This is a genomic window from Pseudomonas sp. S30 (assembly GCF_016518545.1).
Lineage (GTDB): Bacteria > Pseudomonadota > Gammaproteobacteria > Pseudomonadales > Pseudomonadaceae > Aquipseudomonas.
On record NZ_JACVTO010000006.1, the window covers coordinates 166536 to 256367 of the forward strand.

Here is an 89832-nt window from a genome sequence, read left to right on the forward strand (position 1 = left end):
CTGGAGTCGATCGGCGATGCCGTGATCACCACCGATGTGGAGGGCTGCATTCAGTACATGAACCCCGCCGCCGAACAGCTGACCCACTGGCAGGCCAGTCAAGCCCAGGGGTTGCCGTTGGCGTCGCTGTTCAGCCTGCTCGACGAGCGTTCCGAGCAGGACAGCATGACCCTGGTCGAGCAAGTGCTCAGCGGCAGCCTCAAAGGCGGTGCCGAGCACGCCCGGCTGATCCAGCGCCTGGACGGCAGTACGGTCTCGGTGAACTTGGTGGGTTCGCCGATTCACACCGATGGCCAGGTCAGCGGCATCGTGCTCGCCTTGCACGACATGACCCAGGAGCGTCAGTACATCGCCAACCTGTCCTGGCAGGCGACCCATGACGCGCTGACCGGGCTGGCCAACCGTCGCGAGTTCGAGTATCGCCTGGAGCAGGCCTTGAATGCCCTGGCCCGGCAGCCGGGACGGCACTCGCTGATGTTCCTCGACCTGGATCAGTTCAAGCTGGTCAACGATACCTGCGGACACGCGGCCGGCGACGAGTTGCTGCGGCACATCTGCGCAGTGCTCCAGGGTGGGTTGCGCGAAGGCGACACCCTCGCGCGGCTGGGAGGGGACGAATTCGGTGTGTTGCTGCAAAACTGCCGCCCCGAGCAAGCCGAGCGCATTGCCGAGCAGCTGCGCCAGACCGTCCAGAGCCTGCACTTCGTGTGGAAGGAGCGGCCATTCGTCACCACCGTCAGCATCGGCCTGGTGCACTTGGGGCAGTTACCCGGCACGCTCGAGGCGTCGTTGCGGGCTGCTGACATGGCCTGCTACATGGCCAAGGAAAAGGGCCGCAACCGCGTGCAGGTCTATCATGCCGACGACAGCGAGCTGTCCTTGCGCTTCGGCGAGATGGCCTGGATTCAGCGTCTGCACGTGGCATTGGAGGAAAATCGCTTCTGCCTGTACGCGCAGCAGATCGTTCCACTCAAGAGCGAGGGCGGCGAGGGCCACCTGGAGATCCTGTTGCGCCTGCACGACGAGAGCGGTCGCACCATCCTCCCGGACAGCTTCATCCCGGCGGCCGAGCGGTATGGGCTGATGCCTGCGCTTGATCGCTGGGTGGTGCGCAATGTCTTCCAGGTGATTCGCCAGGCACTGGACGCCAATGGCGAGCGGCCTGTGGCAATGTGCGCCATCAACCTGTCGGGCATCAGCCTGGGCGACGACAAGTTTCTAGAGTGCCTGCAACGGCTGTTCGACGAGTTTCGCATCCCGCCGCGGATGATTTGTTTCGAAATAACGGAGACTAGCGCTATAGCCAATCTGGGGAGCGCTATTCGCTTCATCAATGAATTGAAAGGCTTGGGTTGCAAGTTCTCCCTGGACGATTTCTGCGCCGGGATGTCGTCATTCGCCTATTTGAAACATTTGCCGGTAGACTTCCTCAAGATCGACGGAAGTTTCGTCAAAGACATGCTGGACGACCCGATAAACCGGGCGATGGTCGAGGTCATCAATCACATCGGCCACGTGATGGGCAAACGGACCATCGCCGAATTCGTCGAGACGCCCCAGATCGAACAGGCGCTGCAGGAGATCGGTGTGGACTATGCACAGGGCTACCTGATCGAGCGGCCCCAGGTGTTCACCGGCAGTTGCCTGCAGCGGCAAAGGATTGCAGCCAGGCCAACCTTGCAGCGCGCGCCAGGCGCTTTGCGTTGAGCGGGCGGCCAGCCGCATCATCACCAGCAAACAAGGAGTTGAGCGTGATAGACGCATTCGTACGGATCGGTCCGCTGATGGATCCCAGGAGTTATCCGACCTGGGCGCAACGGATGATCGAGGACTGTTCCCAGAGCAAGCGCCGGGTGGTGGAGCACGAGATCTACCAGCGCCTGAGTGACGGCACGCTGAGCCATCAAACGGTTCGGCAGTACCTGATCGGCGGTTGGCCGGTGGTCGAGCAGTTCTCGTTGTACATGGCCCACAATCTCACCAAGACCCGCTATGGTCGCCACCCTGGCGAGGACATGGCGCGTCGCTGGCTGATGCGCAACATCCGCGTCGAGCTCAATCATGCCGATCACTGGGTCAAGTGGTGCAGGGCTCATGACGTCAGCCTGCTTGACCTGCAGGCGCAGGACGTGCCCCCGGAGCTCGAGGGCCTGAACGACTGGTGCTGGCGAGTGTGCGCCACCGAGTCGCTGGCGATCGCCATGGCTGCTACCAACTACGCCATCGAAGGTGCCACGGGCGAATGGTCGGCCAGGGTCTACCCCGATACGCCCTACGCCCAGGGTTTTCTCGAACGCGGCGACAAAGCGGCGATGAGATGGCTGAAGCTGCACGCCCAGTACGATGACGAGCACCCTTGGGAGGCGCTGGAAATCATCTGCACCCTGGTGGGCGAGCGTCCCAGCGAAGCCTTGCAGCACGAGCTGCGCAAGGCGATCTGCAAGAGCTACGACTGCATGTACCAGTTCCTGGAGCGTTGCCTGGCCATGGAGCCCTCCCGGCAACGTACGGCCGCCAGGCCGGCGCTGGCCGCGGGCGGCTAGGCGGGGTGCCGCCGCCAGCGCTGGCTGGCGGCCTGCATCACTGCGCGTTGAACGCCTGGCCGTTGACGCCCTGGCTGTCCGGGCCCATGAGGTACAGGTACACCGGCATGATGGCCTCGGGCAGCGGGTTGTCCTGGGGGTTCTCGCTGGGATAGGCCATCGCCCGCATCGCCGTGCGGGTGGCGCCGGGATTGATGCTGTTGGCGCGCACCGGCGCCACACCTTCCAGTTCGTCGGCCAGGGTCTGCATCAGGCCCTCGGTGGCGAACTTCGAGACGCCATAGGCGCCCCAGTAGGCTCTGCCCTTGCGTCCGACGCTCGATGAGGTGAACACCACCGAGGCGTCCTCGGACAGCTTGAGCAGTGGCAGCAAGGTGCTGGTGAGCATGAACGTGGCATTGACGTTGATGTGCATCACGCGCATGAAGTTGTCGCCGCTCAATTGCTCCAGCGGCGTGCGCGGACCGATGATCGAGGCGTTGTTCAACAATCCGTCGAGGCGGCCGAACTGCTCCTCGATCATCGCCGCTAGCTCGTCGTACTGGTGGGGCAGGGCGGTTTCCAGGTTGAACGGGATGACCGCTGGTCTGGCCAGGCCCGCCGCTTCGATCTGGTCGTAGACTTCGTTGAGGTTGGCTTCGGTCTTGCCCAGCAGCAGCACGGTGGCACCCACGGCAGCGTACGCCTTGGCGGCAGCCGCACCGATTCCACGGCCGGCGCCGGTGACGAGGATGATGCGACCCTTGAGCAGGTCGGCGCGTGGGGTGTAGTCGAACATCGTAGGATCCTTGTCTCTGCCCGCCGCAGGCGGGCATTGTCCGTTAGGTCAGCAGCCGCACAGGGCGTTGTCGATCACTTTGCGCAGGTCCAGCGGGTGATCGACCACCACGTCCGCGCCCCAGTGGTTGGGGTTGTCGTCTGGGTGGATATAGCCGTAGCGCACGGCCGCGGTCCGGGTGCCAGCGTCGCGGCCGGACTCGATGTCGCGCAGGTCGTCGCCGACGAACAGTACGCTGGCCGGGTCCAGGCCGAGTGTCTTGCAAGCCAGGATCAGCGGTTCGGGGTCTGGCTTGCTGCGAGTCACGTGATCCGGGCAGATCAACAGTGACGAGCGCTCGGCAAGGCCCAGTTGCTGCATGATCGGCTCGGCGAAGCGCACCGGCTTGTTGGTCACCACGCCCCACAGCAAGCGGCCTTTCTCGATATCGGCCAATAGCTGCTCCATGCCGTCGAACAGGCGACTGTGGACCGCGCAATCGCGCTGGTAGCGCTCGAGAAACTCCAGGCGCAGGGCCTCGAAGCCATCGGCATCGGGGTCCATGGCGAAGGTGGTGGCGACCATCGCCCGCGCCCCGCCTGAGATCACCCCACGGATCAGCGCGTCATCCACCGCCGGCAGGCCGCGCTCGGCGAGCATCGCCTGGCAGATGGCGATGAAGTCCGGCGCGGTGTCCAGCAAGGTGCCATCCATGTCGAACAGTACGGCTCGCAGGCGCATGCTCATTCCTCGCGCAGGGTCTGGATCATGTAGTTGACGTCGACGTCGCTGGCCAGCTTGTAGTGCTTGGTCAGCGGGTTGTAGGTCAGGCCGATGATGTCCTTGACCTCCAGTCCGGTGGTCCGGCACCAGGCGCCCAGTTCGGAGGGACGAATGAATTTCTTGAAGTCGTGGGTGCCTCGCGGCAGCATCTTGAGAATGTACTCGGCGCCGACGATGGCCAGCAGATAGGCCTTCGGATTGCGGTTGATGGTCGAGAAGAACACCTGGCCGCCGGGCTTGACCAAGCGCTGGCAGGCGCGGATCACCGAAGAAGGGTCCGGAACGTGCTCGAGCATCTCCAGGCAGGTGACCACATCGAACTGGCCCGGCATCTCCTCGGCCAGCGCCTCGGCAGTGATCTGCCGGTAATCTACCTCCACGCCCGATTCCAACTGGTGCAGACGCGCCACCGATAGCGGCGCCTCGCCCATGTCGATGCCGGTCACCGTGGCGCCGCGCTGGGCCATGGCCTCGCTGAGGATGCCGCCGCCGCAGCCGACGTCCAGCACCTTCTTGCCTGCCAGGCTGGCGCGCTCGTCGATCCAGTTGACGCGCAGCGGGTTGATTTCGTGCAGCGGCTTGAACTCGCTCTCGCGGTCCCACCAGCGGTGGGCCAGGGCTTCGAACTTGGCGATTTCGGCGCGATCGACGTTGCTCATTCAACAGTTCCTCGGAAAACTTCGAAAAATAGGGTCACGGGTACCAGCCTTGGCGGCACGCCGATCATGGATTGCCTGCGCGGATTCGCTCGCCCCACTGGCGGGCGCTGTCGATCAGCGCGGCCTCGTTCATTTGCGTCAGCCGACCTTCTTCGACCAGGCGCTTTCCAGCGACCCAGACGTCGCGCACACGGTCGCGACCGGTGGCGTAGATCAGCTGCGAAACCGGGTCGTAGATCGGCTGCTGGGCCAGGCCGGAAAGGTCGAACACGGTGAGGTCGGCGGCCTTGCCCAGCTCCAGCGAGCCGATGCACCCCTCCAGCCCCAGTGCCCTGGCGCCGTTGAGGGTGGCCATGCGCAGAGCGCGGTGGGCATCCAGGGCCGTGGCCGAGCCGGCGACGGCCTTGGCCAGCAGCGCCGCGGTGCGCGCCTCGCCGAGCAGGTCCAGGTCATTGTTGCTGGCTGCGCCATCGGTGCCCAGCGCGACGTTGACCCCTGCCTGCCACAGGCGCTCCACCGGGCAAAAGCCGCTGGCCAGCTTGAGATTGGATTCCGGGCAGTGCACCACGCTGGTGTTGCTTTCTACCAGCAACGCCAGGTCGTCCTCGCTGACCTGGGTCATGTGCACCGCCTGCAGCCGCGGGCCCAGCAGGCCCAGGCGGGCCAGGCGCGCCAACGGCCGCTCACCGTGCTCGGCCTCGGCGCGCTGTACTTCCTCGGCAGTCTCGTGGATGTGCATGTGCAGCGGCGCATCGAGCTGGTCGGCGATCACCCGGATCTTCTCCAGGTTTTCGTCGCTGACCGTATAGGGCGCGTGCGGGCCGAGTGCGATGCTCAATCGAGGGTGATGGCGCAGGTCGCCGAACAGTTCGATGGCCAGGTGCAGCGCCTCGTCGAGGCTGCGCGCGCCGGGCATGGCGAAGTCCATCAGGGCCACGGCCACCTGGGCGCGGATGCCACTGCGGTGCACGCGCTCGCAGGTCTCGCGTGCGAAGAAGTACATGTCGGAAAAGCAGGTGATGCCGCCCTTGAGCTGTTCGGCGATGGCCAGGTCGGTGCCGTCGCGCACGAAGGCCTCGTCCACCCAACGCGTCTCGGCGGGCCAGATGTGCTCGTGCAGCCAGGTCATCAACGGCAGGTCGTCCGCCAGGCCGCGGAACAGGCTCATGGCGGCGTGGCCATGGGCGTTGACCAGCCCCGGGGTGAGCAGGCAGTCGGGCAGTTCCAGCACTTCGTGCGCCTGTGGCGCCCGCTCCCTGGGGCCGAGCCAGGCGATCAGCCCATCACGAATACCCAGGGCGTGACCTTCGAGCACCACGCCGGCCGGTTCGACCGGCACCAGCCAGGCCGGCACGAGCAGCAGGTCGAGGGGCGAGGAGGCTGGGGGCATGCTCAGGGTCCCGGATTCTGACGAGTGAGTGTGCAGTATACCCGAGCGCCTGGAGCCTGGGTTCGCTATAATCGCCGGCTTTTGATCAGTAAATGGCAGGGAGAGGCGATGCGCGAGCGACTTTTGGCGGCGGAGAAGGTGACCGGCATCCAGTGGCGTGATGGCACCCTGCATCTGCTCGACCAGCGTCTGCTGCCTGCCACTGAACAATGGCTGGTCTGCGACGATGTCGCCGCCGTGGTCCGGGCGATCCGCAGCATGGCCGTGCGTGGTGCGGCCGCCATCGGCATCAGTGCCGCCTATGGTCTGGTCCTGGCATTGCGCCAGCGCCTGGCCGAGGGCGACTGGGAGCAGAGCCTGGAAGAAGACTTTCTCGATCTCGCCGAGGCGCGTCCGACCGCCGCCAACCTGTTCTGGGCGCTCAACCGCATGCGTGAGCGCCTGCAGCGCCTGCGCCCGGACGAAAACGTGCTGGCGGTGATGGAGGCCGAGGCCGTGGCCATTCACCAGAGCGACCGCGAGGCCAACCTGACCATGGCCCAGTACGGTATCGAGCAGATCCGCCGTCACCAGGGCAGCGAGCAGACCCTGCTCACCTGCGGCAATGCCGGCGCGCTGGCCAGCGGCGGTTTCGGTACCGCGCTGGGGGTCATCCATGCGGCCTACCTGGAGGGCATGGTCGAGCGCGTGTATGCCGGCGAGACGCGCCCCTGGTTGCAGGGCTCGCGCCTGACCGCCTGGGAGCTGGCCCGTGAAGGCGTACCGGTCACTCTGTGCGCCGACTCGGCGCTGGCCCACCTGATGAAGACCAAGGGCATCACCTGGGTGATCGTCGGCGCCGACTGCATCGCGGCCAACGGCGACGTCGCCAGCAAGATCGGCACCTACCAGACGGCGGTGTCGGCCATGCACCATGGCGTGCGCTTCATGGTGGTGGCTTCCAGTACCAGCATCGACCTCAACCTGGCCAGTGGCGACGACATTCACCTGGAGGAGCATGAGGCCGATGAACTGCTGGAGGTTGCCGGCAAGCGGGTCGCGGCGGACGTGGAAGTCATCAACACCGTATTCGATGTGACGCCGGCGGACCTCATCGACGTGATCGTGACCGAAAAGGGCATCGTCGAGCGACCTGACACCGCCAAGATCGCCCAGCTCATGTGCCGCAAGCGCCTGCACTGACCGAGCCGCGCCGCCCTCCGAGTGGTGCGAAGTTCAGCGCCAGCGGCGCCCCGCGCCATCTCCCACCGTGCATCCCTTTGTGATACCATTCGACAGTTTCCAAGGTCGCTCTTTTCGGCGCCCTTCATTGCGCAGATCCTGGGCTCAACTCATTGATTTGTCGTGTGCCGCCCCACCGTCCAACGTTGTGGCGGCGAGCTTCGTCGGTCCCCCTATGGACATCGCGAAGTTTCACCAGAAAAAGGAATCAGGCTTCTCATGGGCGAACTGGCCAAAGAAATCCTACCGGTCAATATCGAAGACGAACTGAGACAGTCCTACCTCGACTACGCGATGAGCGTGATCGTCGGGCGGGCGCTGCCCGATGCGCGTGACGGCTTGAAGCCCGTGCATCGCCGCGTGCTGTTCGCGATGAGCGAGCTGGGCAACGACTGGAACAAGCCGTACAAGAAGTCCGCCCGTGTGGTCGGTGACGTGATCGGTAAGTACCACCCCCACGGCGACACCGCCGTATACGACACCATCGTGCGCATGGCGCAGCCGTTCTCGCTGCGCTACCTGCTGGTCGACGGTCAGGGCAACTTCGGCTCGGTGGATGGCGACAACGCCGCGGCCATGCGTTACACCGAAGTGCGCATGACCAAGCTGGCCCACGAGCTGCTGGCCGATCTGCACAAGGAAACCGTGGACTGGGTGCCGAACTACGACGGCACCGAGCAGATCCCGGCGGTCATGCCCACCAAGATCCCCAACCTGCTGGTCAACGGTTCCAGCGGCATCGCCGTGGGCATGGCCACCAACATCCCGCCGCACAATCTGGGCGAGGTGATCGACGGCTGCCTGGCGCTGATCGACAACCCGGAGGTCACGGTCGACGAACTGATGCAGTTCATCCCGGGCCCGGACTTCCCCACCGCAGGTCTCATCAACGGCCGGCAGGGCATCATCGAGGCCTATCGCACCGGCCGTGGCCGCATCTACATGCGTGCCCGCTCGCAGATCGAAGACATCGACAAGGTCGGTGGCCGCCAGCAGATCGTCATCACCGAGCTGCCCTACCAGCTGAACAAGGCACGCCTGATCGAGAAGATCGCCGAGTTGGTCAAGGAGAAGAAGCTCGAGGGTATCACCGAGCTGCGCGACGAGTCCGACAAGGACGGCATGCGCATCGTCATCGAGCTGCGCCGCGGCGAGGTGCCCGAGGTGGTGCTCAACAACCTCTACCAGCAGACCCAGCTGCAGAGCGTGTTCGGCATCAACATCGTGGCCCTGATCGACGGGCGTCCGCGTCTGCTCAACCTCAAGGACCTGCTCGAAGCCTTCGTCCGCCACCGCCGTGAGGTGGTGACCCGCCGGACCGTCTTCGAGCTGCGCAAGGCGCGCGAGCGCGGGCACATCCTTGAAGGCCAGGCGGTGGCGCTGTCCAACATCGATCCGGTCATCGCCCTGATCAAGGCCTCGCCGACGCCTTCCGAGGCCAAGGAGGCGCTGATCACCACGCCGTGGGAATCCAGCGCCGTGCAGGTCATGGTCGAGCGGGCCGGTGCAGAGTCCTGCCGTCCCGAGGACCTGCCGGAGCAGTACGGCCTGCGCGATGGCAAGTACTGGCTGTCGCCCGAACAGGCCCAGGCCATTCTCGAACTGCGCCTGCATCGCCTGACCGGCCTGGAGCACGAGAAGCTGCTGGCCGAGTACCAGGAAATCCTCGAGCAGATCGGCGAACTGATCCGCATCCTCAACAGCGCCCAGCGCCTGATGGAGGTGATTCGCGAGGAGCTCGAAGCGATCCGCGCCGAATACGGCGACGTGCGCCGCACCGAAATTCTCGATGCCCGCCACGACCTCAACTACGGCGACATGATCCCGGAAGAAGAGCGCGTGGTGACCATCTCCCACGGTGGCTACGCCAAGACCCAGCCCTTGTCCGCCTACCAGGCCCAGCGCCGTGGCGGCAAGGGCAAGTCGGCCACTGGCGTCAAGGACGAGGACTACATCGAGCACCTGCTGGTCGCCAACAGCCACGCCACCCTGCTGCTGTTCTCCAGCAAGGGCAAGGTGTACTGGCTCAAGACCTACGACATTCCCGAGGCGTCCCGCGCGGCCCGTGGCCGTCCGATGGTCAACCTGCTGCCGCTCGAAGACGGCGAGCGCATCACCGCCATGCTGCAGATCGACCTCGAGGCCTTGCAGCAGAGCGATGAGCTCGACGAAGAGCTGGACGAGGCCGAGGACGCGGTGCTCGAAGGTGAAGTGATCGAGCCGGACGACATCGACGAGGAAGAGGGCGATACGCCCGAGCTGGTCGCCGAGCCCACTGGCGCCTATATCTTCATGGCGACCGCCTTGGGCACCGTGAAGAAGACCCCGCTGGTGCAGTTCGCCCGTCCACGTTCCAATGGCCTGATCGCCGTCAAGCTCAAGGAAGGCGACACCCTGATCGCCGCGGCGATCACCGACGGTGCCAAGGAAGTGATGATGTTCTCCAGCGCCGGCAAGGTGATCCGCTTCGCCGAGAGCGTGGTTCGCCAGATGGGCCGTACCGCCCGCGGCGTGCGTGGCATGCGCCTGGGCAAGGGGCAGGAAGTGATTTCCATGCTGATCCCCGAATCCGGCGCGCAGATCCTCACCGCGTCCGAGCGCGGCTACGGCAAGCGCACGCCGCTGTGCAAGTTCCCCCGTCGCGGTCGCGGCGGGCAGGGCGTCATCGCCATGGGTACCAAGGGGCGTAACGGCCTGTTGATCGGCGCCATCCAGGTCCACGAAGGCGAAGAGATCATGCTCATTTCCGACCAAGGCACCTTGGTGCGCACCCGGGTCGGCGAGGTCTCGAGCCTGAGCCGAAACACCCAGGGCGTCACGCTGATCAAGCTGGCCAGCGACGAGACGCTGGTCGGCCTGGAGCGTATCCAGGAGCCTTCCGAAGAAGAGCTCGACGAACTGGTCGAGCTGGAGGAGGGCGCCGAGGTCGATGCCCAGGCGCCGGACGATGACGTCGCGGACGCCGACGAGGTGCCGCAGGAGTAAATGAGCGCAAGACCCGAACGGGGCGACCAAGGTCGCCCCGTTCGACTGATTGCAGCAGACGATTCCGGCCGCGCACAGGCCGGGGTGCCTGCATGAAACGACTGTGTTCTATTTGTCAGAGCGAGAGTGGATGTGAGCAAACGAGCCTTCAACTTCTGCGCAGGCCCTGCCGCGCTTCCCGATGCCGTGCTGCAGCGTGCCCAGGCCGAGATGCTGGACTGGCATGGCAAGGGCTTGTCGGTGATGGAGATGAGTCACCGCAGCGACGACTACGTCGCGATCGCCGAGAAGGCCGAGCAGGACCTGCGCGACCTGCTGTCCATCCCCTCCAACTACAAGGTGCTGTTCCTGCAGGGTGGCGCGAGTCAGCAGTTCGCTGAAATCCCGCTGAACCTGCTGCCCGAGAGCGGCACTGCCGACTACATCGAGACCGGCATCTGGTCGAAGAAAGCCATCGACGAGGCGCGCCGCTTCGGTCACGTCAACGTGGCCGCCAGCGCCAAGGCCTATGACTACATGGCCATTCCTGGGCAGAACGAGTGGCAACTGACCGCCAATGCCGCCTATGTCCACTACGCGTCCAACGAAACCATCGGTGGCCTGCAGTTCGACTGGGTGCCCGAGACTGGCGACGTGCCATTGGTCGTCGACATGTCTTCCGATATCCTCTCGCGTCCCATCGACGTTTCGCAGTACGGCCTGATCTACGCTGGCGCGCAGAAGAACATCGGCCCGAGCGGCCTGGTGGTGGTGATCGTGCGTGAGGACCTGCTGGGTCATGCCCGCAGCAGTTGCCCGACGATGCTCGACTACAAGGTTTCGGCCGACAACGGTTCGATGTACAACACCCCGGCCACCTATTCCTGGTACCTCTCGGGGCTGGTCTTCGAGTGGCTCAAGGAGCAGGGTGGCGTGGCTGCCATGGAACAGCGCAACCGCGCCAAGAAAGACCGTCTGTACGGGTTCATCGACGCCAGCGCGTTCTACACCAATCCGATCAGCGTCAATGCCCGCTCCTGGATGAACGTGCCTTTCCGCCTGGCCGACGAGCGGCTGGACAAGGCTTTCCTGGCCGGCGCCGACGCCCGTGGCCTGCTCAACCTCAAGGGGCATCGTTCGGTGGGTGGCATGCGCGCTTCCATCTACAACGCCCTGGGGCTGGAGGCCGTCGAGGCGCTGGTGCAGTACATGGCCGAATTCGAGAAGGAGCACGCCTGATGGCCGAGCAGGAACTCAAGGCGTTGCGCGTGCGCATCGACAGCCTCGACGAGAAGATCCTCGAACTGATCAGCGAACGCGCCCGCTGCGCCCAGGAAGTGGCGAAGGTCAAGACGGCATCGCTCGCCCAGGGCGAGTCGCCGGTCTTCTATCGCCCGGAGCGCGAGGCGGCCGTGCTCAAGCGTGTCATGGAGCGCAACCAGGGGCCGTTGAGCAACGAGGAAATGGCCCGCTTGTTCCGCGAGATCATGTCCTCCTGCCTGGCCCTCGAGGAACCGCTGAAAGTGGCCTACCTGGGTCCTGAAGGTACGTTCACCCAGGCGGCGGCGATGAAGCACTTCGGTCATGCGGTGGTCAGTCGGCCCATGGCCGCCATCGACGAGGTGTTCCGCGAGGTGGCGGCCGGTGCGGTCAACTTCGGCGTGGTTCCGGTCGAGAACTCCACCGAGGGTGCCGTCAGCCACACGCTGGACAGCTTCCTAGAGCACGACATGGTGATCTGCGGCGAAGTCGAGCTGCGCATCCATCACCACCTGCTGGTGGGTGAGAACACCAAGACCGGCAGCATCACGCGCATCTATTCCCACGCCCAGTCACTGGCCCAGTGCCGCAAATGGCTGGACGCGCACTATCCCAACGTCGAGCGCGTCGCCGTGTCCAGCAACGCCGAGGCGGCCAAGCGGGTCAAGGGCGAGTGGAACTCGGCCGCCATCGCCGGTGACATGGCGGCCAACCTCTACGGCCTGACCCGCCTGGCGGAAAAGATCGAGGATCGCCCGGACAATTCCACGCGTTTTCTGATGATCGGAAGCCAGGAAGTGCCACCCACTGGCGACGACAAGACCTCGATCATCGTGTCGATGAGCAACAAGCCCGGTGCGTTGCACGAACTGCTGGTGCCGTTCCACGACAACGGCATCGACCTGACCCGCATCGAGACAAGGCCTTCGCGCAGTGGCAAGTGGACGTACGTATTCTTCATCGACTTCGTCGGTCATCACCGTGACCCTCTGATCAAGGCGGTGCTCGAGCAGATCAGCCAGGAGGCCGTGGCGCTGAAGGTGCTGGGCTCCTATCCGAAGGCGGTGCTTTGAGCGTCGACCTTCGACAATGCCGGGTGGTGCGTGGCGATACGGCGCTCCGGGCGCAGACAATGTGCAGGCCCTGCAAGCGCATCGGCCTGCGTAGCAACGGCCAGGTGCCGCGCAGTGCTGCCGAGCAGCCCTGTGGCGCGCCGGCCGTCTGGATTTCTGAACAGGGCTCGTAGCAGTGGTCAATGCAGCAACAAACCAACCCTCGCCTGTCATCGACCGTCTGGTCGTCGTGGGCCTGGGCCTGATCGGCGGCTCGTTCGCCAAGGGCCTGCGTGAAAGCGGCCTGTGTCGCGAAGTGGTCGGTGTCGATCTGGATCCTGCCTCGCGCAAGCAGGCCGTGGCCCTGGGCGTAGTCGATCGCTGCGAGCAAGACCTCGCCCGCGCGTGCATCGGGGCCGACGTCATCCAGTTGGCCGTGCCCATCCTGGCCATGGAGAAACTGCTGGCCTACCTGGCCGAGCTGGATCTCGAGGGTGCAGTCATCACCGATGTCGGCAGTGCCAAAGGCAACGTGGTGCGCGCGGCGCGTGCGGTGCTGGGCACCCAGCTGTCGCGCTTCGTTCCCGGCCACCCGATCGCCGGCTCCGAGCAGAGCGGCGTCGAGGCCTCCAACGCCACGCTGTTCCGTCGGCACAAAGTCATTCTCACGCCGCTGGCAGAGACCGAGGCGAGCGCGCTGGCGCTGGTCGATCGCCTGTGGCGCGCGCTGGACGCCGACGTCGAGCACATGCCGGTCGAGCGTCACGATGAAGTCCTGGCCGCCACCAGCCACCTGCCTCACCTGCTGGCATTCGGTTTGGTCGATTCGCTGGCCAAACGCAATGAAAACCTCGATATCTTCCGGTACGCTGCCGGGGGCTTTCGCGACTTCACCCGTATCGCCGGCAGCGATCCGATCATGTGGCACGATATCTTCCTCGCCAATCGCGACGCTGTGCTGCGCACGCTGGATACATTTCGCAGCGACCTCGACGCCTTGCGCGATGCGGTCGATGCTGGGGACGGGCACCAGCTGCTGGGTGTGTTCACCCGCGCTCGGGTTGCCCGCGAGCATTTCAGTAAAATCCTGGCCCGCCGGGCCTATGTGGACGCTATGAACGCCAACGACCTGATTTTCCTGGCCCAACCTGGTGGCCGCCTGTCCGGACGGATTCGCGTACCGGGCGACAAATCCATCTCCCATCGCTCGATCATGCTGGGCTCCCTGGCCGAGGGCACCACTGAAGTGGAAGGCTTCCTCGAAGGCGAGGATGCCCTGGCGACCTTGCAGGCCTTCCGTGACATGGGCGTCGTGATCGAAGGCCCGCACCACGGCAGGGTCACCATCCATGGCGTCGGCCTGCATGGCCTCAAACCGCCGCCCGGCCCCATCTACCTGGGTAACTCGGGTACGTCCATGCGCCTGCTGTCCGGGTTGCTGGCCGGGCAGCCATTCGATGTGACCATGACTGGCGATGCGTCCTTGTCCAAGCGCCCGATGAACCGCGTCGCCAACCCGCTGCGCGAAATGGGTGCAGTGGTCGAGACCGGCCCTGAAGGGCGTCCGCCGCTGACCATCCGCGGCGGCCAGTCGCTCAAGGCGCTGGACTACACGCTGCCGATGGCCAGTGCCCAGGTCAAATCCTGCCTGCTGCTGGCCGGCTTGTACGCCGAGGGCACCACCACGGTGACCGAGCCGGCACCGACCCGCGATCATACCGAGCGCATGCTGCGCGGCTTCGGCTATGCCGTGCGCAGCGAGGGGCCCAAGGCGTCGCTGCAGGCCGGTGGCACGCTCACCGCCACGCATATCGAGGTGCCGGGCGACATCTCGTCGTCGGCGTTCTTCCTGGTCGCCGCCTCCATTGCCGAAGGCTCGGAGCTGGTGCTCGAACATGTCGGCATCAACCCGACCCGCACGGGTGTCATCGATATCCTGCGCCTGATGGGCGGTGACATCACCCTGGAAAACCAGCGCGAGGTCGGCGGCGAGCCGGTGGCCGACCTGCGCGTGCGCGGGGCGAAGCTCAAGGGCATCGAGATTCCCGAAGCGTTGGTGCCGCTGGCCATCGACGAGTTTCCGGTGCTGTTCGTCGCGGCCGCCTGTGCAGAGGGTCGGACCGTGCTGCGAGGCGCCGAAGAGTTGCGCGTCAAGGAATCCGACCGGATTCAGGTCATGGCCGATGGCCTGCTCAGCCTGGGTGTGCGCTGCGAGCCGACGGCCGATGGCATCATCATCGACGGCGGTCCGATCGGCGGCGGTGAGGTCCATGGCCACGGCGACCACCGCATAGCCATGGCCTTCAGCGTCGCGTCGCTGCGTGCCAGTGCGCCGATCCGCATCCACGATTGCGCCAACGTCGCCACCTCCTTCCCGAACTTCCTCGCCTTGTGTGCCGAAGTGGGGATTCGTGTGGCGCAAGAGGACAAGTCGTGAATTCGCTGGCGCCGGTCATCACCATCGACGGGCCTAGCGGTTCGGGCAAAGGCACGGTGGCGGGGCTCATGGCCCGCGAGCTGGGCTGGCGCCTGCTGGACTCCGGCGCGCTTTATCGTCTGCTGGCGTTCAATGCCACCAACCACGGTGTCGACCTGACCAACGAGGAGTTGCTCAAGGCCCTGGCGGCTCACCTGGATGTGCAGTTCATCGCTGCCGAGCCTGGCAAGCTTCAGCAGATCATTCTCGAGGGCGAGGACGTCAGTCATGTCATTCGCACTGAAACCGTGGGGGCGGGTGCGTCGATGGTCGCGTCCTTGCCGGCCGTGCGCGAGGCACTGCTGCAGCGCCAGCGGGCATTTCGCGAAGCGCCGGGGCTGATCGCCGACGGGCGCGACATGGGCACCGTGGTGTTTCCGGACGCGCCATTGAAGGTTTTCCTGACTGCCAGCGCCGAAGAGCGTGCTCGACGCCGTTACCTGCAGTTGAAGGGCAAGGGTGAAGATGTTAGTCTGTCAAGTCTGCTAGATGAGATTCGTGCGCGCGATGAGCGCGACACCCAGCGCGCAGTGGCCCCGCTCAAGCCGGCGGCCGATGCGATCCAGCTGGATTCCACCGAATTGTCCATCGAGCAGGTGCTGCAACGGATCAGAAGCGAGCTCGCCCTGCGCGATCTGCTCTGATCGTCAGGAAAGCGGGCAGGGGCACCAGTCATCGTCCTGCCTGCTTTCCTTTACTTAAACGAAACCCACATTGTCTGGAGTGTGGCGATGGGCGTCTGTTTCGCCCGAATCTACAGGAATTAAAATGAGCGAAAGCTTTGCAGAACTCTTTGAAGAAAGCCTGAAAACCCTCAATCTTCAGCCGGGTGCCATCATCACCGGTATCGTCGTCGACATCGACGGCGACTGGGTTACCGTACACGCCGGTCTGAAATCCGAGGGCGTCATCCCGCTCGAGCAGTTCTACAACGAAGCTGGCGAGCTGACCATCAAGGTCGGTGACGAAGTGCACGTTGCGCTGGACGCGGTCGAAGACGGCTTTGGCGAAACCAAGCTGTCCCGTGAAAAAGCCAAGCGCGCCGAGTGCTGGATTGTTCTGGAAGCCGCTTTCGCTGCCGAAGAAGTGGTCAAGGGCGTTATCAACGGTAAGGTTAAGGGCGGCTTCACGGTCGACGTTAACGGCATCCGTGCGTTCCTGCCGGGCTCCCTGGTCGATGTCCGCCCTGTGCGCGACACCACCCACCTGGAAGGCAAAGAGCTGGAATTCAAGGTCATCAAGCTGGACCAGAAGCGCAACAACGTTGTCGTTTCCCGTCGCAGCGTGCTGGAAGCCGAGAACAGCGCCGAGCGCGAAGCCCTGCTGGAAACCCTGCAGGAAGGTCAGCAGGTCAAGGGTATCGTCAAGAACCTCACCGACTACGGCGCCTTCGTGGACCTGGGCGGTATCGACGGCCTGCTGCACATCACCGACATGGCCTGGAAGCGCATCAAGCATCCGTCGGAAATCGTCAACGTGGGTGACGAAGTCGACGTCCGCGTTCTGAAGTTCGACCGTGAGCGCAACCGCGTTTCGCTGGGTCTGAAGCAGATGGGCGAAGATCCGTGGGTTGCCATCACCTCGCGCTACCCTGAGGGCACTCGTGTCACCGCTCGCGTCACCAACCTGACCGACTACGGCTGCTTCGCCGAGCTGGAAGAGGGTGTCGAAGGCCTGGTACACGTTTCCGAAATGGACTGGACCAACAAGAACATCCACCCGTCGAAAGTCGTTCAGGTTGGCGACGAAGTGGAAGTCATGGTTCTGGACATCGACGAAGAGCGTCGTCGTATTTCCCTGGGTATCAAGCAGTGCAAGTCCAACCCATGGGAAGACTTCTCCGGCCAGTTCAACAAGGGTGACAAGATCACCGGTACCATCAAGTCGATCACCGACTTCGGTATCTTCATCGGTCTGGACGGCGGCATCGACGGTCTGGTTCACTTGTCCGACATCTCCTGGAACGAAACCGGCGAAGAAGCCGTACGTCGTTTCAAGAAGGGCGACGAGCTGGAAACCGTCATCCTGTCGGTCGATCCAGAGCGCGAGCGCATCTCGCTGGGCATCAAGCAGCTGGAAGACGATCCGTTCTCCAACTTCGTTGCTGTCAACGACAAAGGTGCAATCGTCAAGGGTACCGTGAAGGAAGTTGACGCCAAGGGCGCTATCATCACCCTGGCCGATGACATCGAAGCGACTCTGAAAGCTTCCGAAATCAGCCGTGACCGCGTTGAAGACGCGCGCAACGTCCTGAAGGAAGGCGAAGAGATCGAAGCGAAGATCATCAGCGTCGACCGCAAGTCCCGCGTCATCAGCCTGTCCATCAAGTCGAAGGACGATGCTGACGAGCGCGAAGCGATCCAGAGCCTGAAAAACACCGCTCCGGAAGCTGCTGCCGACACCACCATGGCTGCGCTGCTGCGCGAAGCGATGGCCAAGCAGAACTGAGTTCTGTTTGAGTGGCAAGAAAAAGGGCGACCCTCGGGTCGCCCTTTTTTTGTTCGTCTCACTTGGCGCTTAAGGCTACTATCCGTGAATCGGTAGAGTTCTAGCTTACCCCGACTATTTTTCCCTACTGCCTGCAGAGCCAATATTACCCCTTATCCTGGGGTCTTCGGGTTCGGAGTCGGAGTCGGGGTGAAGATGACTGCATATCGGCTCAAATCTTTTTCATTGCGTTGGAAATGTACAGTTATCTTTTTTCCTTCCCACGAACTGGCTCTGATTTCATAAGAAGCGCCAGACGTCAATTGGATCCTTCGGCTCACGCTTGAATTCGGTTGGCCTAAGGTGTCGGTGAGGAAATCGTCAACTAACTCGAGGCTGCTGGCATTGCCGGTAAGCATCATCTGAGTGATCGCATCGCCCTGGGTAGTGGCGAACAGTTGGTATCCGGAACTAATGGGAATATAGGGAAGGCCTCGGATTTCATACTTGGTGGGGTCGGAAGTTGCGGAACGGCAAATTGTGGTAGGCCGCTCGGGTTTCTCCGGGCATTCGGGGACATTTTTCAGGAAATTTCCATGAAAAGGTACGCCTAGGAAAGCCGTGGGCTCGTTTTCCCATGAGTGGGATTCATTGGCCGGGTCGGCGACTGCTAGGGGGGCGGCCAGTCCGACCGCGAGCATGATCGAAACAGACAGTTTTTGCATAAACGATCCTTGTGGTCACTACAAAAGAGCAAGGGGTCAGGCATCAAGCGGTTGTTGGTGTTCTGGTGTCAGAGTCATCTGAGGTGCGATTATGACAAATCCTACAAGTCTTTGGTGCAAATCTGTGGCTAGATTAGGGTGTCATAGGGATAGGTTGGTGGTGTGGGGCCATGTGTGTGGGTGGCGCCAGAGGCGGATCCACCAGGATCCTTTGTCGAGAATTCGCTGATCACTCGCGCAGGCTCTGTTCAAATGGCCTCGACCATGTTAAAACCTGATCAAGCATTGATCTAGCTGCTTGATAACGAAGGGAAAATCATGACGAAGTCGGAGCTGATCGAACGGATTGTCACACACCAGGGGCTGCTTTCTTCGAAGGATGTGGAGCTGGCCATCAAGACCATGCTTGAACAGATGTCCCAGTGCCTGGCAACCGGCGACCGGATCGAGATCCGTGGCTTCGGAAGCTTTTCTCTTCATTATCGCGCCCCTCGGGTAGGTCGTAACCCGAAAACCGGCCAGTCTGTGGAGCTTGAGGGCAAATTCGTGCCACATTTCAAGCCTGGAAAGGAGCTAAGGGATCGAGTTAACGAGGACGAGCATTCTGATCTTTGATGCGAGGAATGGCTAATGCGAGCTTTCCAGAAAATTGTCACTATCATGATGGTGCTTCTCATAATGCTTGTGGCTCTCCTCTTTGTGCTGGAGAATCAGCAGTCCGTGGTTGTTGGGCTTGTGGGTTGGTCCTTACCCCCAATGCCGATAGCGGTGATAGTGCTAGGAGCATTGATTGCAGGCCTCCTGCTTGGGACTTTTTTTCACTTGGTCCGCGCGTTTGGGGCTGGGCGCAATTCTCGAGCTTCAGGAAGGTGAGCTACCTGTGACGGCTAGGCCTGAGTTGTATAGTTTTTTTGCGCGTGATCGCGACTGTCATTTTGTTTCTCCGGTCTCGGATGGGTGCTTGTCGGCTTCGGAGCCAGCCAAAGCGCCTGTAGGGCTCCGTCGCAAGGTTCCAGTGCTTTACTGGTCGATGGTTGCATGAGGACTGATGATTTACGTGCCTATCGAGGTAATCGAGGGATCTGGTGAGGAACTTATGGGGTGTGACTGGATCTACTCCCGATTAATGCGGTGCGGGGCTGTCTGCTAACTGTGGTTGGTGCTGATGGGGCTGATGCCCCGCTTCTATGTCTGGCGTGTCTCTGTTGTGAGTCAGTCAGGCGCCTCTAAGGAAAAAATGCTAAATGCGCAATGAACGCGAGCACCTGAACGGTGGTGGTGAAATCGATTTGATAGAGCTTCTTCAAGGCATCTGGCAGCAGAAGCTTTGGGTTGTCCTGGTAGCAGTACCGATCATCGGTGTTGCCATGCTTTACGTTCTGCTGGCGACTCCTGTCTACCAGTCTAAGGTATACATCCGGCCGCCTACTCAAGATGAAATTTCACAGCTCAATTTCGGTCGGGGCGAAGGTACGGGTCTGGCACCGCTTACCGCGAATGACGTCTATGGCATCTATGTCAAGGCTTTGCAGTCTGAGTCGGTCCGCGATAAATTTTTTCGCACTACTTTTTTGCCGTGGTTGAAAGAAGATGAGCGAAAAGATTCGCGCGATGTTCTCTACGCCAAATTCAACGGTATGTTGTCTGTTGAGCAAGTTGTTAAGGATGGTGCCGACCGTTATCTGATCACTTCGAACGTCGAAGATCCAAGGGTTGCGGCACTTTGGGTGTCGAGTTACGCAGAAATGGCCGCGAAGCAAGCGAAAGGCGAGCTTCTGGGTGGTACACGCAGCGATATTTCCATCATGGCGGATAATTTGGAGCAACAGATTAGAGCGTCGCGTGCTACTGCAGATACTCAGCGCACTGACCAGATTGCTCAACTTGAAGAGGCGCTGGTGATCGCCAAGTCAATCGGTTTGGAAAAGCCACCTATCATATCCAATACACTGTCAGGTGAAGTTTCTGCGGGTATGGGTGGGGCGCTTACGTACATGCGTGGTAGTAAAGCGCTCGAAGCGGAAATTTCCAATTTGAATTCTCGATCTTCCAACGACCCCTATATCGCTGGTCTGCGCGAGCGTCAAGAGCGGCTGACTTTTCTTCGTAATTTGAAGATTGATCCTTCATTGGTGGCTATGTATCAGCAAGATGGTGCTGTTTTCCAGCCCGACAAGCCGGTAAAGCCACGGAAAGCTCTAATCGTGGGTATTGCGGTGTTTGGCGGGCTTGCATTGGGATTGGTGGTGGCATTTGTGCGACAGTTCTGGGTGGGTGCGCGGCGCACTCGCAAAGTTAGTTGAATTCCTGCCCACTTTCTATAGGTCTTGGAAGGTTGGGTTCCCAGCCCAGCTTCTGAGGCCTTCTTCCGTCTTCGGGCCTCATCCCTCAAGTGCTCGGGATTTAGATCAGGGAAATTGCGAGTATTATCCGGCCGGGTGGAGGATTGCTTCGTGGTAAGTGATTATTGTTAGGTGCTTCCGAACGCTGCGTTGCACTATATGAATTCTGATCAGCGCTTGGCGCGGTTTCTTTCCTGATCAAGCTTCCCTATGCCCCCTTACTAGACTCGTAATGATACATTGGGCATGTTTTGTTGGCGAAGGCAGATGTCCTGCGCTACTGCCCTATGCCTGGACGCGTCTGAGGTTTTGACTGGGATCTGTCTGAAAACCCTTGATACTTGGTGATGCTGCGTTGAAACCAGCCTGGAGCTCCAGCCCGGTCGGAATGCTCATTTACAACCCGTAAACTCCGCTTCCTCGGCTGTTTTCGCCTTGCCTGACCTTCGTCTCAAGACTTTTCAGACAACGCCTGGATTGAGCGGGGTCAAGCGCTTTATGCGGTTCATGGCGTTGCGCTGTCAAAAGAAATAGATGTCCACTTTCGTCAAGATTTGGGGTTGCGGCTGAAAAAGGGTGCCGACAAGCCATACAGGGACGACCACCATCTTTTGTTGTGTTTACGAATGCGTTTCAGTGTCTCTCGGGTGGGCCTATCGTCGTAGCTTATGTCGATTTTTTTGAGCAGACATCGCCTGGTGCGCAGCTTACAGGGTCCAGTGCTCCGGACAGGAGGGCGCGATCGCTGAGATCGTTCGAGCCCGTGGACCCGACGCATCACTGCGCCCAGGTAGAAGGCATGTGTGCTGCTCGTATGATGGCGGGGCAGTGGCAAATTGGTATTCAAAACCTCTATGGTGCGAGACGGCTAAAGAGATTATGATTGGAGCCTTTGTGTCGCGTCTAACTAGATGCCTGTGCGAGACAGTCTAAGCCGTGTCGAGCGCCGGAAATTCAGCAGCTGAATGTGCTGAGATGATTCCACGTGTTTTCTCAAGCCTAACGGCGGCAGTGCTTATGGCGCCTCGATCAAGATTCGGTTGTGACGCTATTTATTTGGGAAGTCAATTCGGAATTCGTCAAGCGCACCCGGTGCGGTGATGGTGGAAGGATTGAATTATCTGAAATGATTTGAAGTAGGTCTTGACGGATTTGCTAGGGTGTGATCTGCAGGATCGATCTCGGCAAAAAAATTCACTAAAATTAATGGTAGTTGCATGACGCTCAGAGTTTTAAGCGTGTTTGGCACTCGACCAGAAGCGATCAAGATGGCATCCCTCGCGTTGGCCTTGCGTGCGGACGAGCGCTTTGACGCCCGGATCTGCGTGACTGGCCAGCACCGCCAGATGCTGGATCAGGTTCTGGACCTCTTCGAACTCACACCTGACTATGATCTGCAGATCATGAAGCCCGGGCAGGACCTGACCGACGTGACCGTCGCCATTCTGCAGAAGCTCAAGGAAGTGCTGGGTGAGTTCAAGCCGGACATCGTCCTGGTTCACGGCGATACCGCGACTACGTTCGCGGCCTCTCTTGCCGCGTACTATCAACAGATTCCTGTGGGGCATGTGGAGGCTGGGCTACGCACCGGCAATCTGTATTCGCCCTGGCCGGAAGAGGCCAATCGCAAACTGACCGGCGCCCTGGCTCGCTTGCACTTTGCTCCCACTGCCCAATCCGAGAAGAACCTTCTGGCCGAGGGCGTGCCTCCCACGCATGTGCATGTCACTGGAAACACCGTCATCGACGCGCTGCTCGAGGTCGTGCGTAAATTGCAGCGTCCTGAGTTTGCGGCGTCGCTGGACGAACAGTTTGCCTTCCTCGACGCGTCACGTCGTCTGCTACTGGTCACGGGCCATCGTCGCGAAAGCTTCGGCGACGGGTTCGAGCGAATTTGCCAAGCGCTGGTCAAGTTGGCTCAGGATCATCCGGATATCGAGATCGTCTACCCGGTGCACTTGAACCCCAACGTCAGAGAGCCGGTCAACCGTCTGCTCAAGGATGTGGACAATATCCACCTGATCGAGCCTTTGGATTACCTGCCGTTCGTCTATTTGATGAATCGATCCCATTTGATCCTGACCGATTCGGGGGGTGTGCAGGAGGAGGCGCCGTCCCTAGGCAAGCCCGTGCTGGTCATGCGCGAGACCACCGAGCGACCGGAAGCCGTTCAGGCTGGTACGGTTCGGCTGGTGGGTACTGACCTGCAGGCCATCATCGACAACGTTGAGCAACTGCTCGAGGATGACGAGGCCTATCGCACCATGAGTGTAGCCCACAATCCTTACGGGGATGGGCTGGCTTGCGCCCGCATCATTGATGTTCTTGCCAATTTCAAAACAAGGTAGTGCTATGAGTATTTCCAAGGTTTCCGTCATTGGCCTGGGTTACATCGGTCTCCCGACTGCGGCCGTGTTCGCTTCGCGTAAAATTCAGGTGATTGGCGTCGATGTCAACCAGCACTGCGTCGACACGATCAATCGTGGGCAGATTCACATCGTCGAGCCAGACCTGGATATGGTGGTTCACGCTGCGGTTACCGAAGGCTATCTGCATGCCAGTACCACGGCGCAGCCAGCTGACGCCTTCCTCATCGCAGTGCCCACGCCTTTCAAGGAAGGATTCAAGCCCGACCTGAGCTACATCGAGTCGGCGAGCAAGGCCATCGCCCCGGTTCTGAAGAAAGGGGATCTGGTCATCCTCGAGTCCACGTCCCCGGTAGGTGCGACCGAGCAGATGGCCGCGTGGCTCGCTGAGGCACGGCCTGATCTGAGCTTTCCTCAGCACCAGGGCGAGGCTTCCGACATTCGTGTAGCGCATTGTCCTGAACGCGTCCTGCCTGGCCATGTACTGCGCGAGCTGGTACAGAACGATCGCGTGATCGGCGGCATGACCGAGAAGTGTTCGCTGGCAGCCCGTGCGCTGTACAAGACTTTCGTGGAGGGCGAGTGCGTGCTGACCAATGCACGTACCGCCGAAATGTGCAAGTTGACGGAAAACAGCTTCCGCGACGTGAACATCGCCTTTGCCAACGAGTTGTCGATCATCTGCGAGGAGCTCAAGGTCGATGTCTGGGAGCTCATCAGGCTGGCCAATCGACACCCGCGGGTCAATATCCTTCAGCCTGGTCCAGGCGTGGGCGGCCACTGCATTGCAGTCGACCCATGGTTCATCGTCGACTCCGCGCCAGAGCAGGCCAAGCTGATCCGCACCGCCCGCCAGGTCAACGACGCCAAACCTGCATGGGTGATCGAAAAGCTGCATGCAGCCATTGGTGAACACCTCAGCAGCCACCCTGGCAAGACTGCCCAGGAGGTGGTGGTGGCGTGCTTCGGCCTGGCGTTCAAGCCCGATATCGACGATCTTCGGGAGAGTCCGGCTCTGGAGATCACCAAGGAAGTCAGCAAGCGTCATGCGGGCAAGATCGTCGTGGTCGAGCCGAACATCCACATGTTGCCCGCCTCCTTGGATACAGCCGTGCTGTCCACCGTGGAGGAAGCGATCGAGCAAGCTGACGTTCTGCTGCTGCTGGTCGACCACAAGCCATTCAAGGCCATTGCGCCGCAGTCGCTCGAAGGTCTGCAGATCGTCGACACGCGTGGGATCTGGCCGGTATGAAGGTCCTTCCGGTTATCATGTCCGGTGGGTCGGGTACCCGCCTATGGCCGTTGAGCAGAACGCTATATCCGAAGCAGTTTCTAGCATTGTATGGCCGTGAAACGCTGTTCCAGCAGGCCATCGAGCGTCTCATGAAAATTGCGCCGAAGGATTGCGAACTGCTGCCTCCCTGCATCGTGGCCAATGACGAGCATCGGTTCCTGTGTCTGGACCAACTGCGCGAGATCAAGGTCGAGCAGGGAACTTTGATTCTCGAGCCGGTAGGGCGCAATACTGCCCCAGCCTTGACGCTGGCGGCGCTTCAGGCTCGCGACGGCTTCGCAGCCGATGCCGATCCGGTGCTGGTGGTCATTCCAGCAGACCAGACCATCCATGACGTCGCAGTCTTCACACGTGTCGTGGAAAAGGCCGTGGAAGTCGCTGCACTAGGCGCGATTGTCACCCTCGGTATCCAGCCTGACCGTCCCGAGACTGGGTATGGCTATATCCACTCGGCCGATGTCGCTGAGGTCAAGCATGTCGACTCCTTCGTCGAGAAGCCCGATCTGGAAACAGCTCAGCGCTATCTCGAGTCTGGTAGCTACTACTGGAACAGTGGCATCTTCATCTTGCGCGCTTCGGTGTGGCTGCGTGCCTTGAAACACTACCGAGCCGATATCCTGGAGGCGACTGAAAGAGCCTGGGCCGCCCGTAGTGCGGACAACGGCTTCGTCAGGCCTGACGTCGGCTGTTTCCAAGCCATTGCGGCGGAGTCCATCGACTACGCCGTGATCGAGCACTGCACGCGGTCGCCAGTTCCAGGACTGGAGCTCAAGATGCTGGCCATGGACGCCGGCTGGTCCGACCTTGGCGCCTGGGATGCCGTATGGCGCTCCGGCGAAAAGGATGCTCAACACAACAGCGTCCACGGCGATGTGATCCTTGATTCAAGCACCGATACCTTGGTGTACGCCTCCCACCGCCTGGTGACTGCTGTCGGTCTTGACAACATGGTCATCGTCGAAACGCCAGACGCCGTTCTGGTCGCTGATAAAAGCCGTTGTCAGGGCGTGAAGGCCATCGTCGAGGCACTGGGCCGGGACACGCGTAGTGAATCCAAGCTGCACCGCCGTGTCCATCGCCCTTGGGGCTGGTACGACAGCATCGACAGCGGTTCCCGTTTCCAGGTCAAGCGCATATTGGTCAATCCCAAGGCGACGTTGAGCCTTCAGAAGCATTATCACCGCGCCGAGCATTGGATCGTCGTCTCCGGTACCGCCGAAGTTACCTGCGAGCAGCAGGTGTTCCAGCTCAACGAGAACCAAAGTACCTATATCCCTGTCGGTCATGTCCATCGGCTTTCCAACCCCGGTACCATTCCGTTGGAAATCATCGAGGTGCAATCGGGAAGCTACCTTGGCGAAGACGATATCGTCCGATTCGATGACACCTATGGCCGTATTTAAGGTTTGAATTTTAGTGGAGTGGCAAATGCAAAAGAGTGCGCTGATTACGGGCATCACCGGGCAGGACGGGGCTTACCTTGTCGAGTTGCTGCTGGGTAAGGGTTACAAGGTCTATGGCACCTACCGTCGGACCAGTTCGGTGAATTTCTGGCGGTTGCAGGAACTCGGTTTGCTGGGCCATGAGAACCTGCAACTGGTCGAGTTCGACCTGACCGATCTGGCAGGTACTGTGCGCCTGCTGCAGAAAACTCAGCCCGACGAGGTCTACAACCTCGCTGCGCAGAGTTTCGTCGGTGTTTCCTTCGATCAGCCCATCGCTACAGCCCAGATCACTGGCGTTGGCGCGCTGAATCTGCTGGAGGCTATCCGCATCGTCAATCCGGGCATCCGCTTCTACCAGGCTTCGACTTCGGAAATGTTCGGGTTGGTGCAGGCCGTGCCGCAATCGGAGTCGACTCCGTTCTACCCGCGCAGTCCTTACGGCGTCGCCAAGCTGTTCGCGCACTGGACCACGATCAACTACCGCGAGTCGTACAATATATTCGCTACCAGCGGTATCCTGTTCAACCACGAGTCCCCGCTGCGCGGCAAGGAGTTCGTGACACGCAAGATCACCGACGCCGTCGCTAACATCGAAGTGGGCACTCAGCAGGTGCTGGAGCTGGGCAACATGGACGCCAAGCGCGACTGGGGCTTTGCTCGCGAATACGTCGATGGCATGCATCGCATGCTGCAGGTCGACCAGCCCGATACCTTCGTCCTAGCCACCAATCGAACCGAAACGGTACGTGACTTCGTCAGCATGAGTTTCAAGGCAGTAGGGGTGGATATCGAGTGGCGCGAGAGCGGCGAAAAGGAGTTCGGCGTAGACCGCCGTACCGGGATTACTCGCGTCAAGGTCAATCCGCAGTTCTACCGTCCAGCCGAAGTCGAGCTGCTGATCGGTGACGCCTCCCTGGCCAGGGAACGCCTTGGCTGGCAGCCCACCACCAGCCTCGAGCAGCTTTGCCAACTGATGGTCGAAGCAGACCTGAAGAGGGCCAAGCATGGCACTTCGTTCTGACAAGACCGTCCTCATCACCGGCCTGTCTGGCTTCACCGGTGCGCATCTTGCGCACCGCCTGAGCGAAGAAGGTTGGCGTATCGTAGGGCTGGGTGGACGTCGCCTGGCGTGTGAGGCCGAGCATCTGGAGGCGGATCTGAATGATACCGCGCGCCTGACCGAGTGGATCGGTCAGGTCAAGCCTACGCATGTCGTTCACCTTGCCGCTCTGGCGCACGTCACCGGTAGTGATGCACTGTCTTACTACCGAGTCAACGTGCTGGGTACCGAAAGCTTGCTCACGGCTCTCCAGGACAGTGGCGTGGCCTTGGAAAAGGTCATCATTGCCAGCAGTGCCAACATCTATGGCAATGCGTTGAAATCGCCGATCGCCGAAGACAGCGAGCCGCGGCCGATGAATCACTACGCGTTGAGCAAGTTGACCATGGAGGCACTGGTTGGCAAGTGGTTCAGTCGTTTTCCGATACTGGTCACCCGGCCGTTCAACTATACCGGCCCAGGGCAGTCCGAAGCTTTTGTTTTCGCCAAGATCGTCGCCGCCTTCGCGCGTCGTCAAACCGAACTCCGTCTAGGCAATCTCGATGTGTCCCGTGATCTGTCGGACGTTTGCTACATCGCTGAGGCCTACGCGCGACTGCTGAAGTGCCAGGCCCAAGGGCATTTCGTGAATCTCTGCTCCGGACGCAGCGTCTCTCTGATGCAAGTCATCGACACGATGGCGGAAATTGCAGGTTATCGTCCACAGGTGCAGGTAGACCCTGCCTTCGTCCGAGCAGATGAAGTCAAGGAGTTGTACGGCACTCCACAACGGCTCTACGACCTGGTTGGTACCATCGAAGTATCTCAGCTGTCCGACACCCTGCGATCGATGTACGAATGCAATCTTCAGGCCCCAGCCAAGTGAATCACAACGGATTGGTATAACTGTGCGTATCTGTTTCTTTGCCAATATGTCTGCTCACGCCAACTGGCGTGAAATGTTCGACAAAGTCGAGTTCTACCGCGTCGACATCAGAATTCTGCAGGAGCTGGGGCATGAGGTCGTGCTGGCCGGTTCGCCCGCGAGTCTCGACTGGAAAGCCGATCTTTATTACTGCTGGTGGTGGGGCCACTCGCCGTTTCCACTGTTGGCCGGAAAGCTGCGCAGAAAGCCCGTCGTGGTGACAGGAGCATTCGATTACTCGACCTGCCGCAAGGAAATCCCTGGCCTCTGCTACCTGGACCGTCCGCTTTGGCAAAAACTGGTGTTGAAAACCTCGTTGCGCCTGGCTGATCGCAACCTGTTCATCTCCATGTCCGAATACGACGAAGTGACCAGCAACCTCGCCGTTCGTAATCCTGTCTATGCCACGCTGGCGGTGGATACGGCGTATTACTCGCCAGCGGCGCAGGTCAGCGAACCGTCCGACTACTTCTTCACGGTGACCTGGACCAGCCGTACCAATGCTATCCGCAAAGGCTTGGTGCCCAGTATCGAGGCGTTCGCTCGAATCGCCAAGGATCACCCGCAGATCCGCTTCGTCATCGCTGGCAAGCATGGTGACTATCTCCCTCAATTGCAGGCGTTGGCACAGCGTCTGGGTGTGGCCGAGCAGGTCCAGTTCATCGGCATGATCTCGGATGAGGAAAAACGGGACCATTACCGTCGTTGCCTGGCTTATGTGCAGCCCACCCTCTACGAGGGTTTTGGCCATGCCATCGGTGAGGCGCTGGCATGTGGTGCTCGAGTCATCACTTCACCGCGTGGGGCTGTACCAGAAGTGGCAGGCGAGTTCGCGCACTGGGTGCAGCCGGATAGCCCGCAGGAAATCGCTGCTGCGATGGAGCAGGTATTGGCCACGCCGGTTGGCGAGCCAGAGGCTCTGGCTCGCCATCGCTGGATCTCCGAGAAATACTCGATCGACGCACGCCGCCAAGCACTCAAGGCTATTCTCGAGACATTAGTTTGACGTGCTGAAAACTTGGCATTCAAATGAATAATAAAGGTGTACATGTGTGCTAGCTCGTGTCGTAAGAACTTTTCAGACCTCTAGATTGCTACAGTTATTCATTGTGACTGCCTGCATTCAGGGCGGAGTCATAATAAGCCAGTTTTTAATCGCACCGTTTGTTGAGCCAGGTGTGGTCGGTGTCGTCCGCTCATTGGAGACAGTCTTGGCACTGGTGGTGCTTGGCGGAAGCCTCGGGATGCAGAGCATTGCTATTCGCGACACGGCAGCCTGTGAACATCGAACTACTCAGCAAGCCGTACTGCGTCAGGTGTTTCTGCTGGTTCTGCTGACGTCAAGTTTCGTGATGTTGGGAATATACGCTGTACACAAGTTGATATTAACAACTGCGATCAGCTACTACGTGTTCCTCACGTGTGGTTTGGTATTGGTCACTAATTTACTCCGTGTGACGACAGGTTTCGCCCAGGGCGTGAAAGCAATCCATCAGGTCTACCTGCCGCTGATGTTCGTGACCGCGCTGGGCATAGTCGTGCATGTGGTACTGACCTGTTACTACGGAGTACAAGGCTGGATGGCGGCTCGCTACCTCACGGAGCTCTCATGTCTGATGGCGGTCTGGTGGCGTCTGCGCGCATACGTGGTGCCCGCCTTGCACCTGACCCGTGTTAAAAGCAGTGAGCTGAGAGCCACAGGTTTGTCTGGGTTGACAATCAATGCAAGTCTGTTTGTGCGCCTTCTGGTCGATAGTTTACCCGTTCTGATTATGACGGCGCTTCATGTCAAAACGGATGAGATCGGATTTTTCGGTCTCGCTAGCTTGAGCCTGGTTCTGGGTCTACTGCCTCTGGCTATTATTGCCCAGCGCGCGATACCCGATTTAGTGGAGGCGTTGCAGAATCCGTCTGCCCTGCGGGGTCAGTTCAAAGCCCTGATAAAAATGATGTTGCTAGTTTCGTCAGCAGTTGCAATTGCACTAATGGGCGCAGCGGGAGGCTGGCTATTGCTTGTAGGCGGCAAGTATGAGACGGCCGCGCACTATGTGCTGCTACTGGCCTTGAGTCTGCCGCTCAAGGCAGTGACACTTGCATGCGGTACGATGTTGGTGGCACTTCGAGTGTTCGGGCTTAGTTTGAAAGTCAATATTCTCGAGGGTGCATTGGTTGCCGTGATTCTTTATTTCGGCATTCCAACGGTTGCCGGATGGGCAGGAGTGGTCGCCTATTTCGCTGGGACGATGCTGTCATTGGTACTTTTGCTATCTGCCGTAAAGATGCGCGTGGCGAGCCTCGAAGGAGAGTGTGATGATGCAAGGGGATAATCGCGCGGTGACAACAGGGCAGAACTTCAGCAAAAGCGCTGGCTTCGATTGCTTTTCAGCCGGTTTTTTCTTTTTTGTGATCTGGTGCGTAGGGGTACTTGTTCCACTGTATCCGTTCATCGTCTCCATTGATGGATTTAGCCTTTTCTGGGATTTCACATTTCTGGACAAAGAGGCGTCAGTTCTTCAAGCCTTGATGATCTATAGTGCCGCATTGCTGACAGTCATGGTCGGTGTGCTGTTGGGCCGCAAGTCCCAGCTGAATTTTCCTGGGACGCCTCGATACATTGTCAGGTCGCGTATTTTCCTGCAGCGATCGATACTGTTCAGCATCGCAGGTTTAGCCGCTTTTTGCGTGATACTGATAATTCTGGGAGGTTTGACCGGGCTTCTTCAGGGGGCCAGCGACAGGATCAGAGCCTTTGCGGGGCTCAATGGTCTTTTTTTGCTGCAGAATCTTCTGCTTTCGGTGACCCTGGCCTGGTACATCCGCTTAACACGTGGGTGTTCGGTATCCCGACGCGAGCGTGTGGTCTTTTGGGGTTTCTTCATAGCCGCACTGATGGTGTGTGCTTTGCAAGGACAAAAATCCACGATATTCATCGCAATTCTTTCCCTTTTGGTCGTTCGTCACTATCGGGTGAAGCGAATAAATTTGTTCAAAGGCGCCGTGATGGGGGTCGCGATGTTTGTGTCCTTGATGACCTATCATATTTTCAAGCAGGAATTTCTTGCTACTGGGCACTTTTATTTCATCAAAGAAGACCAAGGCGTCTTCCTCTCTTTTATAAATTTTCTAGCCACCCAGTTCACTGGCAATCTCATGCAGCTGCAAACGATGACTGTTCTAGTCGATGCCATGCCCGAGGGACTGCCATGGCAAAATGGGTCAACGCTCATGATGGTTGTGCTGATTCTGATTCCATCGACCCTGTTCCCGGACAAACCGCTTACGGCTGCTGGAGTTTTTACCGCTGCATTCTGGCCCAATAAATGGCTGATGGAGGGCACTACGCTCCCACCTGGTGTCTTTGGTGAGTTCTACATGAACTTTGGCATTTTTGGGGTGCTGGCCGGCGGTTTCATCCTGGGCCTCGTGTGGGGAAGGCTGTACGGTGCGGTCATCTACAATCCCGGAAATGATCGGGCACTTGGCTCCTACGCCCTGGCCATTGCCTCGATGCTCCATCTTTTCCGCGGCGAGCTTTCCTCGGTCTTGTTGCTGCTGGCCTCCATCTGGTTGCCGTTCCTTCTTTTGAGCTCCAGGCGCGAGACGCCTGCCACTTACCCGAACTAGAGATACAGGCATGTGCGGAATTCTGGGTTATCTACACAATGGCACCAAGACGTCGATTGACTTCTCATCGGCGCTTTCATTCATTCGCCGTCGCGGGCCGGATGACCAGGGGATATGGTCCGATACCGAGGTTGGCGTTTGGCTGGGTCAAGTTCGACTGTCCATCCTCGATACCACCTCGGCCGGCCATCAACCGATGGTTTCGCCTGATGGCCGTGTAGTGATGGTGTTCAACGGCGAGATCTACAACTTTCGTGAACTGCGAGCCGAACTGCAACGTGACGGTGTAACGTTCACTAGCCAATCCGATTCCGAAGTACTGCTGGCCTTGTTCTGCCGGGACGGTATCGATTGTCTGAAAAGGCTCAATGGCATCTTCGCCGTGGTGTTCTGGGAGCGAGACAGTCAGACCCTCTGGGTCGCGCGGGATCAGCTGGGCGTAAAGCCGCTCTACGTCTTCAACGATGGCGGTTGCTTTGCATTCTCCAGTGAGATGAAAGGCTTGCTCAGAGGCGGTTTCAGTACCCCTCAAATCGATCCTCGGGCAGTGCTCGCTCATCTGGGCTATCTCTGGTCTCCAGGCGAGCGCACCATCGTGCGCGACATCACCAAAGTTCTACCTGGACAGGTATTACGGGTGCGCAATGGCCAGGTCGAAGAGAAGTGGTTCTACTATCAGTTGCCAATTCAGGAGCAGCCTCTGACCGAAAGCGTCGAGCAAACCGCCGCTGCCGTCGCCGAGGCTGTTCGTACCGCGGTCAATCGCCAATTGGTTTCCGATGTTCCCCTGGGATCTTTCCTGTCTGGAGGTCTGGACTCCAGCGCGATCGTCGCTTTCGCCGCCGAGCAGATGCGTGACAAGGAACGGCTGCAGTGCTTCAGCATCCGAGTCGACAACGGCTCGACGGCCAATGAAGGGTTCGCCGACGATCTGCCGTACGCGCAACGAGTCGCCAAGCATCTGGGTGTCGATCTGCATGTGGTCGGTGTCGGTGACGAAATGATGGATCGTCTGCCGGAGATGGTCTACCTGCTGGACGAGCCAACTCCTGATCCAGCTGCGCTCAATGCGTTGTTCATTTCGGAACTGGCCAGCCAGAATGGCATAAAGGTGTTGCTGTCCGGAGCTGGCGGAGACGACATCTTCACCGGCTATCGTCGCCATTTCGCGTTGAGCCAGGAACGCTGGTGGGGCGGCCTTCCCGCTCCCTTGCGCGGCGCGTTGGCTGCCAGTGCCAACCTGCTGCCAGCGTCCTCGCCCCTTTCGCGCCGTCTGGGCAAGGCTTTCCGCTACGCTGACCTGCCAAGTGACGACCGCTTGATCAGCTACTTCTTCTGGCTTGAGCCCGAGCAGGCTCACGGCCTGCTGGCCCCCGAACTTCTGCGGCAACTGGCTGCCGATGAGCTGTTCGCGCCGCTTCGCGAGACCTTGTCTCGAGTGCCTGCTGGTGCAACGCCGCTAGACAAGATGCTCACCTTGGAGTGCAAGCATTTCCTCACCGATCACAATCTCAACTACACCGACAAGATGGGCATGGCCGCCGGTGTGGAAGTTCGCGTGCCCCTGCTCGACATGGACCTGGTGAAGCTCGCCGGTGGCCTGCCTGCTTCGATCAAGCAGAAGGGGCGCGAGGGCAAGTGGATCTTCAAGAAGGCGATGGAACCGTACCTGCCGCACGATATCATCTATCGACCCAAGACCGGCTTTGGCGTGCCTCTGCGCAACTGGCTGCAAGGACGTCTCAAGCCACTGGTCGACGAGGTGCTGTCGCCTGCTTCCCTGCGCAATCGCGGCATCTTCGATCCTGATGCGGTAGCGCGACTGATCGCGGCCGACCGGGCAGGGCGCATAGATGCGGCCTACACGTTGTTCGGCATCGTCTGCATGGAGTTGTGGTGCAAGCAATATCTGGATGGCAACTTCGCTCTCGACCGCTGAGAACGTTGTACTGGGCCAAGGGTCGGTCGAGGCGAGTGACGCTCCCGGCCCAAGGTGATGAGAGCACGCACGGTTTTTTCAATCTTATTGGTGGCAATTCATGAAACAAGTGGTTCAGAACATGGCGAGCGGTGAAACCTCCCTGGTGCAGGCGCCGGTGCCAGCAGTGCGCGGTGGCGCCCTGCAGATCAATACCAGCCGGACGCTGATCTCGGCGGGTACCGAACGTATGCTGGTTGGATTCGGCAAGGCCAACTGGATCGAAAAGGCCCGTCAGCAGCCCGACAAAGTTCGTATGGTGTTGCAGAAGGTCCAGACCGATGGCCTGGCAACGACGGTCGAGGCCGTGCGCTCAAAGCTCGCTCAGCCGCTGCCGCTGGGTTATTGCAACGTAGGCGTGGTGGCGGCTGCTGGAGCCGGGGTGTCGGATTTCAAGCCCGGGGACCGGGTCGTCTCCAATGGTCCGCACGCCGATGTCGTGGTGGTACCGAAGAACCTGTGCGCGCGAATTCCCGATGCAGTCAGTGACGAGGCGGCATCGTTCACCGTGCTCGCCAGCATCGGTCTGCAAGGTATCCGTCTGGCCCAGCCTACGCTTGGAGAGGCGTTTGTCGTTACCGGTGTCGGCCTGATCGGCCTGGTCACCGTGCAGTTGCTGCGCGCACAAGGTTGCCGAGTGTTGGCCATCGACTTCGATGAGCAGAAGTTGGCACTGGCCCGTAGCTACGGCGCCGAGAGTTGCAACCCTGGTCTGGGCGAAGATCCGGTCGCCGCTGGTATGGCCTTCAGCCGAGGGCGCGGTGTCGATGGTGTGATCATCACCGCCTCCACCAAGTCTTCGGATCCGGTTACCCAGGCAGCGAACATGTGCCGCAAGCGCGGTCGCATCGTGCTGGTAGGCGTCACCGGACTCGAACTTAACCGAGCAGACTTTTATGAGAAGGAACTGACCTTCCAGGTTTCGTGCTCCTACGGTCCAGGTCGGTATGACCCCAACTACGAAGAAAAGGGCAATGACTTCCCCATCGGGTTCGTACGCTGGACCGAACAACGTAACTTCGAGGCCATTCTCGACATGCTCGCCAGCGGCCAGCTCAACGTCGACAAGCTCATTTCCCATCGCTTCGCCTTCGAGGAGGCGGGTAGCGCCTACCAGACCCTGACCGGCGAGAGCTCGGCGCTCGGCATCCTCCTTGAGTACCGCTCCGCGCCGCAAGAGCGTCACATCAAGGCGGTGTCGCTTTCACCCGAGTCGATGCCCGTGTTCGACCCGGTCAAACCCGTAGTGGGCTTCATCGGCGCGGGCAACTATGCATCGCGCATGCTGATTCCAGCGTTCAAGTCTGCCGGTGCCCAGTTCCATACCATCGTCACCGCCGGCGGGCTGAACGGCGTGATCCATGGCAGCAAGGCAGGCTTCGCACAAGCCTCCACCGATGTCGCTGCCATGCTGGATGATCAAGCGATCAACACCGTGGCCATCGTGACTCGGCACGACAGTCATGCGCGTTTCGTGTCACAAGTGCTCGAAGCTGGCAAGCATGTGTTCGTCGAGAAGCCGCTGGCGATCGACGAGCAAGGCCTGGCTCAGGTGCAGGACGCCTACGCCGGCGCGGTCGAGCGTGGCAGCAAGCCGCATTTGATGGTGGGCTTCAACCGCCGCTTCTCGCCGCAGGTGCAGAAGATGAAGGCGCTGCTGAGCGCTGTCCGAGAGCCGAAGTCGTTGATCATGACCATGAACGCCGGGGCCATCCCCGCCGAACACTGGACCCAGGACGAGGCCGTGGGTGGCGGTCGTATCATCGGTGAAGCCTGCCATTTCATCGACTTGATGCGCTTCCTGGTCGCCAGCCCGATCATTTCTATCCAGGCTCGTAGAATGGGTGATTCCGGCGCGGTGGCTGTCACCGAGGACAAAGCCTCGATCACGCTGGGCTTCGAGGATGGCTCTTTCGGCACCATTCTTTACTTGGCCAATGGTGCCGCGAGCTTCCCCAAGGAGCGCGTCGAAGTCTTCGCGGCGGGCCGCGTCCTTCAGCTGGACAACTTCCGCAAGCTCAAGGGGTTCGGCTGGCCAGGCTTCGACAAGCTCAATCTGTGGAAGCAGAACAAGGGACAGTCCGAGTGCGCAGCTGCGTTCCTCGAGGCGGTCGCGCAAGGTAAGCCTACGCCTATCCCCAGTGATGAAATCTTCGAGGTGGCTCGGGTCAGTATCGAAGTGGCGCGGATGCTGCGAGCTCAATGAGTCTCTTTCTCGTGAAGGCGCGGACCGCGCTGGCATTGGGGCCTGGCAATCTTTGCCGGGCGCTGGGCTACAGGCTGGGGGTGAAGACCGGGCTGAATCCCGTGCGCCGGCTTCAGGCGCAGACGCCTGAAGGGCCATTCTTCGTCGCGCCTCAACCATCGCTTCGGCAATTGCCGGTGACCAGCCAGTGGTACGAGTCGGTGCTGTACTACGGTTACTGGACGGTCGCCCAGCAGGACAGCCCGCCCGATTGGCATCTGAACCCATTGACCGGTGTACGCGTGCCTTCCCCCGACCGGCCCTGGTGGCTGATCGCCGATTTCGATCCATCGGTGGGCGACATCAAGAGCATTTGGGAGGCTTCGAGATTCGACTGGGTGCTTGCCTTCGCCCAAGGTGCCTGTCAGGGAGACTCGACGGCCCTGACACGCTTGAATCTCTGGCTTGCCGATTGGTGCCGACACAACCCGCCCTATCACGGACCGAATTGGAAGTGCGGGCAGGAAGCGTCGATTCGCGTCCTGCACCTGGCCATGAGTGCTGTACTCCTTGGCCAGCATGACGCCATCCAGCCGGGGCTGGCTGCACTGATCGAGGTGCACCTCAAGCGTATCGCGCCCACCATCAGCTATGCCATGGCCCAGGACAATAACCATGGTACGTCCGAAGCTGCCGCGCTCTATGTCGGCGGCAGCTGGCTGATGAGCAGCGGCCATCCCGCTGCCAGGGGCTGGTTCGAGGCAGGGCGGCGCTGGCTGGAAAACCGGGCGGCACGGCTGATCGAACGCGACGGCAGCTTCAGCCAGTACTCGGTCAATTACCACCGGGTGATGCTCGACACCTTCTCGATGGTGGAGGTATGGCGGCGCAAGTGCGAGCTGGCTCCTTTCAGCCCCACGTGGTACGCCCGGGCGAAGGCTGCGTCCCAGTGGCTGTTCGTGATGACCGACGCAGCCACGGGTGATGCTCCCAACCTGGGTGCTAACGACGGCGCGCGCTTGCTTGCCCTGAGCGATACCGATTACCGGGACTATCGTCCGTCGGTGCAGTTGGCGATGGCCTTGTTCGATGAGCGGCGTGCCTACGCCGATTCCGGCTCGTGGGATCTCCCCTTGCAGTGGCTGCAAGTGACCCAGCCAGAGGCCTTGGCCGAACGGCCCGTCAGCCGGTTGTTCGATCAGGGTGGCTATGCGGTACTGCATCAGCCGGGTTGCAAGGCAGTGTTGCGTTATCCGCGTTTTCGATTCCGGCCAGGACAGGCCGATGCCCTGCATGTGGATTTGTGGCTCGAGGGTAGAAATCTGCTGCGAGATGCAGGCAGTTTCAGTTACAACTGCGAACCGCAGTGGTTACGGTACTTCCCTGGTACGGCCAGTCATAATACCGTGCAGTTCGACGACCGCGACCAGATGCCGCGCCTGAGTCGATTCCTGTTCGGCGACTGGTTGCGTGCCGTGGATGTTCAGCCTCCATGCGATGGGGGCGACACGACCAGCTGTGGCGCGACCTACACAGACGGCAAAGGCGCCCAGCATGCGCGCAGCCTGAGCCTGGGACCGCGCAGCCTGCAGGTGCGCGACCAAGTCAGCGGCTTTTCCAGCAGAGCAGTGCTGCGCTGGCGCTTGGAGCCCGGAGACTGGGTCCTCCAGGACAATGGCGTGAGCAACGGCTCGCACCGGCTTTCGGTCACCGGCGATGTGCCACTCGTGCGCTGCGAGCTGGTCACTGGCTGGGAATCGCGTTACTACCTTGAAAAAACACCAGTACCAGTGTTGGAAGTCGAAGTGGCGACCGCTGGGGTCTTGATTACGGAGTATCACTGGTAACCATGAGAGTTCTCTATTTCCACCAACATTTCTCGACTCCCAATGGTGCGACTGGGATTCGTTCCTACGAAATGGCGCGTCGACTGGTTGCCGAGGGCCATCAGGTGACGATGGTGTGTGGCAGTTACGGCGGTGGCAATACCGGTCTTGACGGGCAATTCGTGTCCGGCAAGCGCACGGGGCAGGTGGCGGGGATCGACGTCATTGAGTTCGACCTGGCTTATGCGAACAGTGACGGCTTCCTCAAACGGGCGATCAGCTTCCTGAAATTTGCGGTCCGTAGCATCGGGGTCGCCCTGACGCACCGCTATGATCTGGTCTTCGCCACGACCACCCCGCTGACCGCGGGTATCCCGGGTATCTTCGCGCGCTGGCTGCGGCGCAAACCCTTCGTCTTCGAAGTACGCGACTTGTGGCCGGAGCTGCCAAGGGCCATGGGGGTGATCAAGAATCCAGCAGTGCTTTGGGCCATGTCTGTGCTCGAATGGGTCAGCTATCGTTCTGCGCACCGGCTGATCGGCCTGTCGCCGGGCATCGTCGAGGGCATTGTCTCGCGGGGCGTCGATCCTGTGAAGGTCGCCATGATTCCCAACGGCTGCGATCTGGACATCTTCGATGCGCCGGTACCGCCTTGGCGGCCGGCAGGCGTGGCAGCCGAGCAACTGATGGCCGTTTTCACCGGCACCCATGGCATGGCCAACAGGCTCGATGCCGTACTGGATGCCGCTGCCCGTCTGAAGGCCCGTGGTCGTGACGATATCCGCCTGGTGCTGATCGGGCAGGGCAAGCTCAAGCCCGGCCTGGTAGCACGCGCCAAGGCCGAAGGGTTGGATAACGTGGTGTTTCACGATCCGGTCAACAAAGAGCGATTGGCGGGGCTGATGGCCAGTGCCGATCTGGGCTTGCAGATTCTCGCCAATGTCCGCGCGTTCTACTTCGGAACGTCGCCCAACAAGTTCTTCGACTACATCGCATCGGGTTTGCCAGTGTTGAACAACTATCCGGGATGGTTGGCGGAGATGATCACCAAGGAAGACTGCGGGTTCGCCGTCGCACCCGAGGATCCCGACGCATTCGCCGACGCCTTGGAGCGAGCGGCCTCGGACCGGGACGAGCTCAAGGCCAAAGGCTTGCGCGGGCGTCAGCTGGCGATGCGCAGCTTCGATCGCAAGATGCTCTCCGGACAATTCGTGCGTTGGCTGGAGGGTACGCCAAAATGATCAAGCGATTATTCGACGTGGTCGCGTCCGCCTGCGCCTTGTTGCTGCTGTCACCGGTGATTGGGCTCGTGGCGTGGAAGGTGCGCAAGAACCTCGGAGCCCCTGTGCTGTTTCGTCAACAACGCCCGGGGCTGCATGGCAAACCCTTCGAGATGGTCAAGTTCAGGACCATGCGTGACGCAGTGGATGCGCAGGGTAATGTACTGCCAGACGCCGAGCGCATGACACCTTTCGGCAGTTTCCTGCGTGCCTCCAGTCTGGACGAGCTGCCGGAACTGTGGAATGTGCTGCTTGGTCACATGAGCCTGGTCGGGCCACGTCCGCTGTTGATGGAGTATCTTCCTCTCTACTCGCAGCAGCAGTACCGTCGCCATGACGTACGTCCCGGAGTGACGGGCTGGGCGCAGATAAACGGCAGGAATGCGCTGAGCTGGGATGAAAAGTTCAAGCTCGACATCTGGTACGTCGACAACCGCAGCTTTTGGCTCGACATCAAGATCTTGCTGTTGACAGTCAAGAAAGTGGTGAAGAAAGACGACATCACCGGCAGCGGCGAAGTGACAATGAGCAAGTTCACCGGAAACGAACCATGAGACGTCTGGCCATCCTGGGTGCGAGTGGACACGGCAAGGTACTGGCCGAAATCGGCGAGCTATTCTTCGACGAAGTCGTGTTCTACGACGACGCCTGGCCCTCGCGACAATCGAACGGCCTCTGGCCGATCGTCGGCGACAGCGCGGCCCTCGTCGAACAGCTGGGTAGCGTCGCGGGTGTGATCGTCGGTATCGGCAACAATGAGATACGCCAGAATAAACAGCGTGACCTGGCGGGCGTCGGCGCGCCTATCGTCTCTCTGATTCATCCACAGGCGGTCGTCAGCCCGCGATGCAGCATTGCCAAGGGCAGCGTCGTCATGGCCGGTGCAATCGTGAATATCGATGCTCGGATAGGCGAGGGCGCCATCCTCAACACGGGTTGCAGCGTCGATCATGATAGTCTGCTGGGCGACTTCGTACATATCAGTCCCGGTGCTCGCCTGGCAGGTGGCGTTAGCGTCGGCAGCCTCAGTTGGATAGGCATTGGTGCCTGCATCCGTCAATTGATCCAGGTTGGGTCGCGGGCGGTGATCGGTGCCGGGGCCGTAGTGGTCAAACCCGTGGCCGACGGCGTCACTGCCGTAGGCGTACCTGCTCGCACACTGGCCGACCCGCACTGAATCAACGGGTTTCGCTTCGTATCGGATTATGGATCTATCGACATGTTGAATACTGCTTTCGCACCATGGCCCTCCTTCACGGAGCAAGAGGCCAATGCCGTCCGTGACGTCATTCTTTCCAACAAGGTGAATTACTGGACGGGCCAGCAATGCCGTGAATTCGAACGCGAGTTCGCCAGTTGGGCGCAGACCGATTATGCCGTCGCCGTGGCCAATGGCACCGTCGCCCTGGACCTGGCCCTCGAAGCGTTGGGAATCGGTGAAGGCGATGAAGTCGTCGTTACCTCGCGCACCTTCCTCGCCTCGGTGTCGTCGATCGTCAACGCAGGCGCCGTGCCTGTCTTCGCCGACATCGACCGCGACTCGCAGAACATCACCGCCGATACCATCAGTGCGGTGTTGACCGATCGAACTCGAGCAATCATCTGCGTACACCTCGCTGGCTGGCCGTGCGACATGGACCCCATCATGGCACTGGCCGAGGAGCGTGGCCTGAAGGTCATAGAGGACTGTGCCCAGGCGCACGGCGCACTCTACAAGGGACGTGCGGTAGGGTCGATCGGGCACGTCGGAGCCTGGTCGTTCTGCCAGGACAAGATCATGACCACCGGTGGCGAAGGTGGCATGGTGACGACGAACGACAAGGCGCTGTGGTCGGCCATGTGGTCCTACAAGGACCATGGCAAGAGCTGGGAGGCCGTCTACGAGCGGCAGCATCCGCCGGGTTTCCGCTGGTTGCATGAAAGCTTCGGGACCAACTGGCGGATGCTCGAAGTCCAGGGGGTCATCGGCCGCCTGCAGTTGCAGCAGATGCCCCAGTGGCAGGCGCAGCGTAGCGAAAATGCCCAGCGCATTCAGGCTACAGCGGCGCGGCTCCCAGGTTTGCGTGTACCGCAGGTCCCTGATGACGTTCGCCATGCTGCCTACAAGTACTACGTGTTCGTCGAGCCCGCTGCGCTGGCTCAAGGCTGGGACCGTGATCGTATCGCCCGGGAAATCAACGAGGCCGGCGTGCCGTGCTTCTCCGGTTCCTGCTCCGAGGTCTACCTGGAAAAAGCGTTCGACGGTACGGGCTGGCGTCCCGCGCAGCCGTTGCCGGTGGCTCATGAACTGGGTGAGACCAGTCTGATGTTCCTGGTGCATCCAACATTGCGTGCGCAAGAGATCGAGTTGACCTGTGATGTCTTGGCGTCGGTCATGGAACGTGCAGTAGCACGGTGAGTTGCCCAGTGACTGGGTGTGAAATGTTACTGAGGGATGTATGGACAGACTACGCTTAGGGTTGCTGAACCTGAACCGCAGCCAGAAGCGGCTTATCCAGGTCACCACCGATGTGATCCTGGTGTGGGTCGCGCTGTGGCTGGCATTTGCGGTGCGCCTGGGTGTCAGCGAAATGGATAACCCGATCACTGAGCATCCCTGGTTGTTCCTGAGTGCACCATTCACTGCCATACCGTTGTTCGTACGCTTTGGCATGTATCGCGCCGTGATGCGCTACCTGGGCAACGACGCGCTGATTGCCATCGTCAAGGCGGTCACGCTGTCGTCGTTGATCCTGGGGCTGGTCATTTTCTGGTACAGCAATCATCTTCCGCTGGTGCCGCGTTCGATCGTGTTCAACTACTGGTGGCTGAGCCTGATCATGGTCGGTGGCCTGCGCCTGATCATGCGCCAGTACTTCCTGGGCGATTGGTTTGGTGCTCCGCCCAGTGCTCCGTTCGGTACGCGCGACAACGGCTTGCCGAGAGTGGCGATATACGGCGCGGGTGCAGCGGGCAATCAACTGGTAGCAGCGTTGCGAATGGGCAAGATGATGCGGCCCGTCGCGTTCATCGACGACGACCCCAGCATCACCGACAGGGTCATTTCGGGTCTGCATGTCTACGGGTCCGACAAGATTCAACGAATGATCGACGATACCGGTGCAGAAGAGCTGCTGCTGGCATTGCCTTCGGTCAGCCGTGTACGCAGGCGCGAAATTCTCGGCTATCTCGAAGGCTTCCCTTTGCATGTTCGCAGTGTTCCGGGCTTCATGGACCTAGCGAGCGGGCGGGTCAAGGTCGACGACATCCAGGAAGTCGACATTGCCGATCTGCTCGGCCGCGATGCCGTGCCCGCTCAGGCGGATTTGTTGGCCCACTGCGTGCAGGGACAGGCAGTACTGGTGACGGGGGCTGGCGGCTCTATCGGGTCAGAGCTATGCAGGCAGATACTGAGCCTGCGACCGCGAGTGCTGCTGCTGCTGGAACACAGCGAGTTCAACTTGTACAGCATCCTGTCGGAGCTGGAGCACCGTGTTGCTCGTGAGTCCTTGTCCATCAAGGTGCTGCCGATTCTTGGGTCGGTACGCAACCCGCATCAGTTGATCGATGTCATGCGCACCTGGCGGGTCGACACCGTTTATCACGCTGCCGCTTACAAACACGTACCGATGGTCGAACACAACATCGCTGAGGGCATCCACAACAACGTCATGGGGACGCTGAACACGGCGCAAGCGGCTGTGCAGGCGGGCGTGCCGAACTTCGTACTGATCTCCACCGACAAGGCCGTGCGTCCGACCAATGTAATGGGAAGTACCAAGCGCTTGTCGGAAATGGTCCTTCAGGCGCTCAGTAAAGAAGTGGCACCTGTGCTGTACGGCGACCGTTCCAACGTCGCCCAGGTGAACAAGACGCGTTTCACCATGGTGCGTTTCGGCAACGTGCTGGGCTCGTCGGGATCGGTCATCCCGCTGTTCCATCGGCAGATCAAAGAGGGGGGGCCCGTCACCGTCACCCATCCCAAGATTACCCGTTACTTCATGACGATTCCCGAAGCAGCGCAGTTGGTTATCCAGGCTGGCTCCATGGGGCAGGGCGGAGACGTCTTCGTGCTGGACATGGGCGAGCCGGTGACGATCGTCGATCTGGCCGAGAAAATGATCCACCTTTCCGGGTTCAGCGTGCGCTCGGAGAATAACCCGCACGGCGATATCGCCATCGAATTCACGGGACTGCGGCCTGGGGAGAAACTTTATGAGGAGTTGCTGATCGGCGACAACGTGATCCCTACCGGACATCCGATGATCATGAGCGCTGCGGAGGATTTCCTACCATGGGAGGCGCTCAAGGATTCCCTGCGTGAACTCATGCAGGCGGTTCAGGATGACGATTTCGTGCAGGTGCGCAAGCTGCTGCGTGAGACGGTGGTCGGTTATGCACCAGAAGGAGAAATCGTCGACTGGATCCACCAGCAGCGTCGCCTGGAGGGGTAACGTTTCAGGCCGTCTGGGGCGCGTGGCAACGTCCCAGGCTGTCGTCGAGGCTACTCCAGTGCAGGCGTGGCGTCAGACACTCATCCATTCCAACGAAGCCGTAGGCAATCCCGCCTGGTCATGATCTGTGGCTTTTCCTTTACCTGACCCACCTTCTCCCTGATCCAGCGCTTCCGAGCTTTTCCTCCAGCCGGGTGCGTGTCGTTTGGAAAGGTGCCGTCTTTGTGTCTCACCCTTGTAGCATTTCGAAATCCTCTCTGAATCTCATGTGACGTCCTGATGTGACTGGCTTGTCAGGTCCAGAATGGGAAATGCACCGTGAGCGCTCCATGGACCCTACATCCAAAGCCCTTAGCTGACTCCCGATGCTGTGCTCTCGACTTAATTGTGGAGCCCGAAGCGGTCAGCAGTAATTCACAAACCACGCTGTCAGCTGTGATCGCTGACCGGCGAACTCAATGGCATGAACCACGATGAGTTACACCACCTTCCAGGACACGACCAGCGCTTATACCTGCGTGGTATGTCATTCAACTCGGCGTGACGTCCCGATGCCCAGCTGTTTCTGGGGCCATCATCCGCAAAGGACACTGCCAGATCGGCCGGAGTAGACCGCAGTTCCCGTGCGCTGCCACGGAGGCTTCACCAACCCGTCATATGGATACACTGCCCTGGCCGCGGCATGTGCTACGTCCGCAAGGCGATTCAGGTGAGATGCTCTGAAAAAAGAGCTATGTCTGATTTGGTAAATATTCGCTGGCAAGAACCAATGGCAGGATCTCATGCAGGTCGTTAAGTTGACAGCGGTCGAGGAAGCGACTGATTTGTGACTCACTCCAGGGAGCGTTCGAGCATGCGAAAAATCTTTATCAGTGCTTTGCTGTTGCCTCTGTGCATCAGCCTGGCTACATCCACCGCAGCGGCTGTACCTGGGTGTCCTCCCCAGCGACTCGTTGAACCATCCCCGTCGGGGCTGGAGCGTCCAGTCAATCTGAATACGGCCAGCGCCGAAATGCTGCAGAGGGCGCTCAGTGGAATAGGTAGGGCCAAGGCTGAGGCTATCGTGGCCTATCGCAAAGCCAATGGCGCCTTCCGCAGCGTAGATGAGCTGCTCGAAGTGAAAGGCATAGGCAGCGCATTGGTCGAGAAGAACAGAAAAAGGCTCGTCGTGCACTAGGCCCTACTCGGGGGTCTTGGACGAAGATCAGGGGAGGCGAAAGCTGGGCTGCCGATGGTCCAGGAGTATCAGGGGACTTGCTTGATTGGCGGGGGCCATGGCCACCTTGGCAGTGGCGCCGCATCCAGTTCAGCGTCCCAGACCGTCTCGAGCGCTCCATGCTTGAAAGTCACGGTCTGGAGAAAAAAGCGACGTGACGCGGGAAGTACTGATCAGTATCCCAGCCTGGATCGAGCTGAGCGACTAATTCCTGGCGTCACGCGCATCGGCTTCGGCATTGCGCTCATGGACCTTTTTCAATTGCTCCTCGCTCAACGGCAACTTTTTCGCCGTATCACGCAACATCATCAGGCCACCGACGATGGATCCGAGGGCCACGATGAGGATAAGCCAGGCATACCATGGCATGGTCGTTCTCCTTTGACAGTGAGGGCATGCTCGTCATGTCCTTCGACCAGCGGCAGCCAAGGCGCGTTCCCTGGCGGTGATGGCCGTCAATACACTGCCCCGTCGCCTCTCGCCGCCAATCGAGCCGTCATTTCGTTTACAATGCGCGCCGTTCACGACTTGCCACAGAGACCCCGACCATGTCCGCCTGCCAGACGCCCCTGATCGTCGCCCTCGATTTTCCGACCCGTGAGGCTGCTCTGAAGCTCGCCGACCAGCTCGATCCCGCACTGTGCCGGGTCAAGGTGGGCAAGGAGCTGTTCACCAGCAGCGCTTCGGGGATCGTCGAGACCTTGTGCGACAAGGGCTTCGAGGTGTTTCTCGATCTCAAATTCCACGACATTCCCAACACCACGGCGATGGCGGTCAAGGCTGCCGCCGAGATGGGCGTGTGGATGGTGAACGTCCACTGCTCCGGTGGCCTGCGCATGATGTCGGCCTGCCGCGAGGAACTGGCCAAGCGCAGCGGCCCGCAGCCGTTGCTGATCGGTGTGACCGTGCTGACCAGCATGGAGCGTGAGGATCTGGCGGGCATCGGTCTGGACATCGATCCGCAGGAGCAGGTGCTGCGCCTGGCTGCACTGGCGCAGAAGGCGGGTATGGACGGGCTGGTGTGCTCGGCCCTGGAAGCCTCGGCCCTCAAGGCGGCGCACCCCTCGCTGCAGTTGGTCACCCCCGGGATTCGTCCGGCCGGGAGCGCGAAGGACGATCAGCGACGTATTCTCACACCACGCCAGGCGTTGGACGCTGGCGCCGACTATCTGGTCATCGGCCGTCCCATCAGCCAGGCCGCCGATCCGGCTCAGGCATTGGCAGCGGTGGTGGCCGAGATCCGCAACTGAATGCACACCAGCGGGGCCGCCAGGCGGCCCCGTCGCGCTCAGACCTTCAGCACCAGCTTGCCGAAGTTTTCGCCGCTGAACAGCTTGAGCAGCGTCTCGGGGAACGTCTCCAGCCCCTCCACGATATCTTCCTTGCTCTTGACCTTGCCGCTGGCCAGCCAGCCGGCCATTTCCTGTGCGGCCTTGCCGTAGTCCTTGACGTGGTCCATCACCACGAAGCCCTCCATGCGCGCACGGTTGACCAATAGCGACAGATAGTTGGCCGGACCCTTCACCGCTTCCTTGTTGTTGTACTGACTGATCGCGCCGCAGATGACCACCCGTGCCTTGAAGTTCAGACGGCTGAGCACGGCGTCGAGGATGTCGCCTCCGACGTTGTCGAAGTATACGTCGACTCCTTTGGGACATTCGCGCTTGAGGCCAGCCAGAACGTCTTCGGCCTTGTAGTCGATGACGCCATCGAAGCCCAGTTCATCCTTGAGGTACTGGCATTTCTGTTCACCGCCGGCGATGCCGACGACATGACAGCCTTTGATCTTGGCGATTTGTCCGGCGATGCTGCCGACCGCACCGGCGGCGCCGGAGATGACCACGGTATCGCCACTTTTGGGCTGGCCGACTTCCAGCAGAGCGAAGTAGGCGGTCATGCCCGTCATGCCCAGTGCGGACAGGTAGCGTGGCAGTGGCGCCAGGCTTGGATCGATCTTGTGCAAGCCCTGTGGCGTGCCGGTGAAGTAGTCCTGGATGCCCAGCGCACCGCTGACATGATCGCCCGGTTTGTAGTCCGGATGCCTGGAGGCGACGACCTCGCCCACGCCCAGCGCGCGCATGACCTCACGCAGTCCGACCGGTGGAATGTACGATTTGCCTTCGTTCATCCAGCCGCGCATGGCCGGATCGAGGGAGAGGTAAAGGTTGCGCACCTGGATCTGACCGTCGCCGGGTTCAGCGGCCGCGACTTGCTGATAGTCGAAGTCTTCACGGCGCACGGCACCTGTCGGGCGCTTGGCGAGCAGGAATCGGCGATTGGTCTGAGTCATTGGAGAAGCTCCGCGTAGAGGGCAAAGTGCGTTGATAAACCGTCGGGTATGGCCAGGCAAGGTCGACACACGTGGCGAATGCCGATCGATTCATTTGATTGATGCTAGGTCCATTGGACAATCACTGCAACCGATGCTGACACAACTGCGGACTCAATGGTGCTGCCCGGTGCAAGCGCCCGCGCACTAGACTCGCGGCGTCTGAGTCGTTCATCGCACTGGGGGCTGAAATGAGCATGACGTTTTCCGGGCAGGTAGCGTTGGTAACCGGCGGCGCTGCGGGCATAGGCCGTGCTGCCGCACTGGCATTCGCGGCAGAGGGGCTGAGGGTGGTGGTGGCCGATCGGGATGCGCTCGGCGGTGAGGCGACGGTGGCACAGATTCGGCAGGCAGGCGGGCACGGCCTGTTCGTCGCCTGCGACGTGACTCGGGACAGCGAGGTTCGGCAATTGCACGAGCGCATCGCCGAGGTCCACGGGCGGCTGGACTACGCCTTCAACAATGCTGGCATCGAAATAGAGCGGGGACGCCTGGCCGAAGGCAGCGAAGCCGAGTTCGATGCGATCATGGCGGTGAACGTCAAGGGCGTGTGGCTGTGCATGAAGTACCAGCTGCCGTTGATGATGGCCCAGGGTGGCGGGGTGATCGTCAACACCGCCTCGGTGGCCGGCCTGGCCGCTGCGCCGAAGATGAGCCTCTATGCTGCGTCCAAGCATGCGGTGATCGGCCTGACGAAATCGGCGGCCGTCGAGTATGCCAAGAAGGGTATTCGCGTCAACGCCGTATGCCCTGCGGTCATCGACACCGACATGTTCCGGCGTGCCTACGAGGCCGATCCGCGCAAGGCCGAATTCGCCGCGGCGATGCATCCGGTAGGACGGATCGGCACGGTGCAGGAAGTCGCCAGTGCGGTGCTGTATCTGTGCTGCGATGGGGCGAAATTCACCACCGGTCACAGCCTGGCTGTTGACGGCGGCGCCATGGCCATTTGACGGCTGCACCCTTTGTACCGAGCAAGGCCATGGCCACGGCGGCGCAGCCCAGTATCAGCACTGCGCCGAACAGGCGCAGGGCCACGGAGTCGCCCAGCTTGTCCGTGAGCAGCCCGGTAATGATCACCGGCAGGCTGAAGCCTAGGTAGGCGAGCAGCAGAAAGCCGGCACTGGCGCGGGTTTTCTGGGTGCCGGCCAGTGCATTGACGGCCGCCAGCCCGCCCAGGTAGATGAACCCATAGCAGGCACTGCTCGCCGCCACGGCGCCGGCCAGTACCGCGGCGAGCACGCCGTTGTGTGCGCCCCAGGCCAGCAGCAGGTAGCTGGGCGGCAGGATGGCCAGGCCCAGTAGGGTGGCGCGGGCGCTGCTCAGGCGGCGGGCCAGCGGCTGGAACAGCAGTCCGCAGCTGATCACGCAGAAGGTCGAGAAACCTGACCAGTGGCTCAGGCCTTGCTGGCGCAGCACGCCTGGCACCAGGGCGATGACCAGCCCGGTGCACGCCCATGCCAGCAGGATCGCCAGGCCGTAGGGCAGGCTGCCGGCCGGGTAGCACGGCAGGCGCAGCATGGAGACACGCTGTGCCACGCGCGGGTCGGGCAGGTGCCAGACCAGCAGTATGGCGAGCCCGGCCAGCAGTAGCTGCAGGTGAAAACTGGCCGGGCTCAGGCTGGCGCCGAACAACAGGCACAGGCTGGTCAATGCGGCGCCCAGTCCGAAGCCCAGTGAGGTGCTGGCGGTCACCCAGTTGGCCGCTCGGGCGTCGTCCCCGCCACCTTGCAGATCGTACATGTAGCCCGTGGCACAGGCAGTCGCCAGTGCCGTGCCTGCCCCCATCAGCAGACGCGCGAGCGCCAGGATTTTCAAGCCGGGTGCGAGCAGCAGCAGGCTGGTGGCGAGCATCGACAGCATCAGCGCGGCGATGATCAACGGGCGACGGCCGACGCGCTCGGACAGACCGCCACACAGCAGTAATACCGGCAGCACACCCAGCACGTAGCCGGAGAAGGCCAGCGCCGTGCCTGTGGCGCCGTCGCCGGACAGCTCGGCGTAAGCGGTGTAGAGCGGAGCCTGAAGGTTCACCGCCAGGGTGATGAGGCACAGGGCGAAAGCCAGGCGAGCGTGCATGCGGTAGGGATCCTGGGAAGGTTGAATGGAGAAGGCGGCCAGGATGGACGGCCCCGAGGGCACGGACAAGGCACAGTCCCGTAGTATTTATGCTTAACTGTTTCCCCGAAATCAGCGAACACTTGCCATGCAACTTCCCCTGGACCGCACCAGCCCTCGACCGCTGGTGCAACAGCTCACCGACCACCTGCGCGCCTGGATCGAGGGACAGCGGCTGCGCCCTGGCGCGCGCCTGCCGTCGATTCGGGCACTAGCATGCAGTCATCACCTGAGCCAGTCTTGCGTGATCGAAGCCTATGACCGGCTGGTCGCCAGCGGATGGCTGGAAGCCCGTCATGGGGCAGGGTTCTTCGTGGCCGAGGGGCGTGGCGCTCAGCCCCCCGACGATGCCGACACCTGGGGCGACGCCGTCGACGGCCGCTGGCGTCAGTTCAATGACGAGCATGCAGCGCTGCTCAAGCTCGGCTGCGGCTGGTTACCCACCTCGTGGCAGGGGCGCGACGCGCTGGCGCAGGCCATACGTCAGGTGGGGCGGGGCGACCCCGAGGACCTGTTTCGCTATTGCCCGCCGCTGGGTCTGGCCAGTCTGCGCCAGCAGTTGCACAAGCGCCTGACGCGCCTGGAGATCGTCAGCACGCCTGAGAGCATCCTCACCACCCACGGCGCCAGTCATGCGCTGGATCTGCTGGTGCGTACGCTGCTGGTGCCCGGGGACACGGTGATCGTCGAAACGCCGGGTTACTACAACCTGTTCAACCTGCTGCGCCAGCACCAGGTGCAGATGCTGGCGCTGCCGCGCACGGCGGCCGGTCCCGATCTCCAGGCACTCGAGCAGTTGCTGGCGACGCACAGGCCCCGCTGCCTGTTCATCAACAGTCTTTACCAGAACCCGACGGGTTCCAGCCTGAGCGCGAAAATGGCCTACCGCCTGCTGGAGCTGGCGCGTGAGCATGACCTGCGCATCATCGAGGACGATATCTATGCCGACCTTCAACAGGGGCCGGCCACGCGCCTGGCGACACTGGACAGCGAACGCCGGGTGATCTACCTGGGAAGCTTTTCCAAGACCCTGAGCAGTGCCTTGCGCGTGGGCTTCATCAATGCGGAGCCGGCATTGATCGCACGCCTGGCGCAGCTGAAGATGATCGCCGGCATCGGCACCTCGCGCTTCGTCGAGCAGGTGGTCGGGCAGATGCTCGCCACCGGCAGCCATCGCAAGCATGTTCAGCGGCTGCGCGCTCGCCTGGCCGAACACATGGCCACGCTGCTGAGGCAACTGGAGGCAGGCGGCTGGGAGGTGTTCTGCGAGCCCTATGGTGGCATGTTCGTCTGGGCGCGCGTGCCGGGAAGAAGCTTTCCCTGGTTGGACCGCAAGGCACTGGCGAACGGCGTGCTGCTCACACCAGGCAGCGCTTTCGATCCGATGGGTGAGGACAGTCCCTGGCTGCGTATCAATGTCGCCTACGCACAAGATGTGCGTGCTCAGACCTTCCTTGCAGAGGCGGGGCGACCTGCGGTTGGCTGAGAATGACAACGGCACAGCCATTTACCACGATTGCGGTCCCGAGGTCCTGTGGCCACGGCCTTGCGATGACCCCCCTAGGCTTTTCAGGCAGAGCCTAGTGTGGTGTATCACAAGTAAACGCTATAAATGCCGGCGCTTTTCATGCTCATGCGGCGTTGCCGCTCCTCGCCGTAGCTGGGCTACGACTCGTCGCGGCGCCTTGCCTGAGCATGAAAATCACTCGGCCTTTATCAGCGTTACTTGTGAAACACCACACTAGTGCTTGGCGCAACGCCTTGGAGGATGAACGGTCCCAAAGGCCGCCTTGCCAACCCCGGTGCCTCAGGCCGCTTTGCGTGGATTCAGGATCAGCAGGGTGATCACCCCGGCGACGATGCCCCAGAACGCCGCTCCGATGGAAAACAGCGTCAGCCCCGAGGCGGTCACCATGAAGGTGATCAGGGCGGCCTCGCGTTCGCGTGCTTCGCCCATGGCGACGCTCAGCCCGTTCATGATCGAACCGAACAGCGCCAGGGCCGCGATCGACAGCACCAGCTCCTTTGGCAGGGCGGCGAACAGGGCGGCCAGGGTGGCGCCGAACACGCCGGCGATGCCGTAGAACACCCCGCACCATACCGCGGCGGTGTAGCGCTTGGCCGGGTTCTCGTGGGCATGCGGACCGGTGCAGATCGCTGCGCTGATCGCCGCCAGGTTCACCCCGTGGGAGCCGAACGGCGCCAGTAGCAGCGAGGCCATGCCGGTCGCCGTGATCAGCGGCGAGGCCGGCACCTGGTAGCCATCGGCGCGAAGCACCGCCACCCCGGGCATGTTCTGCGAAGTCATCGCCACCACGAACAGGGGAATGGCGATGCTGATGGTCGCGGCCAGCGAGAAGCTGGGCGTGGTCCACACCGGATGCGCCAGCTGCAGGTCGAAGTGGCTGAAGTCCAGCAGTCCGAGCGCGCCCGACAACGCCGTGCCGACCACCAGTGCGGCCAGCACGCAGTAGCGCGGTGACAGGCGCTTGACCAGCAGGTAGCTAAACAGCATGCCGATCACCAGTAGGGTGCGGTGCTGGGCCGCGACAAAGATCTCGCTACCGATCCTGAACAGGATCCCGGCCAGCAGGGCTGCGGCGAGAGACGCTGGAATGCGCCGTACCAATCGCTCGAAACTGCCGGTCACTCCGCAGATCAGCACCAGCACGGCGCAGGTGATATAGGCACCGATGGCCTCGCCGTAGCTCACTCCACCCAGGCTGGTGACCAGCAGCGCCGCCCCTGGCGTGGACCAGGCCACGGTGATCGGCGTGCGATAGCGCAACGACAGGCCGATGCTGCACAGCGCCATGCCGATCGACAGCGCCCATATCCACGAAGAGATCTGCGCGGTGCTCAACCCAGCCGCCTGGCCTGCCTGGAACATCAGCACCAGGGAGCTGGTGTAGCCGGTCAGCATGGCGATGAAGCCGGCGACCACGGCTGCCGGCGAGCTGTCGGCCAGCGGCCGAAGGGGCGTGGAAGTAGCGTGGGTCACGGGGACGATCCTTGTGCAGACGAACAGATTGCGCAGCCTAGCGCGTGGCGTGGCAATACGGTCCGTACAGCAATCATTGCATTTAGCCGTACAGTCCCCAACTATGGAGCGCTGACCGGCCACTGCACAGGAGGGGAGGGGCAATGTACAAGGTCTATGGGGACTATCAGTCGGGTAACTGCTACAAGGTCAAGCTGATGCTGAGCCTGCTGGGGCGCACCTGCCAGTGGCATGCGGTGGACATTCTCAAGGGCGAGACCGAGACCCCAGAGTTTCTGGCACGCAACCCCAACGGCAAGGTGCCAGTGCTGGAGCTCGAGGATGGCACGTGCCTGTGGGAGTCCAACGCGATCCTCAATTTTCTCGCCGACGGCAGCGAGTACCTGCCCGAGGAGCCGCGGCTGCGCACCCAGGTGCTGCAATGGCAGTTCTTCGAACAGTACAGCCATGAACCCTACGTGGCGGTGGCGCGTTTCATCCAGTTCTACCTGGGGCTGCCGCAGGAGCGTCTGGAGGAATACCGCAAGTTGCACAAGGGCGGCTACAAGGCGCTGCGGGTGATGGAACGGCAGTTGCACATGACGCCGTACCTGGTGGGCGAGCAGTATTCGATCGCCGATGTGGCGCTCTACGCCTACACCCACGTCGCTCACCAGGGCGGCTTCGATCTGACCGAGTATCCAGCGGTACGCGCCTGGCTGGAGCGTGTCGCCAGCCACCCGCGGCACGTGCCGATGGTGAGTTGAGTCAGATCGCGCCGAAGCGCTTTTCCAGGTAGGCGATGATGTCGTTGGACTCGTACATCCAGGTGCTACGGCCCTCTTCGTCGATGCGCAGGCACGGCACCTTGACCCGGCCGCCACCCTCGAGCAGCGCCTGGCGGTGCTGCGGGTCGTGCTTGGCATCGCGCAGCGCTACGGGCACGTTCAGCCGATGCAGGGCGCGACGGGTCTTGACGCAGAACGGGCAGGCATGGAACTGGTAGAGCGCCAGGTCCTTGGCCTGCGCTTCGACCTGGGCCTGGGCGGCCGCATCGCGCTTGCGCTTGGCCGGGCGGCTGATCCAGTCGCCGAATACGATGAGCTGGCCGAGGCCGACCCGCAGGGCTTTGACGATCATGGGCTACTCCTGATCCGCTGGCTCGCTGGCCAATAAAAAGCCGACCCCCAAAGGGTCGGCCCAGGGTCGACGCCGATCATTTGATCAGGCTGAGGAACTCGCTGCGGGTCGAGGCATTGTCACGGAACTCGCCGAGCATCACCGAGGTGATCATGCTGGAGTTCTGCTTCTCCACGCCGCGCATCATCATGCACATGTGCTTGGCTTCGATGACCACCGCCACTCCGGCCGCGCCGGTGACCTGAGAGATCGCCTCGGCGATCTGCCGGCTGAGGTTTTCCTGGATCTGCAGGCGGCGTGCGTACATGTCGACGATCCGCGCCACCTTGGACAGCCCCAGCACCTTGCCCTTGGGCAGGTAGGCCACGTGGGCCTTGCCAATGAACGGCAGCATGTGGTGCTCGCACATCGAGTACAGCTCGATGTCGCGTACCAGCACCATCTCGCTGTTGTCTGAAGTGAACAGCGCGCCGTTGGTGACTTCCTCGAGCGTTTGTTCATAACCGCGGCAAAGGTACTTCATGGCCTTCGCAGCCCGCTTCGGCGTGTCGAGCAGGCCTTCGCGGGAGACGTCCTCGCCGAGTTGGCTGAGGATCTCGGTGTAGTTCTGTTCCAGGGACATGGATCTACCTGTGGGGAGAAAACGCAAAAACGAAGGGTACGGCGGCGCAGGCTGCGCTGCAAGCGTCAGATCACTCGTCTCGCCCTTCGAGCATGGTCCGCTTGAGCATGACGTAAAGGGCGCCCGTACCGCCGTGGCGTGGCTGGCAGGAGGCGAAGCCGAGCACCTGCGGATGCTGGCGTAGCCAGGTGTTGACGTGGCTCTTGATCATCGGACGCTTGCCATCCAGGCGCGCCGCCTTGCCATGGGTGACCCGCACGCAGCGCACTTCCAGGCGCGTGGCCTCGGCGAGGAAGTCCCACAACGTCTCGCGGGCACGCTCGACCGTCATGCCGTGCAGGTCCAAGCTGCCCTCGAAGGCGATCTGTCCCAGCTTGAGCTTGCGCACCTGGCTTTCCTGCACACCGTCGCGGCGCCACATCAGCTCTTCTTCGGCGCCTACGTCGATGACGAACTGGTCCGAGAGGCCATCGACCACCAGCGCCTGGCCGCTGCGCACGCTGGCAGCCTGGCGCAGGCCTGCCAGCCGCGCACGGTCGGCCTTGGGCTTGCCGACATCGGCACGATCGTGGGCGATCGGCTTGACGCCGCGCACCTGGGTACGAAACAGGGAGAAGTCGTCGTCTTGCATGTGTGCCTCCGCGTGGGCGGCGTAGTCTACGTGATCGGCGCAACCTCGTCAGCCGTGCGCGAGTGGCGGGCGAGCCTGACTCGCACCGGCTCAGTCGTGCCGTTTCATCAGGTGCGGCGAGAGGTTGAGGTCGCGACTGCGGCGCAGACGAATACGACTCATGCGCCACAGGCGTACGCCCAGGTACAGCAGCGCCAGGCCGAAGACCACCAGACCCGCAGCCAGCGGATGATTGGCGTTGAGCTCGGCCAGGGCGTCGTAATTGCCCAGCAGACCGGCGATGCCTGCCATGGCCAGGAGGATGCCCAGCGTCGCGAGCAGTGCCGACAGCGCCGCCGTCAGGCGCGCGCCCCAGTTGCCCGGTTCACGCGGGCGCAGGCGTTTGGCATCGAAACTGCCCTTGAGCTTCATGACCGTGGTCCTCGGTGGCTATCGCGATTCGACCTGCACCAGTGCGTGCGGTTCCGCAGCGCTCAGATCAGGCTGGCGGTGGGCGCCACGCAGGCGAAGTTGTCAGCCATCACGGCCATTTCGTTTAGATGGATCTGCGCGGCCGGAATCACCCTGTCCTTGAAGGCCAGGTCGCGGGTGGCCGAGGCGTCTTCGACCAGGGTGCAGCGGTAGCCATAGTCCTTGGCTCGGCGCACCGTAGTGCTGACGCTGGAATGGCTCATGAAGCCGCAGACGATCAGGTCCAGATGACCCAGGCCTTGCAGCGTCTCGTGCAGGGCGGTGTTCTTGAACGCGTTGGGCATGCGTTTTTCGATGACCACTTCGTCGCCCTGCGGCTCCAGGCCGGGGATGAACTCGCCAGCCGGGCCCTGGGGGTCGAAGCGTCCGCCAACCGTGCCGAGGTGGCGCACATGCACGATCGGGCGACCGGCCTGGCGGGCCGCCTCGAGCAACCGGGCGATGTTGGCCACGGCCTCGTCCATGCCGGACAGCGCCAGTGGGCCGCTCAGGTATTCCTTCTGCGCATCGATGACGATCAGGCTGGCCTGGCTCAGCCGAGCGGGCGGGTAGTCGCGACCGGTGAGACGGAACATGGTGGTTGGAACGGACATCAAGGGCTCCTCGAAAAGGGCTTACATGGCGCCATTGTCCCCTGCCTGGGCGTCAATGTGAATGGTTGACAACGCATATGGCGTCGTTGCTGGCCTCGGGCTAGCTGGGCCGCATCAGGTGGAACATTTCAGCGTCGGGGCTGTTAGACTTTTGTACAGTCTGAAAAGGAGTACTCCGTGATCACTTCCCGTCTGCGCACCTTGCGCGATCATATCCGCTGGGCCGTCAGCCGATTCCACGAGCACGAGCTGTTCTTCGGCCATGGTGCCGACAACGCCTGGGACGAGGCGCGCCTGCTGGTGCTGGGCGCGGTGCACCTGCCCTGGCAGGTGGCCGACAGCTACCTGGACTGCCAGCTGGAGGATGACGAACGGGTACGCCTGCAACATCTGCTCAAGCGCCGGATCGAGGAGCGTGTGCCCACCGCCTACCTGTTGGGCGAGTCCTGGTTCTGTGGCATGTCGTTCATCGTCGACGAGCGCGTGCTGGTCCCGCGCTCGCCGATCGGCGAACTGATCGAGAAGCGCTTCGAGCCTTGGCTGGCCAGCGAGCCGGCGCGCATCCTGGACCTGTGCACCGGTTCAGGCTGCCTGGGCATCGTCGCCGCCGACGTGTTCCCTGAAGCCGAAGTGGTGCTGGCCGACCTGTCGTTCGAAGCGCTGGAAGTGGCCAACCGCAACATCGAGCGGCACGGGCTCGATCAGCGTGTGTTCACCGTTCAGGGTGACGGCTTCGCCGGTCTGCCGGGCCAGCGCTTCGACCTGATCCTGTCCAACCCGCCCTATGTGGACGCCGAGGACTTCGCCGACATGCCCGCCGAGTACCAGCACGAGCCGGAACTGGGACTGGCCTGCGGCAAGGACGGCCTGGACCTGGTACGCCGGATGCTCGCCGAAGCGGCCGAACACCTGAACGAAAAGGGCCTGCTGATCGTCGAGGTGGGCAACAGCCAGGTCCACGTCGAAAGCCTCTACCCGGAAGTGGATTTCACCTGGCTGGACTTCGAGCGCGGTGGCCACGGCGTGTTCCTGCTCACGGCGCAGCAATGCCGCGATCATCAGGAACTGTTCGCTTCGCGGGTGTGATCCTCGACGACGCGGGGCAGGGCGGCCCCGCGCCGGCGTCTCAGCGGGTGGCGATCCAGATCAGCAATCCCGCCTGGAACACCGCGAAGGCCACCAGGCAGGTGATGGTGAAGCGCAGCCCGGTGTCTTCACGACGGTACTTGGCCACACGCTCGTCGCGTTCGCGGATCTGCATGTCCTTTTCGTGCAGCTTCTGGTCGGCCTGCTGCAACAGCGTCGCTGCTTCGAGCAGGTCGACACGCTGGAGCTTCTCGCCGCTCCAGCCCCCCTTGAGCTGGCCAACCGGGGTGTCGACGGTGCGCGCCTTGAGCGTCTGGCCTTCGGCGTATTCCACTTCGATGCCCAGACTGCGCAGCACATGGTCGCGGCGCAGGCGCGAGTCCTCGCTCAAGGCATCCTTGGTCGGCAAGGCCATGCCCTCGACCCGATAGTGCGACCACTTGCGCTGCAGCCACTGCACGGCCTGGCCCAACAGGTAGCGTCCCAGCCCTCGATTGAGTGGCTCGAGCTGCAAGCCAGCAGCTTCGGCGATGTACACCCGGTGCTGCTGGTGATCGACTCGCACGTCCAGGCGATTCTGTTCCTTGCGTACTTTCTGTCCCGGGAGCATCACTTCCAGGCGCAGCAGGCTGCTGGTCTTGTCATGGCGCTCGGCATAGCCGAACTGCACGAAACGCAGGGGCCGCGCACCGGTGCTGCGGTCGGTGGGCAGCTGGGCCAGGCGCAGCAGCTGGAAATGCTCGGGCGCCAGATCGGCCCAGGGCAGCGGCGGGCTCTCGGGCTGTTCTTGTTCGGTCGCCTCGGCGGCGGGTGCATCGGTCATCAGGCCATCCTCGAATGCGGCGGTCGATGGTGATCGTGTGCACGTGCCAACGCTGCGCGCGAATCCACCGCCTGTTGTCCTGCGTTATCGGCAGGACAGGGCAAGACCTGAGGCCGGGCGCTGTCAGCCCGCTTGCAGACCACGGATGAAGGCGACCACCTGCTCGCCCAGTTCGCGGGCCAGGGGCAGGTCGGGGTTGGTGTAGCTGTCGCGTTGCTGGCTCATGGCCTTGGGCGTGATGCGCAGCATGTGGTTCATGCCATCGATCAACACCAGGTGCGCATCGGGTTTGGCCGCCTTGAGCCGTTCGGCATCCTGTACATCGACCTGCACGTCGTTGCGGCCTTGGACGATCAGCGCCGGCACCTGCAACCGCGCGAAGGCGGCAGCCGGGTCCTGGCGGAACAGCGAGATCAGATAGGGTTGCACGGTGGGGCGAAACACCTCGCGCAGCGAAGCGGGCACGTCCAGGCTGGTCTGCCCGGCCTGCAGGCGATCGAGCAGACGATCGCCGCGCACCCGTTGCGCCGGCGCCAGGCGCTCGGCCAGCTGTTCGCGCAGCACCTGGGCGATGGGCCTGCCGCTGCCGGCCAGGGTGATGACCGCGCGGGCATCGGCCTGGGGCGCGGCCAGGCTGGCGATCAGTGCGCCTTCACTGTGCCCGATCAGCACCAGGGGGCCGAAGCGTGGATCGGCGTGCAACTGGTGCGCCCAGGCCACCACGTCGGCGACATAGCCTTCCACGCTCAGGTCGCGCTCATCCGGTGCGGCCGGTCGGCTCGCGGCCACGCCACGCTTGTCGTAGCGCACGCTGGCGATACCCTCGCTGGCCAGCAGTTGAGCCAGGCGCTTGAGGTTGTCCAGACGTCCGGAGGCCGGGTTGTTGCCATCACGGTCGGTGGGGCCGGAGCCGGAGATGATCAGCGCCACCGGCGGCGGCGTGTCCTGCTGTGGCAGCAACAGGCTGCCGTGCAGCACGCCGGTGCCGGTGTCCAGATCGATGGGGCGCTTGATGACGACGGGGGCGGCAGCATGGGCCAGGCTGGTGCACAACAGCAGGAAGAGGGCGACGAGGCGCATCGAGAAATACTGCGTGGGGAGGTGCTCGGTTTGACCGAGGCGCTGGTGGAAGGTTCTCGGGTTTTTTGTCGCAGGGCCCCGGCTTTCCGTATACTGGCGGCCTTCCCAAATTCAGGCTGATTTCGCGGAGCGTCCATGTCCGGCAATACCTACGGCAAGCTGTTCACCGTCACCACCGCAGGCGAAAGCCATGGCCCCGCCCTGGTGGCCATCGTCGACGGCTGCCCGCCCGGCCTGGAGCTCACCCTGGACGATCTGCAGCGTGATCTGGATCGGCGCAAGCCGGGTACCAGCCGCCACACCACCCAGCGCCAGGAAGCCGATGAGGTCGAAATCCTCTCCGGCGTGTTCGAGGGCCGCACCACGGGCTGCTCGATCGGTCTGCTGATCCGCAACACCGACCAGAAGTCCAAGGACTACTCGTCGATCAAGGACCTGTTCCGCCCGGCACACGCCGACTACACCTATCACCACAAGTACGGCCACCGCGATTACCGCGGCGGCGGCCGCAGCTCGGCCCGCGAGACCGCCATGCGCGTGGCCGCCGGCGCCATCGCCAAGAAGTTCCTGGCCACCCAGGGAATCCGCGTGCGTGGGTACATGAGCCAGCTCGGCCCGATTCCGATTCCGTTCAAGACCTGGGACAGCGTGGAGCACAATGCCTTCTTCTGTCCCGATCCAGACAAGGTGCCTGAGCTTGAGACCTACATGGATCAGCTGCGGCGTGATCAGGACTCGGTCGGTGCGAAGATCACCGTGGTCGCCGAAGGCGTCATGCCCGGGCTCGGTGAGCCGATCTTCGACCGCCTCGACGCCGAACTGGCCCATGCGCTGATGAGCATCAATGCGGTCAAGGGCGTGGAAATCGGTGCCGGTTTCGCCAGCGTGGCTCAGCGTGGCAGCGAACACCGCGACGAGATGACCCCCGAAGGCTTCGTCAGCAACAATGCCGGTGGCATCCTTGGCGGTATTTCCTCGGGCCAGCCAATCGTCGCGCATCTGGCGCTCAAGCCGACTTCCAGTATCACCGTGCCTGGCCGTTCCGTCGACGTGCAGGGCAATGCCGTGGAAGTGGTGACCAAAGGTCGTCACGACCCGTGCGTGGGCATTCGCGCCACGCCGATCGCCGAGGCGATGATGGCCATCGTGTTGATGGATCACCTGCTGCGCCACCGGGCGCAGAACGCCGAGGTCAAGGTGAGCACGCCGGTGCTCGCTCAGCGCTGATTCGAGGCAGCGCTGTCGCCATTGAGGTGACAGCGCCCGCTCGGCATCGCTGAGGTCGCCCCATGCTGCCAATTCCCTACTGGCGTCTGTCCAGCTTCTATCTGTGCTACTTCGCCCTGCTGGGCGGCACGGCGCCCTTTCTGGCGCTGTATTTTGATCACCTGGGATTCACTCCGGCCCGAATCGGCGAGCTGGTGGCGATTCCCATGCTCATGCGCTGCGTAGCGCCCAACCTGTGGGGTTGGTTGGGCGATCGCAGCGGGCGCCGGCTGTTGATCGTGCGCCTAGGGGCAGTGAGCACGCTGGCGAGCTTTTCGCTGATCTTCATGGCCAAGAGTTATGCCTGGCTGGCCTTGGTGATGGCCCTGCACGCCTTCTTCTGGCACGCCGTCCTGCCGCAGTTCGAGGTCATCACCCTGGCGCACTTGCAGGGCCAGAGTGCGCGGTACAGCCAGGTGAGGCTGTGGGGGTCGGTGGGATTCATCCTCGCCGTGGTGGGGCTGGGTCGCTTGTTCGAATGGCTCAGCCTGGACGTCTATCCGCTGGCGTTGGTCGGCATCATGGCCGCCATCGTCCTGGCCAGCTTGTGGGTGCCCAGCGCACAGCCCGTGGAGCAGGCGGCACGTCCCGGCGCCGAAGGCTTCCTCGCGCAGCTGCGCTCGCCTGGAGTGCTATCGTTCTATGCCTGCGTGGCGCTGATGCAGTTCAGTCACGGGCCTTACTACACCCTCCTCACGCTGCACCTGGAACAACTGGGCTACGGACGAGGCGCCATCGGACTGCTGTGGGCGCTGGGAGTGGTAGCGGAGGTGGTGATGTTCATGCTGATGAGCCGAGTCTTCGCCCACTTCACGGTGCGCACCGTGCTGCTGGCGAGCTTTCTGCTCGCAGCGCTGCGGTGGGGCCTGCTGGGCAACCTGGCGGCACTGCCCGCGGTGCTGGTGTTGGCCCAGGTGCTGCACGCAGCCACCTTCGGTTGCTTCCATGCGGCGTGCATCGCCTTCGTGCAGTCGAGCTTCGGCGCTCGCCAGCAGGGCCAGGGGCAGGCATTGTATGCCGCGTTGTCCGGTACGGGCGGCGCACTTGGTGCATTGTTTTCCGGATATGCCTGGAGAGACCTGGGTCCCGCTTTCACCTTCGCCATGGCCAGCCTCGCGGCGTTGGCGGCTGCCTTTATCATCTCCCGTCATTCTTCATCGAGCAGGAGCAGTTCCTGATGAGCATTCTCAGCGTCTTTCATTCCGACAGTCCTCTACATCCCTACAAGGTTCTCACTCATTATGAGGACATCGTCGCCACACTGGCCGAGCAGGGGATGGAGCTGTCCAAACGCGCACAGATCCAACCGCTTTGCCCAGGGGAGGGCGAGCAGTCGGTAATGCATGATGTGCAAGAGATGATCGACTCGATGCGGATCGAAGAGGGCGCCGTGGCGTGGGATCTGCTGGATCATGCAAGTGACCAGCCGGTGACCGGACGATGGCATGAAGAACATGTTCACGAGGCGCAGGAGACGCTGACCGTTGCGGCTGGACGTGCTCAAGTGAGTGTGCGCATCGGTGAGTTGATTTACTCGGTGCTCTGCGAACGAGGTGACAGCCTGCGCATTCCCGCGCGTGCCCGACGCTGGATCGATTTGGGGGACAGGCCTCATTGCCTGGCCATACGCATATATCGAAGCGGTCAGGCCCCTGTCTTCACCGGCGACGAAACGTGCCGCGAACTTCCCGGCATGAGCGAGCTCTAAAGCCGCATGGGGCAACCGTGGGACCCTCCTGCCCCTGCGCAATCCCCTCAGGGCGCAGGAGTGCCTCACGCTCTTGATCGGCTCTCAACGGTAGGTCGGCAGTGCGAAGCGTTGCTGGCTCTGAAGCATGGAGATCACTGGCAGCTCGCTCGCTTGTTCAGCCAAGTCGCGGCGAATGGCGCTGATTGCCCAAGACAACTGCTCGGCACTGTGCAGTTGACCATAGGACAGTACCCGGCGGGTCACGGTGCCGTTGGCTGCACGTAGGGTCAGCAGAATGCCACCGTCTGGACGGGGCTTGGTGTCGACTTGGTAGGCGGAAAAGACCGAAACGAATTTTTCCTGAATAAGGTCCATATCAACTCCTGAAGCGTAAGTGTTGGCAATCGTGAGTAGGTAATTGCAGTCACCGTGCCAGCATTGCGTTTTAGATATTTTCCTTATTAATCAAATACTTATAGCGTTTTTCGAGAACCCCTTCCATGCAATGTGCATGGTCATGCAATTTGCACAGTGCATTTTGCAATGCCATAGACCCGATCTTCGGTATCGATAGAATCTGAACCTTTGCCATCGCTCCTGGGCCTGACACAGAATGAGGTCGTCCCTAATTGCCAGGAGGTTGCAGAATGTCCGATGCCCAGCCCGTCACCATGACTGAAGACGAGTCCGCCGCGTTCGCCGCGGAGGTGTTCGAACGTGCTCGGCGCGGCGACGCTGCGATGATCGAGCGTCTGCTCGAAGGTGGGCTGCCTGCGAACTTGCGTAACCACAAGGGCGATACACTGCTTATGTTGGCCAGCTATCACGGCCATCATGACGCAGTGAAAGTGCTGCTGGCCCATGGGGCCGATCCGCTGATCGCCAACGACAACGGCCAGTTGCCGATTGCCGGGGCCGCGTTCAAGGGCGACCTTGCCATGATTCGCCTGCTGGTCGACCACGGGGTGCCGGTGGATGCGGCTGCACAGGATGGTCGTACGGCGCTGATGCTGGCGGCGATGTTCAACCGCAGCGAGATCCTCGACTACCTGCTGGCTCAGGGCGCAGACCCAGCGCACAGGGACGCGCGCGGCGCCACTGCGCTGGTGGCGGCGCAGACCATGGGCGCCAGCGAGGCAGCTTCGCGCCTGCAAGCCTTGGCCGGCTGAAGGGGCTGGGGGTATCCTTGGCGCCTTTTCGCAAACCGCCAGGCGTGCCCCCTCATGGAACAACAGTTGCTCGAATTCATTCGCCTCATCGGCGCTGGCTGCATGCGCGACGCGGACATGCAGCGCATCGCTGACGAAGCCGCCCAAGCCTACGCTGATCCCGCTGCCTTCCTGGCCGCCAACCCCGACATCAATTACGACGACAGTTTTCCCATCCCGCTCGGTGAATGGGTGGTGCTCGGCAGCCTGCCGGACACCGTGCTGTTTCAGGCCGACACCTATGAAGGGTTGTTCCAGGCCATCACCGAGTCCTTCGACCGCAGCATTGCGTTCACCCTCAAGCCGAAGCAGCTGGCCCGCACCGAACCCCTGACCGCGCTCAATCGCATTCAGGTTCAGATGGGCGCCTTGAACAAGGAGGCAGGTGGCTACATGCTGCTCAACTTCAGCCAGTTGCTCGATGACGAACTGCAAGTGGTAATGGTGGGCCAGCACGACCTGGCGCGCGTGGTCGAACTCGGCGACGCCCTGGGTATCCGCGTGGAGCCTGCGTTGCAAGCCCTCAGGAACGCCCAGCACGTCTGACCGGCCGAGCGGTACTGTTGCACCGGCCCTGCGAGCCTAGCCCAGGGCCGTATCAAGAAACATCATCACTGCGAAACCGCCCATCAGGCCCAGGGTCGCCGAGGTCTGGTGGCCGTTGCGGTGGGTTTCGGGAATCACTTCGTGGGACACCACGAAGATCATCGCACCCGCAGCCAGGCCCATGCTGATCGGGTAGGCGAGGGCGAATCCGGTGGAGATGCCCAGGCCGATGACCGCGCCCAGGGGCTCCATCAGGCCCGAGCCGATCGCCACCAGGGCCGCCTTGAAGTTCGACAGCCCCGTTGCGCGCAGGGCCATGGCCACGGCCAGTCCTTCGGGAATGTCCTGGATGGCGATGGCGCTGGTCAACGGCAGGCCGATGCTCATGTCGCCGTTGGTGAAACTCACGCCGATGGCCATGCCCTCGGGCAGGTTGTGCAGGGTGATGGCCAGCACGAACAGCCATACGCGGTTCACGCGCTCGGCCTGCGGGCCGCAGGGGCCGGTGCTCTCGTGTTCATGGGGGGTGAAGCGGTCCAGGCCGAGCATCAGCAGCACGCCCAGGGCCATGCCCAGCACCACCACAGCGGCCGCGGCCGGCCCGTTGCCGGTGATGTCCCGCGCCGCATCCAGGCCCGGCAGGATCAGGGAAAACGAGCTGGCGGCCAGCATCATGCCCGCGGCGAAGCCGAGCATGACGTCCTGGCTGCGGCTGCTGACATCGCGCAGTACCACCGCCAGCACGGCGCCCAGTGCCGTGGCAGCGAAGCCCGAGAGACCGCCGAGCGCTGCCAGGTGCAGGTTCTGCGAATGCTCGCCGTGCACGGCATTCCAGAGGCTGGCCACCAGCAGCATGACGATAGCCAACAGGCTCAGGCCAAGGCCGGCACTCAGCCACGGCGTGGTCTGCAGCTGCTTGCGCCAGGCGTCGATGAGCGAAGGCGCGTTGGCACCGTGGGAGTGAGCAGGGGGCATGGGGACCTCGAAGCGGAAATGACCTCAGTCTACTCAGTGACCGGTGCCACGTGCCAAGGATTCCCTTCCATGGCCGCGATAGCCGACTATGCTGTGCATCATTCACGTCAATGCGGGAGTCATCGCATGGGATCCACCTTCAACGGCCTGGTCGGGCTGATCATCCTCGCGCTGGACATCTGGGCCATCCTCCACGTGCTCAAGAGCACCAGCGAGGTCGGCATCAAGATCCTGTGGATTCTGCTCATCCTGTTGCTGCCCGTGCTGGGCCTGATCATCTGGGCGATCGCGGGTTCGCGAGGGAACCTGCGTTTCTGAAGCCCGATGATGGCGCTCGGATGATAGAAGCCGCGACCATAAAAACTTCGGTGACAAAATTTTCACAGGGGATTCACCAAACTCCGCGCCGCACGTTTAATCTATGGCCCCCTGCCGGTCAGCGTCCGGCGAGGGTCGAAAGCGGCGCGCCAGCGTCTTTTCCTTCTTTCTGAAACCCTAGGATCCTCCCATTCATGGCTAACTCGGATGCCTTGAAGCAGCGGCCCGCGTCGGTGCCGTTCGCGCCGACCGTCAAATCGCACATCGCCTATACCCTGCTCAGCGCCCTGCTGATCATGCTGATGCTCAGCCTGGTGCGACTGGCCCTGCTGGTCTACAACAGCGACATGATCGGCGACACGCCGACCTCCACCGTGGCGGAGGGCTTCCTCAATGGCCTGCGCTTCGACCTGCGAGTGGTGGTCTACCTGAGCATTCCGCTGCTGCTGGCCACGCTCAGTCCCTGGGCCATGGCCCGACGCGGCCTGTTCCGCGTATGGCTGACCGCCAGCGCCAGTGTGGTGATGTTCCTCGGCCTAATGGAGCTGGACTTCTACAGGGAATTCCACCAGCGGCTTAACGGCCTGGTGTTCCAGTATGTCCAGGAAGATCCCAAGACCGTTCTGAGCATGCTCTGGTACGGCTTTCCGGTGGTGCGTTACCTGCTGGCCTGGCTGATCGGCACCTGGCTGCTGAGCCTGCTGTTCAAAGGTATCGATCGCCTGACCCGTGGCAGCGCCGCGCCGGTGGCCGGTGCGCGTCACGTGGCGCCCTGGTATGGCCGCCTGGCCGTGTTCATGGTGCTGCTGCTGGTGGCGGTGATCGCGGCGCGCGGCACCTTGCGCCAGGGACCTCCGATGCGGTGGGGTGATGCCTTCACCACCGACTCTAACTTCGTCAACCAGCTGGGCCTGAACGGTACACTGACCCTGATCGATGCCGCCAAGAGTCGCTACGGCGAGGACCGCGCGAACATCTGGAAGCCAGTGCTGGAGACCGATGTGGCGCAGCAGAGCGTGCGCGACATGCTGCTCACGCCCAACGACACGCTGGTGGACGCCGACCAGGCTGCCATCCGCCGCGACTTCCGGCCCCCGGCCGAGCGCACGCTGCCGATCAAGAACGTGGTGGTCATCCTCATGGAAAGCTTCGCCGGCCATTCGGTCGGTGCGCTGGGCAGCCCCAACAACATCACGCCCTATTTCGACAAGCTGGCGGGCGAGGGGCTGTTGTTCGACCGCTTCTTCTCCAATGGCACCCATACCCACCAGGGCATGTTCGCTACCATGGCCTGCTTCCCCAACCTGCCGGGCTTCGAGTACCTGATGCAGACCCCGGAGGGCGGCCACAAGCTGTCCGGTCTGCCAGCGTTGCTCAGCGCTCGGGATTACGACGACGTCTACGTCTACAACGGCGACTTCGCCTGGGACAACCAGTCCGGGTTCTTCGGCAACCAGGGCATGACCACCTTCATCGGCCGCAACGACTTCGTCAATCCGGTGTTCTCCGACCCGACCTGGGGCGTGTCGGACCAGGACATGTTCGACCGGGCCAATGAAGAGCTGGCGCACAACTATGGCAAGAAGCCGTTCTATGCGCTGTTGCAGACGCTGTCGAACCACACCCCCTACGCCCTGCCGGAAAACCTGCCGGTGGAGAAAGTCACCGGCCAGGGTCGTCTCGACGAGCACTTGACCGCCATGCGCTATTCGGACTGGGCGCTCGGCCAGTTCTTCGAGAAGGCGCGCAAGCAGCCCTACTTCAAGGACACGCTGTTCGTGATCGTCGGCGACCACGGCTTCGGCAATCACCAGCAGGTCACCGAGCTGGACCTGGGCCGCTTCAACGTGCCGCTGCTGCTGATCGCTCCAGGCATCCAGGAGAAGTTCGGCAAGGTCGATCACACGGTGGGCACCCAGGTCGACATCGTGCCCACCATCATGGGGCGGCTGGGTGGTGAGACCCGTCATCAGTGCTGGGGACGCGACCTGCTGAACCTGCCGGCCGGAGACCAGGGCATTGGCATGATCAAACCCTCCGGCAGCGAGCAGATCGTCGGGCTGGTGCAGGGTGACCAGTTGCTCATCGAGTCCAAGGACATGAGCCCACGGTTGTATCGCTACCAACTGGGCCGTGAGTTCAAGGCCGAGTTGATCCAGAGCCCCGATCAGCCGGAAATGCTCCAGCGCCTGGAAGCGTTCATCCAGACCGCGACCAAGAGTCTGCTGGACAACACGGCAGGTGTGGTGCACGGCAAGCCGCAGTAAGCGCCGAGCCTAATCGAAAGCCCGCCCTGATCCGGCGGGCTTTTTCGTGTGTGGGGTGCCAGGAACGGAGGGTGGATAGAGGCGATCCTGAAAAAAACTTCACGCCGCGGCCCTCGCCATTCTGAACAACGTCCCAGCCCGATGGTCAGCTATTTACAGGCGTTACCCACGTTGTGCTTCGAGTGAGGATCTATCAATGAAAGCATGGGAAGTCATCTTTCTCGACCAGAAAGGTGTGAAGCAAAGTCTGCGTTTCGAGAGCGAGCGCGAGCCCAGCTTCGAAGTTGCAGCGCATGAAATTCTGTCCAAGTGGTTTCCCGTGACCCAACGACTGGACCTCAACGATTTCGAGGACCGCAACCCCACGCCGACGGTCGAGTTGCTCAAGGAGCATCACGGCGTCACTATCCACACGATTCAAGAGGCGTCCTGATCGGTCTTGTGGTCGGACGCTGCACGACGTACTACGCTGCAATCAGGCACCCCCGCACTCTTGGTGGTGCCTTTTCGATCCACCACTCCCAGCCACCGCTCGCATCAGCTCGAACTGCCACATCACCTGCCTTCGCGCAGGGCGTCATTGCACGGAAAGTCTATCCCTAGGGTTCTTCAGGAGGACGTTTCATGAGCAGCCAGAACGATGACATCAGCACCAGCGTACTGCGCCAGATGAAAGCAGGCGGGTTCGATTTCACCCGCATTCATCCCATCGAGTTCTATGCCGTGTTTCCCGACGAAGACGGTGCGCGTCAGGCCGCCGGCCAGTTTCGTGGCGAGTCGATCAATGCCCAGGTGCACGAGCGCGACGATGGCGCCTGGCATCTGGAACTGAGCAAGGTGATGTACGCGACCCACCGTGGCATCGGTGCCTTCGAACAAGCCTTCGAGTCGGTCATCGTGCCGTTAGGCGGCGAGGTGGAGGGCTGGGGCGTGAGACAGGAGCGCTGTGTCGCCTGAAACCCGGGGGCCTGGATTGGCCCCTTCTCCCTGCTCAGGGTCGGCGCTTGGCCATGTGGGCGAGGTAGTCGATCACCGCGTCCAGATCCTGGTCGCTCAGCACCGCTTCGGGAAATCCCGGCATCCGCGCCTGCGGCCAGTGCCTGAGGCTCTGCGGATCGCGCAGGTATCGGCGCAGAAACCCCGGTTGGAAATACTCGGTAGGGTTGTGCGGTAGATTGAGGTCGGGCCCGAGCTGGGCGTCACCCGCGCCATTCAGGCGATGACAGGCCAGGCAGTTTTGCTGAAACAACGCGAAGCCTCTGCGTATCGGGCCTTGCTCGGGGAGACCGGGTGCGGGCCGCAATTGGGGAAAGCGCGATTCCACCGAGGGCAGACGGCGCAGACTTGCCATCTGATACGGCCACTGCTCCGGGCGGATACCGCTGGCGGCAGGGTTCGTCCATACCAGGTAGAAAGGACCCGCGCTCGGTTTGTCGGCCCCCAGCCCTGGCCAGGGGTGCCGGGAATCTTGCACGGCGACCCATGCCCGCGCGGGGCCGTCTTGCAGCAGCGGCGATGCGGGCATTTCGGCGGCGAATCCGTCGAGTGCCACGGCCTGTAGATGTTCGTCCGGCGTGACGCCTTCCAGCAGCACCGCCAGAGGAATTGCGCGGTAGTGCATGGCACGTTTGTAGGCGACGTCCTGGACGATGTCGATGTCTTGCGCATCGGGATGCTGCAGCAGCTCCTCGGTTTGCCAGCTACGCTGGACGCTACCCAGGTCCAGGGTAAGCTGCGCGGCTGCCAGCGGTGCGCTGATCAACGCCAGCAGCAGGGCAAGGTAGTTGCGCACGTAGACTCTCCAACCCGTCAAGGACAGGCAGAGTACCCGCTGACTGGCGCAGGATGCCAGTTTCGCCTCAACCGAATAGACGGGTCAGGTTGGGGAGAATCAGCAGCAAGGTGGTGGCGAAGAGTATGAGCCCCGCTTGGCGCACTTTCGAGTGTCTGAACATGGCTGACCGCCTTTTTGTTGTTATTCCTGGAAACCCACGGCGTCCTTGTCGCGCGAAGGGTCGATCATCGGGCGTCCCGGACGCCTTGACACTGACCTGTCATCAGTGTCTACACCCAAAAGTAGGGCGTTTGTCACCTGTCTTTCAGATCAGTTCGTTCTAACGCTAGAATCATGCATGCCCAGCTGTTCTGGACTGGACCCAGCACGAGCTGGCGACCTCTGGCTAGACACCTGCGCAGTAGGAATGAACAAAGACGCGGATCCCTGCCGTTCGTCAGTGCGCACCTCTTGCTTGTACGTGTCTTTCGCGTCAGTCTCTAGCGCTGACATTTACTCTTGTCGTTCAGGACTATCCCTATGTCGTTACGCATCTGCATCCTTGAAACCGATGTTCTGCGGCCCGAGTTGACGGCGCAGTACCAGGGCTATGGCAGGATGTTCGAGCAACTATTCTCTCGTCAGCCGATCGCTGCCGAGTTCTGCGTGTACAACGTGATGAACGGCGACTATCCGCCGGAAGACGAATCCTTCGACGCCTATCTTGTGACCGGCAGCAAGGCCGACTCGTTCGGTTCCGATCCCTGGATTCAGACACTCAAGGCTTACCTGCTGAAACTTCACGCTCGCGGCGAGAAGCTGCTGGGTGTGTGTTTCGGGCACCAGTTGCTCGCACTGGTGCTCGGTGGCAAGGCCGAACGCGCCGACCGCGGCTGGGGGCTGGGCACCCATCGCTATCGGCTGGCCGCCCATGCGCCGGGCATGGACCCTGAAGTGAAGGAACTGACCCTGCTCATCAGTCACCAGGATCAGGTGACCCAGTTGCCTGAAGGCGCGACGCTGATCGCCTCCAGCGACTTCTGCCCCAACGCGGCGTATCACATCGGCGATCAGGTGCTGTGCTTCCAGGGGCATCCTGAATTCGTGCACGATTATTCCCGGGCGCTGCTCGATGCGCGCCAGGACCGCCTGGGTAACGAGGTGTACAACCAGGCAGTGGCCAGCCTGAGCACTGCCCATCAAGGTGATCTGGTGGGCGAATGGATGCTGCGTTTCATCCAGCACCCGCGCAAGCAGAGCGCTGCCTGAGGCCGTTGCGCTCGCGTGGCCGACGGGGTCGCGCGAGCGCGGGTGCTCAGGGGCCGGCTACAGCCACCCTGAACGCTTGAAGCTTGCGAACAGCCCCGTGCACCCCGTGCCGATCACTCCCAGCACCACGAAGTAGCCGTAGTGCCAGCTCAGCTCCGGCATGTTCTGAAAGTTCATCCCGTAGATACCGGCGATGGCCGTGGGGAAGGCGAGGATCGCCGCCCAGGCGGCGAACTTGCGCTGCACGATGCTCTGCCGTGAAGATTCCAGCAACATGCCGATCTCGATGGTCTGGCTGGCGATGTCGCGAATGCTGACCAGGTCTTCCATCTGCCGGGTGACGTGGATCTGCACGTCACGGAAGTACGGCCGCATGTTCTTGTCGATGAAGGGAAAGCTCAGGCGCTGCAATTCCTCGCCGATCTCCACCATCGGCGCCACGTAGCGGCGCATGCGCAGGATGTCCCGGCGCAAGCTGTGCAGGCGGCGGATGTCCTGCTCGTGCAGCGAGCCACTGAGCACGTTCTGTTCCAGTGCTTCGATCTCGGCGTGGATCGCCTCGCTGACCGGCTGGTAGTTCTCGGTCACGAAGTCGAGCAGGGCATAGAGCACGAAGTCCTCGCCATGTTCGAGCAGCAGTGGCCGTGCTTCGCAGCGCTGGCGCACCAGGGCGTAGGATTTGGAATGGCCATTGCGGCAGGTGATGACGTAACCCTTGCCGGCGAAGATGTGGGTTTCGATGAACTCCAGGCGACCGTCCTGGCGCACGGGCGAGTAGGTGACGATGAACAGGGCATCGCCGAAGGTTTCCAGTTTCGGCCTGCTGTGCTTTTCCAGGGCGTCTTCGATGGCCAGCTCGTGCAGACCGAACTGGTGCTGCAGGTTGGCCAGTTCCTGTGCGGTGGGCTCCTCCAGACCGATCCAGACGAAATGCCCCGGTTTGTTGGCCCATTCGCTGCCTTCGTCGAGACGGATGTTGGTGACCTTTCTTCCGGCGCTGTACACCGCCGCTGCAACGACTCGACCCATGGCTGCCTGCTTGTTCGGTTGATGGTGCCGACAGCTTGGGCCGTGTGGCGGCGAACGGCAAGCCGAGTGCTCAGGTGGGCGGCAGTTCCTGCTCCATGCGCTCGATGCAGTGCTGCATCTGCGTGCGGCAGCGCTCCATCAGCGCTGGCAGGTCCTGCTGCCCCAGGCCCTGGGTGGGGATCGGTGGCAGCGAGCGCACCATCACCGTACGCTGCCGCCAGCTGTTCAGGCCCAGGCGGCGGGCATAGCGGCTGACGCACACTGGCACGATGGGCACGCCCGCTTCCAGCGCGGTGTGAAAGGCGCCTTTCTTGAACGTCAACAGTGCATCGGACGGGTTGCGCGTGCCCTCGGGAAAGATCCAGATCGAGGTGCCTTCGCGCAGGATGCGCGTGGTGAGGCGCAGCGCCCTGCGTGCCTGGTAGGCGTTCTTGCGGTCCACCAGCACGTTGCCACCGAGCCAGAACAACTGGCCGAACAGTGGAATCCAGCCCAGGCTCTTCTTGCCGATTGCCACGGTTCGGCGCGGCACGACCTGACCGAGGATGAACAGGTCATAGTTGGATTGATGGTTGGCCACGATCACGCAACCGGGCGGCTGATCCCACAGCGGCCCCACTTCGGCCTGCACGCGGATGCGCAGTAACCAGGCGGCCGGGATGCTGTAGAGGCGGGCGAACAGCCGGCTGTTGTCGGGATTGAAGGGACGGCACAGGCCGATGATCAGGCCCACGACGCCCACCAGCAGGAAGTGCAGGCCCAGGAGCAGCATGCGAAGCAGATAGAGCATGATATGACTCACACCAGACAGTCGCGGGGCAGTGTACGGCCGTGCACTGGCGGGGGCAAACGCCGCAGCCTGCACGGCGACGCATTGCCCGGGCGGTTTCAGCCCAAGTGGGTCTGGTCGGCGAGGATCGCCTCGTCGAGCTTTTCCAGCAGCGCCTTGCGCACTTTCAGCTTGGTGTTCCTGTGCGCCTGCATGTTCAACGCCTTCAGCCCGCGCGCTGCGTCCAGCGCGGCCTCACGCAGTCGCTCGGGAGCCACGACCAGGTCCAGGAAGCCTGCCGCGCGGGCCGCCTGGGGATCGAACACTTCGGCATTGTTCACCGCGCGCTGGAAGCTGGAGCGGGTCAGGCGATCGCGGGCCAGTTCGATACCGGCGTGGTGCATGGTCATGCCGATCTGCACTTCGTTCAGGCAGATCTTGTAGGCGCCTTCCACGCCGATGCGGTAGTCGGCCGACAGCAGCAGGAAGGCGCCCTTGGCCACGGCATTGCCGGGGCAGGCGACGATGACCGGGAACGGGTGCGAGAGCAGCCGGCGCGACAGAGTAGAGCCGGCGGTGACCAGCCCGATGGCCTCCTTGGGGCCGGCGGTCATGACCTTGAGGTCATAGCCGCCGGAAAGAATGCCAGGCTGGCCAGTGATGATGACTACGGCGCGCGCTTCGCTGGCACGGTCCAGGGCAGCGTTGAAGGCGGTGATCAGCTCGGGCGAGATCGCATTGACCTTGCCATTGTTCAGGGTCAGGGTGACGATGCCGTCTTCGGCGTGGTAGGTAATCAGCTCGCTCATGGCAGAGTCCTTTGGTGGGCGTGGAGCCGACGTTACCCAGCGCCGCACGCCAGGTAAAGCGCTTAGGCTGACCATGCGGTCAGCGGCGAGCCGCCAGGCCGCGTGCCTTCGGCCATGCTAGCGACTGCAGGGAAAACCGCTGGACTGATTGGCCGTAATGCCATGGTCAGACGGCGTTTTCGGCAAAAGGGCTTAAGCGCATGAAAATTCTGAAAAAAATGCTTGCCAAAGAAAAGCGCTTCTACTAAATTAGCGCGCCTCGACGGGCTGAAAGGCGCGGCGGGATCCGGTGAAGTGTCCGAGTGGTCGAAGGAGCACGCCTGGAAAGTGTGTATACGAGAAATCGTATCAAGGGTTCAAATCCCTTCTTCACCGCCACTTTCATGCAACCCCTGCAAATCCCAGATTTGCAGGGGTTTTTGCATTTCAGGGCGCGTCAGCGCGGGTTGACCAGGTGCCGGGGTCGCTCACCGCGCAGTGCATCCAGCAGGTTATCCACCGCGCAGCGGGCCATCGCTTCGCGCGTCTGCACGGTGGCCGAGCCGATGTGCGGTGTGGCTACCACATTGGCCAGGCCCAGCAAGGGTGAGTCCGCAGGCAGGGGCTCGTGCTCGAACACGTCCAGGCCGGCTGCGCGAATGCGTCCGCCGCGTAACGCCTCGATGAGTGCAGCCTCATCCACCACTCGGCCGCGGGCGATGTTCACCAGGATCGCCTCGGGCTTCATCAGGCCCAGCTCTCGGGCGCCGATCAGGCCTTCGGTGCTGGCGCTGAGCGGCACCGTGAGGCAGACGAAATCCGCTTCGCCCAGCAGTGCGTCCAGGCTTCGATACTGCGCGCCGTAGCGTGTTTCGGCGTCCGGCTTGGGCCGGGTGCTGTGGTACAGCACGCGCATGCCGAAGCCTGCAGCGCCACGCCGAGCCAGGGCCTCGCCGATGCGGCCCATGCCGACGATGCCGAGGGTCTTGCCCTGAACGTCGGTGCCGAAGTGCGCAGGGCCCAGGCTCTTGTGCCAATGCCCTTCGCGCACCCACTGCGCCAGTTCCACCACGCGCCGCGCGGTCGCCAGGATCAGGGCAAAGCCGGTATCGGCGGTGGTTTCGGTGAGCACGTCCGGTGTGTGCGTGAGCATCACCCCGCGCCGGGTCAGGTCCGGGATGTCGTAATTGTCCACGCCCACCGAAATGCTCGACACCACTTCCAGTTGCGAGGCCAGATCCAGCAAATCCTGCCCCAGGGGCAGGCTGGCGCCCAGTAGTCCATGGGCGCCGGGTAGCGCATCGCGCAGGCGCGCCAGGCCATCGGCGGCGCTCAGGTCCACCTGGGTCACTTCCACCTCTGCCTGGAGGCGCTTCATCAGCGCCTCGGACAACGGCTTGTAGAGAACGATACGTTTCTTCATGAATGTCTCCTAATGACTGGTAGCCAGTCGCGTCTCGCGCCTGGGCGGGCGCTCGGCGACGTGCGGGGGTTTGAGTGCGGCGGTCAGCGCCACGGCGGTGAGCAGTGCGCCGGCCATGAACAGGTAGGAGCTGCCCGGTCCGCCGGTGATGCCATTGAGATAGCCCACCAGCCAGGAGCCGCCGAACGAGCCGAGCGCGCCCATGCTGTTGATCAGTGCCATGGCGCCCCCGGCGACGTTGCTGGGCAGGATCTCGGGCACGATGGCGAAGAACGGCCCATAAGGGGCGTACATGCAGGCACCGGCGATCACCAGCAGGGCATAGGACAACCAGAAATGCTCGGTCCCCAGTGCGTAGGAGCCATAGAACGCGACTGCTGCAATCAGCAGCGGCGGCCAGACGAAGCGCTTGCGTTTCTGCAGGCGGTCCGAAGCCCAGGACACCCCGACCATCGCCAGCACCGCCGCCAGGTAGGGCACCGAGGCCAGCCAGCCGGCCTCGACGATGTCCACCTGGGCAGCCTGTTTGAGGATCGACGGCAGCCACAGGACGAAGCCATACACACCGATGCTCCAGCAGAAGTACTGCAGCGAGAGAATGATGACCTGAGGCGAGCGGAAGGCCTCGCGATAGTTCTTCACCGGTTTCAGACCTTGCTGTTCGGCGACCAGGGCTTCGGCCAGCCGGGTCTTTTCAGCCTCGCTCAACCAAGTGGCCTGAGCCGGCCGGTCATCCACCAGGCGCCACCAGACGAATGCCCAGAGCACTGCCGGCAAGCCTTCGATGATGAACATCCAGCGCCAGTCCAGTTGACGGATCAGGTAGCCCGACACCACTGACATCCACAGAATGGTCACCGGGTTGCCGAGCATCAGGAAGGTATTGGCCCGCGAACGCTCGGCGCGGGTGAACCAGTGGCACAGGTACACCAGCATCGCCGGCATCACCACCGCCTCGACCACGCCCAGCAGGAAGCGGATGGCGATCAGCAGGTAGACATTGCTGACCATGCCGGTGAGGGTCGCCAGGCCGCCCCAGAGGATCAGGCTGGCGAAGATCAGCTTCTTGACGCTGCCCTTCTGCGCGTAGAGCGCGCCGGGAATCTGGAAGAAGAAGTAGCCGAGGAAGAACAGCGCCCCCAGCAGTGACGACAGGGCAGGGGTGATCCTGAGGTCGTCGGCCATGCCCGATGCCGCGGCGAAGCCGTAGTTGGCGCGGTCCAGGTAGGCCAGGCTGTAGGTGATGAACACGATGGGGATCAGGTACCACCAGCGCCGAGGCGCCAGGCTGTTGGAATGCATGATGTATCTCCTGAGCTTGTTGTTCTTGTCGCAGCAGGGCCGGCATGCCGGCGTGGGTCATCAGGCGCTTGCGCGCAGGTTGTGGCTCTCCAGTTCATGGCGCAGCGGCAGGCCCTCCATGTCGCCAGGGCTCTGCACGGCGCGGCTGCCGCACCAGTTGCCACGGGCCAGCGCGGCGTCCAGAGACAGGCCATCGAGCAGGGCACTGATCACGCCCACGGCAAAGGCGTCGCCTGCGCCGACGGTGTCCACCACCTGGTTCACCGGAACGGGCGGGACCAGGCCATCGCCCGTGGCGTCGCGGTAATACGCGCCAGCCGCACCGAGCTTGATCATCACCCGCTCGACGCCGTGGTCCAGATAGAACGCGGCGATCTGCTGCGGGGTGTTCTGGCCGGTCAGCACCCGGCCCTCTTCCAGCCCGGGCAGTACCCAGTGCGCCTTGATCGCCAGCGCGTTGATCTCGCGGACCGTGGTTTGGCGGTCCGGCCACAGCGAAGGACGCAGATTGGGGTCGAATGAGACGCTCGCGCCGGCCTCGCGCATCCGCTCGACCAGGCTATGGGACAGTGCCCGGCAACTGCGGGAGAGGGCCGGAACGATACCGGTGGCGTGCAAGTGCCGGGCGCTCAGCAGTCGCGGATCGAGGTCCTGGCTCGACAGGTGGCTGGCCGCAGAGCCTGCGCGGAAATACTCGACCAGCGGATCGCTGCCGTCGTCGCAGCGGCTCTTGAGCTGAAACCCCGTGGGATGGCGCGCGTCCACCGCCACGTGACTGCAGTCCAGGCCTTCGCGGCGCAGGGTGTCGAGCACGAACCGGCCCAGTGCGTCGTTGCCTACACGGCTCAGCCAGCGTACGCGCAACCCCAGGCGCGACAAGCCGATCGCCACATTGCTGTCGGCGCCGGCGATACGCTGGGCGAAGGTCTGCACCTGGGCCAGGTCGCCGGTCTGCTGCGCGGCGAACATCGCCATGGTCTCACCGAAACATACGACGTCCACTTCAGGCATGACTCACCTCCGGGTGGCCGCCCAACCGGGCCAGCGCGCAGGCATGCAGGTGGGTCACGGCCTTGAGGTCCGCGCCCACCAGCGGATACTCCGCCGCGCGCGGAACACCCGGTGGAAAGTGGCGGAACAGCCGCTCCCAGGCGGCGAGCTCGTCAGGCTGAGGCGGCACCGCGACCAGTCGCCCGTCACGGTTGCGCTCCACGCCCTTGCAATGCACGTAGCGCACCCATTGGCCCAGCTGATGGGCCGCCTGTGTCGCGGATTCGCCCTGCCACTGCCAGTTGCCGATGTCGAAGGTCATGCCGACCGGCAGCTCGGCCTGTTGCGCCCGCTGAAAGAAGCTCAGCAGGGCGTCCAGCCGCCCACCCTGGGCGGTCTGGTCGTTCTCGATCAGCAACAACGGATCGCCCGCCTTGAGCCAGGGTTGCAGGGCGGCCAGATCGCAGTCTGGACGCAAGTGGCCCAGTGAAACCTTGAGCGCGACGGCGCCGAGCGCGCGGGCGCTGGCCAGGGTGTGCGGCAAGCGGGGATCCGGCCCTCCCTGGCGCGTCCACAACTCCAGGGGTGAGGAGTAGACGCATTCCAGACCGCTTTGGGCGAGCGCCTGCTTGAACACCGGAACATCCGGCGGCGTGTCGAATAACTCCTCGCGCAGTTCGATGCAATCGACGCCGGCATCGGCCAGCAGCTCGATGAAGTGCAGTTGGCCGTATTGACGCACCAAGTCCGCGCCGTAACTGGAGAGGCTGATGGAGACAGGGTAGGGCTGCATTGTTGTTGTCCTTATCGTTGCGATGAAACCGGTTTCATTGTTCGGCGGAACGACCGCTTGGCCGTTCATGCGTGCTTAAAGCTGCTTGGGCGTGGAGCCGCGCACGATCAGCTGCGCTTTGAAATCGAGCCGACGGGGCGCGGCCTCGCTGCCGCGCAGGCGTTCGAGCAGGCACTCGAAGGCGGCGCTGCCGATGCGTTCGGTCGGCTGTGCGAGTGCGCTGATGCCATCGCCCACCAGCGGGTACCACTCCAGTTCGTCGATGGCGATCAGCCCCGGGCCCTCCGATGCCAGTCGACCAGCCGCCTGTAGCGCCCGGGTGACCGCCAGGGTGGCGACTCCATTGAAGGTGAGCAGGGCCTGGGCGCCGTGATCGTTGCGCGCCAGGGCGTGCTGCAGGAGGTTGGGCAGTGCGTCGTCGAGCGTCAGCACGCGGCCCCGCAGGCCCTGGCGTCGCTGCACCGACGCGGTGAACGCCTGCACCCGTTCATGACGGGAACTGGTGCCGTCGAGCGGCTCGCCGATGGCGATGACGTCGCGGTAGCCCTGGGCGTACAGGTGATCGAGGGCTTGTTCGACGGCGTCGGTGTTGTCCAGGCCGACCATATCGACCTGCAGGTCCTGCAGTTGCCGATCCACCAGCACCATCGGCAGGCTGCGATGCAGTTGCAGCAGCGCCCCCGGCTGGTGGCCGAGGGTATTCACGATCAGGCCTTCGACGTTGTAGGACTGCAAGGCGTGCAGGTGATGGCGCTCCTGCTCGTCGTCACGGTTGGTGTTGCACAGCATCAGGCTGTAGCCATGGCGGCGACAGGCCGTTTCAACGCCGTGGATCACCGCGACGGAGTAGGGGTTGAGAATATCGGCCACCAACATGCCGATCAGCCGCGTCTGGCCGCGCTTCAGGCCGCGGGCCATCTGGTTAGGGCGATAGCCCAGGTGCTCGATGACCGCTGCCAGGCGCTGTGCGGTGGCGTCGGCGAGCAGTCGCCGATCACCGCCGATGTAGCGCGATACCGTGGCCTTGGAAACGCCTGCGGCTTTCGCCACTTCGCTGATGGTGACCCGGGCAGGGGTGAGGGATTCGGTGGTCATTGCGGGCCTTGTTGGCGTTGTAATGGGCGAATGAAACCGGTTTCAATACAGCAAATGTTGGCTGATTCGTCAACCCACCGCTGGTCTGGAATGTTGCGCGGCCTGATCCATACCGCGTTGAATTCCGGGCGATTCGCGACCGCCTGGCGGCCACGGTCCGTCAGCCGATCATGCTCGAAGATGGCAGCGCCCAGTCAGGTGCCAGCATCTGTGTGGTGCTGTGCGAGCCGGGCCATGGACACGACGGCGACGCGCTGCTCGAGGCTGCCGACGCGGCGATGTAGCAGGCCAGGCAACTGGGCAAAGATCGCTGGCTGTTCGCCGACGAATGCAGCGCGCAGCCCGAGGACTAGGTCTAGGACGGATCCCCGCGTCCGTTGTCCTGACTGACCGACGCAGGCTTCAGAAACTGACCGAGGCGCTCAAGCGTGCCGTACGCGGTGCACCTTGGAACAGGTAGTCGTCGCCCAAGTAGTCGCCCACGTCACGCCAGTAGCGCTTGTCGAACAGGTTATCGACGCTCAGGCGCACCACCGTGTCGTAGTCGCCCAGGCGCAGGCGGTAGCGACTGCCGAGGTCGAACACGGTGTAGCCGCCGACCTGCACGTTACCCGCCTGATTGGCGTATTTGCTGGCGCTGTAGCGCACCCCGCCGAGCAGGGCCAGACCGGGCAATGGCAGGCTGTATTCGGCTTGCAGTGCGGCACGCAGGCGCGGCACGTTGATCGCCTGGTGATCTTCGTAGGCCTGGGTCCCGGTGTCCTGCACGCGGGCGCGGATCGCGGCGGCGCTGGCATGGACCTGCAAGGTGGGCGTGACCCAGCCGCTGGCGCCCAGCTCCAGGCCGGTGTTCTTCTGCTGGCCCTGCTGCACGTAGGTAGGCGCCGCGCCTTCGTTGGGACGGGCGTACTGGTAGGCCTGGCGGATCTGGAACAGCGCTGCAGTCAGGCTGATGCCCTGCCATTGGTGCTTGATGCCCAGCTCCAGCTGGCGCGACAGGGTCGGGGCGAGGATTTCACTGGCATTGCTGGCGAACCAGGGCGCCGTGCCGCCGGCCGACAGGCCCTTGGACCAGCTGGCGTAAAGCGTGGTGTCGGGCTGCGGCTTGTAGATCAGCGCAGCGTTGGGCAGCAGCTGGTACTGGCGAGTGTGCCGGCCGGCATTGCCAACCTGGTCCCAGGTCCGCTCGTCCAAGCGCACCTCACGGGCGCCGAGTACGGTCTGCCAGTGGTCGTCGAAGCTGATCCGGTCGCTGACGAACAGGCCGTACTGGCGGCTGTCCAGTCGACGTTCACTGTGCCCCAGCGGATTGTCCGAGGGGGTGTAGGGCGGCGCGCCGGTGTCGATATTGCCAATGCCGCGCCACTCGTTGTAGGTGGGCCGCTGATCCAGCGTGCGGCGCTGCGCGCTGCTGCCCAGGGTGAGGGCGTGAGCGACGCCCAGGGCCTGGAACTGGCCTTCCAGGGTAGCCTGGAGCATGTCGGTACGGCGGGTGTCGTCGGGGCTGCGGTAGTCGTAGAGGCCGTAGTCTCCGTTGCTGGCGAAAAAGGCGTCGTCGTTCGAGCCCCAAGCGAATGCGCTGTAGTCGTCGATCACCACCTGGCTGCGCGAGGCACCGAGGGTGGCCGTCCAGGCGTCGTCCAGGCGGTACTGGTAACGCCCGCCCAGGTTCAGCGAATCGTTCTGCACAGGCTTGGCCCATGACTGGTAGGCGAGGCGGTCGTGCGGATCGATGTCGCGTGGCACCTGGGCGCCGCCGAGCAGCTGGTAGCCGGGTACCGAGTACTGCTCGCGGTGCTGGTATTCGGCGTCGAGTTGCAGCGTGGCGTTGGCGTCGATCTGCCAGTCGAAGGCCAGGGAGGCGAAGTCGCGCCGCCCGTCGGCATGGTCGACATAGCTGCGCAAGTCTTCATGGGCCAGGTTCGCACGCAGGCCGAACTGCTTCTGGCTGCCGAACCAGCCGCCCAGGTCGGTCGCCAGGTAGCGCTCGCCCTGATCGTTGGTGGAGACGGTCACCGAGCGCACGTCCTCGGCGCGCTTGGTCACGTAGTTGATCAGCCCACCAGGTTCCGACACGCCGCTCTGCAGGCCGCTCAGTCCTTTGAGCAATTCGACCTGCTGCTTGTTTTCCAGCGCGACGTTCTGCTCGCCGGCGATGGTCTGGCCGTTGATCCTGTAGCTGTTGGCGGCATCGAGGGTGAAGCCGCGCACGTTGAAGTTCTCGTAGTAACCGATCGGCGCGTAGCTTTCGCCCACCGAGGCATCGCTCTGCAGCACCTGGCTGAGCAGGCGCACCTGCCGGTCATCGAGCAGTTGGCGGCTGAAGACACTGATGGAGGCCGGTGTGTCGAGCACCGGGGCCGACCCCCAGCCGCCGACCTGGGCTTGCGTGGCCTGGTAGTCCTGGTCCGCCGAGCGTTCGCTGATCTGCACGGGAGCCAGTTCGAGCTGCTCGGCGGCATGACCTGGCCAGGCCTGCAGCGCCAGTCCCAGCCCCAGCAATCCAATGGGTAAACGAGGGCGAAGCGGGGACATGCGCGAGCTCCTGGGGGACGAGGCGGCGGCCAGCGGGCGGCGGCGGGGAAAAGGGCCGACATCCTAGCAGGCTGGCGATGGGGACGGGGGAACAAGCGACGCAGCAGGGGCGAGGGAGCCGTCGACTAGTGGTACGAATGTCGCGCAACGCGCATCAGGGTGATCAGGAATGATGCCAGTGGCGTGTCGCCTTTTCATAATTAAAGTTCTCGCTGGTGAATAATGAACCGTGGGTCACGATATGAACGGTGGTCCTGCTCCCTATTATCGGCGGTTATCTGTTTGCGCAAATAACCCTAAACTTCGACAAGGTTGGCAATTCGAATAACTGGCGTCAAAAAAGTGCTGGACACCAAGTTTCAATATGTGTCAGTTTTTTTGCGCCTCACAAGGGCGAGTGACAGGATGCTCTCGCCGATGTTTGAGAGTTCCTGTCGAACTTCAATCATTTCCGCAAACAAGGAAGTGTCTGCATGTCCAAAGTCAACGATAAGGCAATACTGGCTGCCGCTTCGGTGCTGCAGCCCAGTGGAAGCAGTTCGGCCTACGGGCTGATCAACAGCTTCGCCCACCAGTACGATCGCGGTGGCGCGAAGATCAACGGCAAGACTTCGTTCACCGTCGACCAGGCCGCCAACCAGCTGCTGCGCGACGGCGCGTCCTGGAAGGACCTGAACAAGGATGGCACCATCAGCCTCACCTACACCTTCCTGACCAAGGCACCGTCGGACTTCGTCAGCCGTGGGCTGGGCACCTTCAGCCAGTTCAATACCCAGCAGAAGGCCCAGGCCAAGCTGGCCATGCAGTCCTGGTCCGATGTCGCCAAGGTCACCTTCACCGAGTCGGCTTCCGGTGGCGACGGGCACATGACCTTCGGCAACTACAGTGCCAACGACGGCGGCGCGGCGTTCGCCTACCTGCCGTTCGACGGCGCCGGGTCGCACAAGGGCGAGTCCTGGTATCTGGTCAACAGTGGCTACCAGGTCAACATCAGCCCGGATACCGGCAACTACGGGCGCCAGACCCTGACCCACGAGATCGGCCACACCCTGGGCCTGTCACACCCTGGCGACTACAACGCCGGGGAAGGCAACCCCAGCTACCGGGACGCCTCGTATGCCCAGGACACCCGTGGCTACAGCGTGATGAGCTACTGGAGCGAGAGCAACACCGCGCAGAACTTCGTCAAGGGCGGCGGCCAGTACTACGCTTCCGCGCCCTTGCTGGACGACATCGCGGCGATCCAGAAGCTCTATGGCGCCAACTACGCCACGCGCTCCGGCGACACGGTGTACGGCTTCAATTCCACCGCAGACCGCGATTTCTACTCCGCGACTTCGGCCTCTTCCAAACTGGTGTTCACCGTGTGGGACGGCGGTGGCAACGATACCCTGGACTTCTCCGGGTTCACCCAGAACCAGAAGATCAACCTCAACGAAACCGCGTTCTCCGACGTCGGCGGCATGGTCGGCAACGTCTCGATCGCCAAGGGCGTGACCGTGGAGAATGCGTTCGGTGGCTCGGGCAACGACCTGCTGATCGGTAATGCGGTAGCCAACGTGCTCAAGGGCGGTGCCGGCAACGACATCATCTACGGCGGTGGCGGGGCCGATACGCTGTGGGGGGGCAGTGGCGCGGACACCTTCGTCTACGCGGCGGTCAGCGACTCCACCGCCAAGGCGCCGGACCGGATCATGGATTTCGTCAGCGGTCAGGACAAGATCGATCTGTCGGCCATCCCATCCTTCGCCCAGAGCAAGTTGCCACTGGCCTTCGTCAACAGCTTCAGCGGCCATGCCGGCGAAGCGGTACTCAGCTATGACCAGGCCACCAACCTGGGCAGCCTGGCGATCGACTTCACCGGCAACAGCCTGGCGGACTTCCTGGTGACCACCGTAGGGCAGGCGGTCACCACGGATATCGTGGTCTGACCTGACGAGGCGGCCCGCGAAGCATGCGGGCCGCCCTCGCCACGGAGGTGGACGAATGCCGTTAGTCAAACCCATGATCGCGCTGGGCGCGATCGCCCTGATATCGATGACCGAGGTAGGTATGGCGAGCAGCCTGCTACTCCCCAGCGCCGCGCAACTGGCCGGGCGCTGGCAGCTTCATGCGCAACCCGGGCCAGCGCAGCCGTGCACCCTGCACCTGGACGCTGCGCAAGGTGCGTTGGACGGCGACCTGAGCTGTGCCCAGGCGCTGCTTGGCATGCGCCCCGCCAGTTGGTTGATCACGCCGGATACCTTGGCGCTGGTCGCTGCCGATGGCAGCACCGTGGTGCATTTCAGCCGGCAGGATGAGCACCGCTACAGCGGCACTTCGCCCGAGGGTGGAACGCTGCTGCTCGAACGCCTGGATATTCACTGACCCGGCCAAGTTACAACGGTAATAAGGGCGAAACATGAAACTTCCGAGCCACAAGCCCGGTGCACTTCTGTGGGCGGCACTTGGCGAATTCAAATCGACGTTGATCAGCGTGGGTTGTTTCACCGCGCTGATCAATATTCTCATGCTGGTGCCATCGATTTACATGTTGCAAGTGTACGACCGTGTACTCAGTTCGCAGAACCAGACAACATTGTGGATGCTGACCTTGATGGTGGTCGGCTTCTTTTTCTATATGGGCGTGCTGGAGGCGGTACGCAGTTTCATCGTGATCCGCGTCGGTCACCGGCTGGAGCAACGCTTCAACCTGACGGTGTATCGCGCCGCCTTCGAGCGCAACCTGCGCCAGGGTGACGGCGCCGCAGGTCAGGCGCTCACCGACATGACCCAGGTACGCCAGTTCGTGACTGGCCCTGCCTTGTTCGCCTTCTTCGATGCGCCCTGGTTTCCGGTGTACCTGGCGGTGATCTTCCTGTTCAACGTCTGGCTGGGGGTGCTGGCCAGTGCCGGTGCGGCGCTGCTGGTGGTGCTGGCCGTGCTCAACGAGCGCCTCACCCATCGCCCGCTGGCCGAGGCCAGCCGCTTGCAGCAGCAGTCCAGCCACCTGGCCGCCAGCCAGTTGCTCAATGCCGAGAGCATCCAGGCCATGGGCATGCTGGGTGCCCTGCGCCAGCGCTGGTTCGCCCTGCATGGGCGCTTTCTGGAGCTGCAGAACCAGGCCAGCGACACCTCGGCGGTGATCACCGCGACCAGCAAGGCCCTGCGCCTGTGCTTGCAGTCGCTGGTGCTCGGGCTGGGGGCGCTGCTGGTGATCGAGGGGCAGATGACGCCGGGCATGATGATCGCCGGGTCGATCCTGATGGGGCGGGTCCTGGCGCCGATCGACCAGCTCATCGCGGTATGGAAGCAGTGGAGCGGCGCGCAACTGGCCTATCGTCGCCTGGATGCACTGCTGTGCGAGCACCCCGAGCCGCCGGCACCCATGCCACTGCCGGTGCCTACCGGGCAATTGTCGGTGGAGCAGGTCAGCGCCGGGCCGCCGGGTCGTCAGCAGGCGACCGTGCAACAGGTGAGTTTCGCGCTTGCGCCGGGTGAGGTGCTCGGCGTGCTGGGCGCTTCAGGCTCCGGCAAATCGACGCTGGCCAGGCTGCTGGTCGGTGTCTGGCAGCCGCTGGTGGGACACGTGCGGCTGGACGGCGCCGAGTTACGCCAGTGGGACCGCGATGCACTCGGGCCACACATCGGCTACCTGCCCCAGAGCATCGAGTTGCTGCGTGGCAGCATCGCCGAGAACATCGCCCGCTTTGGTGAACTCGACGGCCACCAGGTGGTGGAAGCCGCTCGCCTGGCAGGGGTGCACGAGTTGATCCTGCGCCTGCCGCAGGGGTACGACACGCGCCTGGGTGAAGGAGGCGCAGACCTTTCGGGTGGGCAGAAGCAACGTATCGCGCTGGCCCGTGCGCTCTATGGTCATCCCTGCCTGGTGGTGCTCGACGAGCCCAACTCCAATCTCGACAGCCTTGGCGAAGCGGCGTTGGCCAGCGCCCTGGTGCAACTCAAGGCCCTGGGCCGTACCGTCGTGCTGGTGACCCATCGCAGCGCCGCGCTGGCCCAAGCCGACAAGCTGCTGGTGATGAACGACGGGCGCATGCAAGCCTTCGGCCCGGCGCGGGAGGTGCTTCAGGCGTTGGGGCAGGGCGCGGTGCAACGACCTTTGCAAGCGGGAGGTGGCGCATGAGTGCTCGAGGCGATACGCCAGGTTTCTGCGTCCGCCTGGGTTGGCTGCTGACGCTGCTGGGCTTTGGCGGCTTCATGCTCTGGGCCAGCCTCGCGCCGCTCGATCAGGGCGTGGCGGTGCCGGGCACCGTGGTGGTGTCAGGCAAGCGCAAGGCCGTGCAGTCGATGGCGCCGGGCGTGGTCAGCCGGATCATGGTCAGCGAGGGGCAACGGGTGCGCCAGGGTGATCCGTTGCTGCGCCTGGACCGCACCCAGGTGCAGGCGGACGTCGAAGGCTTGCAGGCGCAATACCGCATGGCTCAAGCCAGCCTGGCACGTTGGCGTGGCGAGCGGGACAACCTGGAGCAGGTGCTGTTTCCCGAGCAATTGAACGAAGCCTCCGATCCGCAGCTCGGCGCGGTGCTGGAAGGCCAGCGTCAGCTGTTCGACAGCCGTCGCCAGGCCCAGGCCCGCGAGCAGGGTGCGCTGGCGGCCAGTATCGAGGGCTCGCGAGCCCAGTTGCAAGGGATGCGTCGGGCCAGGGGCGACCTGCAGGCCCAGGCCGATTCCCTGCGCGAGCAGCTCGACAGCCTGCGACCATTGGCCGGAGAGGGCTACATCCCACGCAACCGGGTGCTCGAGTACCAGCGCCAGTTGTCCCAGGTGCAGCGCGATCTGGCGCAGAACGCCGGCGACAGCGCGCGGCTGGAGCAGGGCATCGTCGAGGCGCGGCTGACCCTGCAGCAGCGCCGCGAGGAATACCAGAAAGAGGTACGCACCCAACTGGCCGAGGCCCAGGTGAGAACCGCCACGCTGGAGCAGCAGCTCAACTCGGCGCGCTTCGAGTTGCGCCACAGCGACATCCTCGCGCCCGCCGACGGCATCGCCATCAACCTGGGCGTGCACACCGAGGGCGCCGTGGTGCGTGCCGGTGAAACGCTGCTGGAGATCGTGCCCCAGGGCACGGCCCTGGAGGTGGAAGGGCGGTTGCCGGTGAACCTGGTGGACAAGGTCGCGCCGCAGCTGCCCGTGGACATTCTGTTCACCGCGTTCAACCAGAATCGCACGCCGCGGGTCAGCGGCGAAGTGGCGCTGGTGTCAGCGGATCAGTTGCTCGATGAGCGCACCGGGCAACCTTATTACGTGCTGCGCAGCACCGTCAGCGAAGAAGCCCTGGCGCGCCTGCATGGGCTGTCGATCCGTCCCGGCATGCCCGCCGAGCTCTTCGTGCGTACTGGCGAACGCTCGTTGCTCAACTACCTCTTCAAGCCCCTGCTCGATCGAGCCGGCAGCGCCTTGACCGAACAATGAGGACGCTGTGATGAAGTTATCTCACCGGGGCCTGCTGTTGGCCTGCATGCTGCTGCCAGCCGGCGCACAGGCGACCATGGGCCCGTTCCAGGTGTACGAGCAGGCCCTGCGTCGCGACCCGACCTACCTGGCCGCCTTCAAGGCTCGCGAGGCCGGCCAGGAGTACCGCGCCATCGGCCGGGCCGGCTTGCTGCCGAACCTGTCCTACAACTACAACAAGGGCCGCAACGATTCGAAGGCTACGTACCTGGGAGACTCGCGCCGCACCAGCGAGAACCGCCGCTACGACAGTTACGGTTCGAGCTTCATCCTGCAGCAACCGCTGTTCGACTACGAAGCCTACGCCGCCTACCGCAAAGGCGTGGCGCAGACGCTGTTCGCCGACGAAAGCTTCCGCGACCAGAGCCAGCAGTTGCTGGTGCGGGTGATGACCAGCTATACCCAGGCGCTGTATGCCCGCGACCAGATCGCGATCAGCGTGGCCAGCAAGCAGGCCTACCGTCAGCAGTTCCAGCAGAACCAGCGGCTGTACCAGGCCGGGGAGGGCACGCGTACCGATATCCTGGAGGCCCAGGCCCGCTTCGAGCTGGCCGATGCCGAGGAGATCCAGGCGCGCAACGACGAGGACGCCGCCCTGCGCGAGCTGGGCGCGCTGATCGGCGAACCCGCGGTGCTGATCGACGACCTGGCTCCGCTGCGCAGCGGCTTCGCGCTGCCAGTGATGACACCCAGCGGTTACGAGGCCTGGCAGTCGCTGGCGCTGTCGAGCAACCCTGTGCTCGGGTCCCAGCGGCATGCCTTGGAGGTGGCTCGTTACGAGGTCGAGCGCAATCGCGCTGGCCACCTGCCCAAGGTCAATGCCTTCGCCACCTCACGTCGTCAGGAATCGGACAGCGGCAACACCTACAACCAGCGCTATTCGACCAACACCGTGGGTATCGAGATCAGCCTGCCGCTGTTCGCCGGTGGGGCGGTCAGTGCCTCGACGCGTCAGGCCAGCCGGCACCTGGAGCAGGCCGAGTACGAGCTTGACGGCAACACCCGCAGCACCTTGATCGAGTTGCGCCGTCAGTACAATGCCTGCGCCTCCGGTGCCAGTCGGCTGCGGGCCTACGAGCGGGCGTTGCAGGCGGCCGAAGCGCTGGTGACCTCCACGCGCAAGAGCGTGCAGGGCGGCGAGCGGGTCAACCTGGACGTGCTCAATGCCGAGCAGCAACTGGCCACGACCCGGCGCGACCTGGCGCGCGCGCGCTACGATTACCTGCTGGCGTGGATCAAGCTGCACTACCAGGCCGGCACCTTGAGCGAGGCGCAACTGGCCCGGGTGGACGAGGCGTTCGTGGTGGCCGGTAGCTGACGGGCGTCAGTCGACCTCGACCACGCACTGCACCTGCGCGACCCCGGCCAGGATGAGGGTGATCTCGTCGTCCAGCTGTTTGCCGAGCAATTGCAGCCCCAGCGGCGAGCGGGGAGTGATCACGGTGACCTGCGCCGCGCCCCGGCCGATCTTCAGCCCGGCGCCCTCCGGGCCGAGGAACAGGCACTGCCGGCGGCCTTGGTCATCCTCGAGGGTCACGCGATTGCTCAGCTGGATTCCGCGAGCCGCGTCGTAGTCGCGCAATATCAGTTGCTGATAGGCGAGCAGCGCCTGGCGCAGTTCGGCACTGCGCCGCGCCTGGCCAGTGGCGAGGTAGGAGGCCTCAAGGCCCAGGGTGTCGTACTTGTTCTCGGCGATGTTCTCTTCGGCAGTGGCGGTCTCGTAAGCGGTCTGCGCTGCGCGACGCAGCAGGTCGCAGTCGTGTTCCAGGCGTTCGACGATGCCAGCGAGCAGGGCGGTCTTGTCCATGATCAGCGGCAGAACTCCGCGACCTTGGCCTGGCTGTTGGCCGTGGGCGCCGTGCGGTTCTGTTGCAGCCAGAACTGGCACTTGGGATTGTCCAGATGGCGTGGATCGGCCTCGATGGCGTCACGCGCCTGCTGCTCGCGAAGGATTTGCTGGTAGCGCTCGAACATGGCCTGCTGGCTATCGGCGGGCGCCGCCGTCGGCGCGGCAGCCGATGGGGTCGCCACCTTGGCAGGCGCCAGCGCCTGGGCCAGCGGTTCGACCTGCTGAGGCCACAACTGCCAGGCCAGCCAGAGACTCAGCCCGATGGCCACAGCCCCCAACCATATGCCCAGTGCGATGCACACCATCAACCGCACCGGATGGTAGGTAATCTTCAGCTCGCGACGACGCAGCATGACGGCTTCCTGAATGTGGGGACGAGCGCTGATTGTCGCACGCCGCACCCGTTTTGTTTCATCGCGGCGTTCGCTTGCCTAGGCACGCTCCCCAAGCGTAGGTCGGCGTGTGGATGAAAAGCCAATCCTGCGTCTCCCCAATCCGGATATACACTCGTCCGCAAAACCCCCAGAATACCGGCCGGACACCTTTCGACACTGCGCCCCAGTTCCCATGAGAACCACCATGCACCCCACCTGGGACATCTTTTGCACGGTCGTCGACAACTACGGCGACATCGGCGTGACCTGGCGCCTGGCTCGCCAGCTGCACGCTGAACACGCTCTGCCGGTACGCCTGTGGATCGATGACCTGCACGCCTTCGCCCGCCTGTGCCCGGCCGCCGACCCCGAAGCCGATCAGCAGTGGCAACAGGGCGTGGACATCCGCCGCTGGTCTGCCCAGTGGCCTCCGGTGACGCCTGCCGAGGTGGTCATCGGTGCCTTCGGCTGTCGCCTGCCGCCGGATTACCTCCAGGCGCTGACGCAAAGACCGACGCCCGCCTTGTGGCTGAATCTCGAATACCTGAGCGCCGAAGACTGGGTGCAGGGCTGCCATGGTTTGCCATCCCCCCAGCCCAACGGCTTGCGCACGGTGTTCTTTTTCCCAGGTTTCACCCACGGCACCGGCGGCCTGCTGCGCGAGCAGGGGCTTATCCAGCGCTGCACCGCCTGGCAGGGTGACGGCGACGCCCGTCAGGCCTTCCTCGCTCGGCTAGGTGTGCACGCAGACCCTGCGGCCCGCCTGATATCGCTGTTCGCCTACGAGAACGATCAGCTGGGAGCCTGGTTGCAGGCCCTGGTCGAGGGCTCGCCGCCCACCCACGTGCTGGTACCCGAAGGTCGGATCCTCGGCGACCTGAACGCCTGGCTGGGCGATACGCTGACGGTGGGTGATGTTCGCACTGTGGGTGCGCTCACGCTGCAGGTGCTGCCTTTCGTCAGCCAGGACGACTACGACAGCCTCCTGTGGTGCTGCGACTTCAATGCCGTACGTGGTGAAGATTCCTTCGTGCGCGCCCAGTGGGCCGGGCGTCCCTTGCTGTGGCACATCTATGTGCAGGAGGAAAATGCCCATTGGGAAAAGCTCGAGGCCTTCCTGAGGACCTATCGTCACGGCCTGTCGGACCCGGCTGCGCAAGCGCTGACCGACACCTGGCGTGCCTGGAACATGGACCGCGACATGGCCCAGGCCTGGCGCGCCATGCAGCCGCACTGGGGGGAACTGCAGGCCCACGCCCTCGAATGGCGTGCCCGGCAGGCCGCTCAGCCCGACCTCGCCACAGCGCTGGTACAGTTTTACCGAAATTGGCTATGATATGCGGCCTCGATTTTTATAAATCCATCCAGATTCGGATACTGCGTAATGAAAACTGGTAAAGAACTGAAACCCGGCACCGTCCTGCGGATCGACAACGACCCGTGGCTGGTCCAGAAAGCGGAATTCACCAAATCGGGCCGTAACAGCGCGATCATGAAGACCAAGCTGAAGAACCTGCTGACCGGCTACAAGACCGAGACCGTCTACTTCGCCGACGACAAGCTGGACGACGTGATCCTGGATCGCAAAGAAGCGACCCTGTCGTTCATCAATGGTGACGAATACACCTTCATGGACACCACCGACTACACCATGTACGAGCTGAACGCCGAGGACATCGACGCCGTTCTGCCGTACATCGAAGAAGGCATGGAAGATATCTGCGAAGCCGTGTTCTTCGAAGGTCGTCTGGTATCGGTAGAACTGCCGACCACCATCAGCCGCAAGGTCGTCTACACCGAGAACGCTGCGCGTGGCGACACGTCCGGCAAGGTCATGAAGCCTGCCAAGCTGGCCAATGGCACTGAAATCCAGGTCGCCGATTTCATCGAGATCGACGAGTGGATCGATATCGACACCCGCGACAACAGCTTCAAGGGCCGCACCAAGAAGTAAGACTTCGGGCGACCTTACGAAAACCCGGCCTTGGCCGTAATGCTGTTCACTTAAGCATTTGAGTCCGAGCCAGGGTTTCTAGAA

81 protein-coding genes and 1 tRNA gene (1 of these 82 cut by a window edge) are annotated in these 89832 nt (G+C 62.4%); 52 read left to right on the forward strand and 30 right to left on the reverse strand.

Annotation, left to right across the window (positions count from 1 at the left end):
- Positions 1 to 1707, forward strand: the 3' portion of a protein-coding gene (locus tag IAE34_RS09315) for an EAL domain-containing protein (RefSeq protein ID WP_200138593.1). It extends 750 nt beyond the left edge of the window; 1707 of the gene's 2457 nt are visible here — the last part of the coding sequence; its start codon lies beyond the left edge, outside the window; its stop codon occupies positions 1705 to 1707.
- Between the two features lie 44 nt (positions 1708 to 1751).
- The gene (locus tag IAE34_RS09320; protein ID WP_200138594.1) at positions 1752 to 2543 is read left to right on the forward strand and encodes a TenA family transcriptional regulator; all 792 of its coding nucleotides are present in this window, start codon (positions 1752 to 1754) and stop codon (positions 2541 to 2543) included.
- Between the two features lie 37 nt (positions 2544 to 2580).
- Here IAE34_RS09320 and IAE34_RS09325 read toward each other — a convergent pair whose 3' ends face one another.
- From IAE34_RS09325 to IAE34_RS09340, 4 genes are all read right to left on the reverse strand, one after another.
- A complete protein-coding gene (locus IAE34_RS09325) occupies positions 2581 to 3321 on the reverse strand; it encodes a YciK family oxidoreductase (protein WP_200138595.1) in 741 nt (246 codons plus the stop codon).
- 48 nt (positions 3322 to 3369) lie between these two features.
- Positions 3370 to 4041, reverse strand: a complete 672-nt coding sequence (mupP, locus tag IAE34_RS09330; RefSeq protein WP_200138602.1) for an N-acetylmuramic acid 6-phosphate phosphatase MupP — start codon at positions 4039 to 4041, stop codon at positions 3370 to 3372.
- A 2-nt stretch (positions 4042 to 4043) separates the two neighbouring features.
- Positions 4044 to 4742, reverse strand: a complete 699-nt coding sequence (gene ubiG, locus IAE34_RS09335) for a bifunctional 2-polyprenyl-6-hydroxyphenol methylase/3-demethylubiquinol 3-O-methyltransferase UbiG (protein WP_200138604.1) — start codon at positions 4740 to 4742, stop codon at positions 4044 to 4046.
- A gap of 64 nt (positions 4743 to 4806) precedes the next feature.
- The gene (locus IAE34_RS09340) at positions 4807 to 6132 is read right to left on the reverse strand and encodes a TRZ/ATZ family hydrolase (protein ID WP_200138606.1); all 1326 of its coding nucleotides are present in this window, start codon (positions 6130 to 6132) and stop codon (positions 4807 to 4809) included.
- A 108-nt stretch (positions 6133 to 6240) separates the two neighbouring features.
- Between IAE34_RS09340 and mtnA the strand changes: the two genes are divergently transcribed.
- The 7 genes from mtnA to rpsA all read left to right on the forward strand — a co-directional run bounded on the left by mtnA (position 6241) and on the right by rpsA (position 17553).
- The gene (gene mtnA, locus IAE34_RS09345; RefSeq protein ID WP_200138608.1) at positions 6241 to 7314 is read left to right on the forward strand and encodes an S-methyl-5-thioribose-1-phosphate isomerase; all 1074 of its coding nucleotides are present in this window, start codon (positions 6241 to 6243) and stop codon (positions 7312 to 7314) included.
- A 258-nt stretch (positions 7315 to 7572) separates the two neighbouring features.
- Entirely contained in the window at positions 7573 to 10338 is a 2766-nt protein-coding gene (gene gyrA / locus IAE34_RS09350) for a DNA gyrase subunit A (RefSeq protein WP_200138610.1), read from the forward strand.
- 132 nt (positions 10339 to 10470) lie between these two features.
- Positions 10471 to 11556 carry a 3-phosphoserine/phosphohydroxythreonine transaminase gene (gene serC / locus IAE34_RS09355; protein ID WP_200138612.1) on the forward strand — a complete coding sequence of 362 codons (1086 nt, stop codon included), beginning with the start codon at positions 10471 to 10473 and terminating at the stop codon, positions 11554 to 11556.
- Positions 11556 to 12650: a prephenate dehydratase gene (gene pheA, locus IAE34_RS09360; protein ID WP_200138614.1), complete on the forward strand. Its 1095-nt coding sequence runs from the start codon at positions 11556 to 11558 to the stop codon at positions 12648 to 12650. The genes serC and pheA overlap by 1 nt, the downstream gene beginning before the upstream one ends.
- Positions 12651 to 12825: 175 nt before the next feature.
- Complete coding sequence (locus IAE34_RS09365) at positions 12826 to 15066, forward strand: bifunctional prephenate dehydrogenase/3-phosphoshikimate 1-carboxyvinyltransferase (RefSeq protein WP_200138616.1); 2241 nt, start codon at positions 12826 to 12828, stop codon at positions 15064 to 15066.
- The gene (cmk, locus tag IAE34_RS09370; RefSeq protein ID WP_200138617.1) at positions 15063 to 15749 is read left to right on the forward strand and encodes a (d)CMP kinase; all 687 of its coding nucleotides are present in this window, start codon (positions 15063 to 15065) and stop codon (positions 15747 to 15749) included. Before IAE34_RS09365 ends, cmk begins: the two co-directional genes overlap by 4 nt.
- A 124-nt stretch (positions 15750 to 15873) precedes the next feature.
- The gene (rpsA, locus tag IAE34_RS09375; protein WP_200138619.1) at positions 15874 to 17553 is read left to right on the forward strand and encodes a 30S ribosomal protein S1; all 1680 of its coding nucleotides are present in this window, start codon (positions 15874 to 15876) and stop codon (positions 17551 to 17553) included.
- A gap of 152 nt (positions 17554 to 17705) precedes the next feature.
- On the opposite strand, the gene IAE34_RS09380 is transcribed toward rpsA, so the two are convergent.
- Positions 17706 to 18257, reverse strand: a complete 552-nt coding sequence (locus tag IAE34_RS09380) for a hypothetical protein (protein ID WP_200138620.1) — start codon at positions 18255 to 18257, stop codon at positions 17706 to 17708.
- A 318-nt stretch (positions 18258 to 18575) separates the two neighbouring features.
- Here IAE34_RS09380 and ihfB point away from each other — a divergent pair, with 318 nt between their 5' ends.
- From ihfB to IAE34_RS09480, 20 genes are all read left to right on the forward strand, one after another.
- Complete coding sequence (gene ihfB, locus IAE34_RS09385) at positions 18576 to 18872, forward strand: integration host factor subunit beta (protein ID WP_200138621.1); 297 nt, start codon at positions 18576 to 18578, stop codon at positions 18870 to 18872.
- A 63-nt stretch (positions 18873 to 18935) separates the two neighbouring features.
- Entirely contained in the window at positions 18936 to 19130 is a 195-nt protein-coding gene (locus IAE34_RS24740; protein ID WP_442793195.1) for a lipopolysaccharide assembly protein LapA domain-containing protein, read from the forward strand.
- A gap of 371 nt (positions 19131 to 19501) precedes the next feature.
- Entirely contained in the window at positions 19502 to 20560 is a 1059-nt protein-coding gene (locus IAE34_RS09395) for an LPS O-antigen chain length determinant protein WzzB (RefSeq protein ID WP_200138625.1), read from the forward strand.
- Positions 20561 to 21816: 1256 nt separating this feature from the next.
- On the forward strand, positions 21817 to 22947 hold the full coding sequence (gene wecB / locus IAE34_RS09400) for a non-hydrolyzing UDP-N-acetylglucosamine 2-epimerase (protein ID WP_200138631.1): 1131 nt from the start codon (positions 21817 to 21819) through the stop codon (positions 22945 to 22947).
- A gap of 4 nt (positions 22948 to 22951) precedes the next feature.
- A complete protein-coding gene (gene wecC / locus IAE34_RS09405; RefSeq protein WP_200138732.1) occupies positions 22952 to 24217 on the forward strand; it encodes a UDP-N-acetyl-D-mannosamine dehydrogenase in 1266 nt (421 codons plus the stop codon).
- Complete coding sequence (locus IAE34_RS09410) at positions 24214 to 25662, forward strand: mannose-1-phosphate guanylyltransferase/mannose-6-phosphate isomerase (protein WP_200138632.1); 1449 nt, start codon at positions 24214 to 24216, stop codon at positions 25660 to 25662. Before wecC ends, IAE34_RS09410 begins: the two co-directional genes overlap by 4 nt.
- 25 nt (positions 25663 to 25687) lie before the next feature.
- Positions 25688 to 26725, forward strand: a complete 1038-nt coding sequence (gene gmd, locus IAE34_RS09415) for a GDP-mannose 4,6-dehydratase (protein ID WP_200138634.1) — start codon at positions 25688 to 25690, stop codon at positions 26723 to 26725.
- Positions 26709 to 27629, forward strand: coding sequence for a GDP-mannose 4,6-dehydratase (locus IAE34_RS09420; RefSeq protein ID WP_200138636.1), 921 nt, complete (start codon positions 26709 to 26711; stop codon positions 27627 to 27629). Before gmd ends, IAE34_RS09420 begins: the two co-directional genes overlap by 17 nt.
- A gap of 73 nt (positions 27630 to 27702) precedes the next feature.
- Complete coding sequence (locus tag IAE34_RS24330; RefSeq protein ID WP_233631036.1) at positions 27703 to 28674, forward strand: glycosyltransferase; 972 nt, start codon at positions 27703 to 27705, stop codon at positions 28672 to 28674.
- A 214-nt stretch (positions 28675 to 28888) separates the two neighbouring features.
- Positions 28889 to 29995 carry a hypothetical protein gene (locus IAE34_RS09430; RefSeq protein WP_325100982.1) on the forward strand — a complete coding sequence of 369 codons (1107 nt, stop codon included), beginning with the start codon at positions 28889 to 28891 and terminating at the stop codon, positions 29993 to 29995.
- Complete coding sequence (locus IAE34_RS09435) at positions 29979 to 31292, forward strand: O-antigen polymerase (protein WP_233631038.1); 1314 nt, start codon at positions 29979 to 29981, stop codon at positions 31290 to 31292. The genes IAE34_RS09430 and IAE34_RS09435 overlap by 17 nt, the downstream gene beginning before the upstream one ends.
- Before the next feature lie 10 nt (positions 31293 to 31302).
- Entirely contained in the window at positions 31303 to 33231 is a 1929-nt protein-coding gene (gene asnB, locus IAE34_RS09440; protein ID WP_200138638.1) for an asparagine synthase (glutamine-hydrolyzing), read from the forward strand.
- 100 nt (positions 33232 to 33331) lie between these two features.
- Positions 33332 to 35476, forward strand: coding sequence for a bi-domain-containing oxidoreductase (locus IAE34_RS09445; protein WP_200138640.1), 2145 nt, complete (start codon positions 33332 to 33334; stop codon positions 35474 to 35476).
- On the forward strand, positions 35473 to 37302 hold the full coding sequence (locus IAE34_RS09450; RefSeq protein ID WP_200138642.1) for a heparinase II/III family protein: 1830 nt from the start codon (positions 35473 to 35475) through the stop codon (positions 37300 to 37302). Before IAE34_RS09445 ends, IAE34_RS09450 begins: the two co-directional genes overlap by 4 nt.
- A gap of 2 nt (positions 37303 to 37304) precedes the next feature.
- Entirely contained in the window at positions 37305 to 38522 is a 1218-nt protein-coding gene (locus IAE34_RS09455) for a glycosyltransferase family 4 protein (protein WP_200138643.1), read from the forward strand.
- Positions 38519 to 39115, forward strand: a complete 597-nt coding sequence (locus tag IAE34_RS09460) for a sugar transferase (protein ID WP_200138645.1) — start codon at positions 38519 to 38521, stop codon at positions 39113 to 39115. Before IAE34_RS09455 ends, IAE34_RS09460 begins: the two co-directional genes overlap by 4 nt.
- Positions 39112 to 39738, forward strand: coding sequence for an acetyltransferase (locus IAE34_RS09465; RefSeq protein WP_200138647.1), 627 nt, complete (start codon positions 39112 to 39114; stop codon positions 39736 to 39738). Before IAE34_RS09460 ends, IAE34_RS09465 begins: the two co-directional genes overlap by 4 nt.
- Positions 39739 to 39780: 42 nt before the next feature.
- Positions 39781 to 40959: a DegT/DnrJ/EryC1/StrS family aminotransferase gene (locus IAE34_RS09470; RefSeq protein ID WP_200138648.1), complete on the forward strand. Its 1179-nt coding sequence runs from the start codon at positions 39781 to 39783 to the stop codon at positions 40957 to 40959.
- Positions 40960 to 40999: 40 nt separating this feature from the next.
- Entirely contained in the window at positions 41000 to 42994 is a 1995-nt protein-coding gene (locus IAE34_RS09475) for a polysaccharide biosynthesis protein (protein ID WP_200138650.1), read from the forward strand.
- Between the two features lie 853 nt (positions 42995 to 43847).
- On the forward strand, positions 43848 to 44171 hold the full coding sequence (locus tag IAE34_RS09480; RefSeq protein ID WP_200138652.1) for a ComEA family DNA-binding protein: 324 nt from the start codon (positions 43848 to 43850) through the stop codon (positions 44169 to 44171).
- A 243-nt stretch (positions 44172 to 44414) separates the two neighbouring features.
- On the opposite strand, the gene IAE34_RS09485 is transcribed toward IAE34_RS09480, so the two are convergent.
- Positions 44415 to 44579, reverse strand: coding sequence for a DUF2897 family protein (locus IAE34_RS09485; protein ID WP_200138653.1), 165 nt, complete (start codon positions 44577 to 44579; stop codon positions 44415 to 44417).
- A gap of 179 nt (positions 44580 to 44758) precedes the next feature.
- Between IAE34_RS09485 and pyrF the strand changes: the two genes are divergently transcribed.
- Positions 44759 to 45460 (forward strand): orotidine-5'-phosphate decarboxylase, encoded by a 702-nt coding sequence (gene pyrF, locus IAE34_RS09490; protein WP_200138655.1) that lies wholly within the window; start codon positions 44759 to 44761, stop codon positions 45458 to 45460.
- Positions 45461 to 45498: 38 nt separating this feature from the next.
- Here pyrF and IAE34_RS09495 read toward each other — a convergent pair whose 3' ends face one another.
- A complete protein-coding gene (locus IAE34_RS09495; RefSeq protein ID WP_200138657.1) occupies positions 45499 to 46500 on the reverse strand; it encodes an NADP-dependent oxidoreductase in 1002 nt (333 codons plus the stop codon).
- Between the two features lie 230 nt (positions 46501 to 46730).
- On the opposite strand from IAE34_RS09495, the gene IAE34_RS09500 reads away from it, so the two are divergent.
- Positions 46731 to 47492 carry an SDR family oxidoreductase gene (locus IAE34_RS09500; protein WP_200138659.1) on the forward strand — a complete coding sequence of 254 codons (762 nt, stop codon included), beginning with the start codon at positions 46731 to 46733 and terminating at the stop codon, positions 47490 to 47492.
- On the opposite strand, the gene IAE34_RS09505 is transcribed toward IAE34_RS09500, so the two are convergent.
- Positions 47443 to 48618: an MFS transporter gene (locus tag IAE34_RS09505; protein ID WP_200138735.1), complete on the reverse strand. Its 1176-nt coding sequence runs from the start codon at positions 48616 to 48618 to the stop codon at positions 47443 to 47445. The genes IAE34_RS09500 and IAE34_RS09505 overlap by 50 nt on opposite strands.
- Before the next feature lie 127 nt (positions 48619 to 48745).
- Between IAE34_RS09505 and IAE34_RS09510 the strand changes: the two genes are divergently transcribed.
- Positions 48746 to 50143, forward strand: a complete 1398-nt coding sequence (locus tag IAE34_RS09510) for an aminotransferase-like domain-containing protein (protein ID WP_200138661.1) — start codon at positions 48746 to 48748, stop codon at positions 50141 to 50143.
- Between the two features lie 321 nt (positions 50144 to 50464).
- Here IAE34_RS09510 and IAE34_RS09515 read toward each other — a convergent pair whose 3' ends face one another.
- Complete coding sequence (locus IAE34_RS09515; protein WP_200138663.1) at positions 50465 to 51658, reverse strand: benzoate/H(+) symporter BenE family transporter; 1194 nt, start codon at positions 51656 to 51658, stop codon at positions 50465 to 50467.
- Between the two features lie 143 nt (positions 51659 to 51801).
- Here IAE34_RS09515 and IAE34_RS09520 point away from each other — a divergent pair, with 143 nt between their 5' ends.
- Positions 51802 to 52404: a glutathione S-transferase family protein gene (locus IAE34_RS09520; RefSeq protein WP_200138665.1), complete on the forward strand. Its 603-nt coding sequence runs from the start codon at positions 51802 to 51804 to the stop codon at positions 52402 to 52404.
- Between the two features lies 1 nt (position 52405).
- Here IAE34_RS09520 and IAE34_RS09525 read toward each other — a convergent pair whose 3' ends face one another.
- The 5 genes from IAE34_RS09525 to IAE34_RS09545 all read right to left on the reverse strand — a co-directional run bounded on the left by IAE34_RS09525 (position 52406) and on the right by IAE34_RS09545 (position 55094).
- Complete coding sequence (locus IAE34_RS09525; RefSeq protein WP_200138667.1) at positions 52406 to 52777, reverse strand: glutaredoxin family protein; 372 nt, start codon at positions 52775 to 52777, stop codon at positions 52406 to 52408.
- Positions 52778 to 52853: 76 nt separating this feature from the next.
- Positions 52854 to 53399 (reverse strand): GTP cyclohydrolase I FolE, encoded by a 546-nt coding sequence (gene folE, locus IAE34_RS09530; protein ID WP_200138668.1) that lies wholly within the window; start codon positions 53397 to 53399, stop codon positions 52854 to 52856.
- A gap of 70 nt (positions 53400 to 53469) precedes the next feature.
- Positions 53470 to 54030: a Smr/MutS family protein gene (locus IAE34_RS09535; RefSeq protein WP_200138670.1), complete on the reverse strand. Its 561-nt coding sequence runs from the start codon at positions 54028 to 54030 to the stop codon at positions 53470 to 53472.
- Positions 54031 to 54120: 90 nt separating this feature from the next.
- Positions 54121 to 54441 (reverse strand): hypothetical protein, encoded by a 321-nt coding sequence (locus IAE34_RS09540; protein WP_200138672.1) that lies wholly within the window; start codon positions 54439 to 54441, stop codon positions 54121 to 54123.
- Between the two features lie 62 nt (positions 54442 to 54503).
- A complete protein-coding gene (locus tag IAE34_RS09545) occupies positions 54504 to 55094 on the reverse strand; it encodes a cysteine hydrolase family protein (RefSeq protein ID WP_200138674.1) in 591 nt (196 codons plus the stop codon).
- Between the two features lie 177 nt (positions 55095 to 55271).
- Here IAE34_RS09545 and prmB point away from each other — a divergent pair, with 177 nt between their 5' ends.
- Positions 55272 to 56180: a 50S ribosomal protein L3 N(5)-glutamine methyltransferase gene (prmB, locus tag IAE34_RS09550; protein ID WP_200138676.1), complete on the forward strand. Its 909-nt coding sequence runs from the start codon at positions 55272 to 55274 to the stop codon at positions 56178 to 56180.
- Between the two features lie 40 nt (positions 56181 to 56220).
- On the opposite strand, the gene IAE34_RS09555 is transcribed toward prmB, so the two are convergent.
- Both IAE34_RS09555 and IAE34_RS09560 read right to left on the reverse strand, forming a co-directional pair.
- Positions 56221 to 57003: a hypothetical protein gene (locus tag IAE34_RS09555; protein WP_200138677.1), complete on the reverse strand. Its 783-nt coding sequence runs from the start codon at positions 57001 to 57003 to the stop codon at positions 56221 to 56223.
- Positions 57004 to 57126: 123 nt separating this feature from the next.
- A complete protein-coding gene (locus tag IAE34_RS09560; protein WP_200138679.1) occupies positions 57127 to 58083 on the reverse strand; it encodes an alpha/beta hydrolase family protein in 957 nt (318 codons plus the stop codon).
- 135 nt (positions 58084 to 58218) lie between these two features.
- Here IAE34_RS09560 and aroC point away from each other — a divergent pair, with 135 nt between their 5' ends.
- The 3 genes from aroC (at position 58219) to IAE34_RS09575 (ending at position 61057) form a co-directional block, all read left to right on the forward strand.
- Positions 58219 to 59310 (forward strand): chorismate synthase, encoded by a 1092-nt coding sequence (gene aroC, locus IAE34_RS09565; RefSeq protein WP_200138686.1) that lies wholly within the window; start codon positions 58219 to 58221, stop codon positions 59308 to 59310.
- A 62-nt stretch (positions 59311 to 59372) separates the two neighbouring features.
- Positions 59373 to 60527, forward strand: a complete 1155-nt coding sequence (locus IAE34_RS09570) for an MFS transporter (protein WP_200138688.1) — start codon at positions 59373 to 59375, stop codon at positions 60525 to 60527.
- The gene (locus IAE34_RS09575; RefSeq protein ID WP_200138690.1) at positions 60527 to 61057 is read left to right on the forward strand and encodes an oxidase; all 531 of its coding nucleotides are present in this window, start codon (positions 60527 to 60529) and stop codon (positions 61055 to 61057) included. The genes IAE34_RS09570 and IAE34_RS09575 overlap by 1 nt, the downstream gene beginning before the upstream one ends.
- Positions 61058 to 61141: 84 nt before the next feature.
- On the opposite strand, the gene IAE34_RS09580 is transcribed toward IAE34_RS09575, so the two are convergent.
- Positions 61142 to 61414 (reverse strand): DUF3509 domain-containing protein, encoded by a 273-nt coding sequence (locus IAE34_RS09580; RefSeq protein WP_200138692.1) that lies wholly within the window; start codon positions 61412 to 61414, stop codon positions 61142 to 61144.
- Between the two features lie 272 nt (positions 61415 to 61686).
- Between IAE34_RS09580 and IAE34_RS09585 the strand changes: the two genes are divergently transcribed.
- Both IAE34_RS09585 and IAE34_RS09590 read left to right on the forward strand, forming a co-directional pair.
- Complete coding sequence (locus tag IAE34_RS09585; protein WP_200138694.1) at positions 61687 to 62208, forward strand: ankyrin repeat domain-containing protein; 522 nt, start codon at positions 61687 to 61689, stop codon at positions 62206 to 62208.
- Positions 62209 to 62262: 54 nt separating this feature from the next.
- Complete coding sequence (locus tag IAE34_RS09590; RefSeq protein ID WP_200138696.1) at positions 62263 to 62793, forward strand: hypothetical protein; 531 nt, start codon at positions 62263 to 62265, stop codon at positions 62791 to 62793.
- Between the two features lie 36 nt (positions 62794 to 62829).
- Here the strand turns inward: IAE34_RS09590 and IAE34_RS09595 are convergent, their stop codons facing one another.
- Complete coding sequence (locus tag IAE34_RS09595) at positions 62830 to 63768, reverse strand: ZIP family metal transporter (protein WP_200138697.1); 939 nt, start codon at positions 63766 to 63768, stop codon at positions 62830 to 62832.
- A 126-nt stretch (positions 63769 to 63894) separates the two neighbouring features.
- Here IAE34_RS09595 and IAE34_RS09600 point away from each other — a divergent pair, with 126 nt between their 5' ends.
- The 4 genes from IAE34_RS09600 to IAE34_RS09615 all read left to right on the forward strand — a co-directional run bounded on the left by IAE34_RS09600 (position 63895) and on the right by IAE34_RS09615 (position 67310).
- Positions 63895 to 64086, forward strand: coding sequence for a PLDc N-terminal domain-containing protein (locus tag IAE34_RS09600; RefSeq protein WP_200138699.1), 192 nt, complete (start codon positions 63895 to 63897; stop codon positions 64084 to 64086).
- Between the two features lie 194 nt (positions 64087 to 64280).
- The gene (locus tag IAE34_RS09605; RefSeq protein ID WP_200138701.1) at positions 64281 to 66353 is read left to right on the forward strand and encodes an LTA synthase family protein; all 2073 of its coding nucleotides are present in this window, start codon (positions 64281 to 64283) and stop codon (positions 66351 to 66353) included.
- Between the two features lie 196 nt (positions 66354 to 66549).
- Positions 66550 to 66786 carry a hypothetical protein gene (locus IAE34_RS09610; RefSeq protein ID WP_200138703.1) on the forward strand — a complete coding sequence of 79 codons (237 nt, stop codon included), beginning with the start codon at positions 66550 to 66552 and terminating at the stop codon, positions 66784 to 66786.
- Positions 66787 to 66977: 191 nt separating this feature from the next.
- On the forward strand, positions 66978 to 67310 hold the full coding sequence (locus IAE34_RS09615; RefSeq protein ID WP_200138705.1) for a ribonuclease E inhibitor RraB: 333 nt from the start codon (positions 66978 to 66980) through the stop codon (positions 67308 to 67310).
- A 34-nt stretch (positions 67311 to 67344) separates the two neighbouring features.
- Here IAE34_RS09615 and IAE34_RS09620 read toward each other — a convergent pair whose 3' ends face one another.
- Positions 67345 to 68145 (reverse strand): cytochrome c, encoded by an 801-nt coding sequence (locus tag IAE34_RS09620; RefSeq protein WP_200138707.1) that lies wholly within the window; start codon positions 68143 to 68145, stop codon positions 67345 to 67347.
- Positions 68146 to 68667: 522 nt separating this feature from the next.
- On the opposite strand from IAE34_RS09620, the gene IAE34_RS09625 reads away from it, so the two are divergent.
- Complete coding sequence (locus IAE34_RS09625; protein WP_200138708.1) at positions 68668 to 69396, forward strand: amidotransferase; 729 nt, start codon at positions 68668 to 68670, stop codon at positions 69394 to 69396.
- A 57-nt stretch (positions 69397 to 69453) separates the two neighbouring features.
- Here the strand turns inward: IAE34_RS09625 and IAE34_RS09630 are convergent, their stop codons facing one another.
- The 3 genes from IAE34_RS09630 to IAE34_RS09640 form a co-directional block, all read right to left on the reverse strand.
- Entirely contained in the window at positions 69454 to 70425 is a 972-nt protein-coding gene (locus tag IAE34_RS09630; RefSeq protein ID WP_200138709.1) for a magnesium and cobalt transport protein CorA, read from the reverse strand.
- Positions 70426 to 70495: 70 nt separating this feature from the next.
- On the reverse strand, positions 70496 to 71215 hold the full coding sequence (locus IAE34_RS09635) for a lysophospholipid acyltransferase family protein (RefSeq protein WP_200138710.1): 720 nt from the start codon (positions 71213 to 71215) through the stop codon (positions 70496 to 70498).
- A 98-nt stretch (positions 71216 to 71313) separates the two neighbouring features.
- Positions 71314 to 72003 (reverse strand): crotonase/enoyl-CoA hydratase family protein, encoded by a 690-nt coding sequence (locus IAE34_RS09640; protein ID WP_200138711.1) that lies wholly within the window; start codon positions 72001 to 72003, stop codon positions 71314 to 71316.
- Between the two features lie 288 nt (positions 72004 to 72291).
- Here IAE34_RS09640 and IAE34_RS09645 point away from each other — a divergent pair.
- Positions 72292 to 72381, forward strand: a tRNA-Ser gene (locus tag IAE34_RS09645).
- A 58-nt stretch (positions 72382 to 72439) separates the two neighbouring features.
- Here the strand turns inward: IAE34_RS09645 and IAE34_RS09650 are convergent.
- The 6 genes from IAE34_RS09650 to IAE34_RS09675 form a co-directional block, all read right to left on the reverse strand.
- Complete coding sequence (locus tag IAE34_RS09650; RefSeq protein ID WP_200138712.1) at positions 72440 to 73405, reverse strand: 2-hydroxyacid dehydrogenase; 966 nt, start codon at positions 73403 to 73405, stop codon at positions 72440 to 72442.
- A 9-nt stretch (positions 73406 to 73414) separates the two neighbouring features.
- The gene (locus tag IAE34_RS09655; protein ID WP_200138713.1) at positions 73415 to 74707 is read right to left on the reverse strand and encodes an MFS transporter; all 1293 of its coding nucleotides are present in this window, start codon (positions 74705 to 74707) and stop codon (positions 73415 to 73417) included.
- A gap of 60 nt (positions 74708 to 74767) precedes the next feature.
- Positions 74768 to 75718, reverse strand: a complete 951-nt coding sequence (locus tag IAE34_RS09660; RefSeq protein WP_200138714.1) for a sugar kinase — start codon at positions 75716 to 75718, stop codon at positions 74768 to 74770.
- Positions 75711 to 76490 (reverse strand): sugar phosphate isomerase/epimerase family protein, encoded by a 780-nt coding sequence (locus IAE34_RS09665; protein ID WP_200138715.1) that lies wholly within the window; start codon positions 76488 to 76490, stop codon positions 75711 to 75713. Before IAE34_RS09665 ends, IAE34_RS09660 begins: the two co-directional genes overlap by 8 nt.
- A 75-nt stretch (positions 76491 to 76565) precedes the next feature.
- Positions 76566 to 77585 carry a LacI family DNA-binding transcriptional regulator gene (locus IAE34_RS09670; protein WP_200138716.1) on the reverse strand — a complete coding sequence of 340 codons (1020 nt, stop codon included), beginning with the start codon at positions 77583 to 77585 and terminating at the stop codon, positions 76566 to 76568.
- 402 nt (positions 77586 to 77987) lie between these two features.
- Positions 77988 to 80120: a TonB-dependent siderophore receptor gene (locus IAE34_RS09675; RefSeq protein ID WP_200138717.1), complete on the reverse strand. Its 2133-nt coding sequence runs from the start codon at positions 80118 to 80120 to the stop codon at positions 77988 to 77990.
- Between the two features lie 473 nt (positions 80121 to 80593).
- Between IAE34_RS09675 and IAE34_RS09680 the strand changes: the two genes are divergently transcribed.
- Genes IAE34_RS09680 through IAE34_RS09700 form a run of 5 tightly spaced genes read left to right on the forward strand, consistent with a single transcriptional unit; the run spans position 80594 to position 86889 of the window.
- The gene (locus IAE34_RS09680; protein WP_200138718.1) at positions 80594 to 82051 is read left to right on the forward strand and encodes a serralysin family metalloprotease; all 1458 of its coding nucleotides are present in this window, start codon (positions 80594 to 80596) and stop codon (positions 82049 to 82051) included.
- 55 nt (positions 82052 to 82106) lie between these two features.
- Positions 82107 to 82487 carry an AprI/Inh family metalloprotease inhibitor gene (locus IAE34_RS09685; protein ID WP_200138719.1) on the forward strand — a complete coding sequence of 127 codons (381 nt, stop codon included), beginning with the start codon at positions 82107 to 82109 and terminating at the stop codon, positions 82485 to 82487.
- A 34-nt stretch (positions 82488 to 82521) separates the two neighbouring features.
- Entirely contained in the window at positions 82522 to 84243 is a 1722-nt protein-coding gene (locus IAE34_RS09690; RefSeq protein ID WP_200138720.1) for a type I secretion system permease/ATPase, read from the forward strand.
- A complete protein-coding gene (locus IAE34_RS09695; protein ID WP_200138721.1) occupies positions 84240 to 85532 on the forward strand; it encodes an HlyD family type I secretion periplasmic adaptor subunit in 1293 nt (430 codons plus the stop codon). Before IAE34_RS09690 ends, IAE34_RS09695 begins: the two co-directional genes overlap by 4 nt.
- 10 nt (positions 85533 to 85542) lie before the next feature.
- On the forward strand, positions 85543 to 86889 hold the full coding sequence (locus tag IAE34_RS09700) for a TolC family outer membrane protein (RefSeq protein ID WP_200138722.1): 1347 nt from the start codon (positions 85543 to 85545) through the stop codon (positions 86887 to 86889).
- 6 nt (positions 86890 to 86895) lie between these two features.
- On the opposite strand, the gene IAE34_RS09705 is transcribed toward IAE34_RS09700, so the two are convergent.
- Both IAE34_RS09705 and IAE34_RS09710 read right to left on the reverse strand, forming a co-directional pair.
- A complete protein-coding gene (locus tag IAE34_RS09705) occupies positions 86896 to 87378 on the reverse strand; it encodes a transcription elongation factor GreAB (protein WP_200138723.1) in 483 nt (160 codons plus the stop codon).
- A 2-nt stretch (positions 87379 to 87380) separates the two neighbouring features.
- Positions 87381 to 87773 carry a hypothetical protein gene (locus tag IAE34_RS09710; RefSeq protein ID WP_200138724.1) on the reverse strand — a complete coding sequence of 131 codons (393 nt, stop codon included), beginning with the start codon at positions 87771 to 87773 and terminating at the stop codon, positions 87381 to 87383.
- A 226-nt stretch (positions 87774 to 87999) separates the two neighbouring features.
- Here IAE34_RS09710 and earP point away from each other — a divergent pair, with 226 nt between their 5' ends.
- On the forward strand, positions 88000 to 89130 hold the full coding sequence (gene earP, locus IAE34_RS09715) for an elongation factor P maturation arginine rhamnosyltransferase EarP (protein WP_200138725.1): 1131 nt from the start codon (positions 88000 to 88002) through the stop codon (positions 89128 to 89130).
- 48 nt (positions 89131 to 89178) lie between these two features.
- A complete protein-coding gene (gene efp / locus IAE34_RS09720) occupies positions 89179 to 89748 on the forward strand; it encodes an elongation factor P (protein WP_029613941.1) in 570 nt (189 codons plus the stop codon).
- The last annotated feature ends 84 nt before the right edge of the window (positions 89749 to 89832 follow it).

Coding starts and splice junctions, on each gene's coding strand:
- IAE34_RS09655 (WP_200138713.1), bottom strand. CDS start 74,707: ATGCATTCCAACAGCCTGGCGCCTCGGCGCTGGTGGTACCTGATCCCC.
- IAE34_RS09705 (WP_200138723.1), bottom strand. CDS start 87,378: ATGGACAAGACCGCCCTGCTCGCTGGCATCGTCGAACGCCTGGAACAC.
- IAE34_RS09695 (WP_200138721.1), top strand. CDS start 84,240: ATGAGTGCTCGAGGCGATACGCCAGGTTTCTGCGTCCGCCTGGGTTGG.
- wecC (WP_200138732.1), top strand. CDS start 22,952: ATGAGTATTTCCAAGGTTTCCGTCATTGGCCTGGGTTACATCGGTCTC.
- IAE34_RS09525 (WP_200138667.1), bottom strand. CDS start 52,777: ATGATCGTCAAAGCCCTGCGGGTCGGCCTCGGCCAGCTCATCGTATTC.
- IAE34_RS09625 (WP_200138708.1), top strand. CDS start 68,668: ATGTCGTTACGCATCTGCATCCTTGAAACCGATGTTCTGCGGCCCGAG.
- earP (WP_200138725.1), top strand. CDS start 88,000: ATGCACCCCACCTGGGACATCTTTTGCACGGTCGTCGACAACTACGGC.
- IAE34_RS09680 (WP_200138718.1), top strand. CDS start 80,594: ATGTCCAAAGTCAACGATAAGGCAATACTGGCTGCCGCTTCGGTGCTG.
- IAE34_RS09485 (WP_200138653.1), bottom strand. CDS start 44,579: ATGCCATGGTATGCCTGGCTTATCCTCATCGTGGCCCTCGGATCCATC.
- IAE34_RS09325 (WP_200138595.1), bottom strand. CDS start 3,321: ATGTTCGACTACACCCCACGCGCCGACCTGCTCAAGGGTCGCATCATC.
- IAE34_RS09580 (WP_200138692.1), bottom strand. CDS start 61,414: ATGGACCTTATTCAGGAAAAATTCGTTTCGGTCTTTTCCGCCTACCAA.
- mupP (WP_200138602.1), bottom strand. CDS start 4,041: ATGCGCCTGCGAGCCGTACTGTTCGACATGGATGGCACCTTGCTGGAC.
- IAE34_RS09605 (WP_200138701.1), top strand. CDS start 64,281: ATGGCTAACTCGGATGCCTTGAAGCAGCGGCCCGCGTCGGTGCCGTTC.
- folE (WP_200138668.1), bottom strand. CDS start 53,399: ATGTCCCTGGAACAGAACTACACCGAGATCCTCAGCCAACTCGGCGAG.
- IAE34_RS09410 (WP_200138632.1), top strand. CDS start 24,214: ATGAAGGTCCTTCCGGTTATCATGTCCGGTGGGTCGGGTACCCGCCTA.
- IAE34_RS09460 (WP_200138645.1), top strand. CDS start 38,519: ATGATCAAGCGATTATTCGACGTGGTCGCGTCCGCCTGCGCCTTGTTG.
- IAE34_RS09665 (WP_200138715.1), bottom strand. CDS start 76,490: ATGCAGCCCTACCCTGTCTCCATCAGCCTCTCCAGTTACGGCGCGGAC.
- IAE34_RS09710 (WP_200138724.1), bottom strand. CDS start 87,773: ATGCTGCGTCGTCGCGAGCTGAAGATTACCTACCATCCGGTGCGGTTG.
- IAE34_RS09500 (WP_200138659.1), top strand. CDS start 46,731: ATGAGCATGACGTTTTCCGGGCAGGTAGCGTTGGTAACCGGCGGCGCT.
- rpsA (WP_200138619.1), top strand. CDS start 15,874: ATGAGCGAAAGCTTTGCAGAACTCTTTGAAGAAAGCCTGAAAACCCTC.
- IAE34_RS09650 (WP_200138712.1), bottom strand. CDS start 73,405: ATGAAGAAACGTATCGTTCTCTACAAGCCGTTGTCCGAGGCGCTGATG.
- IAE34_RS09470 (WP_200138648.1), top strand. CDS start 39,781: ATGTTGAATACTGCTTTCGCACCATGGCCCTCCTTCACGGAGCAAGAG.
- IAE34_RS09700 (WP_200138722.1), top strand. CDS start 85,543: ATGAAGTTATCTCACCGGGGCCTGCTGTTGGCCTGCATGCTGCTGCCA.
- IAE34_RS09545 (WP_200138674.1), bottom strand. CDS start 55,094: ATGTCCGTTCCAACCACCATGTTCCGTCTCACCGGTCGCGACTACCCG.
- IAE34_RS09435 (WP_233631038.1), top strand. CDS start 29,979: ATGATGCAAGGGGATAATCGCGCGGTGACAACAGGGCAGAACTTCAGC.
- aroC (WP_200138686.1), top strand. CDS start 58,219: ATGTCCGGCAATACCTACGGCAAGCTGTTCACCGTCACCACCGCAGGC.
- pyrF (WP_200138655.1), top strand. CDS start 44,759: ATGTCCGCCTGCCAGACGCCCCTGATCGTCGCCCTCGATTTTCCGACC.
- IAE34_RS09475 (WP_200138650.1), top strand. CDS start 41,000: ATGGACAGACTACGCTTAGGGTTGCTGAACCTGAACCGCAGCCAGAAG.
- IAE34_RS09690 (WP_200138720.1), top strand. CDS start 82,522: ATGAAACTTCCGAGCCACAAGCCCGGTGCACTTCTGTGGGCGGCACTT.
- IAE34_RS09635 (WP_200138710.1), bottom strand. CDS start 71,215: ATGCTCTATCTGCTTCGCATGCTGCTCCTGGGCCTGCACTTCCTGCTG.
- IAE34_RS09535 (WP_200138670.1), bottom strand. CDS start 54,030: ATGCAAGACGACGACTTCTCCCTGTTTCGTACCCAGGTGCGCGGCGTC.
- gmd (WP_200138634.1), top strand. CDS start 25,688: ATGCAAAAGAGTGCGCTGATTACGGGCATCACCGGGCAGGACGGGGCT.
- IAE34_RS09600 (WP_200138699.1), top strand. CDS start 63,895: ATGGGATCCACCTTCAACGGCCTGGTCGGGCTGATCATCCTCGCGCTG.
- IAE34_RS09540 (WP_200138672.1), bottom strand. CDS start 54,441: ATGAAGCTCAAGGGCAGTTTCGATGCCAAACGCCTGCGCCCGCGTGAA.
- IAE34_RS09575 (WP_200138690.1), top strand. CDS start 60,527: ATGAGCATTCTCAGCGTCTTTCATTCCGACAGTCCTCTACATCCCTAC.
- IAE34_RS24740 (WP_442793195.1), top strand. CDS start 18,936: ATGCTTGTGGCTCTCCTCTTTGTGCTGGAGAATCAGCAGTCCGTGGTT.
- IAE34_RS09505 (WP_200138735.1), bottom strand. CDS start 48,618: ATGCACGCTCGCCTGGCTTTCGCCCTGTGCCTCATCACCCTGGCGGTG.
- IAE34_RS24330 (WP_233631036.1), top strand. CDS start 27,703: ATGTTCGACAAAGTCGAGTTCTACCGCGTCGACATCAGAATTCTGCAG.
- IAE34_RS09420 (WP_200138636.1), top strand. CDS start 26,709: ATGGCACTTCGTTCTGACAAGACCGTCCTCATCACCGGCCTGTCTGGC.
- IAE34_RS09675 (WP_200138717.1), bottom strand. CDS start 80,120: ATGTCCCCGCTTCGCCCTCGTTTACCCATTGGATTGCTGGGGCTGGGA.
- IAE34_RS09450 (WP_200138642.1), top strand. CDS start 35,473: ATGAGTCTCTTTCTCGTGAAGGCGCGGACCGCGCTGGCATTGGGGCCT.
- ihfB (WP_200138621.1), top strand. CDS start 18,576: ATGACGAAGTCGGAGCTGATCGAACGGATTGTCACACACCAGGGGCTG.
- ubiG (WP_200138604.1), bottom strand. CDS start 4,742: ATGAGCAACGTCGATCGCGCCGAAATCGCCAAGTTCGAAGCCCTGGCC.
- IAE34_RS09465 (WP_200138647.1), top strand. CDS start 39,112: ATGAGACGTCTGGCCATCCTGGGTGCGAGTGGACACGGCAAGGTACTG.
- IAE34_RS09555 (WP_200138677.1), bottom strand. CDS start 57,003: ATGACCGATGCACCCGCCGCCGAGGCGACCGAACAAGAACAGCCCGAG.
- IAE34_RS09380 (WP_200138620.1), bottom strand. CDS start 18,257: ATGCAAAAACTGTCTGTTTCGATCATGCTCGCGGTCGGACTGGCCGCC.
- IAE34_RS09495 (WP_200138657.1), bottom strand. CDS start 46,500: ATGACTCAGACCAATCGCCGATTCCTGCTCGCCAAGCGCCCGACAGGT.
- IAE34_RS09455 (WP_200138643.1), top strand. CDS start 37,305: ATGAGAGTTCTCTATTTCCACCAACATTTCTCGACTCCCAATGGTGCG.
- asnB (WP_200138638.1), top strand. CDS start 31,303: ATGTGCGGAATTCTGGGTTATCTACACAATGGCACCAAGACGTCGATT.
- IAE34_RS09510 (WP_200138661.1), top strand. CDS start 48,746: ATGCAACTTCCCCTGGACCGCACCAGCCCTCGACCGCTGGTGCAACAG.
- IAE34_RS09630 (WP_200138709.1), bottom strand. CDS start 70,425: ATGGGTCGAGTCGTTGCAGCGGCGGTGTACAGCGCCGGAAGAAAGGTC.
- mtnA (WP_200138608.1), top strand. CDS start 6,241: ATGCGCGAGCGACTTTTGGCGGCGGAGAAGGTGACCGGCATCCAGTGG.
- IAE34_RS09560 (WP_200138679.1), bottom strand. CDS start 58,083: ATGCGCCTCGTCGCCCTCTTCCTGCTGTTGTGCACCAGCCTGGCCCAT.
- IAE34_RS09660 (WP_200138714.1), bottom strand. CDS start 75,718: ATGCCTGAAGTGGACGTCGTATGTTTCGGTGAGACCATGGCGATGTTC.
- IAE34_RS09585 (WP_200138694.1), top strand. CDS start 61,687: ATGTCCGATGCCCAGCCCGTCACCATGACTGAAGACGAGTCCGCCGCG.
- IAE34_RS09685 (WP_200138719.1), top strand. CDS start 82,107: ATGCCGTTAGTCAAACCCATGATCGCGCTGGGCGCGATCGCCCTGATA.
- IAE34_RS09480 (WP_200138652.1), top strand. CDS start 43,848: ATGCGAAAAATCTTTATCAGTGCTTTGCTGTTGCCTCTGTGCATCAGC.
- IAE34_RS09395 (WP_200138625.1), top strand. CDS start 19,502: ATGCGCAATGAACGCGAGCACCTGAACGGTGGTGGTGAAATCGATTTG.
- IAE34_RS09590 (WP_200138696.1), top strand. CDS start 62,263: ATGGAACAACAGTTGCTCGAATTCATTCGCCTCATCGGCGCTGGCTGC.
- efp (WP_029613941.1), top strand. CDS start 89,179: ATGAAAACTGGTAAAGAACTGAAACCCGGCACCGTCCTGCGGATCGAC.
- pheA (WP_200138614.1), top strand. CDS start 11,556: ATGGCCGAGCAGGAACTCAAGGCGTTGCGCGTGCGCATCGACAGCCTC.
- IAE34_RS09610 (WP_200138703.1), top strand. CDS start 66,550: ATGAAAGCATGGGAAGTCATCTTTCTCGACCAGAAAGGTGTGAAGCAA.
- IAE34_RS09520 (WP_200138665.1), top strand. CDS start 51,802: ATGTACAAGGTCTATGGGGACTATCAGTCGGGTAACTGCTACAAGGTC.
- gyrA (WP_200138610.1), top strand. CDS start 7,573: ATGGGCGAACTGGCCAAAGAAATCCTACCGGTCAATATCGAAGACGAA.
- IAE34_RS09570 (WP_200138688.1), top strand. CDS start 59,373: ATGCTGCCAATTCCCTACTGGCGTCTGTCCAGCTTCTATCTGTGCTAC.
- IAE34_RS09670 (WP_200138716.1), bottom strand. CDS start 77,585: ATGACCACCGAATCCCTCACCCCTGCCCGGGTCACCATCAGCGAAGTG.
- IAE34_RS09640 (WP_200138711.1), bottom strand. CDS start 72,003: ATGAGCGAGCTGATTACCTACCACGCCGAAGACGGCATCGTCACCCTG.
- IAE34_RS09615 (WP_200138705.1), top strand. CDS start 66,978: ATGAGCAGCCAGAACGATGACATCAGCACCAGCGTACTGCGCCAGATG.
- wecB (WP_200138631.1), top strand. CDS start 21,817: ATGACGCTCAGAGTTTTAAGCGTGTTTGGCACTCGACCAGAAGCGATC.
- IAE34_RS09595 (WP_200138697.1), bottom strand. CDS start 63,768: ATGCCCCCTGCTCACTCCCACGGTGCCAACGCGCCTTCGCTCATCGAC.
- IAE34_RS09445 (WP_200138640.1), top strand. CDS start 33,332: ATGAAACAAGTGGTTCAGAACATGGCGAGCGGTGAAACCTCCCTGGTG.
- IAE34_RS09340 (WP_200138606.1), bottom strand. CDS start 6,132: ATGCCCCCAGCCTCCTCGCCCCTCGACCTGCTGCTCGTGCCGGCCTGG.